Below are 115343 nucleotides of genomic sequence, written 5' to 3' on the forward strand. Positions count from 1 at the left end.
GCTGCTGGTAGATGACCAAAGTGCCCAAAATCAGAAAAATAGAAATGCTGAACTGGAAAATGACCAGCGCTTTGCGAAACATGTCGCCAGCCTTGCCCGGGTTGAAAGTGCCCTTGAGCACCTTCACTGGAATGAACTGCGACAAATACAGCGCCGGGTAGCTACCAGCGATCAGGGTAATGGCAAACACAACGGCTGCCAGCAGCGCTATCCAGCCGGGGTTGTCAAAATAGCTGATCGATATTTTCTGTCCAATGAGCTCGTTGAAAGCGGGTAGCGTGAACTCAGTGATGCCCACGGCTAAAAGCACTGCCAGGAAAGTGATGATAAGGGTTTCGCCGTAAAACTGTAGGATAATGTGCGTTCTTACCGCACCCATTACCTTTCTGATGCCTACCTCACGGGCTCTTTTTTCAGAGCGGGCCGTCGTCAGGTTGATATAATTCACGCAGGCCACCAGCAAAATGAAAACGCCAATCAGTGCAAAAGCCAGCGTATTCGACATGTTTCCTCTCTGACCTATATCGGCCTGCAAATCACTGTCCATGTATATGTCTGTAATAGGCTGCATTTCAAATGATACGGACATGCCTGATCCATCCAGCTGAGGTTTCAGTTCCCTTTCAACAATAGCATTTATTTTCGTTCCCACTTCACCAGCATTTACTCCCTCAGCCAGTTTCAAATAGGTGATGTAGTTCATGGGAAACCATTGTTCTCCATCGTCCATGCTGTGAAATGCGCAGACAAAGTTGAACTGCAAGTGGCTGTTCGCAGGCGGGTCTGCCACCACGCCAGTTACTTTCTTGTCGGTATTGTTGTTGATTCTCAGCGTCTTGCCCATTGGGCTGCCACCAGGAAAATACTTCCTGGCCATGGAGGATGTGATCACTACCGAACTAGGATCCTTTAAAGCTGTCTCTGCATCTCCTTCTATAAGGCCGAACGAGAAAACCTTAAAAAATGAGGAGTCGGCATACGAAAATGTCTTCTCCATAAATACCCTTTCCCCTTCCTTTACAATAGTCGGCTTAAAAATGCCCACATCAGCATAACGGCAGAACAGCTCCACGCCAGGCACCTCTCTTTTAGCTATTGGGCCCAGGATACTACCAGAAACGGCGATCCTGCCTTTTTCTTCACCCATGACTGCGGAAGTCACCACTCTAAATATGCGTTCCTTCTCCTTGAAGAACTGATCGTAGCCAAGCTCATGAGACACAAAAAGGAAAATGAGCAAACAACTCGCCACGCCGGAGGCGAGACCAAAGATGTTGAGCAGTGAATAAAACTTATTTTTCCAGAAACTTCGAAAGGCGATGGTAAGGTAGCTTTTGAACATATCGGTGAGTTTAGTTGCCCTGTGGCACATGTGTTGGCAAATAGCTTACCAAATAAATCCTGCCCAAATATAGCTTAAAAGGCCCTTTGTAAGGAGCTGACAACACCATAGCGTCCGCCAGCGAACACCAACGACCGCAAGGTGTACAATGTGACAATTAAGCCGTAAATTGGTTTTCAAATGAGTCGTCATGAGTCAGAGCTTCCACAATGTCAATATTCAATCGCATCTTGACAAGATGGAGGAGTTGACTGCAGAGGTCAACAATGTATTCGGAGACCTGTCGGCGCAGCAGTTAGGCTGGAAGCCTGTAAAAGGTCAATGGAGCATCAGAGAATGCCTGGATCATATCATGACGACCCACAACCAATACTATCCACAGTTTGATAAAATTGCTGATGGCAGATACGATCCCGCTTTTTGGCAGAAAATGCCTGCTTTTTGGCACAGCTTCTGGGGCGGGCAACTGGTGGAATACCTAGGGCCGGAGGTCAAGCGTAAATCGAAGTCGCCGGCGATATTCCGGCCAACCGCAGGCAGGCTTAGCCAACATATTGTGAAAGACTTTACTGATAGCCTCAAGCTGTTGACTAGAAAAATGATAGCGATGGATCATGTAGATCATACAACAGTCATTATTACGTCGCCAGTGTCAAGGCTGGTGACCTACTCGCTGTACGACACGCTACAAATTGTGGTGGGCCATGCGGAGAGGCACGTAAATCAAGCCAAACGGGTTACCCAGCAGCCCCTTTTTCCTGCCAGATAATGTCTTCTGGCCTTGCATGATTTTCGCTCATTTGACTCATCGTTTTCAGGTAAAAAACCAAACCATGACAGATCTTATCAAAAAACTTAACTACAAAGCTCAGCAGGCGATAGGCATATTTGAGTCTCCGGATGAGTTCGCACCTCATATCAGGGACTTTGAGAAGCTGGGAACCGTTTATACCCAAATCAACTCCGCCGACAACTTTGACTTTGTGCTCGTGTTTGTAAAAACAGAACAGGCCATTACCGAACTGAGTCTGGAACTGGCGCCAAAACTAACAGACGACGCCCCATTTTGGTTTGTATACCCTAAGAAGAGCTCCAAAAAGTACAAAGCTGAAATCCATCGTGACCATGGCTGGGCATCGCTTGGAAAACTGGGCTTCGAAGGCGTGCGTATGGTAGCGGTGGACGACGACTGGTCGGCGCTGAGGTTCAGGAAAGCAGATAAAATCAAAACACTGAAAAGAGATCCTTCCTGGCGGCTGACCTGATGCACTCAGTTAATTCTGACAGACAGTAAAACAATATTGGTATTGAGAATATCTCTATCTTGTGGAGATAACCAACCAAAATTCAAATGAACAATCTACTTTATATCGTTGCTGTTCTTTGCGCAGTATGGGTCATTTATGACGTATGGGCCAACCGCAAGTCGATGAGTTCGGGCACAAAATTACTATGGACAATATGTGCGCTGCTATTTAGCATAGTTACCGCTATTATATACGCAGTGTTTGGTAGAAAGTGACCCAAAAAACGGGAAATCATTGCCTGGAAATTTCTCTTTTTCTTGGTTTGGCAAAAAGCTTAATTTTAATCTATATCTACTGCCGTTTTAAATGAACGATGCTTAGCTTTCTGGTAAAATATCATCCACCGAACGCAGAAGTACAAAAAATTTGAAACGGAAAGCACTCAATATCATCAACTGGTCTTCGCTGGGAGTAAGCAGTGTTGGCTTGTTTCTACTGATTATTGACGTTGGCTTCCCCTACAGCGGCGTCCTTGAAGTCTACCTTCATACCTTGCTTCCCGTTCTTGCTGGCATCTTGTTTGTGCTGATTATAGCTGCAAGCACTATCGCATGGATGCTCGATTCCAGTCGACTCCGGTCAAGACTGGTAGAGGCACTGCTGGCTATCTACATGCTGGCCTATGTAGTGTTTTCAATCAACCCGCACTTGTATCCTCAGTTGAGCTTTTTCACGCACAAATTCACCGGCTATTGGGGCTGTTTTTTCATTTTCGTGATAGAGTTTTCAAGGCGCACGACGTCCCTCTACAGGCTTTCAAAGAATCCGGCCAACCTCTTCATCTTCAGCTTTGCGCTCATTGTGTTGCTAGGCTGCGGACTGCTGATGCTGCCTAATGCCACTTATGAGGGTATTGGCTTTGTAGACGCTCTTTTTACATCAACAAGCGCCGTGTGCGTTACAGGCCTCATAGTAGTTGACACTGGTTCTTATTTCACTACGTTCGGCCAGGTTGTGATACTTGGCCTCATTCAGGTGGGTGGTATTGGCATTCTTACCTTCACCAGCTTTTTTGGCCTTTTTTTTAAAGGTGGGTTTAGCATCCAGAACCAGTTATTTCTAAAAGATGTAACAAATACTAACCGGCTGGCGGAGGTGAGTGGCATCGTGAAAACAATTGTCGCTTTTACCCTTCTGGTTGAGTTGGCAGGAGGTATTGCCATATTCACGCAACTCAACAAGGCAGTGCTGCCAGGTTTTGTCGACAGGGTACTCTTCGCCGGATTCCATTCCATATCGGCCTTCTGCAACGCAGGCTTCTCTACGCTTGGTAATAGCCTGTACGATCTAAACTATCGCTTCAACTACTCTCTGCATTTAGTCATCGCTTTTCTCTTCATTTTCGGAGGGTTGGGTTTTCCTATCGTTTTCAACTTCGTAAACTATCTTAGGGAGTCAGCCCGCACAATAGTGGCCCGGCTGGTAAAACGGCGGATTGTGTATCGGCTACCCATCAGGATCAACCTGCACACAAGGATCGTACTTATTACAACGGCACTTCTCATAGTCCCCGGCACTTTGCTTTTCTACTTCTTCGAATACGACAATACGCTGGCTGAGCACAACGAATTTGGCAAATGGGTGACCGCCTTTTTCGGTGCAGTCACGCCCCGAACTGCTGGTTTCAACACTGTCGACAATACGGCATTGAAGCTTCATACCATCATGATCATATTGTTGCTCATGTGGATCGGAGCCTCGCCCGGTTCCACCGGTGGTGGCATAAAAACTACCACGATCTTCCTGGCCACCCTTAACTTTCTAAGCCTGGCCCGCAGCAAAGACAGGGTGGAGTTTGGCAAAAGAGAAATCTCCAACAAGTCGATCAGGAGAGCGTTTGCCATTATCTCTCTTTCGTTGATATTTATCGGGCTGGCCACATTTATGATTACCATGCTTGACCCGGAACTACCATTTATTCAGGTGGCGTTTGAATGCTTTTCGGCTTACAGCACCGTGGGGCTAAGCATGGGAATTACATCGAGTCTTAGTACCGGCAGCAGGCTAGTGATTATTCTTATCATGTTTATTGGTCGGGTGGGTGCGCTTACCCTGCTTGTAGGCATGCTACGAAGAGTGCAAACATTGAGGTATCGTTATCCAAACGAGGAATTGTTTATAAATTAAGTTTGTATGAAATACATCGTTTTTGGTCTCGGAAATTTTGGCAGCAGCCTGTCCACCACGCTCACGGCCATGGGGCATGAAGTGATTGGGGTGGATAAAAAAATGGACAAGGTGGAACTGCACAAGGATGACATTACGCACACTATTTGCCTCGACTCCACTGATATTCAAGCGGTAAGCTCGCTTCCCCTGGAAGATGCGGATGCGGTTATTGTTGCCATAGGTGAAGACGAAGGTGCCTCTATCATGACCACAGCCCTGCTGAAGCAACTCCATGCTAAACGAATTATCGGCAGAGCGGTGAGCGAATTACACACTACGGTGATGCAGGCCATGGGCGTGCATGAAATCAGTCGGCCAGAGCAAACCTCCGCCATCAGGCTCGCAAAAAGGCTTAACTTTAAAGGCGTAGTTGATTCATTCGAACTGTCGGACAAGCACAATATCATTGAACTGAAGTGCCCTGAGAAATATGTAGGAAAAACACTACTGGAGTCAGAGTTTAGAAAGAAGTACAACATAACAGTGCTGACCACTATTAAGCCAGTGGAAGGGAAAGAAGATGGTAAGATTTCCGGTGTAGCCACTGCGGAGACTGTTCTGGAAGAAGGAGATACGCTGGTTATTTTCGGAGCACTCGACGACTTGAAAGATATGCTGGATGACAGTGAATAAAAGTGTAAAACGATGCGGATCAATACAGACCCGCATCTTTTCAATCAATTACTGGCTATAAAAGGTGCTTGCCCCACAAAAGCATCGTCAATCAGTTGATCGGCCACAAAATGAGCCAGGTCTGTAGCACTGATCCCGTCGCCGGGGCAATCCTCCAAACTTACTTTCACTCCCCTCCTTTCGTGCGTAAGTTCAATCATGGGCAGCCTCACCAGCGTCCAATCGATATCGCTTTTTCTAAGAGACTCATATTCTACCTGCTTGTCTGCTGTGGTTTTGGGGTAGTTGGCTCTCATCCACTCAGTGGCTATTGCCACTTTTTCGCTCTTCTTGTCAAATGACGTGTTGACGTTGAGCCCGGTAAGGACGACATACCGCCGGATGCCATAAGTTGTCATTGCCGCTACAATATGCTTTGAAGCCTCGCTGAAAATTGAATCCTCCCCTTTTGGCTGGCCAACTGCACTGATGATGGCCTGGCATCCGTCCAACAACGACCGGATAGCTTCCACATCTCGTGCATCGCCTTTCAGTAACTCGATTTTCGGATCTTCAATTTGAAGGTTTTCAGGAAACCTAAGAAGAAGTTTGACGTGATACCCACGGCTGAGCAGCTCTTTTACGATGTACCTGCCAGCCTTACCTGTGCCGCCAATGACGGCTATTTTTGAAGTGTTATTCATTTTACTCTCAATAAAATAAGACAATAGTTGATTACCTGGTATTGCCAGAAAGGCAAACCGATTGAGCAGAAGTGTTTTCTGCTAAGCCTAAGTCAATATTTTATCAGGAGATTTTAATAAGTCGAAGGTAATGGATTTTGGGGAATTATGCAGCTTGGAGTTGATCAGCCTGGAATGAATTCCAAGGTGATTCAAATCTTCAGCCTGGAATAAATTCCAAGCTGTTCAAAAAAACCGTGCCGATGGCACTAGTTAAATAATGCGAGGTTAGTTCATGTAGATAGGTAGTTCGGTAGTTTTCAAATCCTCGATTCCTCAAATAGTCAAATACTCTCCTCCTACTTCCACACATCTTTTACCTTCGCTTCCAAATATTTCAACGTGGCAGGCGCTTCTTTCGGAAAATCGTCCCAACGGGCTTCGATGACGATTTTTCCCTTGTAGTCAATTTTCTTCAGCTCTTGCAGGTACGGAACTACTTCGTCGCCAAGCGTACCCGGCGGGTCCCTGTCTGCCTTTTCAGCGATATCGCAATGGAAAGTAATGCCCTTTCCCTGCGCTATCATCGACGGAGGATCACCATCCATGAGCATGTGGTAAATGTCCACGCAAGCCATCAGATTTGGCTCATCTACCCGCTTCACCACATTCACCACCTCATCAAAGCCGTTGAGAAAGTTGGCTTCGGTCTTGTTGAGGTTTTCTACGGTGATCAGGATATCGTATTTCTGCGCCTGCACGGCTACTTTCTTTGCAATGGCTACAAACTGATCTACTGCCCTTTGATAGTCCCAGCCGTCAGGCAACCGCCGGGAACCACCGCTGCCCCATACCACCAGATCTACATCAATCTGCTTGCAACGCTGAAAAACAACGTCGGTGTAGGCCAGTATGGCTTCCTCATTTACGTCAGGGCCAATCACTTTCAGGTTGCCTGGCAAAAAGTAGTTCACAGCAAACATGTTGGTTTTCATCTTTTTGATGGTGGCAACATTTTCGGCAAACTGCTCATCTGACACTTTTTGCGGACTGATAATTTTGTCCACCTTTTCTACAAAATACTTATAGCCGGAGGCACGCATGAGGGCATCGTCTTCCATGTCCCATGCCACGGTAACTGCCGGTCGTTGTGCATAAACAAACGAGGTGGCGCCAAGAAGTAAGAGAGCAAACAAAGTGGTTTTCATAGGCGATAGTTAAGTAGGTTATTTCATTGCTTCCTTTCACAGGAAACATTAACTTAAACTTAACTATTAATTTCAAATACCTCTCGGCAAGGAGGCGTAACTTCACCCTAACCAAATCTATCTAGTATGAATCATCTTTCAGCTGCTGTTGTGGGCCTTCTTGTCTTTGGTGCAGCTTGCACCGCTCCAGTCGAAAAAGCAAGTATTAAGATTGAACCCATCGAAGGGCCAACACCCTACACCAGCCTTGATCTGAACAATGACCCCTCTTCATTTCAGTTTGCCATTGTTACTGACCGCACAGGCGGCCACCGGGACAATGTGTTTGAAGTGGGCCTAAGCAAGCTTAATCTGCTACAGCCTGAGTTTGTGATGAGTGTGGGTGACTTTATAGAAGGATATACGGAAGACGAAGCCCGGCTGGATGCTGAGTGGACGGAATTCAATGGTTTCATTGATTCCCTCACCATGCCCTTCTTTTACGTGCCTGGCAACCACGACATCACCAACAAGGTGATGTATGACAAGTACAAAGCGATTTTTGGGAAGGACTATTACCATTTTGTATACAAAGACGTGCTGTTCCTCTGCCTCAACTCTGAAGACAACTATCGTGGGTCGGGCAAAGGTACCATTGGTGATGAACAATATGAGTGGATTGAGAAGACACTGGCAGCCAACGCAGACGTGAAATGGACGCTGGTGTTCATGCATCAGCCCCTGTGGAACCAGCAGGCAGAAACCCTTCGCTGGCCAGATGTTGAAAAACTGCTTGAGCCGAGAAAACATACCGTGTATGTAGGCCACCACCACAGCTACGTGAAATACGAAAGAAATAATGGCAAATATTTTATTCTGGCTACCACAGGAGGCAGCAGCCGACTGAGAGGCCCACAGTTTGGGGAGTTTGACCATGTGGTGTGGATCACTATGACCGACAACGGACCCATCATGGCTAACCTGGAGCTTTCGGGCGTTTGGAACGAGAGCGTGGTGACAGAGCAGTCGAGTAACTACTTCAGGCCACTTTTTAATGGGCAGCCTGTGCGCATATCGCCGATGTTTACCGACGGCAGCACGTTTTCAAACGGCACTACAGAAATCCGTCTCACCAACGACAGTGATGCCCCAATGGACGTTAGTTTTGAATTGGCTGCTAACAAAGATCTTACTTCCAGCATTATCCGTCAAAGTCTCACCATAGCTCCGAATTCAGTAGAAATAATTCCCCTAAAGCTTAGTGGAAAAGCTGCCCCGATTGCTACACTGGAGCCAGTAGAATTGAGAGGAACGGTCACCTTCCACGGCGAGGGCATGGCGGACGTCACGATGGATGTAACACAAAATGCCCGTCCGGCCAAAAAGGAATACATTTCAAAGGGCACCAGCAAGACAATAGATGGCAAACTTGACGACTGGGCGGCCCTCCCATACTCAGAAATCGAAATGTACACGGAAGCCAATCCCTTCTCTCACAAAGGTGGCAAGGCTGACGGCTCGGTTCGGTTCGGAATCAGCTACGACGACCAGTTCCTTTACATTGGCGCCGAGGTAACAGACGATGAACTGCTGGCAGTGGTCTCCTCAAGGCCTTACAACCAGGATGCCTTTCAGGTAATTATCGACGGCCGCAGCGAAAATATCAGCTCTTTCGGCACAAGCCTTTCAGGTGTGCTGTATATAGGAATGAGCCCCTATGTGGACGGTACTGACAACACTACGCCCTTTACCAGCGGCAACAAGCCTGAAGGAACGATTGGCGTAACAACAAAAACGGACACGGGTTATGCCATTGAGTTGGCCATCCCGCTAAGCTACCTTGGCGAGCAGCAGAGTGGCGACTGGAAAACCGTCCGGATCAACGTGGGTGTGAACGACTTTGACAACGACTACAGCCACCGCACCAACCTGTGGTGGCAGCCCGACTGGCGTGGAGCTGCCAACTACCCTGGCTCGGGCACCTTCTTTAGAAAATAAACACGGTTAATAATTAGAATGAGGAAAGAGCCTGCCGGAAGGTGGGCTTTTTTGTTCAAAAAACGTCATCACATTGGAAACTCCGACATATCGTTGGAATAAATGATTTACACCTCCTTTTCGGATGGTTTCGGCAAAAGAGCTATTTTTGTTAAAACCCTGTCCAAATGGTAGACTATAAAAAGATCATCCAAAGGAACCCAAACAAAAGATTCGGTAAGCCTTGTGTACGAAATACAAGGATTACCGTATATGATGTGCTTGGCTGGCTAGCTGCCGGAATGGGTTTCAACGAAATTCTCGAAGACTTTCCCGAGTTGACACTGGAAGACATTCAGGCCTGTCTTGCCTATGCAGCAGACAGAGAGCATAAGCTTCAGCACAGTGCATGAAGCTATTGTTCGATCAGAATATCTCTTTCAGGTTGGTGAAAAAGCTTGTTGACTATTTCCCCGCCTGTCTCCATTTAAGTCACTGTGGCTTAACCGACATGGAAGATTCAGATATTTGGGCTTACTCAAAAGAACATGGCTTCACCATTGTCACTTTTGACGCCGATTTTTATGATATTAGTGTGATTAACAGCCATCCACCAAAAGTGATTTGGATTAGAACAGGCAATCTCTCAACTAATCAAATAGCCCAGCTTTTAATCAACAACTACTCGACGATAGAAAGTTTTTTACTGCAAGAAGCGTATAAAGAAATGGCCTGCCTTGAGTTGGAAGCCGACAACAACAGCTGACCTCGCTTTATCGTCTTGACCCCAGCCTTATTGGCATACTTGAGTACCCCGCAAGAAATTGAATACCAATATTGCCTGCGGAAACGTGGGCTTTTTTTGTTACTTTCTATCAAAAAAAAGCATAGCCCAACCTCCCATGAACGCCATTGCATCCATCAGAAGCAAATACAATAACGCCGCTTTCCTTATAGGCAACGGGCCCAACTTACGAAGCGGTATTATGCCATCCTGGAAGGATTTACTGAAAGCAGCTTCACCAAAACCTATTCCCTTCGCCCTGACAGGACTGACTAATACAGAGATATATGACCTGATCGAGTTGTACGCAAACGACCCTGTCAAAGTGAAAAATAGAGTGAAAGCTGAGTTGCAATTGACAAACAGTGATGACCTGCGTGTCCATAAAAAAATCATGGAATTTGCCAGGTCAACAAACACACCAGTGCTAACAACGAACTTTGACACGGCTTTCGAAGAGTCCGTAGGGGCAAGGCCATTTCACATTGACTCAGATGGATTTACCCGATTCTACCCCTGGAAAACCTACTACGGCTTCGAACAAATGACTACTCCTACTCACGGCTTTGGTATTTGGAAGATTCATGGCGACATAAACTATCGGGATAGCATCAGGCTGGGACTCGGCGACTACATGGGGAGTGTGCAGCGAGCTAGAAGCCTCATCACCAAAGGGCGACGCAGGCTTTATAAAGAAACACTTCTGTCGAAATCGTGGCAAGGCGAGCAGACCTGGCTCCATATCTGGTTCCACAGCCCACTCATCATTTTTGGCTTTGGCTACGAACCCGACGAGGTGTTTCTCAGGTGGCTGCTAATTGAAAGGAAAAGGTATTCCATCAAACTCAGATATGCCATGGATGTTTGGTATGTAACGAAAGGTGCGCCCAGCCCCTCAGTGAAAAACTTAATGGAAAACCTTGATGTGAAGATTCATTTGGTGGAAGACTATTCGGATATCTACGACGGCCTTTCTGATTGATATTCTTTGATTTACCGCAAGTATTTTCGTTCCAAATTTACTGAATTAATACCGGCTATTTCCTCCAATTAAACTAAAGCGACCATTACGCAATATAAAGGGTAAAAATATGTTCTATTTCCACAACAAATAAATCAACAACCACGTCATGAACAAATCGCTCAGCCTCACTATCTTTCTTTCACTTCTGTCCCTGATTTCTTTTACCTCACACGCCCAGTTCTCAAAGGGAACAAAGCAGGTTGGAGGAAATTTGAAGTTCTACCGAACAGTGGTGAACAACGAGTATACGACACCTGTTAGCTTCGTACAACAGTCTATCAACGAAAACAGCGAGATTAAAATACTTCCGAGAGCGGGATTTTTTATATATGACAATTTCAGCGTCGGCGTTTCAGTGGGCTTCGTAAACAACCAAACCCGCACCAAATCCTCGGCACCCCAATTTAATATTGACCAGAGAACGGCATCAAATCTCGCAGCAACACAGATTTTTGGCAGGTATCATGTAAATATTACTGACCACTTGATTTTGTTTGGGGAGGGCTTTGCCAATTTAAACTTTGGAAAAGGGAAAACGACGGTTGTGGGGAATGAATATGAGGAAAAAGTACTTGGGTTCGGTGTTGGTGTGAAACCTGGCATTATCCTCATGATTAGCGAAAAAATAGGGCTAGAAACTTCCATTGGCCTTCTGGGCTATCAACAAGAAACCAGAAAGCCTATTGATCGCCCCGAATTGCCTATTGGAAACACTAATACTCAACGGGACTACGGTCTATCCCTTTCTCTTGCGACCCTCGACTTTGGTATGCAGTATTACTTCTAAGCCCATACAATGGCGACTTTTTGGGAAAGCCAGAAAACTTTCTAGTTTCGAAGCCATAAAATAGCATTGCTGCTTATGAAAAAGATGCTTGTTGCTTGCTTTGTCATTTTCTTTGCCGGGTTCTTTATCAAGTTCTTTCACATTCACTACAATGCAATTGTGATGCTGGCAGGTCTTTTTATATTGCTTGCCGCTAGCCTGATTGCCATTAGCAAAAAAGAAAACAATGTGAACGGATGGGCCAACCTTGCCTCCGCTTTCTGGCTGGCCATGCTGCTGTTTACAATTAAGTTCTACCCGTTTGTATCGGTCGTACTGGCCCTGGCAGTTGTTTTCACTTTAGTTGCCGTTCTCACAACTGCAAAAAGAAAAACATGGAAGACATTGACGTTCCCGGCAATGTGTTTAGCGCTCGCCCTTACCTTCCACTTAATGCCTGCCAATAGTAAGTACCACCTATTGAATATCCGGTGGAGTTATGAAATCGATACAGACTTCCCCACATGGGACAAATACGCATGGTTTCTTTACCAAAATGGTAAACACGATGAAGCCCTGAATGCTTCAGCCAAGGCACTGCAACTAGCCACGGAAGCAGGTGAAGCAGAATGGGCAAACTTCATTGCCGATCACAAGAGCAGGATTGAGCAAGGGTGCTGGACGACGTTTCGCTGAAAGCCGTGCTGAGGCGGCCTTCTGTTGATTATCACAAGTCGCTTTACACTTTTCAAAAGTAATCTGCGATATTTGTAGCCTTATACCTGCTTAAATGTTGTACAAATTGCGCTTGTTTCTCGCTGTCCTGGTACTGGGTACCCCCCTTCAACTCATTTCCCAAAATCAGATTTGGGGCACGGTGGTGAGTGCCGAGAATGGCGGACCAATTCCCTACGTTAACTTAGGTGTGGCGGAAAAGAACATAGGAACTGTATCAGACGAGAAAGGGGAATTTTCTTTTGATATCGGGCAGATTGCTCCAAGTGATTCTGTTATCTTTTCAATTGTTGGATACAAAAGAAAGGCTGTAACATTGCGTGAGCTGTTGGCAAACCTCTCGCCGCAAAAAATAGAACTCAGGGAGCATGTGATTAAGCTGGCAGAGGTTGTAATCGAAGTCGATCCATCCAACAGCAAAGTATTGGGAGTTCAGCGGGTTTCCGGTAAAAAATTTGGCTTTGTCGGAGGCATTGGTGCCGGAGCGGAAATATCTCGTAAAATGAGGATATCCCAACCGTCTGTACTGAATACGGCGTCAATATACGTTAAGAATAAAAAGGATCAATCGTTCAAGCTTCGGCTGAATGTATACACCGCTGATCCCAAAGAAGGGTCACCGGGACGATCATTACTTAGCCAGTCAATCATTTTAGAATCTGACCTGCAAGAGGGTTGGCTGAGCTACGATTTCAAGGAGCCTGTTGTGGTCAACCATGCATTCTACATTTCCTATGAATGGGTCGAATCCAATCTTCAGAATCCGATGATCGCTCTCAGGGGCAACAACCTTGACGAAAGAGTGCGGGTGAGACCAGTGAGCATGGGGAAGTGGATAATGGGAGGAAACTACGATTTTGCTATTCGCTGCGAGGTAATGAATGACTGAGCAAGCCAACATGACAATTCCACCTCCCCTCACCTCATGCCCATGATGAAGAAAACGATAGGACTTTCCCTTCTGGTGGTTCTTTGCGAGTATGCTATTTACGTGTGGTCGGGCGATGTATCACCCGAGCCAGGCATCTACTTCCAGCTTGCAGCACGGTATTCTGCCAGGGTTTCATTTTTACTTTTTGCAGGTATCCTTTGCTGGACGGGCATCAGAGGGCTGAAGCACATTTATGCAGAAGAGCAGCGTCGGCAATTGTTCGTCAGTTTACTTTTTCTACTGGCCCTCAACCATCTCATCCATTTCTACTTTCTCGCCATGAACTTTGAGACAAGGGGCATGGAGCTGCGTGAGTTCAAAAATTTACCGGGTGCCGTTGCCTACATTGTATTGACGCTCTCCCCTTTCTTTCTATGGAACAAAAAAGAGCTAACAAGAAGCCGCTACCAAATTATCATCTCAGGCTTTGCGCTGGTTACAGCCTTGTTTATTGGTACGTATGTCAAAAGGTCTTTGCAAAATTTGGAGATTCCTATGTCAAACTACCTTATTGTTGGTAATCTGGCCATACTGACTTCGCTGGTGATCATCAACATCTTCAGAATACGCTCCGAAAAAAATCTCAAATAGTTCACGGCATATACCCACCAATTTCAAGAAAATAGAGTCATTCCGACAAAATTCTTTAAAAATGAAAATCACCTTTTTGGCAAGCGCTGTCCTTCTATTTCACAGCCTGTCAGCGCAAGAGTCTCTCACAAAGCCTTTTAAGGATTGTAATATCGACGGCAGTATCACCCTCTTCGATTACAACGCCAAAAAATGGATTTCCAGCGACATCAACGATAGCCATGTGTCCACTTTGCCAGCCTCCACTTTCAAAATCATCAACACCCTGATAGCGCTGGAAACAGGCGTCGCAAAAGATGAAAACCATTTGGTAAAATGGCCCGGAACCACCGACACGGTAAAGTATGGCTACCGGCCAGACATTTATTATGACATCACTATGAAAGAGGCCTTTCGGCTTTCTGCCGGATGGGCCTATGTGGAAATGGCAAAAGAAATTGGCAGAGAACGCTACGAGCACTTTCTGAAAGCCAGCCGCTATGGCAATGCCGATGTCTCCATCAACGACCCCGATTTCTGGAACTTTGGTTCGTTTGCCATTTCGCCAGCCAACCAAATAGAAATCCTCATTGGAGTGTACGAAGAGACGCTGCCATTCTCCAAACGCTCTTTTACCATCCTGAAAGAGATGATGATAGAAGAGCAAAACGAAGGCTACACCTTACGGGCCAAAACCGGCTGGACACGTGACGGCGGAAAAGATACCGGCTGGTGGGTTGGGTACATTGAAAAGGAAGACAATGTCTATTTCTTTGCCACCCGGTTGATAAAAGACAGGAAGGTACCGAACCCAAATTTCGGAAGTTGCAGAAAGACGATTACGAAGCAAATTCTGACTCAGCTAAAAATGTTGCCTTAGTTAAAGTTCAATTTGTGAGGTTATGGGTTGGTTACTCTACTGACTCTCCTATAGTCATTTTTCATCTCCCACGACTGGCCTTTTGCGGCCACCTGAGCTTCCTGCCGGAACTCATACCCTTTTGTTTCTTCTAACTCCTTGCGAACACAAAAGAAGTCTTCAAAGTTTATTCAGAATTCAGCAGCTACCTTACATCAGTAAATGTTCTAAATACTAGAAACAAGTAAGAGCTGCCAGAAAACGTCTTTGGTATAGGGCGATATGTAGTAGAAAGAAACCGTTCTGAAGTAAAATGAATCAAATCACAAAATTTATTCTGAGTATCCTATTTCTAGTGCCTTTGGTAATATCAGCCCAAAACAGCGCCATCACAATATCAGGATCGATAAAAGACGACAAGTCACAATCGACACTGGCTTATGTTAGCGTCGTGTTGAAAACTGAGGCAGATAGTGCGTTTGTGTCAGGCACCATCACCAACGACGAAGGGTTATTTGTGCTCACCGGTGTGAAACCAGGAAAGTATATATTGGAAGCCTCTTATGTTGGTTACAAGCCTGTAAAGCAACCGCTCTTTGTAGGTAGCCTGAGTAAGTTTTTGGAGGTGGCGCCCATCATTTTGCATGAAGATATAGAAACATTGAACGAGGTGGTTGTCACAGGTCAGCAAGATGCGGTAAGTGAATCGCTCGACAAAAAGACCTTCGCAGTGGCCGACAACGTTAGCCAGGCGGGTGGCTCGGTGCTCCAGGCCATGCAAAACCTACCCGGGGTGACTGTACAAGATGGTAAGGTGCTCTTGCGGGGCAATGATCGGGTGGCAGTGCTCATCGATGGCAAGCAAACTGCCCTGACAGGCTTTGGCTCTCAATCGGGACTGGATAACCTGCCGGCATCGGCTATCGAGAAAATTGAAATCATCAACAACCCTTCCTCCAAATACGACGCCAACGGCAACGCAGGCATCATCAACATCATTTACAAAAAAGACAAGCAGGAAGGCTTCAACGGAAAAGTCGGACTTTCATCAGGCCTGGGAGCGCTTTGGGTCAAAAATGAGAACCTGCCCACCATCCGCCCTCAATACCAGGCAACGCCCAAAATCAATCCGTCGCTATCTCTTAACTACAAAAAGAACAAGGTCAACACCTTTTTACAAGCTGACAACCTCTACACGCATACCCTCAACAAAAATGAATTCGTCACCAGGGCCTATGACGATGGCACGGTGATCTACAACCAAACAAAGCGTAACAGGGACACCAACCTCTTTTCAGGCAAAACTGGCATGGACTGGAATATCGATGATGCCAACAGCCTCACTGTGTCTGGCTTTTTCAGTAGTGAGAAAATTCTTGATCGTGGCGATGAGCCCTTTTTCGAAGGAGACCTCAGCAACCGTTACAGACTCTGGCAGTTCCTGGAGGATGAGCTAAAAACAACCGTGATGGCTACTGCTGCCTATCAGCACAAATACAAGCAGCCGGGTCGACTCCTGAACATCGGCTTCAACTATACTTACCATCGAGAAAATGAGCAGTACTTCTTCGATAATATTCTGCCGGAGTCAACTGGAAGGGATGCCTTCAAGCTCATCTCCGACGAACATGTGGCCGATTTCAACCTAGACTACGTGCAGCCCCTACAATACGGCCGCTTTGAAACAGGCCTTAAGTTTCGCAGGCGAACCATCCCAACCAACATGCAGTTCTTTCCGGGACTCAACTCCCCTATCGACTCAGCTGCAGGTGGTTGGGCCAATTACGGGGAGCTAATTCCCGCAGTGTATGGTAACTACGTCTTCGAAAACGAAAAGTATGAAGTGGAAGCGGGTGTACGGATGGAGTATGTGAAGATTGACTACAAGGTAAACCCATATCACCCCACATACAAAACCAGCGGGTACAACTATACTCAGCCCTTTCCTAACGTGCGCCTGGCCTACAAGCTTAACGACAACAACAAACTGTCGGTCTTTTACAACCGCCGTGTTGACAGGCCCAACGAGGTCGACATCAGGATCTTTCCCAAGTATGACGATGCAGAGATCATCAAAGTGGGTAACCCGGGGCTTCGGCCTCAGTTCACCACAAATTATGAGCTGGGCCATAAGGGCAGTTGGAACACGGGCTATTTGTACTCATCCGTTTACCATAAGCAAATGGACGCCACTATCACCCGCATCGGAAGCATTGTGCCTGGCAGCGTACTTATCTACAACATCTTTCAAAATGCCGGCAAAAGCTACAATACGGGTTTTGAAGTGCTGCTTTCTCAAAACCTGGACAAATGGGCCACTATCAACTTGAGTGTGAATGGCTACCAGAACATCATCGAGGCCTTTACGGTAACCAACCTTTATCCTGAAGTGAACGTGTTCACGGCTGCCCGGCAGGAAATCCTTTCAGGAAACGTAAAGCTGAACAGCGTCTTTCACCTGGCAAAGCAAGTGGATATTCAGCTAAGCGGCACTTACCTCGCCCCTGACATCATCCCCCTGGGAACCATTGGCACCCGCTTTTCGCTGGATCTGGGTGTAAAGAAATCAATGCAGAAAGGAAGAGGTGAGCTTTACGCCAACGCCACTGACTTGCTCAACACCATGAGAGTGAAGCGGGAGATTCAGGGCGATGGTTTCAAGTACTTGGCTACCGACTACTACGAAACCCAGGTGGTGAGAGTGGGGTATAGTTATAAGTTTTAAACTTCTTCAATAGCAGAAGGAAAATGCACATCAACTCCTTTTTGGATTGATGCTCAAAAAGAAACCCTGATCCCCGAAGACCAGTAGAAACCTGGATGAAGCTCTTCGGTGTAAGTGCCTGCATCGCTCGTAACCCTGGAAGGATTGACGGGGAATGCCCATGTAGCCTGCCCAAACAAACGCCAGTTGCCAAACCTGTACGTGATCCGCATGGCCGCCTCATAATCCAATATCTTGAAGCTGTTTGACTCAAGAACAGAAACAGATGTGGCAGACCCCTGCCCCGATGGCCCGCCACCTTTCCCTTTGGCAGCACCCTTGCCCGTTTGTGAGCTTCTGTAAGTGTAGTACTCGCTGTAGTACTGTTGCGTTCCGGCATTGATCATAACCAGAGGAGTCAGCCGCAAGCGGCTTTGCAGCATGTAGAAGGTCCGGTTGATCTCTGTGCCTAAAAACACATCCGTATTATCTGAAAAGCCCAGGTTTACATCGGCGTGTAACACGAATGCAGAGAAATCGTAGGCGGCATAGGCACTCAGATAAGTTTTCATTTCCGACTGAACCGTGTAGCTAAGGTCGCTGAAAAAGTATTCAGAAAGAGAGACGCCCGCCAGGAAGTTTGTACCATAGTAATCGTATCCTCCAGAAAGAGTGAGCAGATCGATTCTACCCTGATCACTCGCTGTAAGATATGATAATGCCCCACTTGCAAAAAAGCCGGAACGATGTATGTACTCAACAGCTGCAGAAAGGTAAGGCGCTTTGACAGAGTCAGAACGGCCCATATACAAATAGTCGCTGGTGTATTTGATACCTATCTGCACCTCTGATCTACCTGGTATGGAGTCGGTTTGCGCAGCTACACTCTCTGACAGTAGTTGAGTTGCCAAAAAGAGTATCGGAAGAAGATATTCAGGCAAGGTTTTCATAAACAGCGGCATTTTGACCCCCTATAAGAAAGAATCGGTATGATCGACACTCATGCCAACCATACCGGTTCGGCAGGTTTACCCATTCCTGCCTTTATTGCCTCCACCCTTTTCCTTCATCTTGTTACCTTTCATATCCTGGTTACCTTTCATACCCCTGTCCATTTTTTGCATTCGCTTTTCCATTTTATTGCGGAACAGCGACTCGTTTTTGTAGCGTTTGCCATCCATGTCCAGACATTCGCCGTCTCGAAGCCTGATCTGCTTTCCGTTTTTCAAACGCAACATTCCATCAGGGGTAATTGCGCCGCCGTTCTTCAGTTGCAGTGACTCGTTGAGTTGCACCCTTTCCTGATCTCTGATCTGGTACATGTTGCCATCTTGAAGCATCAAATGTTCCTGCAGACGTAATCTGTCCTGATCTTTCACCTGTGCCTGAGCCGGAAACATCATTGTAACCAGCATCAGAACACCTAAGAATTTCATTATTGTTTTCATGATCGTAAGGTTTTGTGAGCGATAGTTGAAAAGAACACTCACCCAACTATAATGGCTACCATCGTTTTGGCTGATTCCTTTTTTGCCGGGTCAATTTTCTTTTCTTTTTTAATTTGCTAATGCTAAAATTCTACCAATCCACGATTTAAGTCAGTGACTTTTAGCACATAGTGACTGCTTTCTTCCAGCGAAAGTGAGTTCTTTCAACAAAAAGAAAAACGACACCACATATCTTTCCCTCATGCGCAAAGCTTCTTGCCTACCACCACTATTTTCAATTCTTATCATCAACTACAGCTATGCCCAAAATGCCAAGACTGCCAAAGATGAAGAGACGATTAAGGAGGTTGATCGAGAGAGAAGTAGATGCGCTGAACAGAGACCCTGATTTGGAGGCTTATCTCTCCTGCTTAATGGAGTCTGAGAAAATTCAGTTAGGGCCTTCGAACGACAAAATGACTATGGGTTACGACGCTGTGAAGGCAGATGCACAAAGAGTGATTCAGAATTATGATGGTAAGTCCAACCCCAATACATGAGCGTTTGCTGAAGGGGCATAAGGTAAATTGAAACACCGCTTTTGCCAGCTGCCTGCAAACCCCCAACACGTCACAAGGCACCTTCACAGACGTCTCCAAAAGCAACTACCTGGAGAATGTAAAAGGCGAATGGAAGATAGTCGACCACAGGTATTTCAATGCGCCGGAGAGAAAAGAATAAGCGTTTCCTGTTTGGATGGGTGTATCCTTTTTAAAGCGAGTGTCTCCGCTCACGACGGGTTCAGGTGAATGTCTCCACTCGCCTTTCATATACAGAGCCGTTTTCAAAAAAGCTTGAGATTCCACTCAACCCCCCATCTCATTCTTCCTGCCCAAACCAAACTGATCGCCGGCTTTGGTGGCCTTGCCATCTTTCATAAAAATCTCCACCATTTTTTCGCTGGACACCGTATTGTAGTTCTCGTCTTTCAATAAATACAGTACTTCTCTCTTCACCGGATCGATCACCTCTCCACTGGAAGGATAGGCATATTTACCATCGACGCTAAAGGTAATCCAGCCGGGCATGTCGCTCAGCGGAATGGTTGTTAGCTGCTGATAGGGCGGCTTGCCGCCAAAAATGTGAATGCGCATATTGTGGCCATCGCTGATCCAGATTTCTTTTTCGTCCGGCGTCAGGGCAATACCATGCGCAGGGTTACCGTGACGGCGCACGGGGCCTTTGTCCCAGCCCAGCACCTGTACGCTGGCCAGTTTCTCCCCCGTTTTCAGGTCGCCCACCTCAAAGCCCAGCAAGTCGTTGACGTTCACAAACACCAGCGATTCATCGCTGTTTACCGTAAAAGGCCTGATGCCGGCACTAAAGGGCCCGATCTTTTGAACTACTGTATGGGTTTTAGGGTCGGCTACATGAAGTTCAGGCGACCCAATGTCGGCCATGTATACCTTTTTGCCAGATGGCCCATAAATAGTGTTGTGCGCTCTTGAGTGTATTTTTATTTTGGCTATTATGTCACCGCTTTCGCAGCTTACCACATTCCAGAAGTCTTTTTCCAGCGACGGTAGGTACATCGTCATCCCATCAGGGGAAATAGACATGCGGTCGCAACCGCCGTCGTATTTTCGCTCCCAAACTACTTTTTCTGTTGCCAAATCAATTCGCTGCATTGATTCAAGGGTGGAGATATAGACACTATTGAGCTGGACACTTACATCAATGCCTTTGACATTGGAAGGGGTTCCGTTTTCATGAAAACCCTGCGTCTTAATGCGTTTAACAAACTTATGGTTATTGTCCACGTCAAAGACAAGCAAGCCATGTCCGCCGTAGCCTAGATAGTCTCTGATGCCGGGAGTAGCCACATACAAAAAATGCCCTGTTCCTCCGGCTGGTAACACTTTCTTTGATAAATGATCCACAGGCATCACCCAGGCGGTAGCGAACAAGAGTATGAAAAGGACGGTGACAGACAGCAGTTGGCGTTTCATAGTGGTATTATTTGAAAAACGGGCTATTTTTAAAGTTACATCTTCCAGACTAAACTTGGCAACAATCTCTTATTGTATTGCACTTAAATTCCACTTCCGCATAAAAAAAGGCGAGAGCTTCCTCTCACCTTTATCTACCACTATTACTATGCTGTGATTTCTTCGTTTCAGCAGTCCGTCTATTTTTTTCTAGACGGCCTCAATTGATCGCTTGTACAAAGTGTAAAAAAGAAAAGGCAGGAAGCCGAACCCAAAAAGAAAGCCCCCGCTAATAAGCACCGCCCCTGAACCTTCCAAATGAAGCATATTGAGAATACTGCCAAGTGCCAGCATCATAAAGCCCACAGCTCCTACTATCCATTTCATTTTTTCCGATGGCGAATAAGTCCCGCTAGTCTTCAAATGGCTTACCAAAAGGAGCGGAGCAAACACAAACGCAGTAACCATAATACTACCGAACAGCAAAATAGAAGCGCCCGGCAAATGCAACGATTTGAACACGACGGACAATGTAAGCCCCAATGAGGAAATGAATCCGGTTAGATAAGTAATTCGTTTCATATTAGTGATTTTATTAAAGTTGAGAACAAAAAATACTTCCTCCTGTATTTCATCAAAACCATTCGGCGTGGTTTGCTGAAATGCTTTTTGATAGGCAACCTCAAAAGACACACCCTGATCCATGTCTTCTTCTATGAGGCAATAAAAGTGGTCGATGAGATCATCCTGCACTTCTTTGCTGGAAATGCTACTTTCCTTCACTTTACCAGTGATAAAGTCTAATTGGTTGTCAGTAATCATGCCCTGGCCGGTTTACTATTTGGTTCGAACATGATGCTCTCAATGGTTTTCAAAAAGTCCATTAACTCCGACACCTTTTCCCTCTTGGCTTCATTTCCTTTTTGAGTGAGTGCGTAATACTTCCTGACCCGTTTGCCTATACTCACTTCTTCGGTAGTTACCGTGCCGTCCACGAGCATTTTGTGAAGGGCCGGGTACAACGAGCCATCTTTGAGTAGTATCTTACCTCCAGTGAGCTCCTTCACCTTTTGACAAATTTCGTAACCGTACATTCTGCCATGCTCACTGAGTAACCTCAAAATGATCATGTCGATGGTACCTTTCAATAGTTCTTTTGAATACATAGTACAATAATACATAGATATATGATATATCAATACTATAGGTATATTTTTTTTGAGTACTAGATTGTCACTGACGAATTATTTTGCTGTCTCCCCTACTAAAACGTTCATCAACCCCAATAGAAGCTTGAAGAAAATATGGAGCAGGCGGCAGCCTAACCCATGCAACAGACCACCAAATTGGTTAATTTGGACGTTCTGCGACGATAGTATTAGCATGGTTTAACATTCATATCGTGCGTGCTAATTGGTTAGGCGGCTTTGAATGTGAATTGTCAATGGCCGGGAATCGTTAACTTTGTTGCCAGATAGAACCGAAAACCAGGTAAAAAACAGATGATAAGCAAAGATCCAAAAAAAGACGGTCTGGCTGGAAGGGTGACAAAACTGAAGGATTCAGAGCAAAGGAACAACCCACTCCACGGAGTAAGATTGGATGCTATTTTGGAAGAACTGGTAGCCAAGCTTGGGTGGGAAGAACTGGGTAAAAAAATTAACATTCGCTCTTTTAACTACGATCCCTCCATTAAGTCGAGTCTTGCCTTCCTGAGAAAAACGCCCTGGGCAAGAGAGAAAGTGGAGCAGCTATACCTACGTGTGATCAAAAAATGAAATGAGGGTTTGTGTAGCGCAAAGCAAGCCGATTAAAGAGGACATCGTTGCCAATATTGAGCAGCACAAAAAGCTCATCCACCTGGCTATTTATAGCAAGGCAGATGTCATCGTTTTCCCTGAGTTGTCGATCACTGGCTATGAGCCAACCCTGGCCAGGGGCTTGGCTATGGACGCCAGCGATACAAGGCTTGATAGCTTGCAACAGATAGCCGACCTGCATGCGATAATTATCGGAGCAGGCATCCCAATGAAGTGTCGTAATGGCATCAACATCACGATGGTACTTTTTCACCCCAATGCACAAAGGCAAACCTATTCCAAACAGTACCTCCACGCCGATGAAAAACCGTTCTTCGTAAGTGGGGAAAATAACGCCACGTGCATAAGAGGCTCGAACGTTGAGTTAGCGATCTGCTACGAAATATCGGTACCTGAGCATTCGGCCAATGCCGGCAAAAATGGCGGCAAAATCTACCTGGCCAGCGTAGCCAAATCCGCTAAGGGAGTGAAAGCAGCCCACCAAACCCTGTCTGGCATTGCTGCAAAGTATGGCATGACGGTTTTGATGGCCAATTCGGTGGGGCCAAGCGACGATTTCGTGGGAGCCGGTGGATCGGCCGTATGGAACTCTGATGGCATTCTACTGGAAAAAATGGACTCAGAAAGTGAGGGGTTTTTGATCCTTGACATAGAGACTCAAGAAACTTTTAAGGTTGTTTAAAAAGCTAGCTGATAAACCCTTCCTGGTTCCACCCAGATAATTCACCTCCCACTTTTCAGCATCTACTTTGTATCTTCATCTCAATGGATCGATACACCCTACCAACTAGTTTACCAAAAGGCCTTTCATGGCTTACTTTGATATTGTCCACCGTGGCCTGCTCTCCAAAAAAACAGTCAGATATCAACTGGCCCGAATACAATGGTGGCCCTGATCGGAATCACTACTCTGAACTAACCCAATTCAACAAAGAAAACATCAATCGCCTGGAAAAGGCATGGGAATACAGCTCAGGTGGTGCCGACACCACCAAAAATCAAACGCAGATTCAGTGCAACCCCATCATCATTGATGGCATACTCTATGGCGTTTCGGCAGGTTCGCAGGCTTTTTCGTTAGACGCCGCTTCAGGGCAGGAATTATGGAAAACCAACTTCAATGACAAAACCTTTTCCATGACCAGCCGGGGTGTTACGTACCAGGCTGACGAAACAGGAAAGCGGATTTTCTTCGGCTATGGGCACCTGCTTTACTGTCTCGACGCAAAAACTGGAAAGCCTATTTCCTCTTTTGGAGACAATGGAAAAATCGACCTGAAGCAAGGTTTGGAACGCCCAACTGCCGACGATTACGTCGTGTACAACACGCCCGGTGTCATCTTCGAAAACCTGTTGATTACTGGTGCACGTGTGCAGGAAAACTCCGCAGCCTTGTTGGGCGATGTGCGGGCCTTTGACGTTCACACAGGTGAGCTGACCTGGACTTTCAAAACGATTCCGGAAAACGGTGAATTTGGTAGCGACACCTGGCCACCCAACGCCAGGCAAAATACAGGCGGTGCCAACTCCTGGATGGGCATGGCCATCGATAGGGAAAATGAAATAGTGTATGTGCCCACCGGTTCGGCTGCGTTTGATTTCTATGGTGGCGACCGGGCAGGCGACAACCTCTTTGCCAATTGCCTCCTCGCCCTCAATGCGAGAACAGGCGAGCGCCTCTGGCATTTTCAAACCATGCACCACGATATTTGGGACAGAGACCTCCCCGCTCCGCCCAACCTGATCACGCTGGAAAAAGACGGTCAGCAAATGCAAGCAGTGGTCCAAATTACAAAGCAGGGCTACGTTTTTGTATTCAACCGCCTCACCGGGGAGCCACTGTTCCCGATAGAAGAAAGGCCCATGATTACAGTTGGAATGCCCGATGAGCAAGTGAGCCCAACACAGCCCTTCCCCACCCTGCCCGAACCTTTTACCAGGCAGTCGTTTACGTTAGCTGATGTGCGAACCGATGCTCCCGACCGGGAGGAGATTCTCCGGCAACTCAGCGAAGCAAAAACAGGTCAGGCCTATATTCCTCTGACTGAACAACGTACCATCTTCTTCCCTGGCACCGACGGTGGTGGTCAGTGGGGAGGTGCAGCCGCTGATCCTGAAGGCGTGATGTATGTTCCAGCCAAGGAAGTTCCTGTATACTCTTCGCTTACCGACGCCCCGCAACAACAAGCTTTGACGTCGGCCGGTACTTTGTACCAACTTCATTGTGCTTCATGCCATGGCAAAGACATGACCGGCGACCATAGTGGTGCCTACCCATCTCTGAAAGGTTTTAACAAGCGAAGAACTACTCATGAAGCATACAGTATTATAGAACGAGGCCGGGGAATGATGCCTGCTTTCACACAACTAAGCAGCGAGGAAAAGCAAGGTATTGCCGACTACATCATGGGAATTGCCGACAAAGCATTGACGTCTTCCTCCCAATTGCCGGGCTCGCCTTACAAGCACACTGGCTATAACCGGTGGTATTCTGAAGACGGCTACCCAGTAAATACACCGCCTTGGGGAACCCTGACGGCTATTGACCTGGCTTCAGGAAGGAGAAAATGGCAGGTGCCATTGGGTGAATTTTCTGGCTTCAAAGCGCAGGGATTGCCAGCTACCGGCAGCGACAACTACGGCGGGCCGCTGGTTACCGGCGACCTCATTTTCATAGCTGCCACACCCGATCAGAAATTTCGGGCGTTTGATAAATTGACAGGTGAACTGGTTTGGGAAACGGATCTTCCGGCGGCAGGCTATGCATCGCCTTCTACCTACTCGGTGAATGGAAAGCAGTACGTCGTTATTGCGTGTGGCGGTGGCAAGCTGAGAAGTCGTTCAGGAGACAGGTACGTCGCTTTTGCCTTGCCAGACTAGCTAGTCTTCATATAGCTTCAGTCGACTCCTTACCTGGCTGAGTTCCGTCTGCAGCGCCTCAATCTTGTTCAGCAAATTGAATACGACATCGATGCCTTCTATGTTGACATCCAGCTCATGATGCATGCGGATCATCTTTTCGACGGCATTCATTTGGTCTTCATGAATATACTGCGTTTGCTCAAGCGTCTCGATCTCGATCAACCCAATCTCTCCCAGGCCAATAAAGAAGGTGGTCTCCACTTTATAGTGCTCGCAAAGTGTTTCTATTGGTATGTGGGTATCGGTTTTCATGGTCTTCTCAATTTAGCAAGTTCGCTCAACAATTCCTTCTCTTTGCTGGTCAGGTTCGTGGGTATGGAAATCTGATAAGTCACATACAAGTCGCCAAACGCTCCCTCCTTTTTGTAGACAGGAAAGCCCTTTCCTTTCAGTTTCACCTTCGATCCATTTTGGGTTTCCGGCTGCACCTTCAATTTCACTTTTCCATCGAAAGTATCAATGGTGATTTCGCCACCTAGCATCGCTGTGTACAAATCGAGGTCAACCATAGAGTAAAGGTTATCGCCATCGAGTTTGAATTTGGTATCGTTGGTAATAGCAAAGGTGATGTAGAGGTCGCCTTTTGGCCCACCGTTCATTCCATCACCTCCATGGCCTTTGATCTTGATTACCTGCCCGTCTTTAACGCCAGCGGGGATTGTCAATCTTATCTTCTTGCCATTAACGGTCAATGTCTGCTTCTGCGTATTGTACACATCACGTAAACGCAAGTGTAATTCAGCATGATAATCTTGTCCTTTGAATTTCACACTGCGCCCACCCGTTCTACCGGCACCGCCTCCGAACATTGATTCAAAAAAATCTGAATAGTCTTCTCCGCCAAAGCCTCCCGCAGTCTGCTGCTGGGTACTTCCTCTCCTTTGCTGCTGCTGTTGCGCTTTCGCCTTTTCAAATTCTTCCGCATGCTTCCAATCCTTGCCGTAAGCATCGTACTTCTTGCGGTTTTCCGCATTGCTCAGCACTTCGTTCGCCTCGTTCACTTCCTTGAACTTCCTCTCCGCCTCTTTATCGTTGGGATTTACGTCAGGATGATACTTCCTTGCCAGTTTGCGATAGGCATTCTTTATTTCCTTCTCTGTAGCTCCTTTTTCTATCCCAAGAAGCTTGTAATAGTCTATAAATGCCATTTACGTGTGTATTCTAATTGCTTTCCAAAATATCACTGTAAATATCTGATGGGGCGCCTTTCTTTTAGCTGACTAGCGTCATTCATTCCTGAGATTCTCGTCAGCTGGTATTAAGCAATCCATCACAAGCAATATCATAGAAAGTTACGTCACACAAGCCGAGCTTAACAAGCACATTTTATCGGCCTCTCTGATATTCAACTTCTTTGAGCTAACTTGGTATAGAACATCAATATATCTATGAAACCTATCCACCTACTGCTCTGGTTTTGCTGCTACTTCCTATGCACGTCCTGCCAGGATAAAACACGTCCAAACGAGGACAAAGGTGAAGAAACGACTAGTGAGGCCTCAAGCAGCCGGGAAGATGGCGATGGAAGTAAGGAGTTGATCCCCATTTCGTCCTCCGATTCATTGCACATCAATGGCCTGATCAATCAACTGACTGGTATAGAACGTTTTGCAGTAGAGAATAATTTCAACCTGTTTGCCAGCCTCTTACAGCATGCCAACGACGGCAGTTTTGATCGGGTCAATAACATTCTGGCCAGTTCGACTGATTGGTTACAGACGTATGAAATAATTGCCTTGGATAAAACAGGTGGTTATATCGAATATGCTCCCAGAGGTGCCGAAGTCACCTATAGTATGACGTATTGGAACTTAAAGGATGGCACAAAACTAATAGCAAAGGTTGAAAAAGGCTGTGGCCCTGTATGCGAGTCTGAAATTCATTTTTCAAAATATTTCAATGGCATATCTTCTATTCAGAAAACTTCGGACATCATCCCCACATTCGACACTTTAAAACCGCTACTGATAGCCAAGTACCCAAGCGACTGCGACCCTTGCGAATTTATTTTCCATCTTCCACGCAAAGGGAAAAACATCACGCTTTGTGAAGAAAGTGATGCCTCAGGTGAGAAATGTATTGTCCTTGTTTGGAAAGATGGTGTTTTCGATGTTGAAAGTTAGGTAGCAGTTGGATTTGATTTTGTTAACTTTCACTCAAAAGCCTATCACCGCCGCCGCTCCATGAAAGAACCGTTGATCTTCGTCATAATGCTTTGCAGTTTTTTGCCAGTCAAAGCTCAAATCCTCAAAAAACCCATCGAAGACAAAACCGTGGTGCTGACCTTTGACGATGCCCCGGCAAGCCAGTATTCGGTGGTAGCTCCTCTGCTTCAGCAATATGGCTTTGATGCCACCTTCTTCGTCTGTGAGTTTCCTCCAAACTACAAAGACAGCTCACTTTACATGAACTGGCGACAGATCAGAGAGCTCGACCAAATGGGGTTTGAGATCGCCAGCCACACCCGGTCGCATGCCAGGGTGGCCAGTCTTACCAAACCTCAATTGATCAAAGAGCTTACCTATATTGAAACCAAGTGTGATTCCCTGGGAATAGCCAAGCCAGCTAACTTTGCCTACCCAGGCTACAGCCTCAGCCCGTTGGTCGCTGAGACACTTGACGAACAGGGTTATGCATTTGCCCGTGCTGGCGGTGGCCGCCCATACGACCCGTTGAAGGATCACCCGTTGCTGGTTCCCAGCTGGGCCATGGACAGCACAAATAGAGATGAAATCATGCAGGCACTTAATGAGGCCAAAGACGGCAAGATCGCTGTGCTTACCATTCACGGTGTACCTGATGTGGAGCACCCCTGGGTGACTACCCCTCAAGAGCTATTTGAGGAATACTTGAAGTACCTATCCGAAAACGGCTATAAAGTGCTCTCTATGAAAGGGCTTGAGCGCTATATAGATGTGGAAAAGGCAAAGAAAACGCTCACGCCAGATTACAATCTTCGGCTAAAGAACTGATCGGAGCGGCATCACAAAAGCACCTCCGCCACCAAAAAGCCAATGTAGGTACCCAAGCCAGTTCCAAGGGATCCTATAACTATAGAAGGCAAAAGCAGGTCTTCTCTGTTCAAACTTTTGGCAAGCGCCATGGCAGATGACGGCCCGCCTACGTTGGCTTGTGAGGCAATGGCTACCACATCCCAATCCTGCCGAAGCAGTCCACCCACACCAAAAATAACAAGCCCATGCACAGCTACAATGATCAGCGTAAACAGACCGATGTAAATCGCCAGTTCGCCAATCCCCTTGAGGGCGGCCAACTCGCAAAAAGCTCCAATAACAGCCAGAAACAAATAAACTGTAAAGAGCCCGAGTAAACGACTGCCCTGTAATTCTCTTATGCCTTTGAATTGCGCCAGTCCAAGAGCAATGGTTGTCACTATCAATATGGAAGGGGAATTCCACCCATACGCTTCGTTCAACGCAACAGCCAGCCAATCTGCAAATAGCAAACTTCCGCCGCCCAACGCCAACAGTACAGCCAGCGACCAAATAGAAACCATTTCCCTTGCTTCAGGCAGTTTTCCTTCAATATCCCTAGTGGAGGCACGGTTACCGACCCTCTTCCATATTTTACCGAGCATTCGTGGCAAAAGTAAGGTAGCCACCATCCACGTCGCAGTGAGAATATTGTCCACCGCAACGGTTCCGGCATACAAACCACCCTCTTTCATTACGCCATAATGTAAAGCAATCGCATTAAAATTGAGGCTTCCCCCTATATAAGTGCCCGTCATCATGCCTGCCAGTGCCTTATAATGCTCTCCAAAAACCACCGGCCCGTTCACGACCCAAATGGCCATCAGCGCTCCCAGGCTTGTGCCAACAGCTCCCAGAAGAAACATGCTGAGCATAGGCAGGCCTGCCTTTTTCAAATCAACCAATCTCACATCCAGCAGTAAAAAGAACACTGAAAGTGGAGCGATGAAGGCAAAAATTCCTTCATAAACAACGGACGACTCGGTGGCGGACGGAATAATTCCCAGGTTAGCAACCACTGCCGTGAGAATAATTACGAGCAGCGTGGTACCTATGTGCTTGAGAAAAGTATGGTTCTCAAGCCATTCACTGATCAGGATATTGACGACAAGGACGGTAAGCACCCACAAAGGATTTGACATGCAGAGTTGATTTAATCCACCAAAAAGAAAAGTAGCAGAAATTGACCTGAAATGAAACACTTTATTGTGCTGGTCACCGACCAAATAAAAGCAACAGCAATGAGCATTTTTTTGCAGCGCATCTCTAATAACTTCATAAAACGCCTAATCTTCCTGGCACCAAAAAGCGAAAATGTTTCTTATTGCGAAGCCTGAAGAAAAAAGCATATTCGGCTGCCACCACCAACCCTGCCGCCGATTACGGGCCGGGAAAATTCTGATTACAGTCTGTGGTTGTTATATTGGGGGTCGACCTAACCCAAAAGTCAACCTTCGTTATGGAAAATAGCATTAATTACCTTCCTCTTTTTATAATCATGGTGGTAGCCTGGCTGGTACCTATGGCATTGACCTGGGGGAGGGTGACCAAAATCCCGGCGGTCATTGTCGAGATCATTGTGGGCGTTATCATTGGCCCCTACGTGCTTGACTGGATTGAAGAAACTCCCTACATGCGGTTTCTAGCTTACTCGGGCTTTCTGTTCCTTATATTTCTTTCGGGGCTCGAAATTGACCTTGGAGAAATATACCGCTCGATTCCAAAAAAAATCAGAAAAATAGATCTGGTAAGCAATTCAATGTTGCTGGCTATCACCATCTACACGGGATCTCTCTTATTCGCCGTCCCATTTTCCTGGCTTCTGCATTTTTTCTTCGACACCGACATCGTTTTCTTCTCCCTGCTTCTTCCTACAGTAGCACTAAGCGTTATTGTCCCTATTATTAAAGCTGACGGCGAGCTTAGCCGAAAATTTGGAAAAATCATTTTGATGGTTGGCGCCATTGCCACCATCATGAGCATTATTCTGATTTCTATTTATTCAGGAATCCTGAAGAATGGGTTTGAATCTGAGCTTCTTCTCTTCCTGGTCATCTTTGTGGTTTTCTTTGTTGCTTACAAAACAGGGAGATGGCTGATAGGGATACGTACGTTTCAAAAATTACTTTACACCCTTGAACACGCCGCCTCCCAAATCAGAATTCGTGGTACCGTTGCGTTACTGCTGTCCTTCGTGGTGGTGGCCTACCTTATCAAAACAGAACTTGTATTAGGTGCCTTCTTTGCAGGCTCTCTCCTCTCCATGTTTTTGAACAAGCAGCGATCCGCTCTCATGTTTAAGCTTGACGGCATGAGCTATGGGTTTTTTATTCCCATTTTCTTTGTGATGGTGGGTGTCAATCTCGACATCTCTGCCCTGAGTGAGTTTCAAAGATCAATCCCATTAACCCTGTCCATTTTGGCCGGATTCTTTATCACTCAGGTGCTGCCTGCTTTTGCCATGGCAAAGATATTTGGATGGAAAAAAGCCCTTTCAGGAGGCCTCCTGTTGTCATCGAGAATGGGGCTGAGTATAGCTACTGCTCAAATAGGCCTCTCGCTTGGCGTAATCAGCCAGTCTACAAATTCCGGCATTGTAGCTGCTTCGATCCTCGCATCCGTTTTGGCTCCTATGCTTTACAAATTGCTTCACAGCGAAGGCGAAGTGAATTTCAATTTGTATTTGTTTGGAGGCAGCAAAGCAAGTCTTTTGCTCGCAGAACGTTTGAAATTGCATGGTTTGAACCTCTTTACCGTGGTAACCGCCGCAGAAGATGTCGAAGCGTTAAAGGAAAAAGGAATTCAAGCAGCCTATGTGCCTAACCTGGACACCTACTACCTTCGTAAACTGAAGATAAGACCGACCGACCAGGTGGTTATTCTGACTGATTCATTTGCCATGAACAAGAACCTGGCTTTGTTTCTGGAACAAGAGCTGAATCACAAAAAAACCATCACGCTTACGAAGGACAAGCACTCCACACTCTTTAGTGAGACCTCGGGAGTGAAGCTGGTGAACATTGAAGACACGCTTGCCAGCCATGTGGAAAACCTAATCATGAGGCCCGACTCCTACCAGGCCTTTTCAGAAAGTTTTGGATTATACAGGGTAGAAGAAATTCTCATGAGCAATTCTCAACACGATAGAGAAAAAGTAAAAAAAATAGCCTTTCCTCCCTCGGGCTCTCTGGTGATGTTCCGTCGAAACAACGAGATTTTCATCCCGCACGGGGATACACAGTTATTGTTGGGCGACGTAATTACAGTGATTGGAAACACCCAGGCGCTCGAAGAATTCCGCAATAAATTGGAATAATCGGTTTCGATATATATAAATTGGAGCGATGAAATTAACCCGTCGACTAACCTGTTCACTCGCTTTCCTTTTCAATTGTTTTTGTATCTCGCATTGGGTGGACGCACAAGTCTCTTTTGACACCGAACACTCATTCTTTGTTGAAATCCCGTTCGATACATCGGGCGTTTTTGAAGGCCAGGAAAAGCCCTTTGGAGGCATTTCTGCCATCACATATTCCGGGCACGAAAGTGACTACTATTTACTGTCCGATGGCCTTCCAGCCAGGTACTACACATTTAGCATCGACCCAATAAAGAGCCTGAGCATCGTTTACAAAGACGTATACTATCTGGCGGAAAGCCAAATTCGTGGTGAGGGAATGGCGCTTTCTGGATCAAGCATGTTTGTATCCGATGAGAGGGATATTGACAATGTAGAAAAGACACTTGTGTGGCAAGCCGACGCTTCAGGAAAACTCCAAAACATCAAAGACCTGCCCGTCAAATACTATGGAGAAATGTACGACAATAGCGGCTTTGAGGGGCTCACCATCAGTCCCGATCGCAAGAAGCTTTTCCTGGCTATGGAAAGGGCGCTGCCAACGAGCGGGTGCCGGAGCATCTTACCAATTCTTGAGTACTCATTGGCAGATCATAGCACTAAAACATACTGGTATCAAATGCAGTGGAATACCAAAGGCAATGGCATTAGCTCTTTGGTGGCTCTGAGCGACTATGAGTTGCTGGTCATCGAGCGGGACTACCTGAAAGCCGAGGATCGCAACGAAGTGAATATTTACAAGATTACGTTGATTGAAGCATCCAAAAATAATGACTCTGACTGTCCACAGTCAGGAGAGCCGGTATTGGTGCCTGAAAAGATTTTCTCATTCAGTCAAGACCTCAAGCTGGGCGGACAACCCTACAAAGTCAATAATATCGAGGGGGCCACCTTCACCCCTGACGGCCAATACCTTCTACTGGTTTCGGACAACAATTTCGGCAACAAAGGCAACCGCACCCCCACTCAGCTGGTCGCTCTGAAGGTGACTAAGTTCTAACTTTTAAGCTCTTCCTTATTCGTCTACCCTGTTCAATACCGAATCGGGGAAGTAGCGATTAGTAAGGGCCACCATTTCGTCACCTTTTACAAACATGCTAATGTTGATTTCCTCAGTATGCTTACAGCCACAAGCTCCCAGCAACTCGAGCACCGCTTCAATAGTATTATGGTGAAAGTTGTATACTCTTTCAGCCTTGTCAGTGACCACTAGGCCTTTGACCAGCTCACCGTCTTGTGTAGCAACTCCCGTGGGGCAATCGTTGGTATTGCAACGCAGCGCCTGAATGCAGCCGATGCTGAACATAAACGCCCTGGCAGAATTACAAATATCTGCTCCCAATGCTTTCATCCGTAGAATAGAAAAAGCGGTAAGCACCTTGCCACTGGCAATTACCCTTACTTCTTCTCTCAATCCGAACTTTTTCAACGTGCTGTGCACAAATATCAGTGCAGGCTCAAGCGGAATGCCCACGGAGTCTGAGAACTCAAGTGGAGCTGCTCCAGTGCCGCCTTCTGCCCCATCAACAGTAATAAAGTCTGGCCAAACACCCTCTTCCTTCATTTCCTTACATAGCTCAATGAACTCTTCCGTCCGTCCCACGCAAAGCTTAAAACCGATCGGCTTCCCGTCGGAAAGTTCACGTAGCTCGGCGATAAAATGAACCAGGCCTTTTGCATCGCTGAATTTCTTATGGCTGGGGGGTGAAATAATAGTGGTATGAGGCTTCACACCTCTGATCTTTGCAATTTCTTCGGTATTCTTTGATCCGGGTAACACACCACCGTGGCCAGGCTTCGCCCCTTGCGAAAGCTTGATTTCAATCATCTTTACCTGGGGAGTAGCAGCCTTTTTCTTGAATTCGTCGGGATCAAAATCTCCATCGTGTGTGCGGCAGCCAAAGTATCCGGTTCCTATCTGCCAGGTAATGTCTCCTCCTCCCTCGAGGTGGTAATGTGAAAGACCACCCTCGCCAGTATTATGGTAGAAGTTGCCTTTTTTTGCCCCCTTGTTCAGGGCAAGAATGGCGTTCTTGCTCAGCGACCCGAAGCTCATAGCCGAGATATTGAGCACAGAAGCACTGTAGGGATGCTTACAAAATTTACTTCCTATATCTACCCTCGGAAACTCCTTCACAGGCTCCGTGGCATATATCGAGTGCCTTATCCCTTCATAGTGTTCATCGTTGATATTCAGTTGAGTGCCAAAAGGGTGAGTAGCGTTCACATTTTTTGCCCTGCGATACACCAGCGCACGGTGATTGCGGCTAAATGGCTTTCCATCCGTTGACTTTTCAATGAAATACTGCTGAATCTCGGGAGAAATCAGCTCAAACAGATAACGAAAGTATCCCAGAATTGGGAAATTTCGGAGGATAGTGTGGCTCTTCTGAAGCCTGTTCATAATGCCCACAAAAATCAATGGGCCAATAACGATAAATGCCCACAACATGGGGGGCCAGAAATAGCTTACAATGCCAATAAAAATTACAGAGATCACAATGAACCTGTAGAATAGGTGTCTCATACTGACTAGGGTTGATAGTAAATTCTTAAAGATTGAAATCTTTGAGCAGATTTCACGGAGCTAGCCAAATAATATTTTAAAAATTGTGGTTTCCCACATTAATCCGGCAGCATCCTATGGCGAGGATGCTGCCGGGGGGCAATTACTTTGCAGCGGCAATGATCTTATCGAGGTGGCTGTTGAACTTGTCAAGCGTTGCAGCCAAAGTGATTATCTCTTCCTGAGCTTCTGCCCATTCCTCTTGCTCTATAGCTTCTCTCACACCCGGAAGCGTTTTTACGCCATATCCTGTGTAAAAACCTGGCGCATAAATCTCGTGCTTGAACCAATTTCTCCTGGGCAGTCCGCTCTCATCAATCAATGTCCTCTCCGACTGATAGAGCAACTCATTCACTTTCGCCCATTTGGCTGGCTCTATGCTTCCCGCCTTGAGCAAGCCTTCCACCACAGCTGCCTTTTCCTTCAATGTTGCCAGTGATGTTTGCAATGGGCTAAAATTAAGATAAGGCACTTCCTTGGGGGGTAGTGGCTTATAGTTAGGCTGTTTCGGATCGGCAGCCAGGTCGTAGTAGTTCTGCTTTAGCATACCGTTGATCTTTTCTGCTTCCTTTCTCATTTGCTCCGGCAGCTTCATTACCTCATCGGCGTAAGTGGCAACAGTGCTATAGAAATGATCGAACTCAAAAGGAAGAATATCGGCGTTGGCAAGCCTCATGGTCAAACGCCCGCAAACCTGTGCCAGCACTACTCCATACACCATCCCAGGATCCTGGAACCTGGAATAGTGGTCGTAAGAGTCGTAAATGGAATGGTACTCTCCTCCGCCGCTTTCACCACCAAAGCCGACGTTGAGCGAGGCGATACCCAAGTGCTGAATAAACGGGGTAAAGTCAGACCCTGACCCTAATGCGCTTATTTGGAACCCTTTGTGGTCTGGCTTGCCTGAGTTCACAATGTCAAATGCCTTTCGTCTCTCTGCCAGCGTCACCCCTTTTTGCGGGTCGGTGACAGAGGCCGCCACCTCTCCTACCAGCTCTTCGAGCGTATGCGATCCACCTGCAAAAAGGAACCCTCTGCCATTTCCATCGGTATTGATATAAGCAACCGCTTTCTCTTTCAGCTCTGCAGCATGATCTTCAGCCCACTCGGTAGAGCCAATTAAGCCGGGCTCTTCGGCGTCCCAGCCGCAATAAACCAGCGTTCTTTTGGGTTTCCATCCTGTTTTGGTCAGTTCGGCAACAGCCCTGGCCTCTTCCATCAACGCCACCATACCACTGACTGGGTCGGCAGCACCATTTACCCACGCATCGTGGTGGTTGCCACGAATCACCCATTGATCGGGAAATTCGCTGCCCTTCATTTTGGCAATTACATTGTAGGCCGGCTTGATATCCCAGTTGAATTCAAGTTTCAGGTGAACCTTTGCCGGGCCCGGACCTATGTGATACGTGATTGGCAGGCCACCTCTCCAGGAAGCGGGAGCTACAGGGCCTCCCAGGGCATCCAGTAGCGGCTTTGCATCGCCATAAGAGATGGGAATCACAGGAATTTTAGTCAATGTCGGCGCCGTCTTGATATCGAGCCTTTTTGCGTCTTTCGTTGCACCGACTCCTGGCGTCAAAGGGTCTCCTGGGTACAGCGGCATATCCATCACTGAACCACGCTGAGCACCATGCTCGCTTCTGTAAGGCCCTTCAGGATACACATCGCCCTGCACATAGCCATCGTCGGCCGGGTCAGAATAAATGATGCAACCAATGGCACCTTTTTCAGCAGCGAGCTTGGGTTTGATGCCCCTCCAAGAGCCATAGTATTTGGCTATCACAATCTTGCCTTTTACATCTATACCCGCCTTTTCAAGCTCCTTGTAGTCGGCTGGCACGCCGTAGTTGACATAGACCAGCTCGGCAGTCACATCGCCATCGGCAGAGTAGGCATTGTACACGGGCAGTTGCTCTTTGGTCTGCCCGGATGTGGCGTCCTCTTTAAGTGCTGGCTCAACAAGCCCTGCCTTAAAGCGAGTGGGGCCTGTCATCTCCAGCAGCCTCACTTTGGGCGTGGGGAAAAGCACATCGTAGCTCACTACCTCAGCGTCGTAGCCCCACGATTTAAACATCGCAGCCATAAAATCAGCATTGTCTTTGTCAAAAGGCGACCCCACGTGGTGTGGCCTCGACGACATACGCTTTAACCACTGATCGAGGTTTTCAGCCTTTAGCTGCTGATCAAATTTTTTCTCCAGCTCCAGCTCAGTAGCCGGATCTTTGAAGCCCATAACGGCTTTGTCCTGGGCAAAAGCACCAGTGGCAGACAAGCCAAAAGCCAGAAAGGATAGAAAAGTAGTAAATCTCTTCATTCGTTTTTTTTTCTTTAATATAGAAAGAAATTAACCTGAGAGAGTAGCCTTGTACAATGAAGGAAATATCACTTGAAGAGTGGTGCTTTTTGGAATAACGATTATCCGACAGCGAGCAAATGACCAATCCATTTTTGGCGAGTATGAACAAGCGCTCCACTAAAGACCTTAAGCAGGTAATCGCTGAAAGTCAGAAGTATACTGCTGAAGCTATTGAGGCCGCCATGGCGGTGTTGAAAGAAAGGCAAATAGAGGTAGAAGTGCCTGTCGGCGCCACGCAACCTGCCGGCGAACAAAAAACAGGAAGAAAAAAGAAGAGGTTTCGGTTTCTGAGGCACTATGTCAGGTTCATTCTTCACCCAGATATACACGCTATCGATGCTGGGCTCGCAGGTAAGGCAATGATTGCCTTGAGGTTCTATGCAGTATCAATTCTCATGTATCTACCTGTAGTGTACTTGCTGCCCCTGCTGGCAAAAATCCCCGAGGTCTCCTTCCCAACAAGTAAGCCCCTTTTTTCTAGCGAAAACATGAATCAAGTAGATTTGATCATGTTTGTAATACTAATGCCACCACTAGTAGGACTGGTTGAGGAATTTGCCTTTCGGCTTTTTCTTGGCAGGTTCAACAAAAGATATGCAAACATCTCCGTGTCTATGATCTGCTCGTATTTCATTATCAATACGTTCGCCAGGTTGCTCTACCCTAACTATTTTGAGGGTATTGGCATTACCGGGCAACTACTCTTCACTTTTATCATGCTGGGAGCATTCTCAGCCATTATTTACATACCTCTCAGCAATTCTCCGACTGTCACTAAGTTTCTTGAAAATATCTGGCAAACCGATTTCAAAAGAATATTCTACTTGTCAGCTATTATCTTCGCCGTCTCACATCTTAGAAATTATAGCTGGGAGCCCCAAAGCTTCATACTTCTGCCTGTCGTCCTATTTCCTTACTTCAATTATGCCTTTCTTTTTAGCCTTCTCCGCATTAGGCTGGGAATGATGTATGCCATTGGTATCCATGCTATCGTCGATCTGATAGCCGTCCTGATTTTTGTCTCCAAAATGAGTTAATGATTTGGACTTGGAATTATTTCCCCCTCGTCTCGGTATTCTAACAAAGCATTCATTATTTAGTTACTCACATAAACCGTTAACAGATTATTCAGATGGCTAGAATTACATTGGGTGGAAACCCATGCACCACTATTGGCGAACTTCCTGTAGTAGGGTCTTCAGCACCAAATTTTAAATTGGTAAAAGCAGATATGTCGGAGGCATCTTTGTCTGACTTCAAAGGAAAGAAAGTGATCCTAAACATCTTCCCCAGCGTAGATACAAGGGTATGTGCCACCTCGATCAGAAAGTTCAACAAAGAAGCATCATCATTCGACAATACAGTCGTTTTGTGTATTAGCAAAGACTTACCATTTGCCGCCAAAAGGTTTTGTGGCGCCGAGGGGCTGGACAACGTCATCACGCTGTCTAACTTCAGAGACGGCAACGCTTTCGGCAAAGCCTATGGTGTAGAAATTATCGACGGCGGGTTCCAGGGGCTCGACGCAAGAGCTGTGGTAGTGATAGATGAAACAGGCCGGGTAGCATATACCGAACTTGTGCCGGAAATCGGTCAGGAGCCAAATTATGAGGCTGCGCTGAAAGCGATTTAAACAATTGAATGCCCTGAATGGGTCATAAAAAAGGCACCAGAGTGAATTCTCCGGTGCCTTTTTGTACTTGCTGTTTAAATACTAAAGTGCCAGAGCATCGTTCATATTACGAACAGCTGCTGCGCTGGCCTCAAACTTGGCTTTTTCTTCAGCATTGAGCTTGAAATCCACCACTTTTTCCCATCCGTTTTTACCGATGATCACAGGCACACCTACGCAGATGTCTTTTTGACCATATTCTCCTTCGAGATACACCGAGGCGCTCATTAGTTTTTTCTGGTCACGCACAATGGCCTCGATCACGGCTGCTCCCGATGCTCCCGGAGCGTACCATGCTGAAGTACCCAACAGGCCGGTAAGCGTGGCACCACCCACCATCGTAGCTTTCGACACTTCTTCAAGCTTCTCTGCTGAAAGGTAGTTGGATACAGGTGTTGAATTATAAGTAGCCAGACGAGTCAAAGGAATCATGGTGGTATCGCCATGTCCGCCCACTACAACACCCTGCACGTCATTGGCATTGCAGTTAAGCGCTTCAGCCAACCTGTAGCGGAAACGAGCACTATCAAGGGTGCCGCCCATGCCAATAATGCGATTTTTAGGTATACCGCTTGTTTTAACAGCGAGATAGGTCATCGTGTCCATAGGGTTGCTGATCACCACTATAATCGCCTCCGGAGAATGCTTGAGCACATTTTCAGTTACTGACTTGACGATACCAGCATTGGTGCCGATCAACTCTTCACGGGTCATGCCTGGCTTTCTTGGGATGCCTGACGTGATTACTACTACTTTCGATCCGGCTGTTTTGCTATAGTCGCCAGTAGTACCAAGGATTCTCGAGTTGAATCCATTGAGAGTTGCACATTGGTTGAGGTCCATTGCCTTGCCTTCCGCAAAGCCTTCCTTGATATCGAGGATCACAATTTCGTCAGCCAGTTCTTTCATGGCTGCGTATTCAGCTACACTGGCCCCCACGTTTCCAGCGCCAACAACGGTAATTTTCATATGTCTATTTTTTTAGGAGTTGAACCATTTAATAATCGGGACAAAGCTATAAAATACAAGCTATTATTCGAACAAGCTTTTGACTAATTGGCCTGCCCGGTAGCTAACAAATATGTGCGGCAAATATCTAGCGTCTTTTGTAAGCCAGGCTCAGGTCAAAAAAGCCGAAGTGATTTCGGTACGACTTCACAAGGTTAGCTGAATAGGCGTTGTAAATCTCAGCAAACGAGGTCATCACCTTAGCCCTGATCACCGTGTTATCATTCATGATCTGCAATAAGTTTACTTGCGGAATCACATAAAGCTCGGCGTTGTCGCTCACCACAACGGAGGTAAATATTCGGGTGGCATTTTCAATCACAGTATTGTCTCCGAAGGCATCGCCGGGATAGATCCGGGACAGCTCCTCGAATTTATCCTTCACATCGATGTTCAACGCTATCTCCCCACTCTTAATGATGTAAAGCGCATGACTGGGGTCACCTCTAAAAAAAACAGCTTCCTCATTTTTATATTGCCTAAGGTACAGGTAAGGCACAAACAAAGCCATCTCCTCATAGCTCAGCCTTTCGAACAGCCTCACTTTTTGCAAAAAGCCAAAAAGGTTGAGTTCCTCTGAATTATAAGACCTTCTGAATGGATTCAATATGCTCTTTAACATACACTTAGTTTGTACACCCTGCTTGTGGAAGAAGTAATCTTACATCGGTCATCAATCCTTTTGCCAACCACCCAGACCACTTCGCCGCCCGACAACAGGACATATACCCTGCTTTTCAAGTTTACTGGAATTTTGGCATCAATCATAAAATCGCTGATCTTTTTTTGGCCGCTCATGCCCAGTGGCACAAAGCTGTCTCCCTCCCTCCAGCGCCGAAGTTCCAGGGGAAACTGTAGGCAGTCAGCGTCTAACAAAGCTAGGTTCTGTGATTTGTCAATAGCTACAGGCATAGCCAACCTTTCACAGCTAAGCTTTCCGAGTTGAAATATTATCTCCTTGTCATTTGCTTCAATAAGAATCGGTTCATCACCCTCATCCCCACCTGCCCTGCTTATAATAAGTCGGCCCCGGTCCAAATTGATTTGATGGGTATCAGTGAAAAAAAGTTTGCCGGAAGTGCCTTCTTCAATACTTGCTTGCAATTGTTTGAAAGGCTTGTAGGCCAGCGAGGTTTTAGCCTTCAGGTACTCATAGACGTAAAACGTGGAGTGCTCTCCAGCTCCCTTCAGTGTTACTTCCGTGTAACCTTCCTTTTCCACCACATGATGGGCTTGCCAGACTTCCAGTTCTCCCTTAACGGCTGCGTCAGTTGCCCAAAGCCTTGCCAGCGTGTCCTTCAGTGTAGCTCCGAGAGAAGGATTTAGTTCTTCCAACACCGGCACTACACGGTGTCGCAGCTTGTTTCGCTCGTAGTCATCTTTGGCATTCGAGGCATCCTCTCTCCAATTCAGGGCCAGCGCACCGGCTATTTCTCTTATTTCTTCGCCCGTAAATGCCAGCATAGGCCTGACAAAGTGGTCTCTGGCCGGTGTGATGCCAGAAAGCCCCCGAAAGCCAGTCCCATGTGTGAGGTTGAGCAAAATGGTTTCCAGCGCATCGTTCACGTGATGAGCCGTGGCAATTTTTGCATTGCCTTGTTGCTGACTTATGGTGGAAAAGTAGCCGTACCTGAGCTCTCTGGCCGCCATTTGAATCGACTGGCCATTTTCCTCTGCAAAAGCCTTAGTATCAAAAGAGGTCGAAAAAAATTGTACCTTCCATTCATTGGCCATTTGCTTCACAAAGGCCTCGTCGCCATCGGAAGCTTCTCCCCTCAACTTAAAATTGCAGTGCACAACACCGAAAGGTTGCCCAAGCTCCACCATCAATCTGCCCATCACCACCGAATCGACTCCCCCACTAATCGCCAGGAAAATCTTCTCCTCAGCACTGAAAAGGTCGTACTTCCGGATAAAAATTCTTAATTCATGGAGTTTATTTTCGATATCCATACCGCATTTGGTGGCCCTGCCGTTTAAGCAGCTAAAGGAACTTTACGCAAGTAAAGGTTCTTTCTCTATTTTTGCCACGCACTAACAAAAACAATGAGGCAATTCTCTTTTCAAATACTCATCATCTTTTTCTTCCTGCTGGGCATCTCGCTTCCCGCCCAGGCGCAGCGCAAGGAGAAGCTCAAATACAAGGCAGAGCATGGCATGGTGGTGAGAGACAAAGCTGGCTCATATGAAAGGTTGTGGGAAAATGTGACCTTCTCACAGAAGAATACTATCATCTATTGCGACTCGGCGGTGATGCTGAAATCCACCAACTCCATGGAGGCTTTTGGTCACGTAAGAATTGTTGACAATGACACCGTGACTATTACAGGCAACAAGCTTTTTTACGATGGTAATACCAGAAAAGCGCAGATGCGGGAAAATGTGGTGTATACCAGCGGCGAGAACAGGCTTTACACCGACTTTCTGGACTATGAACTAGACACCCGTGTGGCCAACTACTTTAACAATGGTAAGCTGGTAGATTTGAATAACACACTTTCAAGCCGCCGGGGCTATTTCTACGGTTTTGAAGACCGGGCCACTTTCTACGGCAAAGTCGAACTACTAAGCCCGGAATACACACTACATTCCGATACACTCAGGTACAACACCCTTACCAAAATTGCCATCACCGACGGGCGTACGGAGATTATCACTTCCGACAGCACCATGCTTTATTCTAAAGGTGGAGAGTTCAAAACTATTCCCGAGCAGTCTTCATTCATCAAAGGACAAATCGACACCAGAGACTATATTCTGGAGGGAGACGAGCTGTTTTTTGACGACATCAATAAATACTACACCGCTACTGGTCATGTGAAAATGACAGCAAAAAACAATGATGTCATCATCACTGGCGAAAAGGGAGTTTACTGGAGAAACAAAGGTTTGTCGAAGGTGTTTGGCAATCCGGTCATGAAAAAAATGATGCAGGCGGATACCTTTTACCTGGCTGCCGACACCCTGATCTCCATAGAAGATAATGTAGACTCCCTGAAGAGAATCCTGGCCTACAACCATGTGCGAATGTTCAGGTCTAATCTACAGGGTAAAGCCGATTCTCTGGCCTATTTCATTGCCGATTCCAGTATCACCTACTATTTCGATCCGGTGCTGTGGAACTTCAAGAATCAGATAGAATCTGACACGATCAGTTTGTATCTAAAAAACAACGTGATCGACGAGATGTACATGCAGAAAGACGCATTCATCGTTTCGCAGGATACACTCAAACAGTTTAATCAAGTCAAGGGACGAAACATGAGGGCTTACTTTGCTGATAATTCCATCAAGAGAGTGGACGTAAATGGCAACGGTGAGAGCATTTACTATGTGTTAAGCGACGGCGACAGCCTGCTGATGGGCATGAACCGGATACTATGCAGCAATATCACCATGCGGTTCAAGGGAAATGACCTAAATAATATTTCGTTCTACATGAAACCGGAGGCCACATTCTACCCGCCACACGAAATTACGCCCGAGCTCACAAAGCTGGATGGGTTTGCCTGGCGGGCCAGTGAACGGCCTACTCTTCTACAGGTACTCAGCCCCGTTCCGCCGGAAGAAATCACAACCGACAGCCTGGGCAATGCCATCAAGAACCCTTCTCCTACAAAACCTGTCCGAAAAAGCGGTGTGAGCACAACTTCAAGTTCAGCGAAGGGTGCGGCAGGAGGTTCGCCAAACAACGCAAGCGGTACTCTACCATCTAAAACCGCCGTTCCGACAAAAAAACCCAACCCTAACGGCACATCTGGTGTCAAAAAGAAAGAAAACAGCCAACAATAGATTGGTAATTAGCTGACCATCACTTAATTTTGCGAGCTTATGTTCAAAACCCGGCTTTTAGTAACGCTTTTATACCTTTCGATAGGTTTCATCACAGTTTCTTGCAGCGAATTTCGAAAAATCCAGAAGAGCACTGACTGGAAAAGGAAGTATGATGCGGCAATGAAATATTATGAGGAGGAAGAGTACTACAAAGCCAACGTGCTTTTTGAAGATATCATCCCTATCATTAAAGGAACCAAAGAAGCTGAGCTGGCGGAGTACTACTATGCTTATTCTTACTATTATCAGAAGCAATACATATTAAGCTCCCACTACTTCAAAACATTTGCCACTACCTACGCCAGAAGTGAGCATGCCATGGAAGCGCAATATATGAATGCCTATTCGCTGTATCTTGAGTCGCCGGTAACTGACCTCGACCAAAGCAGCACCTATGAGGCCATTGCATCCATGCAAACCTTTATAAATAAGTACCCGTACAGCGAATACAAAGATAAATCGCAGCAGATCATAGATGACCTTCAGCTTAAATTAGAGAAGAAAGCTTTTGACAATGCCCGCCTGTACTACCAGCTCAGGAGGTACAAATCGGCGGTTGTGGCATTCAATAACTTTGAAGTAGATTTTCCAGATTCTGAGTTTAATGAAGAGGGATCATTCCTTCGTATTAAATGTCAGTTCGAGTATGCTCAGCAAAGCATCCCGAGCAAGCAGGAGGAACGATACAGAGAAGCAATTGTTTATTACCAGAAGTTTATAGACAAATTTCCAGAAGGTAAATTTGTACGGCAGGCCCAGGATATGTACACGATCAGCCTCGAGCAGGTACGTGAATTAGCAAGTATTTCAAGTAACTAAGATATGGCAGTTAACAAAACAAATTCGCAGGCATCTATTATCACCCGTGATAATGCGCAACTAGCTAAACCCACAGGCAACATTTATGAGTCTGTAGTAATAGTTGGTAAGAGAGCCAGACAGCTTTCTGCAGAAATGAAAGAGGAGCTTAGCAATAAGCTGGCTGAATTCGCTTCTACCGTAGACAACCTGGAGGAAATTTTCGAGAACAGAGAGCAGATCGAAATCTCTAAGTTCTATGAGAAGATGCCTAAGCCTACCATCGTGGCAACAGATGAGTTTCTGGAAGGAAAGCTTTATTTCAGAAGAAACGAAGAAGAGGAAACAGCTTAATTAGCTTTTCCTTCAACCAAATTCATTTCGAATAGCCTGAAAAGCGTTAATTTGAAAGTGAGGCGGCTGAAAGTGACCTTTGGTTATGAATTTGGCCGCTTCATAGTTTTTCAATTACATTAACATGCTTCAAGGTAAAAAAATCCTTCTGGGTGTTTGTGGCAGCATTGCCGCTTATAAATCGGCTCTTCTTACCCGTTTACTCGTTAAACAAGGCGCAGAGGTGCAAGTACTTCTCACTGCCGACGCCAAAAACTTCATCACCCCGCTTACGCTTTCCACACTTTCTAAGAAAGCAGTTTATTCCGACTTCTTTCACGCTACCGACGGTACCTGGAACAACCATGTGGAGCTAGGTCTTTGGGCTGATGCCATGGTAGTAGCACCGGCAAGTGCCAACACCCTGGCGAAAATGGCCAATGGCATTTGCGATAACCTGCTGCTGGCCACCTACCTTTCTGCCCGCTGTCCCGTGTTCTTTGCCCCTGCCATGGATCTCGACATGTACAAGCATCCATCTACCACCGCCAATATCAACTCGCTTCTGTCCTACGGTAATAAGCTCATCGATGCTGAAGATGGCGAGCTCGCCAGTGGCCTGAGAGGTGTGGGTCGCATGGCTGAACCAGAGCATATTGTGCAGCATCTGGAGGAGTACTTCAGCAAAACACAGCGCCTGGCCGGGAAAAAAGTCCTCATCACGGCTGGCCCAACACACGAAGCAATCGATCCGGTTCGTTTTATAGGCAATCATTCCACGGGCAAAATGGGCTTTGCGTTGGCAGAGCAGTTTGCCAGCCAGGGGGCGACAGTGGAAGTGGTGAGTGGCCCCTCTACCCTTTCTTCCACTCATGCGGCTATCAATGTCACGAAGGTTCGTTCGGCTGAAGAAATGCTGACAGCTTGCGAGGTGCTGTTTAACGATGTTGATATCGCCGTTTTTGCTGCCGCTGTAGCCGACTACCGCCCCGACACACCCGCACAGGAAAAGATTAAGAAGAGCGATGACACGCTCACTTTGCACCTGGTGAAGAACCCGGACATTGCAGCTACGCTCGGTAAAAAGAAGAAAAAGCAATTTACTGTCGGCTTTGCGTTGGAGACGACCAACGAAATAGCTTATGCGAAGGAAAAGCTGCACAAGAAAAACTTCAATCTCATCGTTCTTAATTCGTTGAAAGACCAGGGAGCGGGATTTGCCCACGATACAAATAAGATTACTATCTTAGACCATGATGGAAGCAGCACATTTGACCTTAAATCGAAACAGGAAGTGGCCAATGACATTGTTGACGTGGTTTGTAAGAAAATGGGCTTATAGCCTGGCAATAGCATGCGTTTTGTGTGCGACAGTGAGTGCCAACGCCCAGGAACTCAATTGCAAAGTGACAGTGAACGCACAGCAGGTGCAAACCACCGAACGCCGGATCTTTTCTGACATGGAGCAGGCATTTACCCAGTTCTTCAACAGCCGCAAATGGACGAACGACGTTTACAAGCAAGAAGAGCGGATCAACTGCAACATCATCATTAACATGGAGGAAATGCCCTCCGTTGGCAACTTCAAGGCAGCTGTGCAAGTGCTGTCTGCCAGGCCCGTGTATAATTCGGGATACGAATCGCTTGTTTTCAACTTTGCTGACCGGGACTGGCAGTTTGACTACACGGAGTCTCAGCCACTACAATTCAACGAGAACGCCTTCACCAGCAATATCACGTCGATGCTGGCCTACTATGCGTACATCATCCTGGGCATGGACTACGACACCTACTCTAAGATGGGGGGCACACCCTATTTCGAGAAGGCCTTTCTCGTTGTTAACAACGCCCAGCAGTCGGGCGCTGTGGGTTGGGATCAGTTTGGGAACAACCGAAACCGCTACTGGCTTACAGAAAACCTGATGAACGCTGCCATGATTCCCCTTCGTGAAGCATCCTACGACTACCACCTGAAAGGTCTCGACCTCTTTCAGGAAAAGCCAAACGAGTCCCGGGTGGCGATGCTCGAGACCCTAAAAAAAATCCAACAAGTAAAAGCCGTAAGGCCAAATAGTATTTACCCCATCGCTTTCATGGATGCCAAACTGGATGAACTGGTAAATATATACTCACAAGGAGATAGATCGGTTCGGCAACAGGCTTATGACATCCTGACCAAACTAGACCCGGGAGAAAACGATAAGCTTCAGGCAATCCTCAAGAATTGAGCGTTGGAAGTGAGGGATTCTTTTTAAAGAATTCTCCACTCAACTCGGCTTTCAAAACATTTAAACTTATATTTTTGGCTTCCTTAACGCAAAGACAATAGGGAGTAACCGGCAACCATGCTAAAACACTTGCTCATTAAAAACTATGCACTCATTGAACACCTGGAGATGACGCCATCGCCCAGGCTGAACATGATTACAGGTGAAACTGGAGCAGGTAAATCCATTATGCTGGGAGCCGTTGGCCTGCTGCTTGGCAACAGGGCCGACACCAAGTCGCTCTACAACGAAAATGAAAAGTGTGTAGTGGAAGGCTCTTTTGATGTTTCTGCCTACAGATTGGCCCCGCTTTTTGAGGAAAATGAACTTGACCACGAGGCAGTAACGCTGATCCGAAGGGAAATCAGCCCTTCCGGCAAATCGAGGGCCTTTGTGAACGACACACCCGTAACGCTGGATGTGCTCAAGTCGCTGGGAGATCATTTAATGGATATCCATTCACAGCACGACACATTGCTGCTGGCTTCTAATAAGTTTCAGCTGGGTGTGATCGATGCCTATGCTGGCAGTCAGTCGTTGATAGATGGCTATACCGACTTTTTCAAAAACTTCAGAAAGAAAAAGAAAGCTTACGAGCAATTGGTGACCGAAAGTGCTGAGCTGCAAAAGGAGGCGGAATACAACCTGTTTCTGTACACCGAGCTTGAAAAAGCAGCACTGAAAGCAGACGAGCAGCAACAATTGGAAGATGAGCTCGCTACGCTGGAACATGCCGAAGAAATCAAGCTGAGGCTCAACGAAAGCCTGCAGTTGCTTAGCGAGGCAGAATTCTCTATTGAAAGCCAACTGGCCCAGGTAACGCATGCCCTCTCTGCTGCTGGTAAATTTTCAGGTAAAATCAATGCCCTCAGAGAGCGGCTGGAAAGCGCTGTGATTGAGTTACAGGACATTGGCGAGGAAATAAAAAAAGAAGACGATCAGATTGAATACGATCCGGAGAAAATCCAATTGACAAAGGAAAGAGTGGACCTGATTAACCAGCTGCAGCAGAAGCACAGGGTGGCCTCTATAGAAGAGCTGCTTGTTATTCAGCAAAACCTTGAAGCAAAGGTGAGACTTGTCCAGAACATGGATGATACACTAACCGATGCCAAAAACGAGCTCGATGAAGCGGAAAAGGAATTGACATTGGCTGCCACTAAATTGAGTGAGCATAGAAAAACTGCTTTCGCCAGCTTCTCAAAATCAGTAGTGGAGATAGTCAGAGAGTTGGGCATGCCTTTAGGATCCTTTGACGTAAGCCACAAGCTAGTCCCGCCAACTGAATCCGGTGTTGATGAAATCGGTTTCCTTTTCAGTGCCAACAAGGGCATTACGCCAAGAGAACTCAAGGACGTAGCCTCGGGTGGTGAATTTTCAAGACTCATGTTTGCTATCAAGTATATCCTCACCGACAAAACCGCTTTGCCTACCATCATCTTCGACGAGATTGACACGGGTATCTCCGGTGAAATCGCCAACAAGATGGTGGGAATGATGAAAACTATGGCCATGAAGCACCAGGTAATTTCTATTAGTCACCTGCCCCAGTTTGCGGCAAAAGGTGATGCTCATTATTTTGTTTACAAAGACAATAGCAGCGACAAAACGGTGAGTAAGATAAAACTACTCGCAGAGGAAGAGAGGGTCAATGAAATTGCCAAGATGATTGCCGGTGCCTCCCCTACCGCATCTGCACTACAGAATGCACGGGAGTTGCTACAACAGGATTGACTTAAATTTTTCTATTTTTGCCCATATTACATTCGCTTAAAACAAGAACTATGGCTTATAATCTATTAAAAGGAAAAAGAGGAATCATTTCTGGCGCATTGGATGAGAATTCCATTGCCTGGCACGTGGCCGAAAAGGCCCACGCCGAAGGTGCGACGTTTACACTTACCAACGCACCTATCGCCATGCGAATGGGGAAAATAAACGACCTGGCCAAGGCCTGCAATGCGGAAATCATTCCAGCCGATGCCACGTCTGTGGAAGAACTGGAAAACCTCTTCAGCAAGTCGACAGAAATATTGGGTGGGAAAATCGACTTTGTGCTGCACTCTATCGGCATGTCACCTAACATCCGCAAAGGGAAGTCGTACGGTGAGCTGAACTACGACTGGTTCCAGAAGTCTATTGATATTTCCGCTCTTTCCTTTCATAAAATGATGCATGTGGCCGAAAAGCAGGACGCACTGAACGAGTGGGCGTCTATCGTTGGCTTGTCCTACATAGCTGCACAGCGCACCTATCCTTTTTACACCGATATGGCCGACGCCAAAGCTGTGCTGGAATCCATTGCCAGAGGCTACGGATACAGACTGGGCAAAGCGAAGAACGTGAGAGTGAATACGATCTCTCAATCGCCTACAAAAACGACTGCAGGGTCAGGTATCGATGGTTTCCAGAGCTTCTATGATTTTGCTGACAAGCAGTCGCCATTGGGCAACGCACCAGCCGGCGCATGTGCCGACTACTGCATTTCCCTTTTCTCAGATCTTACCCGCATGGTAACGATGCAGAACCTGTATCACGATGGTGGATACTCCAGCACAGGTATCTCTGAAGAGGTGATAGAGATGTTTAATAAATAATTAGCGGAAAAGAATATTCTACGGAGCGTCATGCCTGCGAAAGCAGGCATCTCCGTTTAGAGACAGTTGGCATTAGCTACCAGATCAATACTACAAAATAGCCCTGGCTACAACTCAAAAAATCAGTGATCACCTTCCCCAACGCCAAAATCAACCTGGGACTTCAGATTCTTCGCAAGAGGCCTGATGGTTATCACGATATATCCAGCCTTTTTCTGCCTATTCCACTAAAGGATGTATTAGAAATAGTTGAAGCCAAATCCTTGTCATTTACATCATCGGGTTTGCCCATCCCCGGCAATAGTGACGACAATCTTTGCCTGAAAGCCTATCAGTTACTTCAAAAGGATTTCCAACTCCCTCCCATCAGCATCCACCTCCACAAAGCCATCCCTATGGGCGCTGGGCTCGGCGGCGGCTCTGCCGATGGCGCTTTTATGCTGGTGATGCTCAATAAAAAATTTGCGCTGGGGCTGAGCGACACTCAGCTGGAAGACTACGCAGCTCAGCTTGGTAGTGATTGCCCTTTTTTTGTGAAAAACCAGCCGGCCATGGCGCTTGGTCGGGGAACTGAGCTAACGCCCTTCCCTATTGACCTCGAAGGGTACCATCTGCTGCTTGTATTCCCTGGTATTCACATCGGAACGAAAGAGGCCTACGCTGGTGTAGAACCCAATGATAAGCAGCACGGCATCACTGATATCCTTTCCCAGCCCATTGGAAAATGGAAAGGCCAGTTGGTAAATGACTTTGAGCAATCTGTCTTCCCCAGCCACCCTGCTCTGAAGGAAGTAAAAGAAAAGCTTTATGCCAAAGGGGCCGTTTATGCCAGCATGACAGGCTCCGGTTCAACGATGTATGGAATTTTCGAAGACAAACCGAAAGCAAGACTGGCAGGTGAAATGAGTAGCTGGACCACTATGCTCTAATCACCGCAACACATCGGTCTCCAGTGCTTTTCTCTTGTAGTACCTATTGATCCATGGGTACACCAGCACAGACGATAAAATAACAAGTGTCCCCAGATAAAATCCCGGTTTCATTTTCTCTTGCTCTCCGAAGATCACAAGCGCCAGAATAATCCCGTAAATAGGCTCGAGGTTGACCGCTAAATTGACGGCAAAGGCCGGAATCCTTTTCATCAGCTTCACCGACTCAGAATAGGCATACACCGTGCAGGCGAGCGCCAGAATTGTGAGCCAGAGCAAGTCGTAGCCATGCAACCCAAGCTGAACCCCATCGGAAAAGTAAGCGCCATATATCGGGAAGAACAGAATGATGCTCAGTGAGGCACCAATCATCTCATAAAACGTGACCGTAAAATGGTAGTGTCGCTGCGTGAACTGGGAGTTGATGACCGTAAATACGGCCGCCAGAAACGCCGAAACTATCGCCACGAAAAGCCCCCAGGCATACTTAAACTCCACGTTAAAGATAATGACGATACCGACTATGGCCATCAGACCCAGCACGACTTCAAAGCCCTTCACTCGCTTTTTGGTCATAAGGGGTTCCAAAAGACTAGTCCACAACGAAATAGTAGCTATTCCAGCCAGGCAAACGGAAATATTGGAAAGCCGTGCTGCTGCAAAGAAGAGAATCCAGTGTACGCCAATGATAATGCCTGTACCAAGCGTTTTAACAATGTCCTTAGTGCCTATCGCAAAGCTTTTCTTTCCAACCAGCAGCATTATGCCCAGTGCGATGGCTGAAATGAATGTGCGGTAAAAAACCAGCTCCACCGACGGCATGCTCACCAGCATGCCCAATATGGCTGTGAAGCCCCATAAGAAAACAATGAAATGGAGCTGGAGATAGTCTTTGGTATACTGACTCGTCATCGGGGAAGCGTGAAGTACATGAGCCCTCCAATAGTACCAAATACAATATTAGGCAGCCAAACTGCTAGTATGGGATCCATGGAGCCTGCTTCGGCAACTGCCCTTGAAAACGTGTAGAAAATGATATACAAAAAAGCCAGGGCAAAGCCCAGGGCGATAAGGTAGCCAGTGCCTCCTCTCGACTTTCTTGCTGAAACAATCACTCCTATAAACGTGAGGATGATGACGGCAAATGGCTGCATATAGCGGATATATTTCTCAATTTTGTAAATCACTACATCCTCCGCTCCTCTGGCGGTTTGCAATTGAATGTGCTCTTCCAATTCATTCATGTTCATGGTCTCCTGGCGACCGTAGTTGTTTGTAAAGTCAGCCGGAGACAGGCTCAATGCCGTATCAAGTTGAGTTCCTGCTGTTATTTTCTCTTCAAAACCATCAATCTCCCGTAGCTGCCAGTTGATTACCTTCCACTTGTGCGTCGTCGAGTCCCAGTCCATTCTATTAGCTACCAGTTTGGCCTGCATCTGATCTCCCTCAATCTTCTCTAATGTCACTTTATAGGCAACGTCCGAGCTATTGTTGTAGCTCTGCAGGTACAGGTAGGTGTCATCTCCTACCTTCATGTGAATATCTCTCTCAACAAAATAAAAAGCCTTTTTCACATAATTCACCTCAAAGGCGATCCTGAATTTATTGGCATTTGGAATGACGTAGCCGTTGAAAAAGAAAGTAAGGACAGCAATCAAAATAGCACCGAGAGCATAGGGTACAAGCATGCGCTTAAAGCTGATGCCGCTAGCCAGAATAGCTATGATTTCTGTTCGGGCAGCCATATTGGCTGTGATGAACACCGTCGCTATGAAGACAGTGATAGGGGTGATTAAGCTGGCAAAAAAAGGGAAAACGGTGAGATAATACTTGAAAATGACGGCCGCTTCCAATCCATTTTTAATGAACTTATCATTCTTCTCAGTGAAATCGATCACACAGATGACAGACACGAGCATGACCATCACAAAGAAGAATGTGACCAGGAATTTCTTGAGAATATATTTGTCGATCAGCTTCATTTCGCTACAAACGGTGGCTTACTTTTTTCACCATCATTTCCTTCCAGTTGGCAAAAGTACCATCAATGATTTTTTCCCTTGCTGTATTAACCAGCCAAAGATAAAAAGTAAGATTGTGAACCGTAGCTATTTGTGCCCCCAACATTTCCTTGCTCATGATGAGGTGACGCAGGTAAGCCCGGGAATAGAAAGTGCTGGCATACCCACCAACTGTTTCGTCAATCGGCGAAAAATCGTCTTTCCATTTCTCATTTTTGATATTGATAATCCCCTCAGAAGTAAACAACATGCCGTTTCTGGCATTTCTGGTTGGCATCACGCAGTCGAACATATCCACCCCCAGGGCAATGCACTCCAGGATGTTGGCTGGCGTGCCTACTCCCATCAGATAACGGGGTTTGTCGGCAGGTAGTATATTACAAACAAGGTCTGTCATTTCGTACATAAACTCAGCAGGCTCGCCCACCGACAAGCCACCAATAGCATTGCCATCCATGCCTCTGGAAGCAATGTACTCTGCAGAAATCGTACGGAGTTCTTTGTCCACACTGCCTTGCACTATGGGAAACAGCGCCTGCTCGTGCCCGTAAAGGGGTTCTGTCGTTTGCAGATGGCTGATGCACCTGTCCAGCCAACGATGGGTCATCTCCATTGACTTTTTTGCGTAGTCCAGCTCACAGGGAAAAGGCGGGCACTCGTCAAAAGCCATGATGATGTCAGCGCCAATGGTGCGCTGGATATCCATCACATTTTCAGGCGTAAAAAGGTGATTGGAGCCGTCAATGTGTGACTTGAACTTTACGCCTTCCTCTGTGATCTTCCGTTGATCGGCCAGGGAATAAACCTGATAGCCTCCGCTATCGGTAAGAATCGGGCCCGTCCAACCATTGAAGCCATGAAGCCCGCCAGCGGGCTTGAGAATGTCCAGACCCGGCCTTAGGTAAAGATGATAGGTATTGCCAAGAATAATCTGTGCTTTGATGTCTTCTTTCAGCTCCCGCTGATGCACGCCCTTTACTGAGCCTGCCGTGCCAACCGGCATGAAAATGGGGGTTTGAATCTCACCGTGCCCTGTACTTAGCTGTCCGGCCCTTGCTTTCGATCCTTTGTCTGTGGCTTGAAGTTTAAATTGCATTCCTTTTTAAAAACAGGTGCAAAAATAGCGTAATAATTGGCAATCGTCAGCTTATCTTCACGAAACGTATATTTGACTCAAAGCATGACCATCCAAACCTACATCACCTACGAAGAGCTATCCCGTAAGACTGCTGACTTGATCATCGAAAGTGTAAAGAACAAATCCAATCCTCTGGTCTGCCTTGCCTCTGGCCATACTCCTATCGGGGTCTTCAAATGCCTGGTGGAAGATGTGAAGGCTGGCAGCCTGGATATCTCCAACTGGACTTTCGTGGGACTTGACGAATGGAATGGCATGAATGGTAGCACAAAAGGCTCATGCCGCCAAATGATGGATGAAGACCTGTTCGAACCTCTGAACATTCCAGAAAAGCAAATCGTTTTCTTTGACGGCACCCAACCCAACGTGCAGGCGCAATGTGATGAGGTGAATGAGCTGATTCATCAACATGGGGGCCTGGATGTGATGCTGGTTGGAATAGGCCTCAACGGGCATATTGGCATGAATGAGCCGGGCACTTCGTTCGACACCTATGCTCACATCAGTCAGCTGGCAGAAGAGACCATCTCGGTGGGACAAAAATACTTCCCCGGTGAAACGAAACTCTCCACCGGCATCACCATGGGCCTGAGGCATTTTCAGGAAGCCAGGCTGCCCATCATTATGGCAAATGGTGAAAAGAAGGCCAACATTATAGCTAAAGTAGCCGCCTCGCAACCAATCGAAAGTCTGCCTGCCAGCATTGTGCATATGACTCCGCAGGCTTATATAACGGTGGATAGAGCAGCAGGGAGCTTACTATAGAAAAGGAACCTAAGCTAGGCCAAACAAGTTGATTAAGCTCTTTTTAAACCGTCTTGTTCAGTTCGATTGAGCCTCCCCAACCGTCCGATCACCAGGGCTTTATCAATCGTCGTTATCTTTCTCAACCGAACCAACGAAGCCTTCTTGAGTCCATTCTCTAAAGTTGGGGACAACTCCACGTCAAATTCTTCTTTCCATTTCAACTGAGTCGTGATAAATGACACAGTTATATCTGAATCAGATTCCAAAAGGACTAATGCTGGACGAGTCTTCGCACCGGATAAATCTGTGAAAGGAAAGGGGATAAGAACGATATCGCCCCTGGTCACTGGTACTTTTCTTTTAAGTCATCGACTGAATAAAGCTCTTCTTCCTCATCAAGAAACTTAAATGCTACCGAATCACTGGCTAGTTTCTGTATTCCTTCAGTGATTACCGCTTCATCAATCCTGTTTAGTAAAAATTCTGCAAAGTCCGACACCTCTCTAAGCTTCTGGTCAGGTAGCTTATTAAGATTTTCCATGGTTCTTTTTATCAATACCTCTCGTGTCATCACAACTCAATTTAAGACTAAAATACTTAAAATCTTATTTGAATCCACCTCATCCTCCCAACCTCTCCATCAATTTATCCTTATAAGTCAGCCCTACAGGCAACATCTCCTCTCCCACTTTCACCTGGTTGCCTTCCAGGTACTGAATCGCTGGTAGAGAAACGACGAAGGATTTATGTAGCCTGATGAATTTGCTTGGTGGTAGTCCATCTTCAATGTTTCTTAAGGTCTCATTGGTGATCAATACTTTGTCACGGGTGTATACCTTCACATAATCGCCAATCGACTTAAAATAAAGAATATCCTCCAGCGCTATTTTGTGCAGCTTTTTATCAGCCTTGACTACAAAATAGTCTGTCTCCTGTTTTCTTCCTGAGGCCTGCAAATAGTTTTCAACTTTACCCACGGCCTTCAGGAAACGTTCAAAAGAACATGGTTTCAGCAGATAGTCGACGGCTTCCACCTCAAACCCTTCCACTGCAAACTCAGGATAGGCAGTGATGAACACAATGGCTGGTGGTTTGGCCAACGATTTCACGAGGCTAATGCCCGACAGTTTGGGCATGTTGATATCAAGAAAAATGAGGTCGACGGGATGACTCCTGATCAACTCAGCGGCCTCCAGCGCATTGCCGCATTTGGCCACCAATTCCAACTGTGGCGTGTCGGTCACATAGCCTTCAATTACCTCTTGCGACAGTGGTTCGTCATCCACAATAAGACACCTGAGTTTGGTCATAGTTCTATTGTTAAGTGAACTTTATACTCGTCCTCCGCTTCATCCAACTCCAGGGTATAGCGGTCTTCATATATCAACTCAAGCCGTTTTTTCACATTCTCCAGCCCTATGCCCCCGTATTTCTTTTGCTCCACATCGTCAATACTTCCCACATTATTGCGACAAGTAAAATCGACAAAATCGTCCCCAACTTCCATTTTCACATCAACGTAAGATTCGCCTGTCTCCCCTTTTATGCCGTGCTTAAAGCTGTTTTCAACAAATGGAATAAACAGTAATGGAGCAATTCTTTGTTCTCTTACCTCGCCAACGATTTCTAATGATATCCTGGCATGGTGATCGGATCGCAACCGTTGCAGGTTGATGTAATTCTCGATAAAAGCTATCTCCTTTTCAAGCCGTACCTTCTCATCTTTTGCCTCATAAATCATATAGCGCAATACTTCGGACAACTTCAATATCGAAGCGGGCGTTTTCTTGTCTCCTTTGAGCGACAACCCATAAAGGTTGTTGAGGCTATTGAAAAGAAAATGTGGGTTGACCTGCGACTTGAGTGCCTCCAGCTCCGCATCGAGCTTTTCTTGTCGGGTCTCTGCCAGTTTGGTCTTCGCTTCGGCTAGCTGAAACCAGCCCTTCGATAGCTTCAACAAAGTGCTCACACCTACGTAAACGAGAAAAAACTGAACAATGTCAGGCAGCTCATAGTAGCTGATGAAATAGTAGCCGGGCAGCAGGAAGTCGACCAAATAATCGAAGAACCAGATATTGAGCTGGCTGAAAATCAGAATAGAAAGACTTGCAAGGCCGATGTAAAGAAAGTACCTGCCCTTGTCCAGCAGTTTCGGGATCAGAACAAGGAGATTGAGGTAAACGGGTATGATCAGCGTAAAATGAAACAACCCGTCGTAGATGTAGTCAATATCACGAATCTCGCTGTCAGTAGAAAAAATCCGCAGCAATACATAAAAGGACAGCACCCAAAAGGCCAGGTGCTGCACCAACCTGTTGGATACTGTCTTTTTGAACAACTGTTTACTACTTTTCATCATTTACTGACGCTTTCTGACAAACTTGTCAGGTTCGCTGAAAGCTTTGGGGTCATTGTGGTATTTCGCCACAAACTTTTGAAGCTCATTCGTTGACGCCGTCAACACTACCCTGTCGGCACCATGCGCTTTCACCACTTCATGCGAAATTCTGATCTGGTTGTTTTTTATCAGGTCACTGAGCCATTCGCTGTCAAACTGATAGATGTATAAACTGTCATCCTGCGTTTCCACCTTTGAAAAGGTATGGACAGGAAGTAAATTCCCCAGGAGTATGTCGTTTCCTATTTCTTTGTCATAGTTTTCTGCTGGAAACAGATCGATAAAATAGATCCCATCCAGTTTCACCATATAGGCATCGAGGTTGGTTTCAACCGAATCTCCATGGTAGGCTATTTGATAGGCCTTGGGGTTTACCAACTCCTTCTTCAGTTGATTGGCATCCGGCCTTTGAGCTCTCTTAATTACCCAGCTATTGCCGTCATCATCTATCCATTCTCCTTCCAAAAAGGGCTCATAGATCATAGTTTTTTCATCGTACAAGGGGTGCAACGACTGAACAGTGCATGAGGAAGCCGCCATTACCAGGGCAAGCATTCCAATAATCGATTTAGCCTTCATGTGTCTTTTGTGATTGTTTCTCAGCACGAAGAAATAGTCCATCCATCGAACGCTCAAAAAACTTCGATGTACACCAAAAAACTCGGGGTAAAATGAGAAATACTCCCGGTCTTTTCCTAATCAGGCCCCCTCAAGTCAACATAATCTGGAGGAACGCTAGCTCCTTGCTATTCTCTACGCTCGCCGAAAAAGGCATTAACTAATTGACATATAATTACTTACGTTTTTGGCCCGCCATTTGCATATATCACAACAGAACCAAACAATTACGGTCATGAAAACTTCTACATTAATTCTGAGTTTGAGCTTGCTGGTACTGGTTAGTACTACAGAAGCTTTTTCACAACCTTCATTTGCCTTCTATTATAGCAGCTACGGCGACCAGCTGAGCTGGAATGTGCCGCAGGCAGTGATGTACAAAATCAATCGTTCGTACTACGGCTACGATGTAGTCCATGTTCGCCAGGTACCCTACAGAGGTTTCATTGACTTCGAAATTATCCTTGAAAACAGAGGCACCTTCGTGTCAGTGAATATAGACCACTACGGTAGAATCATCAACTCGGTGCAGATCGTGAACTCCCACTTTGCACATCACATTTGTGACAGCTACTGTGGATTCCATGCTAATCACTATGAGAGGTACTACCGTCCAAGACCAATAGTGGTTGCCAGCAAGTATCATTACTATAACAAAGGATACGCCCACGGCAAGGGTCATCATGACAAGTACCATCACAACAATGACCACAAATATGGCAACAACAACCATCAGAAAGGTCAGCAACATGGCAAATATGATAACGACCGTCGTGACAATAATCAATACCGTGATAGCCAGAATGGAAAGAGTTATGATAAAGATGGGCGCCGTGACAACAACCAAAACACTGGAAAAGGCAGCTCAAATGATAATTACCGTGGCCAGGCCAGCGAAAGCAGAGTGGCGGATACTAATAGCAAAACAGAAAGTACTGGTTACAGAAGAGGCCTTCAACCTGTGACGCCGGCGACAACCGCAACGGCCCGTCAGCTAAGCACAAGAGGTAACTGATTTCTGAATAATTGATAGTTCGTTGTTGGAGTTTGAAAAGGAGCGGCACCTGTCACTCCTTTTTTTTTTGGGTGTCACCATCGCAAATCATCAATTCATATTTAGCCCTGCAATTCGATCATCTAATTGGCTAAAAAACCTATCTTTGGTGCTTTTGAAAACTTGAGCGTTCTACATGGAGTATTTAGTACCAGCCTTGTGTGGTTTTTTTCTTTTCATTCATCTTTTCTTTCAATTCAAATGGTGGATTGGCTTGAGCAAAGTCAATAAGCGGCAGAAGGCGCTCGCTAAAACTGAAGTGGGTGTCTCAGTCATTGTGTGTGCCCACGACGAAGAAGAAAATCTAAAAGCGCTTATTCCGCTTCTGCTGGCTCAGGACTACCCCAACTTTGAGGTGATCATTGTGGATGACCGCAGCAATGATGGCACTTACGACCACTTGTTAGGCCTTAAGGACAGCACTCCAAAGCTAAAAATGGTTAGGGTAGACAACTCGCCCAACCATGTCAACGGCAAAAAGTATGGCCTGACACTGGGAATCAAAGCTGCGGCCAACGACATTGTGCTGCTCACCGACGCCGACTGTCGCCCTGCTTCCAACCAATGGGTGGCAGAAATGGCCAAGGGCTTGAATTCAGAAAAAATACAATTCGTGCTTGGGTATTCTCCATACTACACTGAAAAAGGGTTCCTTAACAATTTCATTCAGTGGGAAACCACCATTACGGGCATCAATTACCTTGGCTCAGTTGGTGTGGGTGGCGCCTTTATGGGAGTTGGACGCAACCTGGCTTACCGGAAGTCGTTCTTTCTTGACAACAAAGGTTTCAATGCGCATTTGAAAGTGACCGGAGGAGACGATGATTTGTACGTAAATGCCCATGCCACTTCGCAAAACACGGTGGCCATTGTGAACCCACAGGCACTGGTTTACTCTCACCCAAAAAAATCATTTGGCACCTATTGGACGCAGAAGCTAAGGCACCTTTCGGTGGGCAAAAGATATAATGCCGGGGATAAAATTAATTTAGGCCTCTGGTCGTTTTCCCAGATAGGATTTTGGGTGACTTTGCTTATTTTAGCCCTTTCAAATACCCAACCCTATTGGGCTTTGGGAGGTTTTTTGGGCAGGGAAGTATTGACCTTGGGCTTGTTGAGTTACTTCCATCGGCTAACCGGACATCGTTTTTCTTACTGGGCGCTACCAGTAATTGATTTATTTTATGGAGTATACCTGCTTCTGGTTGGTGGCAGGGCTACATTTGCTAAACGGGTTAAATGGACGTAAACAAACAATTTTCTGACAAAGCATTACGGGATTTCAAGCTGATCGACAAAGCAACGGTCGACGGGGAGGAACATGCCTATGCAGATTTGATGCAGCTATACAAGAAGCCCGTTTATCATATGATCCTCAAAATGGTGAGGAACATTGACGATGCAGAAGACCTGACTATTGAGGCATTTGCCAAGGCATTTCGGAACCTGCACAAATTCAAGAAAGACTACACATTCAGCACCTGGCTATTTCGAATAGCCACCAACAATGCCATTGACTTTATCAGGAAAAAGAAGCTGGACACCTATAGCCTCAACACCAGTTTTACCGACGAAAGTGGCGACTCAGTGAATATAGATGTGCAGGATGAAAACCTGAATCCTGCAGAGGAAACCATCAAAACGCAGAAGATAGAGATTGTGCAGATGTTTGTGAACAAGCTACCTGCCAAATACCAGAAGCTGGTGCGCCTTCGCTATTTTGACGAGCTAAGCTATGAAGAGATAGCCGTGGAACTTGAGGCACCTCTCGGTACCGTCAAGGCTCAGTTACACAGGGCACGGGAGTTGATGTACGACCTGGTAAAAGAGAAAAAGGATCATATCTGAGGATGATATCTGAGGATGATATCTGAGGATGATATTTGAGGATGATATTTGATTCCTGCTGAGGCCTGTCAGGGGACAGGCCGTGGGGTTTAGGGGACAGACCAGAGAAATAGAACCTTTATCAAAAATATCGTTTATCATTTAATGGCGAACTTCTATGAAAACAAACGACCTAATAAAGGAAATCCAAAGACTACCAATTTCACAGAGAATCGACCTGGCCGAGAAAATAATCCATTCGCTAAAGGAACCTCACGGAAGTGAGCAGCTTGTGGTAGCTACGGATGCATTGATTGAAGACTATAAGTCCGATGAAGAGTTGACTGTTTTCACATCACTTGATCTGGAAGGTTTCTATGAAGCAAAGTGAAATTTGGCTAATAAATCTGGATCCCACAGTTGGCGCTGAGATCAAGAAAACCAGGCCGGCAATCATCGTAAGTGACAATGGATTAGGAAAGCTTCCACTTAAAGTTATTGTGCCTGTGACCGACTGGAAAGAAAAATATGCTATTGCCCCCTGGATGGTAAAAATAGATCCTGATTCGTCAAACGGACTACTTAAGGATTCCTCTGCTGATTGCTTTCAAGTACGGTCTGTCTCGCAAGAGCGTTTCGTTAGAAAGATCGGAGAAGTTGACAGGACAACCTTCGGAAAAATTCAAAAAGGACTGTCCACCGTCCTATCAATTAATTATTAACCCTTCCTAACCTAGGACATCCAAAAGCAACTACCTTGGGCGCAGATCCAATCCCCCTGGTCTGTCCCCTGACAGACTTAAAACAATCAAGACCTTGAATCAAGACCTTATCTTCCGCTATTTCCCTGATCTAACTGCCACACAAAAGAAGCAGTTTAGCGCTCTTTACCCTCTTTACGAAGACTGGAACTCCAAGATCAACGTCGTTTCCAGGAAAGACATTGAGCAACTCTACCTTCACCACGTGTTGCACTCGCTGGCTATTGCCAAGCTTATCTCATTTCAACCCGGAACAAGGATATTAGATGTAGGTACTGGTGGTGGCTTTCCTGGCATCCCGCTGGCTATCCTCTTTCCTGAGGCCGAATTCACACTTGTCGACTCGATCGGTAAAAAGATATTGGTGGTAAAAGAAGTATGTAAGGGTGTTGGCATCCAAAACGTAACGGCTATTCATGGAAGAGCAGAAGAGCTGAAAGGCGAATGGGATTTCGTTGTAAGCCGGGCAGTTACCCGCCTGAGGCCCTTTACCGAATGGGTAAAGGGGAAGATAAGCAAAACACCTAAACACTCCATTCCTAACGGCATTCTTTACCTCAAAGGCGGCGATCTGGAAGAAGAACTGTCAGAAATAGACTACCCCTACCATGTGCACGATCTCAGCGACTTCTTTAAAGAAGAATTTTTTGAGACGAAGAAGCTTGTGATGGTGAGTGTCTAATTCACCACAAACTCCTCCGTTTTGACAAATGGCCGACCATCTTCCGTTATTCCTTCTACCCTCACTTCAAAAGTGGAAGCCACATCCGATGTATAAAACTCCAGCTTAGCTGGAACCCCTTCCGCTGTTTTCAAGCCACCTTTCCAGTAAAGGGTCGGCCGAACATCAGTGCGGACGTGGGATTGCTTTTTGCTGCTGTAGTCAGGTGTGTAGAATTCCCGGGCGTGATAAAAACCAGGGTGAATCATTCCGAGCGATCCCTTAGGCACAAAAGATTCGTCGACTTCGCTACCATCCTTTAAATAAACGGCAACAACTCCACCAGCCCCCATTGAGCCGTACATGGTTGCTCCCGTGCCGGTCAATACGTCGACGAAATCAACCCGATCAACCGGAATGGTATTGATGAAACTTGCATCCACGATACTTCCATTCAACACATATAGGGGATTAATGCTTCCTCCCTGCAAACTAGAAGCACCTCTAATAATCAGGTCATAATTAGGGTAAGACCCGACTACCCGAACGCCGGGCGTACGTCCTATAAACACTTCGAAAATGCTAAGAAACTGAGTGGTTCTACTTATAGAGTCCACGTCAACTCTTCTCGTGGGCCTCTTGTATGTCATTCCTGGCTTATTAAATCTTTCGCCAGTCCTCACTCTCTCTCCTTCCACTTGCATCTCATCCAAAATTACTACGTCTTGCTTTGCAAATGCCGCTTCAATTTCCCTCACCTTTCTGGCCTCCTCAAGGTAGGCGGCTATTGCTTTACTACTAACCAGTTCATCCACAGCCATTTCACCATATTTAATTTCCGGTGATTTCGTTTCGTTAACGACTATTTTGGTTGCAAGGTTTACATTGCCCCCTTCAACAAAATCTTTCTTGCCACCCTTTTTCCCCATCTTCTTTTCATCAGGCGTTTGAATAACTACTCGTGCCGTATCGTCGATGTCCAAAGCCGTGAATAAGAAATAACCATCGTCGTCCGCCTCCGTTTCAGCTGACCACAAATCACCGTCTGCTTCAGTGCCAGTAATTGTCACTTTCGACTTTACCGGTTTGGACTGAAAAAAGAAATCGGTCACTCTACCTGCAATACTGAAGCCCGGTTCCACCAGGTGATTGATGTCCGGCTTTTTGTCCTCCATAATGTCTTTCCAGGTAAAGCGTCTCCATCCCTGCGTCAGCATCAAATTATCCAGCGCTGGCACCCTGTCTTTGTTTCCCTCATCAAAATAGTAGCCGGGGCTTTCAATATCACCTTTGATATCGGAGGTCATTAGCAGGTAGCTTACAATATCATCTGAATTAGGGTCAAATTGCACTTTCGTTTTATCCACTACCGCCACCGACAAGTGGGATGTAGTCGTAGCCTCTGCTTCCGCCATCATTATGGCAAGGTCAACTTTTGACCTTTTTTCGTATGTCGCCTGAAGCCCGTCCACCCTGGCAACCGGTCTCTTATCGGATTGATCAATATACACGATCCTTTCAGCCTGTGGCTGCCCTTTCTTGTCAAAAAAAGTAAACTGTGCAACACCCTCGGGCAAATTCTCCTTGGGTATCAACCCTTGTAAAGGCTGCCCATCACTTGCGGGCAGCGTCAAAAACACCACTCCTCTTACATGACCCACAACGGTTCCACCATCTGTGCTTTCACCGCCGGCTCCTTCCACCTTCAGCGTTACATACTTTGGAGACACGTTGGTCATGGTCATCACATAGCCTGATGGCCTGGCCGTTGGTAAAGGCACCTGCATCTTCTCCATGCCAAATTTAAATGTAGCCTTATAGCTCTCACCTGCCACGGGCTGCATCAGGAATTTCCCCATACCAAACCTGCTGGTTTTGATGTCAGCGATCTTCTTGCCTGTGTTATCAGAAACCTCGCCTTCAATGTCCACACCCTTACCATCCGGCCCGGTAACTTTGAAGCCAACTGTGCTCCACAGCCCCTCCACAAGATCACCTCCCTCAGGAAAAAACTGTAGTCTGACGAGGTCTGAATAGTTTTTCATTTCTTCACTTCTCAATTGTGCGGTCGAGCCGGAGACATCAGCCTCGTCAAACGACGGCGACTGCGTATTTTCTATTCGAAGCTCCTTGTGGAAAAAGAAATCATGGTCAAAGTTTCGCATAAAACTAGTATAGGCCCTTAGTTCATAGGTGTCAGATACCAGTGTGTCTGGCAGAGCAATATCCCCACTACCACTACCTTCATTAATAAAAATATCTCTTTTGGCCACAACGGATCCATCGGTACTTACCACCTCCACGTACACCAGCTTGCTTGGGGCTGATGCCATGTGCGAAATACCATGAGTAAGGTAGGTGGCAAACCAAATGGTATCCCCAGCCGAATAGTAAGGCTTGTCGTGATGGACATACACTTTTTCCGGTGTGTAGTAGGCCAGGTAAGCCTCCAGTTTCTCTATCAGGTCGCTAACAGAAGCTGGCGGTGTTAAAAAAGAAAACAAAGCGCAAATACATAGAATGAGAAAGAGTTTAGCTTTAAGTTTAAACATGCGGTTGAAGTATTGATTGGTTTCGATTAATTATTAGCCTAAAAGTTAGCCTAAAAATACTTGTGATAATAACATAAATTCTGTTTTTAGGAATTATCGCTGTTAATATAACTAATCTGTTAGTCAAAAATTGTGGATAACTGTTTGCGGAATTTTTCTACTTTCACCGTCGTTGTTCTGATTGACTTTCCCTACGCTTTATGTACCTCATATTCGATACCGAAACCACCGGTTTACCCCAAAACTATAATGCGCCACTAACGGATTTCGACAATTGGCCCAGGGTGGTGCAAATTGCCTGGCAACTGCACGATGCCTCCGGAAAGCTCGTTTCAAATAACAACCTGATTGTGAAGCCAGAAGGCTTCGAAATTCCCTTCAATGCTGAGAAAATACATGGCATTTCCACTAAAAGAGCACTGGAAGAAGGCCTCCCTTTGGAAGATGTTCTTCAGCAGTTCAACGAAGACCTGGCCAGGTGCGAAGTAGTAGTAGGCCACAATATTGAGTTCGATATTAATATCATGGGCTGTGAGTATCTCCGTAAGGAGATCAAAAGTCCACTTACCTCACTCAAAAGCATTGACACCAAAAATGAGTCGACAGAGTACTGCGCCATTCCCGGCGGCCGGGGTGGTAAGTTCAAATGGCCTACGCTGACGGAGCTGCACAAAAAACTTTTCGGCGTTGGTTTCGATGAGGCGCACGATGCTGCCTACGACGTGGCAGCCACCACCAAATGTTTCTTCGGACTGATCACAGAAAAGGTGATCAAGCCCCTTGATGGCGCTGACCCTGCTTCTATAGTTTATGAAGAACCTAAACTGGCGGCAGCTAACTTCGCTCAAAAGGAAGACAAGGGTAAGACACCTGGAAAAGCTGTTGCGGTTGACATCAAAGGGCCCTTCTGTCACCTTCATGTCCACTCACAGTTTTCCATTCTGCCCGCCACCGCCGACATCAAGAAGTTGGTGAGTAAAGCCAAAGAATATGACATGCCAGCGGTGGCCCTCACTGACCTTGGCAACATGTTTGGCGCCTTTAAGTTTGTAAGAGAAGCCCACGCCCAGGGGATAAAGCCTATTGTCGGTTGTGAGTTTTATGTTTCTGAGGATCGCAAAACCAGAAAGTTCACCAAAGACAATCCCGACAGAATGACCCAGCAGGTATTGATAGCCAAAAACAAGGACGGCTATCACAACCTCATCAAGCTTTCTTCGCTGGGCTACATGGAAGGACTTTATGGCCTTTATCCCCGGATCGACAAAGAGCTGATCAAGCAATACAGCAAAAACCTGATTGCACTGAGTGGCAACCTAAGCAGTGAGATTCCCAACACCATTCTGAACCAGGGCGAGAGCCAGGGTGAAGAGCTTTTCAAGTGGTGGGTAGAGGTTTTTGGCGACGATTTTTATGTGGAATTGATCCGGCATGGCCTGCCTGAAGAAAACCACGTGAATGAAGTGCTTCTGGGGCTGGCAGCCAAATACAACACCAGGGTAATTGCCGCCAACGATGTCTTCTACACTGAAAAGGCAGACGCCGATGCCCATGATATCCTTCTATGTGTAAAAGATGGCCAGGTTCAGTCAACTCCTAAGGGAGCAGGCAGAGGCAATCGTTTTGGTTTTCCCAACGACCAGTTTTACTTCAAATCGGAAGAGGAAATGAAAAAGCTGTTCGCCGATGTGCCACAAGCCATCGAAAACATCGGCGGGTTGCTGGAAAAAATTGAAAGCTACAAACTGGACAGGAATGTGCTCCTCCCCGCCTTCCCTATTCCTGAAGGCTTTGAAACAGAAGACGACTACCTGCGGCACCTCACCCTGGAAGGAGCAAAAAAGAGGTACAAAGAGATCACTGCGGAAATTCAGGAAAGGCTGGACTTTGAGTTGGAGACAATCAAAAAAACTGGTTATCCGGGCTATTTCCTTATCGTGCAAGACTTCACATCCGAAGCCCGAAAAATGGGCGTTTCGGTAGGCCCAGGCCGTGGATCGGCAGCAGGCTCCGTAGTCGCCTACTGCACGGGTATTACGAACGTAGACCCCATCAAGTACGACCTGCTGTTTGAGAGATTTCTTAATCCTGACCGTGTATCACTCCCCGATATTGATATTGACTTCGACGACGAAGGCCGGGGCAAGATCATTGACTGGGTGGTGAACAAATACGGCAAAAACCAGGTAGCGCAAATCATTACTTATGGTACCATGGCCGCCAAGTCTTCTATCAGAGACAGCGCCAGAGTGATGGAGTTGCCGCTTTCGGATGCCGATATTCTGGCCAAGCTGGTACCCGAACGACCTGGCACCTCGCTTACTCAAGCATTCAGGGAAGTGCCTGAGCTGATGGCTTTCAAAAACGGAAAAGACCTGAAAGCACGGGTGCTGCAAAAAGCGGCTGTTATCGAAGGGACTGTGCGTAACACAGGTATTCACGCCTGTGGCATCATCATTACGCCTGATGATCTTACCAACCACGTGCCGGTATCCACCGCCAAGGACTCTGACCTGCTGGTGACCCAGTTCGACAACAGCGTGGTGGAAAGTGCCGGCATGCTGAAAATGGACTTTTTGGGCCTGAAAACGCTCAGCATTATCAAAACGGCCATCGAGAACATACGGCTGCGGCATGGCATTACCATTGACCCCGACAAAATTCCCCTGGACGACGCAAAAACCTTCGAGCTCTACCAGAAGGGCCAAACCAATGGCACCTTCCAGTTTGAATCGCCTGGCATGCAGAAGCACCTGCGCAACCTGAAGCCCGACCGGCTGGAAGACCTCATTGCCATGAACGCCCTTTACCGTCCGGGCCCGCTCGAATACATCCCTAACTTTATCGCCCGAAAACTGGGCAAAGAAGTGATAGCCTACGACCTCCCCGAAATGGAGGACAACCTGAAGGAAACCTACGGCATCACGGTGTACCAGGAACAGGTGATGCTCCTGTCGCAGAAGCTGGCCGACTTTACCAAAGGTGAGGCCGACGTGCTGCGGAAAGCCATGGGTAAAAAACAGCGGGAAGTGCTGGACAAAATGAAAGGCAAGTTTGTTGAGGGTGCCACCAAAAAAGGGCATCCTAAAGACAAGCTGGACAAAATCTGGAAAGACTGGGAAGCCTTTGCCCAATATGCCTTCAATAAATCGCACTCCACTTGTTATTCTGTGGTGGCCTATCACACGGCTTACCTCAAGGCCAACTATCCGGCAGAGTATATGTCGGCGGTGCTGACCCACAACCAGAGCAGCATTGAAAAGGTATCGTTTTTCATGGAAGAGTGCCGCAACCTGGGGCTCCCCGTGCTTGGCCCGCACGTGAACGAATCGAGGGTGAACTTTGCGGTGAACAAAAAGGGCGAAATTCGCTTCGGCCTCGGTGCCATCAAAGGAGCCGGTGAAGCAGCCGTGCAGTCCATCATAGAAGAACGGGAGAAGAATGGCCCCTTCCAGGACATCTGGGACTTCGGCGTGCGGGTGGTGAAAAACGGGTTCAATAAAAAGACATTTGAATGCCTCGCCATGTCGGGTGCCTTTGACTGTTTCGAAGATTACCACCGCAGGCAATATCTGGAGGCGGCAGACGGCGAATCAACGCTGGTCGAGCTCATTACCAAGTATTCGCAGCGGCTCCAGCAGGAGGCAGCTAGCGACCAGGTATCACTTTTCGGCGGCTCCGGCCAGGTAGAAGTTCCCAAGCCACGCATTCCGGACATTGAACGTTTTGGCGACATCCGGAAGCTGAACATAGAAAAAGAGGTAGTGGGGCTTTATATATCAGGTCACCCACTCGATCAGTTCAGCTTTGAAATGAAACATTTCTGCAACACCACGCTAACTGACCTCAAGAACGACGAAAGCCTGGCAAATGGCGGCATTATCAGACTTGGCGGCATTGTTAGTGGCATCAACCACCGCACAACCAAAAAGGGCAATCCATTTGGTGTGTTGACATTGGAAGACTATTCTGACTCCTACGAGTTCTTCATGTTTTCTGACACCTATGTTAAATTCAAGCAGTTCTACATGGTGGGCTGGTACCTGTTCGTAGAAGGTTTTATGCAACCATCCAAATTTCGGGTGGGAGAACTTGAGTTCAAAATCAGCGAAATCCAGCTATTGAATGACATCAGAGATAAAATGGCCAAGGGCCTTATTCTAAAGCTGGATGTCAATAATCTGACCGAGCAGATGATTGACGAACTGCACCAGATGGTAATAGACCATGCTGGCTCCTGTCCGTTGAAGGTGGTGGTGCAAGACCCCTCGGAAAACATTTCTCTGGAACTATTCTCCAGAAAGCTACAAGTAGAGCCGAAAGGCGAACTCATTAAGCAATTGGATGCAGTGGGTGATTTGGAGTATGAGGTGATGACGTAAGAAAAGAGGATTTGAAGAACTGAAGAGTTGAGTATTTGACTGAAACTCAAATCCTCGATTCCTCAAATACTCAGCTTATCCCCTTTTGTCCGCACGCATACATATTGAGATTTTTTGACAAGGATGTAGAACTTATTGATCTATATTTGTGTAAGGTATTCAGCAATTACAAAAATTATACATACAATGGGTAAAGCAATAGAAGTAACTGACGCTAATTTCGAGGAGATCATTAGCTCAGACAAACCCGTTCTGGTTGACTTTTGGGCAGAATGGTGTGGGCCTTGTAAAATGATTGGGCCAATCGTAGAGGAGCTGGCTGGTGATTTTGAAGGCAAAGCCGTTATCGCCAAAATGGACGTGGACATGAATCCACAGGTGCCGGCTAAGTTTGGCATCCGCAGCATCCCCACCCTTTTGGTTTTCAAAAATGGCCAGGTGGTTGACAAACAAATTGGTGCAGTGCCCAAGTCAGTTTTGAACCAGAAAATTCAAGCTCAGCTGGCTTAATCAGCTACTGAGTGAATAAAAATAGAGAGGCTACCTGAAAGGGTGGTCTTTTTTTTGCCCGGTGACATTCTTTTACACTCCGCCCAACAAATCTTTAGTTGACTGTCGCATGTCAACCCATTTTCTTTGTCAACGACACAATCAACACCCAATAACCGATCGGTCGGATTTATGCGCAAAACCATAATTACGTTCATTTTTGGACAACTTTTTTTCCTCGACGCAACCTCCCAGGAAGTCAACGATAAGAAAAACACCGGATTTCAGTCAAAGTATCAGCTCAGGATAGAGCGAGCCAAAGATCCTATCGTGCTTGACGGCGAACTCAACGAAAGTACCTGGCAAACCGCCGATGTAGCGACTGACTTCTGGATGAAATTTCCAAGAGACGACCAAAAAGCACCCCGGCAAACAGAAATGCGTGCTGCCTACGATGAGAAATTTCTGTACATAAGCGCCGTGTGCTACGACACCAGCTACTACGTGGTACAAACGCTTAAAAGGGATATCCGGTACTTTGATAGCGACGGCATCGCAGTGGTGCTTGACCCAGTCAATAAAAAAACCAACGGCTTCTTTTTTGGTGTAAGCCCCATGAACGTACAGGCCGAAGACCTGCTGGCCTCGAGCTCCAACAACCTCAATTTTAGCTGGGACAACAAATGGTTCTCAGAAGTAACCAGGCATGAAGACCGCTGGATAGTAGAAATGGCCATCCCGTTCAAAACACTTCGATTTGAAGCCAATAATGATGAGTGGGGCATCAACTTCATCCGCAACGATGTGAAAGCTAATCAATACCACGCCTGGACCAATATCCCAATCAACTTCGACGGCTATGATTTGGGCTATACCGGATCGATGGTATGGGACAAAGCCCCAGACCCTGTAAAAACCAACTTATCGGTGATCCCCTTTGTCACTGGAGGCATCAACAACAACCGGGAAGACGAAGTACCTGTCACCTCAGCTGACCTGGCGGGCGGTTTGGATGCGAAAATTGGCATTACCTCTTCCCTCAACCTGGACCTTACTGTATTGCCCGACTTCTCCCAGATTGAGGTCGACGTGCAACAAACCAACCTGACCCGTTTTAGTCTCAATTATCCTGAAAGGCGAACCTTCTTTCTGGAAAATGCAGATCTGTTTTCCGGTTTCGGTGGTGGCCCGAATCGTCCCTTTTTTTCCCGACGAATAGGGCTCGACGAAAATGCCCGGCCGATCCCCATCCTGGCAGGTGCCAGATTGAGTGGTAACCTCACACAGCGCATGCGAGTAGGCGTTATGAACATTCAAACCAGGGAAACAGACGACACCGAAGCACAGAATTACACAGCCGTCGCCGTTAACCAACGTGTTTTTAGCAGGTCGCTCATCAAAGGCTATTTTCATAACAGGCAAAGCTTTGTTGCTGGAGCGGGAACCGATAAAACCAATTATGGGCGAAATGGGGGGATTGGGTTCGACTACTCCAATATTCCGGGGTCCATAACGGGCACAGCCCTCGTAAGCGTATCTGAAAAGCCAGGTGCCGGTGTGTCTTATTCACAACACTATACCGCCGGGTATGACGACAGGCACTGGTCTCTGTTCGCAGACTATATCTCCGTTCCTACCGACTTTCATGCCGACATGGGCTTCATTCCGAGGTTAGAAAACTATGATGCGCTGCGAGACACTGTTATCAGATTGGGATTTGAACATATATACAGTCAGGCTAGCTATACCATCCGCCCCACCAATGGAGGCAACATCAATACCCATGAAATTCAAACGAGCACCAGTGTAGATTGGAATCCCGACTGGACACTGAATGAAAGATCTTCCTCCCTGGGCTATGAAATCAAGTTTAAAAATACATCTGGGATAGAAACAGAGCTGAGCAGCAACGACGTTCGGCTGCTTTTTCACACGGCTTTCATTGACGATACGCCGCTCCCACCCGACACTTATCAGTTCAGCCAATTCAATATTGCCTATGAGTCAGATGAACGAAAAAAGCTGGCTTTTTCGGTTGAGGCCGGTGCTGGTGGCTTCTATAACGGCGAAATTCAGCGATACCAAACAGAATTTACCTATCGGCTACAGCCCTGGGGCAACTTTTCACTTGGCTTCGAGCAAAACGAGCTGGCCTTTGCTGAAGGCTACGGCAGCGCAAGTATAAGCTTATTTAGCCAGCGATCAGAAATCAATTTTTCCAATAGTCTGTTCTGGATAACTTTCTTTCAGTACAACACCCAGAGAAACAACTTCAATATTAACAGCAGACTGCAATGGAGGTATAAGCCTATGTCTGACCTCTATTTGGTATACACCGACAACTACTTTGCAGATCCTTTCCTGAAGGCCAAAAGCAAGGCCATCGTGTTTAAGCTGAACTATTGGTTTACCCTTTAATGCTATTATTGAATCCCGTTAAATTTTCTACTATGAAAAAACTTTTCTCCAGCTCGATCAATGAAAACTATGTCTCACTTGGCCTCCTCGTTCTCAGGCTGTTTTCCGGCGCTTTTATGTTAACTCATGGCTTCGGTAAGTTCCAACGCCTGTTCTCCGGAGAGGAAATCCGCTTCATGGATTTCATGGGGCTTGGCTCAACCGTCTCCCTGTCTCTTGCTGTGTTTGCCGAATTTGTGTGTGCCATCCTCATTATGCTGGGCGCTGCCACCCGACTGGCTGCTATCCCTCTCATTGTAACGATGACAACAGCAGGCTTCGTAGCTCACGCCACAGACCCTTTTGGCACCAAGGAAAAGCCCTTTCTGTTCCTGATTATTTTCATCTCTCTGCTGATTATGGGGGGTGGCAAATACTCTGTAGATAAATTGATTAGTAAGTAGACTCGGCCGCCAACTGGTAGCCGAATAAGGCTCTGGCATCCTGAAAAAGTAAGTCAACGTCGATTTTACCAAATTTTGTTAGATGAAATGTATAATTTCACCGCAAAAAGCGAACTGAAATGAAGCTAACCGCACGAAACACCCACAGGGACATCGCCTATTTTTATATAGGCCTCATTATTGCCTTTTCTTTTTCAGGAATTTTCCTCAATCACCGAAGAGTGTGGCACCCGAGTCGGGTAAAGTATACTTCACAGGAAATTACAATGACTCCCGTCAGCGCCGAATCGATTAACGATGACTTCATCAAATCGTTTTCCGCAACTCAGTCCATAGATGACCAGCTTCGCAGGTACAGCATGGACGGAAATACCTTGAGAGTTTCCTACGCTAATCAAGACGTGACAATGGACGTGAGCACGGGCAACGGAAAGCTGGAAAAATACATGACCACACCGCTTCTCGGTCAAATGACCAAGCTTCATGTAGACACCAGTGACTTCTGGATCTACTACTCCGACATATTTGGGGTTGCCATGCTTGTCATAGCCTTCACCGGGATGTTTATTGTAAAAGGTGACAAAAGCTTCAGAAAAAGGGGATGGAAACTGGCTGCCATTGGGCTCGTTTTTCCTTTGATTTTTCTCTTCTTACTGGGTTAAAAATAACCTCTATATCATGAAAAAAGCCGCTCACAGCGGCTTTTTAGTTTTTTCAGAGGATCAGGTTAGTTGCCTTCCGCTACCACCAGAAACTCTACTCTTCTATTGAGCTCCCGCCCCTCCAACTCCTGGTCGTTACTAGCCATAGGCTTAGTTTCTCCATATCCCTTGGCGATGATCCGGCTGGCAGCAATACCTCTTCCGACAAGATGCTTTTTAATTGACTCCGCCCTGTTCTGCGAAATAACCATATTGATCTTCTCTCCGCCAAAATTATCAGTGTGACCAGCCACTTCAATTACGAGACTTTCATCTTTTCGCATTAAAGACAACACCTCATCCAACAGCGGTTGGTAGTCAGAAGAGAAATAGACTTTGGTATTTTCAAAATATACATTTGGTCTTACCAGCTTGCGGATAGCTTCTTTGTATTTGTGGCTATGAGTCTGACTATCACTGCCAGCGGCGGTGGTAGCGCTTGTCCCTGTGCTTCCGCTACCTGAGTTTTCAACCCCACCTTCATTGATCAGCGCCACAACTGCCTTTTCCTTACTGGCGATGAGGTAGTCTGTATCGGCCTGCTCAGGCATTTTTACATCGATATTGGTTACCGTAAACATCTCCTCCGTTTGCTCTCCCCCAATAACAAAGTTTCTGGTGAGTGTGGTTGCCAAACCACCCGACGCCTTAATCTGGAGGCTATTGTTGTAAATCATGTTTTCATCGACATCGAAAATCTCAGCCACGAAAATCTCGTCGGCAATAATCTCGTTTCCGTAGGCGCCAGACTCCCCCGTAAAACTGGTGAACGACTCATCGTAATAGCTCGAAGGGTGGAATTTGATCTGGCAGTCGACGCACGGCATACCTGTGACCCCGTCAGTGATCACACCCTTTATGTTGACCTTCTCAATGGCCCAGAAGTAATAGATATCGAAAGCTCCCATACCGTGTATGCGATCCGATGAAAAATATCCTTCCTCACCATCCACCTTCATTTTAAAGTTCAACTCATTATCAGGGGAGTTAATTGGAAACCCCATATTCACTGGTGCTCCCCACGTCTTCGTGGCTTCGTTAAATGTTGAACTAAACACATCGTATCCCCCAACAAACCCAATCCGGTCTGAGCTGAAATACAGGGTATTTCCGTCGGCACTCAAATAGGGGCTAAGCTCATTAAAAGTGGAGTTTACGCTTCCTGGCAGTAATGTTGGCTCACTCCATTTCGCTGTTGCAGGATCTTTTAGTGACTCAAAAAGGTCAAAATCCTTGCCTTTCTTTCCATCGTTGGAAGCAAATATTACCCGGTTCTCTTTGGGATTGATAAAAAAATGAGAATGAACGTGGGCGTTAGACAACATGGCGTCAAACTCGGCTGGGACTGTCCACTGGCCGTTTTTTTGCTCACTATAAAAGAGGCGCCCTCCCTTTTTTCTGTCAAAAACAAACAGCTTTCCGTCTTCATTCACCACTTCCAGGTTGGCATTTTCATACTCAAAGTCTCCCAGCAACGGAATTTGTGTCGGCTTTTCCCAAGTGGACTCTCCAAACTTAGTATGATACACCCTGTATACATCTTCTTTGCCTTCGCTGGAGCGTGAGGAAAGAAACAGTAACTCATCGTTACCACTAAAAAATACCGGAGAAAGGTCGTTTTGCTCAGAGTTGACACCTGGAACGAGCCTAATCTCGAAATCATCAGGATTCCTCAGGTATTTCAGGAGCCATTCCGCATCAGTAAAGAAACGCTTGGTCTCATCTACTATCTCCTCACTCTTCTTTGCTCTCAGGTCCAAAAAGATCTGGAAATGCTTAATGGCATGCTGGGCATCATAGTTTCCAAAATAAATTCTACCCAGCCAGTATGAAAAGAACTTGTCCTTTTTCCCCTGAATATCGTCCAATTCTAATAATTCATCTATTGGCTTGCCTCTGCCATCGGTAAGGAAGTGACTAATGAGATAGTGGTACTTTGCTTTGGTTTGTTTGGGGTCTATTTCTAGTATCTCTTTGTACTTTTCCCGAGCCAAAACGAAGTTCTCCTGATAAAAAATCTTTTCCGCATCACGAAGCATTCTATCTACGTTTTGAGCAGAGGCGGTAAAACACGTGGCTATTAGTACAAAAAACAGAAACAATCGAGGCATGGTGTCGAACTAAGGGTCTTGTTGAACAATCACTCGTTTTGTGATTGTTCCAAGTCAATTACATAAATAATACAATAAGATAATGCTGCCGATTGCCAGGCAATCACTTGCATGCCAAGTGAAACCCCACCAAACTAGCTGGTTTTGAGCTAAAAAAACCATTGTTCGGAGCAATCCGGCCTTCTCAGTTGCCTACATCCCTAGTTGGTGAAACTATAAAATATCTTTCAATAATGAAAAACGCCGAAATATAACATTACTAACACATACATAGCAACTTATCGGCCAATTGAGGCGATAAAATCTATTTTGAAATACCAATATTCATTTCTAAACATCATTTCATTACCCCCCAAATATCGATAAAAGCCTACCAATCGTCTAAAGGTTACTCTGCCTCGGAGCATCTCCAATTACATTTGATCATCCATAAAACGACAAAACCATGAAAAGTAAACTTTTGATTATTGACGACAACGAAATGATGCGGAGCTTTCTTAAGCATATACTGGCGAACAACTTCGACGCCGAGGTGGTAAGCAGTGGCGAAGAGGCTTTGGAAGTTTTACACGACAAGGCCCGCACCCCGGAACTCATCCTGGCCGATTTCGACCTGGATGGAATGAATGGCCTCGAACTTCTGATATACCTGAAATCATCTGCCGTTTACAAGCAGGTGCCTGTAGTAATTCTGTCTGGTAAAGGAAATAGCAACAACAGGATCAACTGCCTGAAAGCAGGCGCATCTGATTTTATCACCAAGCCTTTCAACCCGGTTGAGCTTCAAGTGAAAATTCAAGGCATATTAGAGACAAACAGAACCAAACAACCTGCCTGATACCATGGAAATTGCAGCGATAGGTAAGAGACTTTTGAGCGTGACGAACGAACTGGTGGCCAACGGCTTGCATGCCTCGTGGCATTCGTCGGTGGATAGTGCCAGTTCACAGGCCCTGCTTCTGATTGAAGCAGAAGAGGACATCGAAAAGCAAGTGCAGGCCCTAAGCCTGGAACAGAGCGAAAAAAACCTTCACAACAAAATGGTGCTTGTGGCAATGGACGATGTTCAGGTGCTCCCCACTCTTCAGCTGCCTCCGTTTATTATCGACATTGTACAATACAAAAAAGATTCGAACAACTTTTCAACCATTGTGCGAACCCTTGTTCGCATGACCGCTGAAAGGAAGACGGAAAAAAAGCAGGCAACAGTATTCAAGATGCCTTTGTCAAAAAGACTTTTCGATATTTTCGTCTCCTCCTTCATCATTCTCATGATCAGCCCCATTCTTATTCTGGTGGCTATTCTCATCAAGCTGGAATCCAAAGGACCGATTGTCTATCAATCGCCCAGGGTAGGCACAGGCTATAAAATATTCCCCTTTTACAAGTTCCGCTCCATGAGGCCCGATGCTGACAAGCTGCTGGAAAACATGAAGCACTTGAATCATTACGCCCAGGACGATAAAGCCGTAGAGGATCCTACTACAAAAATTGACGGTGTTGATCAAAGTATCGCCTTTGACGACGAGAACGTTTTGATTGGTGACGACTACTGGGTGGAAGAGCCGAAGTTCGCTGCCTTCAAGCAAAAAGAAGAAAAAAACTCGTTTGTTAAAATCAACAATGACCCCAGAATTACCCGGGTTGGCAAAATTATCCGCAACTCAAGCATAGACGAATTGCCGCAGCTTTTCAATGTACTGCTGGGGCATATGTCAATCGTTGGCAACCGTCCCCTCCCCTTGTATGAAGCTGAGAAGCTTACTTCCGACGACTGGTCGAAACGATTTATGGCACCAGCCGGCATCACCGGCCTTTGGCAGGTAACAGAGAGAGGCAAAAAGGCCACGTCTGAAGACAGCCGCAAACGCCTGGATATTGAATATGCAGAGAACTATTCTCTGTGGATGGATATAAAAATTTTAGTTAAAACGCCTCTTGCAGCCTTCCAGCACGAGAACGTATAAATACCCTTATGAAAATTAAAGCTATGAGAATTAAAAGTATCGATGTAATTACCTTTCTGTTTGGAGCAACCCTGCTGACGGGTTGTGTCAAAGAGTTTGACGGTGGCCCAGGCAATTCGTCAGCGAACAGCTACGACCTGGACTTTTCGAATGTGACTACAAAGGCCATTCGCATCAAACTAACAGATGAGGAAGGCACTCCGCATAAAGGAGTTAAGATTACGCTCTGGGACAAGTCGCCTCTCGACAATGGAGTGATCATCCTGAAGGGCTTTACCGATCAAACCGGCAATTTTGAAACTGAGTACAGCATGCCCAACACCTTTACAGAGGTAGTTATGGAACTGTCTTACCTTGGCCTTCCTGACTTCCTGGTGATTCCCGTCGAGCGCTTTAACGGGCAGGTGACCGTTGCCGGATTTGAGCATGACTTTGATTATTTAGCGGACGAACTAGTGCCGAATCAAAGTGTGCAGGATGGCACTGCGGTGGATAATTCAGGTGGAAGAATGGCAGCAGCAACACTAACAGCCCTAGGATCCTTTAGAAAGGATGGAAAGCCTGACTATCTGCTTCAGAAAGACAAAATTAAACATAGAGCCCTAGAGTTTATCAATGCTTCTCTGCCGGAAAGGCAGCCAGTACCATCCTACCATCCCGGTTATCTGGCTGAAGGTACAGAAACCAACCTCAATGTGACATCGGAGGCCGATGTGTGGATGACCTTCGTGACTGAAGGTGCAGGGTTCTTAAACACTTTGGGTTTTTACACTTACCCCACTGGCAATCCTCCCTCAGAGCCAAGTGACATCGAGACACTCTATATCGGCTTTCCAAATGCCTCTCTTCACGGGTCAGGTGGGCCATTGAAGTCCGGCGACAAAATTCACCTCGGAACATTTAATTCAGGAACGTCTATTGGGTTTGTGCTGATAGCCGATGGATTCGATAGCTCAACCTCTACAATAAAAGAGAACGCCAACAGGTACTACTCACATAGCCGCCTCAACCCTGAAGCTGATGCTTCATTGAAACAACACACTGTCACGCTTTATGACGAGGAAAATGAGCTTTTTGTCATTGGTTTTGAAGACTTGAATAGAGCAACCGGAAGCGACGACGATTTCAACGACGCTGTTTTCTATATCACCTCCAATCCGATTACAGCCATCAGCACCGAAAATGTGAAACCCATCGACAAGCCCGGCGACGACGACGGAGATGGTGTCAGCAATGTTTACGACGAGTTTCCTGATGACCCGGCGTATGCCTATAAATACGACTATCCTTCATCGGAGTCATACGGCACCTTTACCTTCGAAGACAGGTGGCCTGGCTATGGCGACTACGACTTCAACGATTTTGTAGTAGACTATCGGTTCACACAATTCGCTGACGCCAACAATAAAATCACTAACCTGAAATCAGAATTTGTGATCAAGGCCATTGGAGCAAGCTATCAGAATGGGTTTGGGTTTTCGACCAAAATAGCTTCCAGCCTGGTTGCAAGCGTAACCGGCAGCGAACTTCATGGCTCAGTTGTTACACTAAGTGCCAATGGCACCGAACAGGGCCAATCAAAAGCCACAATTATTGTGTCAGACAAGGTTCATGGAGGTTTTCCAACCACGGGTATTATCAATACCATACAAGCCAACAGCTTTGTGGCTCCCGACACCATCCGAAATCTGGTCACCTTTACAAGACCTGTTACCTTTGCCGAGTTGGGGTCAGCGCCATACAACCCATTTCTGTTCATCAATCAGGAAAGAGGACGTGAAGTGCACATGCCAGGCTATGAACCAACTGACCTCGCTGATCACAGCTATTTTGGAACGGAAAATGACAATTCGGATCCTTCCAGAGGCATCTACTACAGGTCAAAAGAAGAGCTGCCATGGGCGATGAACCTTCCTATGACCTTCGACTACCCGGTAGAAGGTGGAGACGTGAGAGAGGGCTACCTGAACCTTAACCAGTGGGCCAGAAGCTCAGGCTTCAGCTTTATGGACTGGTACATGGACAAACCGGGATACCGGGACACGAGCAAGCTTTACAAAAAGAAATAAAGATACATTTTTTAAATATTCATGGTTTATGGCGTGAAAGGGAGGCTATTGGCTTCCCTTTCTCTTTCGACAGCCCTGCAAAGGATGCCAAAAAGATCTTACGCCTGTTTTTGTAGTCCACCTCCTCCACTTTCCCCCATTTCCAATTATCGCCGGATTCTGTCATTAACCGGCTCACCCCCTCCAAACATCTAATAAATCCCGTCCAGGGAGTGCTGTGCTATAGATTTGTATTATCAAATAAACTAGTTATGCGCCTATTCATCTTTATATGTTTGCTCTCACCCCTGACGGTTTTCGCTCAGCAAGAGATTGACGTGGCTAGGGAAATCGAGCTGGTTGAGGTGCTTCTTACTAACGAAGCGGCGATCGACAGTCTGGTCGATCTGGCACTTGTCAATTCTTACTACCTCAAAAGCTTTGACGCCGAACTCGCCCAGCAGTACGAAAATGTGAAGCAGGAAAAAAACAAGTGGCTTTCTACCTTCAGAATGGGCATCAACTTTTTCTCGCTGAACACTTCAGTAGATGGCCAAAACCAGTCGGTAACTACAGCCGGGGTACTCCCCAACCTTGGGGTGACGCTTAGTATTGACCCTGAAAAATTCATCAATCGTGGTAGCTACATAAGAAAAGCGGAATACAATATTGTGCGAGCCGAAAACTCCTTAAAAAATCAACGAAAGGCTGTTCGCTCCCAGGTAATCGACATTTTCTACACTTATCTGGAAGCACTAGGCATTGCGCAGCTAAGAATCTCTGCCAACCAAACGCAAAGTGAGCAGGTGACCCTGGTAACAGAGCGATTCAGAAAAGGTGAGGCAGGCATGGAAGAAGTGCTGCTTATTCAGAATGGAATGAACCTCACCCAGGAAGCAGTCCTCAAATCTGAACTGGCAGTAAGGAAAATTCGCCGACAAATTTCAATCATGATCTCAGATACTGAAGCTGCATCTGCCACTTCAGAACAATAAAACCATGGACCAACTAATAGCAATACTCAGAACATTAATGAAGCACTGGCTTAAGCTTGTGCTTGTGCCTGGGCTAACTATGGCGTTGATCATCTACATGACGGCCAATGGCCAAAAGACTTACAAAACAGAAGCGAAACTCTACCTCAACCTACAGGAAAGCAAAAGCACCAGTCTTACAGACGAGGACATGAAGCAGTACCAAATCCACACGGTATTCCAAAACATTGTGGAACTGCTGAAGTCAAAAAAACCTATAGAAAGGGTAAGGATCAAAGCAGTAAGAAAAGGTCTTGAAGGCGGAAATATTTTTTCCGTTGGGAATGAAAACCTTGTTGCGAACAAAGAGGAAGTACTGAAACGTCTCGATGAAATGGAGCATAACAATGAGCAGCTTCGTCCGAAGCAGTTTCCTGACACGCTCATCGCCAGCTACCTTGACTTCCATCAGCTACAGATTGAAAGACTGAAGGATATTGTGATGTCGTACCGCATCATGGACAGCAACTTCATGAAGTTTGAGCTCTCAGAGCATATCCCTGAAAAGACACAAATAATAGCTAACCTGTTTATTGAGGCCCTGATCGATGAAAACCGTGAGATTGCCAAAAACAAAATCAAGAGTCATAAGGACTTGATTGAAGGGCTAGTGAACAAAGCAAAAGCAGATCTTGATGAAAAAATCAAGAAACTCGAAAACTTCAAAGTAGAAAACAGCATCATCAACCTTGGCGAGCATACCAAAGCCATAGTGGTGTATCTGGTGCAGCTGGAGGGCACCCGGGCCAACCTGATGGCCAAGGTTAGCTCCTCAGCAAAAGGCAAGTCAGAAGTACTGAGCACTGTGGCCGCAGGTAACGCTCTGTCGCTTGATCTGACTACCAACGCTGAAATTGTGCAGCTAAAGGAAGACCTGAAGAGGCTTAACCGTCAGGTCCTTACTACTAGTCTGGAAGAGAACAATGCTGTAGCCCTGGCGCAGGTGAAAAGCAATGTGGAAACCACAAGAAAAGCCATCAATGCGAAACTCATAGAGCTGACCGGTAAGAGCCCCTACGACCCAAGCAGGATACAGCTTGAGTTGGCCAGCAAGTACCTCAACTATGACCTTGACACAGAAATCAATGCCGACGTGTTGAGCATCATTGAAAATGAAATCCAAAGGGTGACCGGGTATTCTAAAAAATTCGCTCCGTTTGAGTCCACCATAGTGGCATTGGAGCAAGAGATAAGCACGGCACAAAACGTGTATCTGGTGTTGCTGAACAAGCTCAACCTGACCCAAACCATGGAGTCAAGCTCTGGTGAGAATATGATAGAGGTGATTGACCCTCCATATCTTCCCACTAAGCCGGAGCCTTCAAAAAGGCCTGTTATAGTGGCAGCCGGTGGTATCGCAGTTTTCGTGCTAATGGCAGCTGTGTTCATTATCATTCAGTTGCTCGACGCATCCATCATCAGTGTGGAGAAATTTGAGAGAAGTTCATCGCTGCCAGTCATTGGTGCCCTCCCAAGAATAACAGCGAAGGAAAAAGACAAAAAGCTAGCCAAAGCACTTCAACTCATACATCAGCAACAAATACTACAGTTGTTGCAAATGATCATGAGCAAATGCTTCGACGATGAGGGCATACTGATGCTAACCTCCAGCCAGGCAGGTGAAGGCAAACACTACGTCGCACTGGAGCTTCAGTCGCTGCTGGAAGGCTCTGGGAAAAAGGTGGCCTTTGTTGACGCTGACTGGATGAACGAAAACACCTATGAGTCTCTCATTGATTTCAAGCCCTTAGTGGAAAACAATGGTTTAATAAAAAACAGAACCAAAATTGTAGAGTCGCTAGATAAGATGAAAACCGAAAACGACCTCGTCGTGCTGATCACCTCCCCTATCAACATCAGCGCTGAGGCAGGCTTCTGGATGGAACTCTCCAAACACGTGCTATACATATTCAGCGCTAATCGCATCATCACCAAAGTTGATCAGCGAGTCGAGAAGATGCTATTGGAGTCCAGGTTGCAGTTCCTGGGTACGTTGCTCAACAAAGTAGATGTTGAGAACATGGAAGACTACCTGGGTGAAATACCCAAGAAAAGAACCTTCATCAGGAGGATCACCAAGAAATTGATAACAAGAGACTTTTAGAAATAATGACAGCTATGCAGTTTATAATGTACCCAATCGCCTTCTTCCTGCTCTTTTATAGCCTTTACTGGCTGGCGCTCGTCGTATTGGGATATGCCAACCCCAAGGCAATGGAAGAAAATAAAAACCCGACCAACCCACACCTGCTGCTTGTGCTACCGGCCTACAAGCCTGGCCCCATTTTCAAGGAAGTACTTAACTCCATTGAAACAGCTATCAAGGCAAGAAAGAACATCCACGTTTATGTATTGCTCCAGGAAGCTGACAGCGAATACGCCGATTTTGTGAAATCAAAGGGCTTCTTTATCGAGGAGAAGAGCTTCGGACACCTGGGAGGCAATTCCTATCAGCATGCACTGCGACACATTACCAGTACTATTCACTGCGAATGCGACAAAGGTACCTGGTGCCCTGAATTTCTTATGCTGGTGGACAAAGACAACCTGCTCGACGAAGACTATTTCAACAATATTCCTGAATCACTTTACGATAGCTACGATATCATACAGGGCAAACGATCGTCTTTGTCGGTAAACAACTCGGTTGCTTTCTTCGACAATACCACGGAAGCGCTAAACGATACCATGTTCCGCAAGGCGAAACAAAATATGGGGCTTATGATCGAAATCAGTGGCAGCGGTGCGTTAATTGAAGCTGAGCTGTTTTCAGAGGCCATCAACAGCCTGGATCCCAGGGCTCCTGGCTTCGATAAAAATTTCATGGTACAGCTGCTGAGCCACAAGCGAGATGTGCGTACCATCTACTGGCCCAGCAGCGAGCTCTATGAGGAAAAGACCTCGGCCCTTGAAGCACACAACCCACAGCGCCTGAGATGGTTTGGTGAGCAGTACTACAATGCACTTTATCATGGCAAAACGCTACTGAAAGCCGCATTCACCCAAAGAAGACTGGCAGCTTTCGACTATCTCATCACACTTTGGAGGCCACCAAGGTCTATTCAGGTGGTGATCACGCCAATGGTGGCGGCTTTGGAAATCGGATGGTATGCCTATTTTGGCAGCTGGCCTTTGCACTTGCCATTGTTTACCGCATCGGCGGTCGTTCTTGGACTGGCTGTGGCTTTGTTTCTCATTAGCCAGAAAGTGCTGGGAACCGCATTAAAGCATGGCCTTCAGCTTCCAAAATTGGCTTTCAACAACCTTTTCAATGCTGCAAAAAGTGTCAAGAAGGAAAACCAGGGCAAGTTTATCCACACAACTCACAAACTTTAAGAAGTTGCCTTTCAGGAGGCAACTCATACCAGATAAATGAAAAACCTCTCTCCATCTTCAGGAACTATTCTTGGCCGGTTTATCCGGGGTGAGGGAGGTATTCCTCCATGGATGCAGTGGGTGCTCTGGCTTTGTCTTGTGCCCGTCGTTGCCCAACTAATGGTGGCGAAAGGCATTATCGTGGCCTTAGGCATTATTGTGGTCGTAGTAGCACTGCCAATTGGCGTATCTGCCCTTTGGAAAACGGAAATCGGCATCTATATCATGCTGGGGCTGGCCTTTTTTGTCAGCATCCCCAACAGGCTCTTTGAAGGCATTCCCATGGGTATTTTGCTTGACGTGGTGATCGTTACGATGCTGGTGGGTGTGCTCTACCGAAGCACCTATAACAAAGATTGGAGTACCTTTTCAAGTCCGTTCGGCATTTCTATTTTGCTATGGGCGGGTATGAATGTTTTTGAGCTATTCAATCCGATGGCGGCTTCACGACAAGCCTGGTTCTTTGTGATAAGGCCAGCCGTGGGTTATCTCATGCTGTTTTTCCTTACTTATGACATGCTCACCACGCCCAAAAAGATGTACAGGTTACTGTTTGTCATCCTTGGGCTTTCATTGTTTTCGGCCAGCTGGGGAATCTGGCAGGCCAACTTCGGCTATTTTAGCTGGGAGTACAATTACGTGGTTAGGCACGACGTCATGCACCTTGTTTTTAACTACGGCCGCTGGAGAGCGATAGGCAGTATTGGATCTCCCGCCCAGTTTGGAATATTGATGGCTTTCATTTCCATGCTTTGTGTGGCACTGCTCACAGCCTTCAAAGGCACATTCACCAGGCTCTTTCTTTTGGCTACCTTTCTTGCCACCCTGATGGGTATGGTATACTCCGGCACCAGGTCTGCCTATGTCATCATTCCCATATTCTACTTTGCGTGGGTGGTGCTTTCAAGAAACAAGAAACTCTACTACTCAGTAATTTTTGCCGGTGCACTGATGGTAACGGTGGCCGTAATGCCTACCAACAACTACCACATCCAGCGCATACAAAGCACCTTCAAAGCTTCTGAGGACGCCTCCTACCAGACCCGGGCACGCAACAAGGCAATTATCTTCCCCTGGATACTTAAACACCCCATTGGTGGTGGCCTGGGCTCCACGGGGGTTTGGGGACAACGCTTCTCTCCCGGCACCTTTCTGGCCAACTTCCCCCCTGACTCAGGTTTGATCCGTGTGGCCGTAGAGCTGGGCTGGATAGGCTTGCTTTTCTTTCTCAATGTGTATTACAATATCCTCGTAAAAGGCACCTTCCTTTTCTGGAAAATGAAGAATAAACGCTACAAAGCGATTGTTTCCGGTATGATCTGCGCCATAGCCCCGCTACTCGTCGTGGAATGGGGACAGGAGGTCGTAGGCGTTTTTCCAATGAGCGTACTTTTCTGGCTATTTGCCGCCATTATGTTTCGATCCATCGATTTTGACCAGAAAGAGCAGGCCGAGCAAGCTAAATTTGAATCATAATTCAATGAAAGGCTTACTTGCTAATGATTTCATTCAGAAACAAAATATGGTCACTACTAAACAACGGGATTGAGTTCGCCCTGGGCATAGGCCTGGTCGCAGCCATCACCCGGATGTATAGTACCGAAGACACGGGAGCCTGGTTCCTGTTCATCGCCATATTTGCCATGGCAGGCAGCCTCAGAGATGCCCTCATTCAGTCGGCCATGGTGAAAAGCACCGCTGGCATTACTGGTAGCTCAGCCCATAGCTCGCTAAAGACCAACCTGACCGTGATGCTTTCTTTCGAACTCATCACCAGCCTCATTATTGTTGCGATAAGCTTTTTCCTGAGCACTACGCTGGGGAAGTTTATGCTTTTCTACCCACTATATGCCGTTCCGAATGCATGGTTTCGCTGGCAGGTTTTTTTCCTGAGAAGCCAATTGCAGATCAAAGAGATATTTATTACTAATCTACTTAACCTTTGCACCATTATCGTTTTGTTCGTTCTACTCTACCTGAACAAAGCGGAAGTCATTTACCTGGTGCCCACCATGGGAGCCGGGAGCATAGCGGGTGGCATTTTCGCCTCTTTCTTCCTTCCATACAGGCAAATAGTGCGGGCCACTACGGCAAAGGAAAACCTAAAGCTGATCCGTCATTTTGGCCTTTTTGCTATGCTGCGGGAAGCTACTTCGGCGGTATCCTCAAGGATAAGTTTGTTTTACTCAAGTGCTCTGTTAAGCCTGCAGCAAACGGCTTTCCTGGGTGTGTCGCAACGCTTTTCCCAAATCGCTCTTTTGCCCAACAACGCCTTCCAGTCTATTCTTTTCCCTAGCCTGGTGATGCATGTGAACAAAGGCGACCTGAAAGCAGCCAAACACACATTCGAAGATTCTATTGCCCAGCTTCTGGCCTTCACCATTCCTTTTGCAATAACTGGCGTTTTCTTATCGCCTTTTATTCTGGAATTGGTGAGTGGTCCAGAATACAGACAATCCTGGTCCATACTAGCCATTTACCTTCTGCTGGCTACCATCATAACGCCTTTTGGCGCAGCCTTTGGAAGCATGGTGACTGCCATGGGAAAACCTCAAATGGCATTCCGCATTGTGCTGGTTAACAGCATATTGAATATCGGCATTGGCTACTTGCTCATGAGCAACATGGGCCTGATGGGAGCCCCGCTTTCTATGGCCATTACTGAGCTGGGAGGATTTATCTGGATTGGCACAATACTCAAAAAAGAGGCTGACATCAGCATCGTTTCCACATTTGCAAAAATTCCTGGTGTCTACTTGAGAAGTACCGGAAAAGTGCTGGGGCTAATGAAAAAGCCAGAAACTCCATTAAAAGCGGCGGAGGTGATCAAATGAAGAAGCTAATAACAACTGTTGAATACGCCGCCTTCACTCTAAGACATAAAAGATTTTAGCTATGGATATTTCAGTAATAATTGCGACATACAACAGAAAGGATTCTCTAAAAGAAACCCTGGATGCTCTTAGCCGCCAGGACTTCTGCCATCTTTCTTACGAGGTAATTGTGATCAACGATGGCTCCACCGACGGAACGGCTGAATTGCTCGAGGAGTACGCTGTTTTCGGTACCATCGGCCTACGGTTCTTCAATCAACAAAATCAGGGGCCGGCTGCTGCAAGAAATCTGGGGATTCAGTATGCAAAAGGAAAAATAATTGCCTTCACTGACGACGACTGCATCCCTTCCCAAAACTGGTTATGTACGATTGATGCTCAATTTAAGAATAGCAACATAGTGGGCTTGCAGGGAAGCACTTTTACTGACAAGGACAAAATCACACCTCTTACTCACCAGATAGATAATACGGAGGGCAACAAAAGCGTTCCTACTTGTAACGCTGCCTACCTAAAGAGTGCTCTTGACGCCATTGGCGGATTCGATACGGAATTTCCTTTTCCGCACAACGAAGACGCTGACCTGGCCTGGAGAATACAGAAAAACGGAGAGATTGGATTCTGCGCTGATATGCTTGTATATCACCCACCCCGCATGGATACCTTCACGAAGGTTTCCAAAAGGATGAAGATCATGGAGAGTGAATTCCGACTGTTTTATAAAGACCCCGAAAGCTACCGGAAAAACAGAGGCACCTCACCCTGGCAAATCATCTACTGGGAGGTAATGGTAAAGACACAATGGTATTACTTCAAAACAAGGTTTAAGTACCTGAAAAGACCGAAGCTGATGTTTCAGGGATTGGCCCTGACTTTCATCTGGTGGTGGGACCTGATCAGGTTTTATCCAAAGTTTTGGAATGCCAATAAAGTACACAAGAAAATGTTTTGAGTGGTTTTAGAGTAGGTTTAGGGAAAAGGCACCTCATTTTGAGCGTGCCTTTTTTATTTTGAATTTCGTATCTTGATGCTGCAATGCTCACATATAATGCTGAGATATAATGTTGAGATACTTTTTTTATTCCCTGCTTACTGTATTTTTTCTGTTTGGTTTTAACTGCCGTTCGCAGCCTAAGTGGACAGTGCTGGAGGAGCTCAATGGCATCACGCTTTATGAGTCAAATGAGAGGTGTGATACCCTCAGAAACTTCATGGCAACCTTTACCGTGCCAGCCAGCGTTAAAACATGCGTCAACATCCTGTATAATACTGAATTTCATACCGACTTCATGGATGGAATGAAGAGCAGCGAGCTTGTGAGGTACCACCACGAAAAGTCGCTTGTATTCTATCAAGTGATCGATTTGCCGTGGCCGATTCCTAACAGAGACATGGTGACAAGGGCCACTTTCAACCATACGCCCGACTTCAACACGGTCACGGTGAACCTCCGGTCATCGCCAGGCGAAAAAGAAGCTACCTCTATGACCAGGGTAAATGTACCTGAACGGGAATGGAGCTTTTCCAAAAATGGGGAGCTCTCCACCCATGTGACTTATACCTATCATACCAATCCCACCCATTTTCCCTCAATGCTGGAAGACACTTTCACTATTGACGGGCCTATGAAAATGATGAGCCGGTTCAAAGAAGTGGCCACTAAAGAAAGCCGCACGCCCGTAAATTTGGTTTGGATCAGGGATTGAAAGGCCTTGGCAGGATGGGGCTGCACCGCCATCCTTTTCTCATTACACCCTTTCAGGGCTTTGATTTCAGACATCACATGGCAACACCGTACAAGGCCGTCGACACTGGGTTCGTCAGGTGTCGGCACGGCCAAATAGCCACCCTGAAAGAGCCGTCAGACACCGGCTTTTTAGGATCAATCTGTATTTCTAGGGATTGAATGTTTTGTTTGTGGTTAAATAAAAAAGCAAAACTGGTTCAATGCGTCCCGCCCGGCAGGGCTTCTCCAGTCGGATAGGCTTGGACCTTTTGCTTTTTTATGACTACTCGGGATTTTGGGCTTAAAGTGTAATTTCCCAGATTTTCCGGTTGATCCGCTTTTTACCGATATCCGTTTTATCTTCACCATTGCCAACCCCTTAAGAGCAGGGCTTCATGGCCACAAAGGCACGAAGACACCAAGGATACACAATATTGCCGAAGCTTTAGCGAAGGTGGGTCGTCTGACTAAGCTTTAGCGTAGGCGGGATTGTCCCTGGATTTACCCTCACGCCGTGCTACTCATACCTCAGCGAATCCATAATTAACCCATCGTTTTAACCAAACATCCATTCAAAACCTTAAATTGCGTTGCAAAGAGATCAGCAGGTTATTTGAGGTCATCATCATTAGCCGCAATAAGAAAGACTAATGTCTCCAAAAGAAGAAATATCAACCTCTACTCAAAAGAAAACCCGAATCACCATCCTGGATTCATTCGAACAGATGAACGAATCTGACATCCAGGAAATGGCTGCGACCTCTCCATATGAGCGAATCAAAAACACGGTTGACTTAACACTGAGGGCTTATGGGGTCACAAGGGCCCAGCTTTCGAAAAGGGGGCGTGCTACGAGGGTTGAGATCACCAGGAACGAATGAATCTTTTTGTAGAGTCACATCAAAAGTTACTCATACAGCTTACAAAGGCTGAGGTAGATTTCATCATTATAGGCGGCTATTCAGTCATTTTTCACGGGTATGCGAGAACAACCGGCGATATTGACATTTGGCTGAAGCCCGACAATGCAAATAAAGCCAGGCTGCTACAGGCACTCAGATCGTGCGGCATCGAAGAGGACTCTCTTGAAGAACTCAACGAAATAGATTTCGCTCAAACAGTTTTTTTTAAGATTGGTGAAGTACCGGAGCGGATTGATTTTCTTACCAAAATCAACCTCGTTGATTACGAGACGGCGAATAAAGAAAAAGTATTAGCTAATTTGGGTAAGATAACGATTCCCTTTCTGCACCTCAACCACCTGATCTTGTCAAAATTGAATACCGGACGACCTCAGGATCAGGCAGATATAGAAATGCTTCAAAAGATTCAAAAGAATAAGAAAAGCTAACTCATGTCATTTCAAGCATACATCGACAATATCAAAAGCAAAACGGGCAAGAATCCAGAAGACTTCAAGAAACAGCTGGAAGGCGAAGGCCTGCTGTCGCCCGATATGAAGGCCACCGAGCTCGTTGCCTGGCTGAAACAGCGCTATGACCTGGGTCACGGGCACTCCATGGCGATATGGGCTGTATTCAAATCGGAAGGTTGGGTGGCTCCAACGAAGAAATAAGAAAAAGGCCGACATCCGGCCCTTTCCTTTTCAATCTAAGAAATCAGACTTTTGGAGACGTCCAACTACAGGAGGTATCAGACTCTCGGACTGTCTGACTGTCCGATTGTCCAACTCGTTTCACTTTCAAACTCCTCACTCTCTCACTTTCTCATTCATACCTCAAACTATCCGACGGATTGGCCGTCGCAGCTCTCATTGTCTGCATGCCCACCATTGCAAACGCCAGCACCACAAAGAACACCGATGGCAGCAGATAGGTTAGCACACCCGGTGTGATATGGTATTCGAAGTTGGCCAGCCACTCTCCCACAGCGTAGATGCTTAGGGGTACCGTCACGGCTATGGCAATACCTACCATCACCACAAACTGCCGGCTCAGCAGCCCTAGAATGCCCTGATTGCTCGCTCCCAGCACCTTGCGGATGCCTATCTCCTTGGTACGGCGCTGTACCTCAATGGCTGCCAATCCCAACAGGCCAATGCATGAAATCATAATCGCCAGCACCGAAAACACTCTGAAAATTTTGAACATGCTGTACTCCTCCTTATACAGCTCATTGATCCGATCGTCCAGAAAGCGGTAATGGAAGATACTGGCAGGTGCTACCTCCTGCACAAAGTTTTCGAGGTAGGCCACGGTCTGCGGTACGTTCTCTGCGTTGATTTCTACCAGCATATAACCTGTCCACCATGGTTTAAATTCGATGACCAGGGGTTCTACTTCCCTGTGCAGGGAGTAATAGTTGATGTCGCCAATCATACCGACGATTGGTCCTCTTTCGTTCCTTGTCTCTTGCTCTGCCATCTCCCCCACGGGGTTTTCCACACCCCACATGTCAGCGAGCTTTTTGTTGATGATGTAAACACCCCCTGTGTCGGCTTTCGGCTGAAATGTGCGCCCCGACAGCAGCTCGATGTCCAGGGTGCTGAGAAAGCCCTCATCTACCCGCAAAACATTGACCGATGGGTAGTCCGCATCCGGATCCATGGAGGCCAGGCGGAAACCCTCCACGCTGAGCTGATCACCCATCAGGTTCGACGACAGGCTTACGTCCTCAATGGCCGGATTTTCCTTCAGCCGGGCAAACAGGCTCTCCCTGTTTTCCACCAGCTGCTCTTTCATTTTGCCGTAGGTTTTCACCGCCACCACATGGCTGGCGGAAAAGCCCAGGTCTTTGTCTCTTACAAAGTTCATTTGCTCCGTTACCGCCACCGTGCTGATGATGATAAACAGCGACAGTACAAACTGAAACACCACCAATCCCTTGCGGAAACCCGACACGCCGCTCGTGCGGGCATCCCGCTTGGCGGAAAGGGCTTTTGTTGCCGTAAAGCCTGATACAACCAGCGCAGGATACGCCCCCGCCAGCAGACCAATCAGCAACACAATGCCCGCCACAAAGGCCAGGTATTTCAGCTCCAGCAGTTGCAGGGCCTCAATGCCTGAGCCCGCCAGCGAATTGTAAAACGGCATGGCGACAGCGCAAAGCACCAAAGCTACGAGCGCCGACAGCGCCGACGTAAGCATGCTCTCTCCAAGGAACTGCTGCAATAGCTGTCCCCGTTTGGCACCCATCACCTTGCGCATGCCTATCTCCTTGATGCGACGCATAGAAATGGTGACGAAGATATTGACGAAGTTGACGCAAGCGATGATAGTAATGAACACGGCCAGCGTGATAAAAATATAGATATAAGTGGCACTGGAATTTGGCCCCATTTCCTGAATTTTGTTCGACTGCAGGTGGATGTCGGTGAGTGGCATGAGCTCATAAAAAAAATCACCTGCTTTCACCTCCGTCAGCCTTTCATCTGGAATCTGGCGGTAGTCGACCTGGAAATCGAACATTTTGGCCATGGCACTTTGTGCTTGCTGCTCATTGTCAAAGAGTACATAGGTGTAAAGAGCCATCCAGCCCTTGCTATTGTACCAGTCAGGGCTCACGGCGTTTTCAAACGTAGCCATGGATACCAGTAGCTCCGCTTTGATATGAGAATTGGCAGGCAAGTCTTTGATCACACCGGTCACTTCAAACTCCGAGTCCTCGTTGAGAGTGATGGTTTGCCCCACAGGGTTCTCAGAGCCAAACAACTTGCTTGCCAGCGACTCGGTAAGTAAAGCGGTGGCAGGTCTGGAAAGGGCACCTTCCGGGGTACCAAAGACAAATTGATAGTCGAACATACCAATGGCAGACTGGTCGGCGAAGTAGGCATAGTCGATGCCTATGTATTTCTCGTCCACATTGATCACATTCAGCTCCCCACCCAGTCCGGCAAAGCGGCAGAATTGATCTGCTTCCGGCATATAGGCTGCAAAGGCCTCACCCAAAGTAGGCGACGACTTGGCCCAGGTGGTGGCGGCCAGGCGGTAGATATTATCATGTTTCGGATAAGCCTTTTCGTAGCTCAGCTCCTTGTCGACATGCAGGAAGATCATGAGGCTGACGGCGATACCGACAGACAATCCGACAATATTGGCCATGGTATACAGCTTCTGCCTGGCCATGTTGCGGCCAGCGATTTTGAGGTAATGGGCGATCATAGTCATTTGATTAGTCTTTATTTGAGTTTTCCTTATTCGTGCGTTGTACATCCTCAGGAACATAAGCCCGTTGACTACATACAGCCAATTAGCCTTCCTCGCTCCTTTTTCCTCCAGCCAGCGGTCGAACAGTTCGAGCAAATCGCCACGGATTTCATTGGCGTACTGCTGACTGCAATACCAGTCGAGCAGGCGATTGATCCATTTAGGTGGTTGTTGTTGTTTCATGCTTTTTATTTTCCCGCAGGCTCATTTTTTTTGTGTCTCGCAAATCCCCGTGAGGGGGAAACGTCAAGGCGCAAAGCTTGTTCTCATCGGTCTTCTCTCTCCTCCTTGTCCGCCGAAGCCAATGAGTCTCCTGGCGAATTTCTTTTGTAACCAATTTTGTTCCCGGCTGTGTCTTCACACCGGGCTTTCACACTTCTCAAGGATGGGGCTCCACCGCCATCCTTTTCTTATTACGCCCCTTCAGGGGCGCCCGGCTTAGGGGTGCCCGGCTCAGGGCTTGAATCATAGGTGTCGGCACGGCCAACTAGCCACCTTGAAAGAGCCGTCAGACACCGAGTGTTACCGTTATCGTCTCCTTGCCTTCACTATTTCCAACTCCTCAACGGTGGGTCTTCATCGCCACAAAGGCACGAAGCCACCAAGGCTGCACAATATTCTTTACCCGCCGAAGCTTTAGCGTAGGCGGGTCGTCCGCCGAAGCCTCTGGCGTAGACTTCACTTCCGTCTCCCGTCTTCAAACTTCCGTCTCCTCACTTCCGTCTTCCGTCTCCTCACTTACTTACCATTCCCTCACTCTCAAATTCCTCTTCTATCAACCCGCCGGCTGACGGCTGACTGCCCACTTGCCATCCCAGCCGTACCGACGCCTGCGCTACTATCTCCCGTCTTCCTTGCCCGCCGAAGCTTTAGCGTAGGCGGGCCGTCTCTTCACTCTCTTACTATTTACCGATTACTACTTACTGTTTATTACTTCCCCTCCCAAATCACCTTCGGTATATCCCTCCACATCCCGTTCCTTAGCTCCCTGGCCTCGTTGATTACATTCTTACCATAAGCTGTTAACTCGAAAAGTCTCTTGGTACGCCCTCCTCTCTCCTCAGTGGCCCCACCCATTTCTGATTGCAGGAAACCTTTCTCCTGCAGCCGGATCAGCGTGGAGTGCACTGTGCTGATGGTAGCCGAGCGACCGGTACGGTTTTCTATTTCATCTTTGATAGACAGGCCATAGGCCTCTGGGTACAGCACCCCTACCGCCAGCAGGCAGAGCTCTTCAAATTCTCCTATGGAAGTTCCTTTCATAACACTCGTTTACGAACAAAGGTAATTATTAGTTTCGGTTTTGCCGATGTAATATAAAGAGAATAATAGTGTAGCGTGTCATATAACACGTACAAAAGGAGCATATTGATCAGTTCTGTCAATATCAAAGCTATTGAATATAGGGTCAAAATATTTGATGTATAGAGGAAAAATTATATGTTTATACTTACCATACTATTCATTGAGCTTAAAAAAAAAATTCTACTTCAAAGATAGCTGATAAAAAAACTTCATGAAGGAAGAAATTACTCCCATTTACCAAGATTTTTTTGTTATGACTGAAGCGAAACTGGAAAAACTAGAGAACCAAATCAAACAAGAGCAACAAAGCGTAAGCTATGATATTAGAGAATTTACAATTGAGTATTACGTCGATAAATATCTAAAGGGAATTGAAAAAGACGACAATGAAATTTACGTACCAGACTATCAGCGTGAATTTATTTGGGACTATGGAAGACAGTCTAGATTTATCGAATCAATATTCTTGGGATTGCCAATCCCATTGATATTTGTTGCGGAAATTGAAGAAACGGGAAGGCTGGAGATAGTAGATGGTTCTCAAAGAATACGAACACTTGCAGCCTATGTGCAAAATGATCTAAAAATTCAAAATCTAAAAAAACTAAGCGAACTCAACGGACTGAATTTTGAGCATCTAAAACCCGCCAGACAGAGAATATTTAAGAACAGCTCACTTAGAATGATCGTTCTTAGCACAAAGGCGACGCCAGAAGTACGAAATGACATGTTTGGCCGAATCAACACAAGTAGTGTTCCCTTGGTTGGGATGGAAACAAGGAGAGGCGTTTTTAGAGGCCCTTTTACCGACTTCATAACAGAAATGGCAGCCCTTAAGTTATTTAAAAAGCTCTGCCCAATTGACTTCCATTTTAAGGATCGTCGAGAGGACGAAGAGTTAATTCTTAGGTTCTTCGCCTTCGCAGATACTTATCCACACTTCAAAATCGGAGGAACAGACCTTGATCGGACAGGAGTAGCCAACTTTCTTGACCGATATTACGAACTAAAAAATTCTGAACTGACGAAAGATGATCTGGAAAAAAGGAAAGACGTTCTAGTTAAAGTGCTGAAGTTCGTAGAAAGGACATTCCCTGAGAGAGGGTTTGGAAAATACAAAAACTCTCAGTCTACCTCGAGATCATACTTCGAAGCAATAGCTGTGGGTGCCTTACTTGCCCTAAGAAAAAAGCCGGACTTAGTAATATCGGATATCTCATGGTCTCACTTGGATAAAAGGAATCCTAATGAGTTGTTTAAAGCGCTATCAGGAAAGTATCATACCCACAGACCCGCAAGTATAAGAGAGAGACTAGAGTTAGTTAGGGACAAACTTCTAGAAAATGCACAACATTGAAGCTGATTTTGAAGAGCGTGTTGACGAGGTAAATCAGTATTTTTCCTTCATGGTGTCAATAAATCAAATCGACACACATCGAAAGGTTTCTTCTCCAGAGTCAGATACTCTAAGATCTTTAGTGAATAGAGATGTTCAAAAAATCATGAGATCTCAGTGCTTCTTGATGCTCTACAATTTAGTTGAAGCAACTTTTAGGTTCGGAATCCAGAGAATACAGGATGCTATAAACGATGAACAAATAAGCTTCGATCAATTAACTGTTAAGTATCAGAACCTATATTTGTTCGGCATTTCAAGCAAGTATTCTGAACAGTCAAACAAAAAAACAATAACCTACTCTTTAAAACAATTGCTGGAAGATATAAACAATAACTCTATCAAATTTCTGGACGAAATTAGTAATACTTCGGGGAACGTTGACTTCAGGTTTATGGAAGAACAAAAGAAGCTTTTCGGAGTAATAAGCAAAAAAGCTCTTTCAGACTCAGAAAATCTTAAAAAGGGAATGCTAAAGATCAAAAGGGAAAGGAATCTCTTAGCTCATGGGAATAAAAGCTTTAAAAAAGCTGCAGAAATGTTAACATCTACTGAGCTAACAGTGTATAAAGATTTGGTTATTGAATATCTAACAATCTACATTGAATCTGTAAACTCATTTGTCTTGAACAAGACGTTTTTAAAAAAATAGCAACCACTCCTCGAGTTTCCCTCAACATCTAAACTAGTCAGACCAGATCTCCGCTCTTCAAATCCATCGCTTTATTGAACAGCATAACCACTCTTTCATCCGATTCCCCATGACATTCGATCCTACCAACGAAATAGTTCAACTGTGCGCTGAAGGAATGAACCTTGAAGGTCAGGGTAATGGCAATCAAGCTGCTCAACTTTTTATGTGTGCCTGGCATTTGGCAAAAAATGACTATGAGAAGTTCATTGCGGCGCACTACGTGGCCCGCCAGCAGCCGAGCGTCACTGCCAAATTAGAATGGAATCTGGCAGCGCTTGATGCGGCTTCAAAAGTCAGCGGAGATGAGGTCAAAGGAGCTTACCCGTCACTCTACCCTGCTATACCTCAAAAGTATCCTCAGCCTCCAAATCCAGATGTAGAAGTCAGAAATATTGATATCCAACGAAATGTGTAATCATGTTTGAGGAACTACTATTACTTGTCTTTTCCTTGGGTTTCCTGGCCATTGGTATCCATCTCTGGCAGAAAGGAGCTTATTTATTAAGACATGGTAAAAAAGCCAGCGCAGTGATATACAAGAACAATCGTAGCTCAAATGGGAATGATAATATGTACCACCCAGTGGTTAGGTTCCTGACGGACAAACAAGAGTGGTTCACACAAGAACTAAGTGTTGGCTATAGCCCTAAAAAGAAAGAGGGCACGAAGCTGGAGGTAATTTACGACCCAGAAGACCCGACGGACGTTGAGATAAATTCCCCTTTTACACTAGAGATTTTGCCAAGGCTCTTTGTCGCCATTGGCTTGTGTGGCCTTATTTTTGGAGTTTTAGAGATATTGGATGTCACTGAGGTACTTAAAAGCGTTCATTAAAACCCACAACTCACTCCTCGACAGGTTCTGAAGAGCACCGCTTAGCGGGAAAGCCGAAGTCGAAATAATGATGTATTCAAATCCATCGTAATATAGAACAGCATAACCACTCCTCGGAATTTGCAACTCCGAAGCCCTATCGAAGGGTTTGTGACCCGAAAAAAAACTTTCCAGAGAGGCCATACCTTCCTGTTACCTTTGATATTGCTCTTCTGTCACTTTCTCCATCCAGTCGACCGCTTTGCCATTCAGTTGCTCATGCACTGCTATGTGTGCCATCGCCGTGGTGGCGGTAGCCCCATGCCAGTGCTTTTCGCCGGGGGCAAACCAGATGACATCACCAGGCCGAACTTCTTCCACCGGACCTCCCTCCTTCTGCACCCAACCGCAGCCGAAAGTAATAATCAACGTTTGCCCCAATGGATGCGTATGCCAGGCGGTGCGGGCACCGGGCTCAAAAGTAACGCTGGCTCCAGCGACTCGTGCCGGTGCTACAGCTTGAAACAACGGATCAACACGAACTTCGCCGGTAAACCAGTCAGCTGACCCCTTGCTGCTCACCTGCGACCCTACTTTTTTGATTTCCATAGTTAACTCCCTTTAGTTTGAATCTGGGGTCAATTTAAAACAACTTGGAAGGTTAGCGTCATTTTACTACAGCTGCATTATCCTTAAATATCCCTCTAAGCAAAAAAACCGCCCAAGCCCGTATATCACGGACCAGAGCGGTTTCTCTTATTTGCTCACTTATTCCTTACCTCGGATCCAGCGCCTGCTCGATGCGCTTCCTCAAATCGGCGATGTGGTATTTGCTTACCTGATCGACTGAACCAGTGGCGGCTGAGCTTAGCCATCCTTTAATCCTCTCCAAATGTCCTCTCGCCAGCGACGGTACGTCGGTCTGGCCTAGGTCAACCTTGCGGGTATCGAAAGCATAGCCAGCGCCATTGGGGATAGAGCGAACATTCACATCACCCGGCTCCAGCAGCTTGAGCAGCTCGTCCACATAAATCTTCTGTAGATTACGACGATTGACCGTGATGTTGCTGCGGGAACGGACCTCCGACAAAATGCTGGTAGACAGATCGGTGAACAGGTCATTCACGGAATAGTTGTTGGGGCTTTGGGCACTGGTTTCAATCAACCGCACCAGCCGGTCGCCTTCCAGCAGCCTGGTAACGCCATATTCCTGTAGCGCCGACACAGACTCCACACCAGACTCCGGCTTAATCTTATTCAACACCGACTGATCCATTAGCCAGGTAGGCGTAGTAAACAGTTGTTTGCTCAGGAAGTTGATGGCGTCTTTTTGCAGCGCCTTTGGCACCACTTCGTACACAGGGCCTTCCATGTCGTAGGTTTTCGGCGAATCGTAAATACCTCCAACGTTCTTGATCACATGGCCCATGTAGCGGCGGTACTGGCTAAGTACGTTTCTATAGATTTCTTCCAGCTCCTTGTAAGCTTCTCCATCCTCAGCGCTCCACTCAATAAGCGACGGCATCAGCCTTTTCAGGTTTTGAATGCCGTAGTCCGACGCTTTCATAGCATTGTCGCCAAGGTCTTCTGTTTGGTAGCGGGGGTCATAAGGGCTTATTTCGGTTCCAAACCAAAGCCTGCGGTTTTTGTAGGCTTCTTTCGTCCATGCGTTCAGGGTGGCTTTTGCCTGTTCTTCAGTCACGTCGTCGCCGAAGTAACTATAACCCCATTTGATCGCCCAAACATCGTAGTCACCAATTCTAGGGAATAAATCCGTAACGCCATCACCAGGCTGCGCCACGTAGTTAAACCGGGCGTAGTCCATGATAGAAGAGGTATGGCCGTTTTGCGCCACCCAGTCTTTGTCTCTCAGCTTCTCCACCGGCGTGGCTGAGCTGGCCCCCATGTTGTGGCGAAGACCCAGCGTATGTCCCACCTCGTGCGATGACACAAAACGAACCAATTGGCCCATCAGCTCATCGGAAAACTCTTTGGAACGTGCCTTTGGGTCGACTGCCGCTGCCTGTATCATGTACCAGTTGCGTAGCAGGCGCATCACGTTGTGATACCACCCGATATGACTTTCTAAGATCTCACCCGTCCTTGGGTCGTGCACATTGGGGCCATAAGCATTCTGGATATCGGCAGCAAAATACCTAATCACAGAGTACCTGGCATCCTCAAGACTCATCGTGGTATCGTCTTCGGGCCAATACTCACCTCTGATGGCGTTTTTCCAGCCTGCGGCCTCAAATCCCACATTCCAGTCGTCGACACCTTGCTTAAGGAAAGGTCGCCATTTCTCAGGTGTTGCAGGATCGATATAGTAGACAATGGGCTTTTTTGGTTCAATCAACTCACCGTTCTTCTGCCTGGCTGCATCGGCAGCATTTTTTGGTTCCAGTCTCCAACGAACAGCGAAAATATCCTCATCGGCCTTGTGCGATTCCTCTTCAAACAAAGAATACTGATTGTAAAAATAGCCCACCCGATAATCGAAAGGTCGCTTCCGCATAGGGTTCGAAGGAAGCAGTACAAACGAAGTGTTCAACTCAAGCGTGACCACTCCCACCCCTACCGAGGCGGGGAAATAGGTGGTGCGTGGCCCTGTCGACGGCCCTGACTCCCGCTTGGGTGGATTAACGCCGAATGTTTTTATCGTGCGAATTTCTGTGTTGGTAGGATAAGTCGAGATTCTCTCAATGAACGACGCTTCCTTTTTGAGGCTGGAGATATTGTATTCCTGCTTCGTTCTCGGGTCAACCGAAAAAGCCTGGTTGTCGCCATCAAAAGTCGACGTCACATCAATCACATAAACAGAGTCTTTCTTCAGCGCTTCTATTTTAAATGCCCCAATGATGGGTGCCGCATTGGAGTTGTCCACGGCACGAAACATGGGACTCAGGCTGTCGGGGCTCATCATCACATAGGTAATGGAACGCAGCAGGATGTTGTCGTCGGGGCCTTTCTCCCACCTCACTACCTGCTCGTTTACCTCTTCACCGCCGAACACGTCGCCGCCAGCGGCAGTTTTTGTGTAGCGGGTAATCGCCATTAGCTCCTTGCCGAAAAGCGCCTCTGGAATTTCGAAGTAATACTTGTCTTTCTTCCGGTGAACAGTCATCAAACCTTTACTTGTCGTAAAAGTGCTGTCGATGAACTTTGCATAAGGCTTCGGGCCCTTGTCTTTGTCATCATCTTTTTTGGCGGGGGTCACCTTTTCGGTGTCTTTGCCTTTGTCCTTTTTCTTCGATTTTTGAGCGTTGGCGGTACCAAAACCAATGGCGAGCATAGCTGCCAGCATGAGCGGGAGTAATCGTTGCATTTTGGGTTAATTAGATTAGTACTATTTTGAAGGCCGGAAGATAGCGACAAAAGTCTTTTTGTTGGTACTATATTTTACGAAAAAGGATCAGGAATCAGCACGATAGAAAAACAGCAGCAAAGAGCCAGGGCGAATTCATCAATGGCTGCCAGCCAACGGGCGGGAAAGAATAAGAGTTTCATACTGTCAACTGCCGTCCCGGTTCTCTCATCAGAAATTGTATCTTAGAGGTTGCAATCGAAGTGGTTAATCGGGATTTTCAGATGTCTCAAAGTCCTGAGTTCACTGCTAATAAAAAAAGTCTGAAAAAGCTATGCGAATACCATCAGGGCAAATGCAGGAAGTGCTCTACCAGCTGTTCATTAAACACCATTTTTCGGAGGAAAAAGCCCAAACCTTAGCCAAGGTACATACAGAAAGCACGCTATCCGGTGTTAATTCACATGGGATCAACCGTGTGCCACTGTTTATTAACTATGTTGAAAAAGGACTAGCAAAAGTGGACGTCGAAGCCGAAAAAGCAGAAACTTTTGGTAGCATCGAAAGGTGGGATGGTCATTTTGGCTCTGGTGTCATTAATGCAACAAAGTGCACTAACCGGGCCATTGAGCTGGCCAAACTTCATGGTATGGGGCTGGTAGCGTTGCGCAACACCAATCACTGGATGCGAGGCGGCACGTACGGCTGGCAGGCTGCGGAAGCCGGCTGCATTTCTATTCTCTTTACCAATACGCAGCCCAATATGCCCCCCTGGGGTGGTAAAGACAGCCGAACAGGGAATAATCCGTTCGTTGTATCCATACCAAGGCAGCAGGGGCACGTGGTGCTGGACATGGCGCTGTCCCAGTTTGCCTTTGGCAAAATCAACGACTACAAACTCAAAGGCGAAAAGTTGCCTTTTCCCGGAGGCTGGGACGACAACGACGAGCTATCGAACGATCCGGAAAAAATTCTGGCAAAGGAACGTGGATTGCCCATCGGCTACTGGAAGGGCTCTGCACTTTCCATGATTCTGGACATGCTGGCCACGCTGTTATCGGCAGGAGATTCTACCTACAGGGTGAGCCAAAGGGAATATGAAACTGGGATTTCGCAGGTGTTTCTGTGCATCTACCCTGAAGTATTCAACGACAAAAACCTGCAGGAAAAGCTCCTCAATGAAATCATCGACTACACGCACGATGTGGAACCTATGCAGCCGGGCAACAGCACCTACTACCCCGGGGAACGGGCCTTACAAACCCGAGCCAGCAATCTCAAAGATGGGATACCCGTCAGCGACGAAGTTTGGCAAACTGTGCTGGAGCTGCTGGGATAGACGTAGGCCAGTCTTTCCCTTTAAAAGAATATGGAAAAGCTTGACTTTTACCCGCTATTAAGTGAACTTATTATCTCATTCACTCATGCTAACGGGCTGAAAAACCTACTTTTGGATGAACAAACTGCTCTTGTTCGCTATTTTTTGTCTCTGCCCATTCGCTGTGGCTATGGCGCAGCTTTTCCCCCTAAAAAAAGAAAAACAGGTTAGCACCCGAATTGAACAACCCGGAAGAATTGAATTCGAAATTACCAACGCCAACTATCAGAACTACATCGTGACAGGATGCGAAAAAGAAGGCCTTTTCATTTGTCACAAAACAGAGCATAAAGACAAGGACGGTTACAATTGGGAGTTCATACGGCTCGACACCACACTAGGTACTGTTTGGCAAAAAGACATGCATTTGCCATTCGGCAGCCGCATTACCGACTACGACTACCAGCCGGGATTTATCAATTACCTGATCAGAGAAAAAGAATACAAGCAGGAGGAGCTGGTGTTGTTGAGAATCAACCTGGAAAATGGCGACACGTCCCGGTTCTACATCAATACTGTGATACCAATGGTTCCCACGCAATTTCATGTGGTGGGCAACACACTGCTAATGGCTGTGTACACTGACTACAAGCCGTTTATTTTCAGGTATAACCTTATCGATAAATTACCACAGATCATTCCGGGCCTTTATAACGACTACGGCGAGATTCTTAGAATTACTACCGACGACAGGCTAAGGATTTTCACGGTGACCATGAGCGAGCGCATGCCAGATTTTCGAACGACGGTCTCTGTCAGGTCTTTTTCCGAGGGCGGCGACATGATGCGCAATATTCACCTGGAACCAGATGAATCGAAGAGCTTGCTAAACGGAGCACCCACCAACCCAGAGCTGGATCGCCAGTTTGTGGCCGGCACCTATGCACATCAACGACTAACCTATTCGAGCGGCCTTTACATCGCCAGGTTGAGCAACAGCAGCCAGCAGCGCATCGACTACTTCGACTACAGCGAGCTTGATCACTTTTTTTCCTATTTGTCGACTGGAAGAGAAAGGCGCATCAGAGAGAGGGCCAACCAGAAAAAAGTCCTGGGCCAGCAACCACGATTCCACTATCGGCTACTCTTGCATGATATTATCCCAAATGGCAACTACTACACCGTCTTTGGCGAAGCCTACTACCCCAGCTATTCCTTTGGATACCACTACACCCATGCTGTGGTGATGACATTCGATCGCCTGGGTAATTTCCTCTGGGACAGCTCGTTCGAGATCAACGATGTCACCACCTTTGGAGCCAGAGACCTGGTGCACGTAGGCACCAAGGGCGACGAAACAGTCCTTTTATACCTTTACGACAATACCATCCGCTCAAAAGTGCTAAAGGAAGACAAAATCATTGAGGGCAAAACCTTCAACGACATCTCCCTGACCTTTGAAGATGATGAGTCGTGGGGTGGCAGAAATCAAGTAGGAAACTTGAGCAGGTGGTTTGGCACGACCTTTTACACTTATGGGATTCGGGACATTGAAAACCTGCATAGCGAAGAAGCAGCCTACTACCGGCAGGTGTTTTACATCAATAAAGTTGCTTACAGATAATATGCTCATAGTTACCTGCCCGGGGGCACATTGAGTGAACACCCCATGAAGCCCCGCCGGATCAACCGGTTCCCGAACCAAAAGTATAGGTGTCAACAAGAGTAAAGAAATCACTGTAAAATGACTGAAAGAGGCCATATAAAGCTCAGAACAGCCACCATACAAGACCTCCCGCTCCTGCTGCACTGGGATGAACAACCACATGTAATCGCCTCCGACCCCGACGATGAGTGGGGATGGGAAAGCGAGTTGAAGAAAACGCCTCCCTGGCGGGAGCAGCTCGTTGCCGAACTGGATGGCAGACCCATTGGCTTTGTTCAAATCATCGATCCTGAGAAGGAGAATCACACTATTGGGGCGATGTGCCACCCAACCTTCGGGCCATTGACATTTGGATCGGCGAACAGGCCGATCTTGGCAGGGGATACGGCACCGAAATGATGAAGCAGGCTATCAACCGATGTTTCAATGATCCCGAAGTAACGGCCATTCTGATAGACCCTCTGGCATCCAATGTTGTCGCCATTCGCTTTTATGAGCGCCTCGGCTTTCAGTTTGTAGAAGAACGAACCTTCGACACCAGCGATTGCAAGGTGTATCAGCTAACGAGGGAGCTCTGGCCAACAATGTCCTGACCAGTCTCACAGCCAGGAATCATTTATCTCCTTGTTGTTTGATTTTCGTAACTATTGCTTTGATTTGCATTATCCGGTGCTCCAGGTTTGAACTACCTTTGCATCAGACAATTACCAACACACCTATCCTGCCAATGCATTCTATCTACCCCAAGAAAACCTCAGGGATCGAGTATTTTGATCTGCGGACTTTCACCGTCGCCTTAGTTATCATACTCCTCGTTGTTTCAAGTCGGATGGCCTATGCACAGGAGGCCGACAGCACAAATAGCGTTGGCCATTTGAGCGGCGCCGTAACCGCCACCAACAACGGCATTTCCCTCCTTCCGGCATTCTCCCTGGGTAAGCCGGCCTTCATTTTTGACATGAATGTGGGAAAAAAGCGATTAAGCTTTGAACCACAGCTCAGGTTTGCCATGACAGGCAGGCCATGGTCGTTCATCTTTTGGTGGAGATACAAAATAATTACCGGCGACAAATTCAAGCTGCATGTGGGAGCACATCCGGCATTCACCTTCCAATTTGACGATTATCCGGTAAACGGGGTGCCTACTACCCTTATGATCAGCCGACAATTTGCTGCAGGCGAAATTGTGCCACGATACACCATCAATAAGAAAGTTACTGTCGGGCTATACTATTTGCAGGCACACGGCTTTCAGCCTGAGGGAACTCAGAATACTTATTTCTTTGCGACACAAGCCAGTTTCTCAGAAGTAAGGCTTGGGCCTAAACTTTTGTTCGGCGCCAGTCCGCAGCTCTATTACCTGCAAATGGACGACAAACGGGGCTACTATGCCAGCTCCACCTTCAGTCTGGCGCTGAACAATTTCCCCTTGTCACTTCAATCGATCATGAGCAGATCGATCGACACCGAGCTGGCTGGTAAGGACTTTATTTGGAATATTAGTTTGATTTACTCGTTTGCCAAAGAATACGCTGAGAAACATTAGACATGTTGATATGATGAAAAAAGCTCAGTCTGTTCGAATTTTGTAATCTGCGAACCATGGAGAATTCAGAGAGTTTAGAAGAATTTTATCGCCGCAAGTTTGAATGGCTGCCTGAGAACATCCGGAAGGATATTGGGCATTTCAATATGTTCGACCTCGAGCCTTTCGTGGCAGGCAAAGCTACGGCTATCCCCTACCGCAGGCGGGATTTCTATAAGATCATGTTGGTGAAGGGAAGCAGCAGGGTGCATTATGCCGACAAAGTGGTGGAAGTAAGAAAGCAGGCGCTGTCGTTCTCCAACCCAAAAATACCCTATAAATGGGAGCATCTCGACAAGCTAGGTGGTGGAGTATACTGCATTTTCAATCCCACCTTTTTTACTCAGTTCGGTCAATTTGCGCATTATGAGGTATTTCAACCCAACAGCGACCACATTTTTGAGCTAACAGATGAGCAAGCTGAGCAGGTCAGCGGTGTGTTTGAACGAATCCGCAGTGAGTTCAACTCCGACTATAAGTACAAATACGATGCGATAAGAAACCTGATCTTCGAGCTGCTGCACTTTGCCTTGAAGCTTCAACCCACCTCGCAAATAAATGCACAACCGCTCAATGCTTCCAACAGAATCTCGATGTTGTTCACTGAGCTGCTGGAGCGTCAGTTTCCTATCGACGATTCTCACCTGTCGATTAGCCTGCGTACTGCCTCCGAATTTGCCGATCAGCTCAACGTGCATGTGAACCACCTCAATAGGGCAGTGAAAGAAACCACGCAGAAAACCACTTCACAAGTCATTGCTGACCGACTCCTACAGGAAGCAATGGTGCTGCTCCGCCACAGTAACTGGAGCGTGTCGGAAATCGCCTTTGCTTTGGGATTTAAAGAAGTTACGCACTTTAATAACTTTTTCAAGAAGCATAGCCAAACAAGTCCGCTAAAATTCAGAAAGGTTTGAATGCCGACCATAGCTGATGCCCCATGACTTCTTGCTCCAGTGAAGATTCGGCTCTCTTAGGGCAGAACAACAATCTTTCCCCCTGCGGCATTGTTTTCCATCAATTGATGGGCTTCTATGATCTGATCAAGCCTGAACACTTTGCCAACGGGGAGGCGGACAGCGCCAGTTTCGACGTCTTTTATAAAAGCCTGAAAGGCCTCCTTTGAACTTAGCAGTTGTCCGCTGTCGAAAGTGGTCAGGCAAACAGCAGCTGGCACATAGTCCATGGGTGCAAATTCTTTTATCGACCATTGCTCTGACAACATGCCCGTCATGCAGGCAATACCCTGAGGCCTAACGCAGCCAAGTGTATCTTTCAAGGTGGTGGTTCCTACCAGCTCCAGTGCTTTGTGAACTCCGCCGGGAAAAAGTTTTTTAACATCATCTTTTATATCCCCGCCATCGATAACTACATGAGCAGCTCCATTAGCTAGCAAGAGCTGCTCCTTTTTTGGATTTCTGGTAGTAGCAACAACTGTCAGGCCCTGGTTGTGCGCCAGCTGAGCCGCTAGTAAGCCAACCGAAGAGGTGCCGCCCCTGATCAAAAGTATCTCTCCCTTTTTGGTCTGTAAAGCTGAATGCAGAGAACCGTGAACAGTGTGGAACATTTCGGGGATGGCACCCAGTTGTTCCCATGGTAAGGTGCTTGAAAATGAAAAAAGGTTGGACTTCGGCAGCACAACGTATTCGGCATAGCTTCCATCGTAGGCTCTGCCCATCTCACCCATGCAGGCAGCCACCTGCTGGCCTTTACCGTACTCGCCCGACGGGTCCTCAACCACCTCTCCAACACATTCAATCCCCAACACACGGGGAAACCGAACCGATGGCGAAAAACCCTTGCGGGTCATCAGTTCCGACCGATTGAGTCCAAAGGCTCTCACGGCAACAAGTACCTGATTGGCTCCGGGCTTCGGCGTTGGCCTTTCTTCGGCCACAAAATTTTCAGGAGGGCCTGGTTGGAATATGACTGCTGCTTTCATGCTTCTGTTGATTTAGGAGTTGCTCCGAAACAATGATTCGAGATCAAACGCATGGCCTATATGATGATGAAGTCAGAACTGTACACTGATCTAAAACATTAAAATGAATAAGTGATTCCAACGTTCCATACAAAGTCTTTTGCCACCAGGTTTGAACTTATTGCCTTGTTAAACATGGAGGTGATACTTACGGGAATCTCTTTTTTCGATAATGCTAAACTAGCGTTTGCGTACAACCCCTGCTGGTCTAATTCGGGTATCCCTAAATAGTACACTTGTGGTTTAGCTGTAAGTAGAAATCCTTTGGTCAGGTTTATCTTTGAAAAAGTACTGTTCAGGCTTACCAAATGGAGGTCGTTGACGGTAGTATCCAGGGCCTTTGCAAACATATAGTACAGCCCTACACTCACTTTTGGCGAGAACTGATACGAGGGAATCAATTCGCCTATCAGTAATCTGCTTGCCGTCAAAGATTCTGTTGCAATGCCATTCGAAACAGCGGTACCATCCCGAAAAACAATGGAAGAAAAACTGCCCACCGACACCTTCAGCTTGTTCTTATCAATCATTTTGTACCTCCCCCAAAAAATGAAATTCCAGGGTTGACGATCTTTCAGGTTGTATCTAAGCTGTGGAATAAAGGAGAAACGATTCTTTTTTGCCGATAACTCGATAATTGCCGATGGCTTTCCAAGGGAAAAAGTGGGAACCAGAGCAATGCCGTTGTTATTGATATTGACTGAGCCCGCAAATTCCATAGCGTGATCTGTAGAATCCTCTTTTTGTGCCTTCACCAGGCTATGAAAAGTGGTCATAACCAAAACAAACAATAGCATTCTTACAATCATGGTCGGTTAGTTAATTGGTAAAAGATATTCCGGTGTTTAGCTACAAAATGCTGACCGCCCTTCTGGTTCGACAAGTTCCAGGCAGGCAGTTTATTGAACGGACGGTTTTTATTTCGACACCTTAATGTCTTTGAAATAACCCTCGGTACCTACTTCCACCCACAATCCAACAGCCCCATGGGTTGGTTTGCCCAGCATGCTGTTGACCACAAAAGAAGGATACTGCTGATCATTGAGGTAGAGCTTTGCCTGGCTACCAACGACTTCAATACGCATGGTAATCCATTCGTTCAGTCCGATATCGGCATAGGTTTCGTACTGGCCGCCGTACTCGGGTTTTCTAAGCTCTGCGAATTTGTAGCCTGGATACGAGAAATATTGCACTGTGTGATTTCGTCTTTGCTGGTCTTCTGCACGGCCATTAGTTGGCCGGACATAAATGCATTCAAAAACCGAATTATCATCCCCAATCCGAAAAGCAACACCAATAAATCCCCTGGCAAATGGTGGTGCTTCTGGCAACAAGCGGCTGAGTACTTTCACTTCGATGGTGCCGTCGCTGAAATCAGTGTCTGACAATTTCAAGAAGGTGGGTTCGTCTATAGTCGAAATCATATTGTCGAAATCAAGGGGCAGCGCCTTCATATCACGCTCTATCTTCAAGGCTTCTTCGCCATTTAGCCTGACAAAAGAAGCATTCACATTCACAAGTTCTAGTTCCCTGCCTTCAAATTTGATGATTTGGGCATTCGCTGCAGAAATGAGTATTCCGTAAGCTATAGCTATCGATAATCTCTTTTTCATTACCCTCTCAATTTACTGGCCATCAAAGTACATAGAACGAAAAGTGATTTCATGTTTTGTGTGAAACATTGGGCACAAAATTCCAACAGTTACAGCTGGTTTACCCTTAAACTATGTTAAGAAATGAGGATAGCGTCAATGCCTGGACAGGTCTTTTCTGACTTTGCTTAGAAATTCTGGCGTAATGCCAAGGTACGAGGCGATTTGCGTGTTGGGAAGTCGCTGCACCAGCTTCGGATACTGCTCTACAAAGCTCCGGTAGCGCTCATGGGCGGTGGAACTGATATTCTGAAGGACACGATTCTGCAATTCCACAAACTTGTTTTCGATAATGACCTTGAAAATACGATCCAGCTTGGATATCGATCGGTAAAGGTGGTACAAATCCTCTTTTTCGATAGTGAACACGATGGAAGGCTCCACTGCCTCAATAAAAGCCTGGCTGGGCTTCCCTGAATGAAAGCCTCCGATATCGGCGATCCAGTCGCCTTCCGCAGCGAATTGGATGTTGTAGTTAACACCCTTAGTATCCACAACGTACATCTTCAAACAACCTTCAGCCACAAAGCTATAATGACGGCAAAGATGGCCTGCCCGCAAAATCTCCTCTTTCCTTCTAACGATTCGTCGGGCGACTCTGCTCTCAATCAATTGCCTCTCTGTGTCGCTCAGTGGAAGGAAGCTTTCAAAATGATCGATGAGTGGCTGAGCGTTCAACGGTGTGCGACAGTATTTTGAGGCAATATAGAAAAAAACGAACCTCCACTACCGACGAGTTGTTTGTCGTTTATCTGGGCCGTTGACTCTGCTAATTGGTGTTGATCAATTCACCGACGCCCGATACTCCTGCGGTGTCACCCCCACTTGCTGTTTAAACACCCGTGTGAAATGCTGTGGGTATTTAAACCCCAGCTCGTAAGCTACCTCACTCACCGATTTACCCGGGTTAAATATCCTTTCCTTCGCTACATCGATCAGCTTCAGCTGGATAAACTCATGAGCAGATTTGCCGGACTCCTTCTTTACCAAATCACCGAAATAGTTGGGTGACAGATTGAGTTCACCGGCGAAATAGGCTACCGTTGGCAACCCTACGTCGCCAGACTTATTGGTGGAGAAAAACACATGCAGCAGCTTTTCAAACCTTTCCAACACGCCTTTGTGAACATTGTCTCGGGTAATAAATTGCCTGTCGTAGAACCGAACACAATAGTTGAGCAATAATTCGATATTACCTGCGATCAACATCCGGCTGTGCTTGTCCACGGCATGTTCCAGCTCATAAGTCACTTTTGAAAAGCTATCTAACACCAATTGTCGCTCCCGCTCTGAAATATGCAGCGCCTCACTTACCTGATAGCTGAAGAAAGTGTAATCATCGATGTGTCGTCCTAGTGAGGTTCCTTTGACCAGATCAGGATGGAAGACTACTCCATAGCCTTTGGGCTGATAAAGTTCCTCACCACCATCGGCACCAAACACCTGACCAGGGCCAATAAACACCAGTGTTCCTTCCTGATAATCGTACGTATTTTTGCCGTACCGCATGTCTCCACATTCCACATCCTTCAGCAACACCAGGTAGAACCCAAAATAGGTTCTTCTCAACCGCCTGGGCGATGCCTTTGAGAAGTCTATCACACTGACCAGTGGATGTAGCGTCTCATGATTATTGAAAGCATTGTACTGGCTGATGGTCTCAAATTTTGCGATCTCTTTCATGGCATTTCTTATTTCCGGTTAAATGTACTGCGTTCCACCATTCATTCCTTCCCCGGAAATTCGAATCAGTGGATTTGGTAGGTAAACCAGTAATCTGTATAAGCCCAACTCAAAAATACCGAATCATCTTTGCAAAGTAAGTTCATGGCCAGAGGTCAACCCTGCCTTTGATACTCAGTACCAACGGCGCCCTGGACAATCTCAGACAGCACAACAAAACAATTTCTACAATGCAAAAATTAATTTTCGGATTACTCATCACCCTTCTTGGCGTACAGTTCTCTTTTGCACAGGATGCCTCCACTGAAAAGCAACTTAAGGACCTTTCCCAATCGAAATGGCAGTGGATGGCCGACAAAAACGTGGATAAGCTGGCGGTGCTTTTCGACGACAGGGCAAAATTTGTTCACATGAGCGGAAGCTGGAAGAAGGCAAGGGAGCTGGAGATCATTGAAACGGGAAGCATCTGGTACAAGAAGGCCACGGTGCACGATGTTGCAGTGGAGGTTTTTGGTAACACGGCTATCGTGTGGAGCAGAATCACACTTGATGCCGTGGTTCGCACCAACGAGGTATCGACTGAATTTACCGTGACCGAAATCTTTCAGAAACAAAGTAGCGACTGGAAGCTCCTCGACCTGACCTTCAGCAGCGTGCGGGATACCCATGAAATTGAAAAATAAGAAGCCACTCGCTTAACGATTATCAATCTCAAAGAGCTGCATGGCTAAACCGATAGAAATCAAAGCATTATATTATTTGAACCTTGTAACCAATTGTTTGGATTTCGTAACTTTAAGATAGAGGAAAACCCGAAATTGTAAAAAACTTTAAAATCATGGCAGTATTCAATTTAAGCGTAAATGGAAAGAAGCAGCAGGTAGATGTTGACCCCGCCACCCCTATGCTTTGGGTGCTGAGGGATCACCTGAACCTGGTAGGTACTAAATTCGGCTGCGGCATTGCCCAATGCGGTGCCTGCACCATTCATCTCGATGGCACAGCGATCCGCTCCTGCCAAATGCCCGTATCTGCGGTAGCCGACAAGGCCATTACCACCATAGAGGGTTTATCAGAAGAGGGTGACCATCCGGTGCAAAAAGCCTGGCTGGAACACGATGTGCCGCAGTGCGGCTACTGCCAGGCAGGCCAAATCATGACTGCCTCTGCCCTACTCGCCAGCAATCCGAATCCAAGCGACGACGAAATCGAAGCAGCAATGAATGGCAATATCTGCCGTTGTGGTACTTACCTGAGAATCAAAGCAGCAGTAAAAACAGCCGCCGCAAACGCTTAATCCCATTCAACTCATCCGACTATGACACTCATTGCAAAAAAAATAGACAGACGCTCATTCATGAAGGTCTCTGCCCTTGCTGGCGGAGGCATGATGCTGAGCTTCAGCTGGCTGGCTGGCTGCAAGCCAACTACCCAGGCCGAGGTAATGGAGCTACCCAAAGAATGGTTTGAGCTCAACAGCTATATCAAAATAGGTGACAATGGCGTGGTAACACTCATGTCGCCCAACCCGGAATTTGGCTCCAACGTGAAAACGTCCATGCCGATGATCCTCGCTGACGAACTCGGCGTAGATTGGAAAAACGTCATCGTGGAGCAAGCCGACTTCTATCCCGAACGCTTCGACCGCCAGTTTACGGGTGGCAGCCAGGGCATTCGCCAGGGCTGGAAACCACTGAGAACGGCGGGTGCCACTGCCCGTGAAATGCTGATCAAAGCAGCCGCACAAACCTGGAGCGTGCCGGCAGAAGAGATCACCGCCGGAGCGGGCACCCTTGAACACAAGGCGAGTGGCAAGAAAGCCGGTTATGGCGAAATGGCCTCTCTCGCAGCTACTTTGGAGGTGCCTGAAGAGGTGAAACTGAAAGATATCAAGGACTTTAACCTGATCGGTGTTTCGCAGAAAAATGTGGACGGCAAGAAAATTGTCACTGGCAAGCCTTTGTTTGCCATGGATCATTATCCGGCCAATGCGCTGGTGGCCATGGTCGTTCACCCGCCTGCTTTCGGTATGAAAGTGAAATCACTGGATGAGTCATCGGCGAAGGGCATGCCTGGCATCAAAGATGTTTTCGTATTCGAACCAGTAAAAGAAGACTACGACAGGAATTTCTTCGATGTAAACTCTTTTTCTAACCTCGTTGCCATCGTGGGTACCTCCACATGGGAAGTGATGCAAGCCAAAAAGGCCATCAAGGTCGAATGGGAAATAACCGCTGACAGTTCATTTTCAATGGCAGGGTTTGGAGGCAACAAAATGACGGTGAAAGTACCCGGCGGTGTCGAAAGCACAGAAGGCCACAAAGCCGCCATGGAAGCCATGGCCAAAGGGAAAGTGAACCTCCTCAGAAAAGACGGCGACCCTGAAGGGGCATTTAAAAAAGCTGCCAAGGTGCTTGAGCGTACTTACACGGCCCCCTATCTGGCACACAACTGTATGGAGCCGATGAACTGCTTCGCTGACGTGAGGGCAGACGGAGCTACTTTGTATGGGCCTATCCAGGCACCCGAATTGATCAGAAATACAATTTCCGCCCGACTGGGACTTGATAAAGAAAAGATACAGATCAACCTGGCCAGAATGGGTGGTGGCTTCGGGCAAAGAGCGTACGGACACCACATGGTAGAAGCCGCTGTTATCTCTCAGAAGGTAGGTGCTCCTGTAAAATTGCAATACAACCGTGAGGACGACATGACCTACGGCATCTATCGCCCGACGTACAGCGCCACCTATCGTGCAGGCCTCGACGAAAACAATAACCTCATTGCCTTCCATGTGAATGGTGGTGGGGTGCCTGAGAGTCCGGTACATGCCAACCGGTTCCCTGCCGGAGCGGTAGACAACTATCTCGCCGAAGGCTGGTCAGTAGAGTCCAATATTACCATCGGGGCTTTCCGTGCGCCTCGTTCCAACTTTATTGCGGGAGCCGAGCAGTCGTTTATCGACGAGCTGGCGGAGCTGGCAGGCAAAGACCCCATCGACTTCCGACTGGAGCTACTGGAGCGTGCCAAGACCAATCCTGTAGGTGAAAGAAACGACTACGAAGCCGACCGCTATGCGGGTGTGCTGAAGCTGGTAAGGGAGAAATCCAAGTGGGACGAACCCAAGTCTGGTGTGAACCGGGGCGTGTCAGCCTACTTCTGCCATAATTCCTATGTGGCCGAGGTGATTGATGTGGTGATAGAAAACAATGCACCCGTCTTCAAAAACGTATACGCTGCTGTGGATTGCGGCATTGTGGTAAATCCCGATGCTGCTGCCAATATGGGCGAAGGTGCCATTGTGGATGGTATTGGTAATGCCCTTTTCGGCGAAATGGATTTTGTTGATGGTGTGCCTCAGAAGAACAACTTCCACCAGTACCGCATGATCAGGCAAAAGGAAGCACCACGGCATGTGGAAGTGCATTTCGTGAAAAACGATATTGATCCGACCGGACTGGGAGAGCCCCTGTTCCCTCCTACCTTCGCTGCCGTGGCCAATGCCATGCACAAAGCCACCGGCAAGCGATTCTACAACCAGCCCTTCATGAAAGAGATGGATGTGTCGAGATCGAGGATATAATATTGATTAGGTCAATAGTAAAAGGCTTCGGGGTGTATACTTCGGAGCCTTTTTTGTTGGCAGTTTTTGAGTAATTTTAATGATTTACCTATTCCGAGACTCTCGTATCAAAAAAACACTAAATTGAAGCTCTCGATTAGAATAAGAGCAAATTCTCCATTAGCATAGTCAAATTTTATAATTCATGTTTTTCAAGAACTATTTTTTAGGGGTGGCGGACATTCTTCAGGCTAAATTTCTTGGTCATGAAAGGGAAAATCAACACTCGGGAGATAAGGGGGAATTAAGCGAAAATTTCGTTCAAGAGTTTTTAACCGATTCCTTAGCTGACAACTTTAAAATATTCCGAGGTGGCCAAATCATAAACTCTTCGGGAAAAAGCTCTAAACAGCTTGATATTGTTCTTTGCGGAAAAAGAACAATTAAAATATTTGGTGACAAAGGAATTTACCCAATCGAGTCAGTTGCAGGCGTTTTTAGTATTACTGCAAATTTATCTTTTTCCAAATTAAAAGATTGCATGAAGGAATTTCACAGCATTCCCAAATATGGGTATCATTTTTCCATTGAGAAATTCTACGGGGAAACATTTGTAAAGCAAACTATGAATACCTATAAGCTACTTTTTCCATTTACCTGCGTTTTCGCATTTAAAGGAGACATCAATGAAAGATGGGTGGAGGAGATACTAGGTTTCTTGACAAAAAACAAAATAGATCCGGCATTATGGCCAGATCTCATAGTTGTTAACAAAAAAGGGATGATTGAACTAAGCCGTACGAAAACAGAGAGCGGAACAATCGACTTAAGGTATCAATTTGTCGATTTTACTGACTATACCAATTATGGAATTTGCTTCACCAAAATCCTTTTCCATCTCTACAACTTAAGCCACGAGGAATTCATCCTAAAACCACAATATGAGCAGTATTTTAATAAGGACTTAGAAGAAAAAAATGATGATTTGTAATCTACACGCCACGCACTCCAGCCGGGCACCCTTGTCTGAAGCTAGTGACGTTTCACATCTGGCCGCTTCAGTCTATTGATGTCTCAAAAGCAATGCTGCCCCCACCAGCCCCGGCCATGTATTGATGATTGCTTATGATGCCGTTATTCCATAACTTATTAGAATTTCGATGGATCTTCTAACAAAAAATTCCCAGCAAATGGCCTCAGCAAAAACATCTCTCAACAGGCGTTCCTTCTTAAAAACTTCTGCCCTCGCAGGTGGCGGCCTCATGCTTAGCTTTAGCTGGCTGGTCGGCTGCAAGCCTTCTCCCGAACAGGCCCACAGTCTCCCCGACGAATGGTTTGACCTCAATGGCTTCATCAAAATTGGCAATAACGGACTGGTCACCATCATGTCGCCCAATCCAGAGGGAGGTCAAAACATCAAAACGGCCTTCCCCATGATCGTCGCCGACGAGCTGGACGTCGACTGGAAGAATGTAGTCGTAGAGCAGGCGCCGCTGGACACTGAGAAATACACCCGGCAGTTTATCGGTGGTAGCCAGGCGATCCGCCAGGGCTGGAAAAGCCTGCGCATGGCCGGAGCAACAGCAAGGTACGTACTGAAAGAAGCTGCTGCCAAAGCCTGGGGAGTTCCGTCAGGAGAAATCACCACTGAGGCTGGTGTAATTTACCACAAAGCCAGCGGCAAACAGGCTGGCTACGGCGAGATGGCCGCTGCGGCAGTGTCGATTCCCGTGCCTGAAGAAGTGGCGCTCAAGGCGCAAAAAGACTTTAAGATCATTGGCACTTCCCGCAAAAATGTGGATGCGAAAAAGATCGTGACCGGCCAGCCATTGTTTGGCATCGACCACAAAAAGGAAGGCATGCTCATCGCCATGGTGGTGCATCCGCCTGCATTTGGTTTGAAATTAAAATCAGTGGATGATAGTGCTGCCAGGGCTATGCCCGGCATCGTCGACGTGTTTCCCATCAAAAACATGCAGGACGACTACCAGCGACAGTTTTTCGACACCTGCGCCTTTACAGAACTGGTGGCCGTAGTAGGCAAGTCCACCTGGGAGGTGATGAATGCCAGAAAGGCACTCAAAGTGGAATGGGAGCCTTTCTCTGATTATTCCGAAACGAGAGACAATGGCACCCGGCTTTTCCCTGCCGGACTCGAAAGCACGGAAGGGCACAGGGAACATATGGCGAAAAAAACTGGCAAAACCGTCAATGTGCTTCGTAAAGACGGTGACCCGGAAAAGGCATTTCAGAATGCAGCAAAAGTGATTGAACGTACCTACACAGCCCCATTTCTGGCGCACAACTGCATGGAACCAATGAACTTCTTTGCTGACGTAACTGCGGACGGAGCCACTTTGGTTGGGCCACTTCAGAAACCAGAATTCACCGA

108 protein-coding genes (2 of these 108 only partly in view) are annotated in these 115343 nt (G+C 46.7%); 73 read left to right on the forward strand and 35 right to left on the reverse strand.

Going from position 1 to position 115343, the window contains the following annotated elements:
• Positions 1–1342 carry the 5' portion of an FtsX-like permease family protein gene (locus GC130_RS06380; protein WP_193217787.1) on the reverse strand. The gene continues 1064 nt to the left of window position 1, outside the view, so only the first 1342 of its 2406 coding nucleotides appear in the window; it begins with the start codon at positions 1340–1342; its stop codon lies off the left edge, out of view.
• A 190-nt stretch (positions 1343–1532) separates the two neighbouring features.
• Here GC130_RS06380 and GC130_RS06385 point away from each other — a divergent pair, with 190 nt between their 5' ends.
• The 5 genes from GC130_RS06385 to GC130_RS06405 all read left to right on the forward strand — a co-directional run bounded on the left by GC130_RS06385 (position 1533) and on the right by GC130_RS06405 (position 5451).
• Positions 1533–2111, forward strand: coding sequence for a DinB family protein (locus GC130_RS06385; RefSeq protein WP_151997445.1), 579 nt, complete (start codon positions 1533–1535; stop codon positions 2109–2111).
• 64 nt (positions 2112–2175) lie between these two features.
• Positions 2176–2607 carry a hypothetical protein gene (locus tag GC130_RS06390; protein WP_151997446.1) on the forward strand — a complete coding sequence of 144 codons (432 nt, stop codon included), beginning with the start codon at positions 2176–2178 and terminating at the stop codon, positions 2605–2607.
• Positions 2608–2693: 86 nt separating this feature from the next.
• On the forward strand, positions 2694–2864 hold the full coding sequence (locus GC130_RS06395; RefSeq protein ID WP_151997447.1) for a PLDc N-terminal domain-containing protein: 171 nt from the start codon (positions 2694–2696) through the stop codon (positions 2862–2864).
• Between the two features lie 151 nt (positions 2865–3015).
• A complete protein-coding gene (locus GC130_RS06400) occupies positions 3016–4776 on the forward strand; it encodes a TrkH family potassium uptake protein (RefSeq protein ID WP_201568345.1) in 1761 nt (586 codons plus the stop codon).
• Positions 4777–4782: 6 nt separating this feature from the next.
• Complete coding sequence (locus GC130_RS06405; protein WP_151997448.1) at positions 4783–5451, forward strand: TrkA family potassium uptake protein; 669 nt, start codon at positions 4783–4785, stop codon at positions 5449–5451.
• Between the two features lie 44 nt (positions 5452–5495).
• Here GC130_RS06405 and GC130_RS06410 read toward each other — a convergent pair whose 3' ends face one another.
• Positions 5496–6134 carry an NAD(P)-dependent oxidoreductase gene (locus GC130_RS06410; RefSeq protein WP_151997449.1) on the reverse strand — a complete coding sequence of 213 codons (639 nt, stop codon included), beginning with the start codon at positions 6132–6134 and terminating at the stop codon, positions 5496–5498.
• A gap of 338 nt (positions 6135–6472) precedes the next feature.
• Positions 6473–7321, reverse strand: coding sequence for a sugar phosphate isomerase/epimerase (locus GC130_RS06415; protein WP_151997450.1), 849 nt, complete (start codon positions 7319–7321; stop codon positions 6473–6475).
• A gap of 126 nt (positions 7322–7447) precedes the next feature.
• Here GC130_RS06415 and GC130_RS06420 point away from each other — a divergent pair, with 126 nt between their 5' ends.
• The 10 genes from GC130_RS06420 to GC130_RS06465 all read left to right on the forward strand — a co-directional run bounded on the left by GC130_RS06420 (position 7448) and on the right by GC130_RS06465 (position 17671).
• Positions 7448–9298 (forward strand): sugar-binding protein, encoded by a 1851-nt coding sequence (locus tag GC130_RS06420; protein WP_151997451.1) that lies wholly within the window; start codon positions 7448–7450, stop codon positions 9296–9298.
• 167 nt (positions 9299–9465) lie between these two features.
• Positions 9466–9690: a DUF433 domain-containing protein gene (locus tag GC130_RS06425; RefSeq protein ID WP_151997452.1), complete on the forward strand. Its 225-nt coding sequence runs from the start codon at positions 9466–9468 to the stop codon at positions 9688–9690.
• Entirely contained in the window at positions 9687–10043 is a 357-nt protein-coding gene (locus tag GC130_RS06430) for a DUF5615 family PIN-like protein (protein ID WP_151997453.1), read from the forward strand. The genes GC130_RS06425 and GC130_RS06430 overlap by 4 nt, the downstream gene beginning before the upstream one ends.
• Before the next feature lie 136 nt (positions 10044–10179).
• A complete protein-coding gene (locus GC130_RS06435) occupies positions 10180–11043 on the forward strand; it encodes an SIR2 family protein (RefSeq protein ID WP_151997454.1) in 864 nt (287 codons plus the stop codon).
• A 148-nt stretch (positions 11044–11191) separates the two neighbouring features.
• Entirely contained in the window at positions 11192–11872 is a 681-nt protein-coding gene (locus GC130_RS06440; protein WP_151997455.1) for an outer membrane beta-barrel protein, read from the forward strand.
• A gap of 75 nt (positions 11873–11947) precedes the next feature.
• Positions 11948–12547 carry a hypothetical protein gene (locus tag GC130_RS06445; RefSeq protein ID WP_151997456.1) on the forward strand — a complete coding sequence of 200 codons (600 nt, stop codon included), beginning with the start codon at positions 11948–11950 and terminating at the stop codon, positions 12545–12547.
• Between the two features lie 94 nt (positions 12548–12641).
• A complete protein-coding gene (locus GC130_RS06450; RefSeq protein ID WP_151997457.1) occupies positions 12642–13475 on the forward strand; it encodes a carboxypeptidase-like regulatory domain-containing protein in 834 nt (277 codons plus the stop codon).
• 42 nt (positions 13476–13517) lie between these two features.
• The gene (locus tag GC130_RS06455; protein ID WP_151997458.1) at positions 13518–14108 is read left to right on the forward strand and encodes a hypothetical protein; all 591 of its coding nucleotides are present in this window, start codon (positions 13518–13520) and stop codon (positions 14106–14108) included.
• 61 nt (positions 14109–14169) lie between these two features.
• Positions 14170–14967, forward strand: coding sequence for a penicillin-binding transpeptidase domain-containing protein (locus tag GC130_RS06460; protein WP_151997459.1), 798 nt, complete (start codon positions 14170–14172; stop codon positions 14965–14967).
• Positions 14968–15259: 292 nt separating this feature from the next.
• Entirely contained in the window at positions 15260–17671 is a 2412-nt protein-coding gene (locus GC130_RS06465) for a TonB-dependent receptor domain-containing protein (protein ID WP_151997460.1), read from the forward strand.
• A gap of 53 nt (positions 17672–17724) precedes the next feature.
• On the opposite strand, the gene GC130_RS06470 is transcribed toward GC130_RS06465, so the two are convergent.
• Both GC130_RS06470 and GC130_RS06475 read right to left on the reverse strand, forming a co-directional pair.
• Positions 17725–18600 (reverse strand): hypothetical protein, encoded by an 876-nt coding sequence (locus GC130_RS06470; RefSeq protein WP_151997461.1) that lies wholly within the window; start codon positions 18598–18600, stop codon positions 17725–17727.
• A 78-nt stretch (positions 18601–18678) separates the two neighbouring features.
• A complete protein-coding gene (locus GC130_RS06475; protein ID WP_151997462.1) occupies positions 18679–19098 on the reverse strand; it encodes a DUF6799 domain-containing protein in 420 nt (139 codons plus the stop codon).
• 326 nt (positions 19099–19424) lie between these two features.
• Here GC130_RS06475 and GC130_RS06480 point away from each other — a divergent pair, with 326 nt between their 5' ends.
• On the forward strand, positions 19425–19637 hold the full coding sequence (locus GC130_RS06480) for a hypothetical protein (protein ID WP_151997463.1): 213 nt from the start codon (positions 19425–19427) through the stop codon (positions 19635–19637).
• Between the two features lie 306 nt (positions 19638–19943).
• On the opposite strand, the gene GC130_RS06485 is transcribed toward GC130_RS06480, so the two are convergent.
• The 3 genes from GC130_RS06485 to GC130_RS06495 form a co-directional block, all read right to left on the reverse strand.
• Positions 19944–21086, reverse strand: a complete 1143-nt coding sequence (locus GC130_RS06485) for a YncE family protein (protein ID WP_151997464.1) — start codon at positions 21084–21086, stop codon at positions 19944–19946.
• 189 nt (positions 21087–21275) lie between these two features.
• Positions 21276–21887, reverse strand: coding sequence for a hypothetical protein (locus tag GC130_RS06490; protein ID WP_151997465.1), 612 nt, complete (start codon positions 21885–21887; stop codon positions 21276–21278).
• A complete protein-coding gene (locus tag GC130_RS06495; RefSeq protein ID WP_151997466.1) occupies positions 21884–22231 on the reverse strand; it encodes a PadR family transcriptional regulator in 348 nt (115 codons plus the stop codon). Before GC130_RS06495 ends, GC130_RS06490 begins: the two co-directional genes overlap by 4 nt.
• 336 nt (positions 22232–22567) lie before the next feature.
• Here GC130_RS06495 and GC130_RS06500 point away from each other — a divergent pair, with 336 nt between their 5' ends.
• From GC130_RS06500 to GC130_RS06510, 3 genes are all read left to right on the forward strand, one after another.
• Positions 22568–22843 (forward strand): VF530 family DNA-binding protein, encoded by a 276-nt coding sequence (locus GC130_RS06500; RefSeq protein ID WP_151997467.1) that lies wholly within the window; start codon positions 22568–22570, stop codon positions 22841–22843.
• A 1-nt stretch (position 22844) separates the two neighbouring features.
• Positions 22845–23567, forward strand: a complete 723-nt coding sequence (locus GC130_RS06505; RefSeq protein ID WP_151997468.1) for a carbon-nitrogen hydrolase family protein — start codon at positions 22845–22847, stop codon at positions 23565–23567.
• Positions 23568–23650: 83 nt separating this feature from the next.
• Positions 23651–25765 (forward strand): PQQ-binding-like beta-propeller repeat protein, encoded by a 2115-nt coding sequence (locus tag GC130_RS06510; RefSeq protein ID WP_151997469.1) that lies wholly within the window; start codon positions 23651–23653, stop codon positions 25763–25765.
• Here GC130_RS06510 and GC130_RS06515 read toward each other — a convergent pair whose 3' ends face one another.
• Together GC130_RS06515 and GC130_RS06520 are read right to left on the reverse strand one after the other, a co-directional pair.
• Complete coding sequence (locus GC130_RS06515) at positions 25766–26059, reverse strand: chaperone modulator CbpM (RefSeq protein WP_151997470.1); 294 nt, start codon at positions 26057–26059, stop codon at positions 25766–25768.
• On the reverse strand, positions 26056–26955 hold the full coding sequence (locus tag GC130_RS06520) for a J domain-containing protein (RefSeq protein ID WP_151997471.1): 900 nt from the start codon (positions 26953–26955) through the stop codon (positions 26056–26058). Before GC130_RS06520 ends, GC130_RS06515 begins: the two co-directional genes overlap by 4 nt.
• A gap of 240 nt (positions 26956–27195) precedes the next feature.
• Between GC130_RS06520 and GC130_RS06525 the strand changes: the two genes are divergently transcribed.
• Both GC130_RS06525 and GC130_RS06530 read left to right on the forward strand, forming a co-directional pair.
• Positions 27196–27930: a hypothetical protein gene (locus tag GC130_RS06525; RefSeq protein ID WP_151997472.1), complete on the forward strand. Its 735-nt coding sequence runs from the start codon at positions 27196–27198 to the stop codon at positions 27928–27930.
• Positions 27931–27990: 60 nt separating this feature from the next.
• Positions 27991–28779: a polysaccharide deacetylase family protein gene (locus GC130_RS06530; protein WP_151997473.1), complete on the forward strand. Its 789-nt coding sequence runs from the start codon at positions 27991–27993 to the stop codon at positions 28777–28779.
• An 11-nt stretch (positions 28780–28790) separates the two neighbouring features.
• On the opposite strand, the gene GC130_RS06535 is transcribed toward GC130_RS06530, so the two are convergent.
• On the reverse strand, positions 28791–29942 hold the full coding sequence (locus tag GC130_RS06535; protein ID WP_151997474.1) for a DUF819 domain-containing protein: 1152 nt from the start codon (positions 29940–29942) through the stop codon (positions 28791–28793).
• A gap of 317 nt (positions 29943–30259) precedes the next feature.
• Here GC130_RS06535 and GC130_RS06540 point away from each other — a divergent pair, with 317 nt between their 5' ends.
• Both GC130_RS06540 and GC130_RS06545 read left to right on the forward strand, forming a co-directional pair.
• Positions 30260–32116 carry a cation:proton antiporter gene (locus GC130_RS06540; RefSeq protein ID WP_151997475.1) on the forward strand — a complete coding sequence of 619 codons (1857 nt, stop codon included), beginning with the start codon at positions 30260–30262 and terminating at the stop codon, positions 32114–32116.
• Positions 32117–32213: 97 nt separating this feature from the next.
• The gene (locus GC130_RS06545; protein ID WP_193217788.1) at positions 32214–33158 is read left to right on the forward strand and encodes an esterase-like activity of phytase family protein; all 945 of its coding nucleotides are present in this window, start codon (positions 32214–32216) and stop codon (positions 33156–33158) included.
• 15 nt (positions 33159–33173) lie between these two features.
• Here the strand turns inward: GC130_RS06545 and GC130_RS06550 are convergent, their stop codons facing one another.
• Together GC130_RS06550 and GC130_RS06555 are read right to left on the reverse strand one after the other, a co-directional pair.
• On the reverse strand, positions 33174–34685 hold the full coding sequence (locus GC130_RS06550) for an FMN-binding glutamate synthase family protein (RefSeq protein ID WP_151997477.1): 1512 nt from the start codon (positions 34683–34685) through the stop codon (positions 33174–33176).
• Positions 34686–34827: 142 nt separating this feature from the next.
• On the reverse strand, positions 34828–37041 hold the full coding sequence (locus GC130_RS06555) for a M28 family metallopeptidase (protein ID WP_151997478.1): 2214 nt from the start codon (positions 37039–37041) through the stop codon (positions 34828–34830).
• A gap of 119 nt (positions 37042–37160) precedes the next feature.
• Between GC130_RS06555 and GC130_RS06560 the strand changes: the two genes are divergently transcribed.
• Together GC130_RS06560 and tpx are read left to right on the forward strand one after the other, a co-directional pair.
• The gene (locus tag GC130_RS06560) at positions 37161–38120 is read left to right on the forward strand and encodes a CPBP family intramembrane metalloprotease (protein WP_151997479.1); all 960 of its coding nucleotides are present in this window, start codon (positions 37161–37163) and stop codon (positions 38118–38120) included.
• A gap of 95 nt (positions 38121–38215) precedes the next feature.
• Positions 38216–38716: a thiol peroxidase gene (gene tpx / locus GC130_RS06565; protein WP_151997480.1), complete on the forward strand. Its 501-nt coding sequence runs from the start codon at positions 38216–38218 to the stop codon at positions 38714–38716.
• 81 nt (positions 38717–38797) lie between these two features.
• Here tpx and mdh read toward each other — a convergent pair whose 3' ends face one another.
• The 3 genes from mdh to tilS form a co-directional block, all read right to left on the reverse strand.
• Positions 38798–39724: a malate dehydrogenase gene (gene mdh, locus GC130_RS06570; protein ID WP_151997481.1), complete on the reverse strand. Its 927-nt coding sequence runs from the start codon at positions 39722–39724 to the stop codon at positions 38798–38800.
• A 127-nt stretch (positions 39725–39851) separates the two neighbouring features.
• Positions 39852–40385 carry a cyclic nucleotide-binding domain-containing protein gene (locus tag GC130_RS06575; RefSeq protein ID WP_226940392.1) on the reverse strand — a complete coding sequence of 178 codons (534 nt, stop codon included), beginning with the start codon at positions 40383–40385 and terminating at the stop codon, positions 39852–39854.
• Complete coding sequence (tilS, locus tag GC130_RS06580; protein ID WP_151997482.1) at positions 40379–41716, reverse strand: tRNA lysidine(34) synthetase TilS; 1338 nt, start codon at positions 41714–41716, stop codon at positions 40379–40381. The genes GC130_RS06575 and tilS overlap by 7 nt, the downstream gene beginning before the upstream one ends.
• A gap of 93 nt (positions 41717–41809) precedes the next feature.
• On the opposite strand from tilS, the gene GC130_RS06585 reads away from it, so the two are divergent.
• From GC130_RS06585 to ispE, 8 genes are all read left to right on the forward strand, one after another.
• Positions 41810–43555: an OstA-like protein gene (locus GC130_RS06585; protein WP_151997483.1), complete on the forward strand. Its 1746-nt coding sequence runs from the start codon at positions 41810–41812 to the stop codon at positions 43553–43555.
• Between the two features lie 39 nt (positions 43556–43594).
• Positions 43595–44416 carry an outer membrane protein assembly factor BamD gene (locus tag GC130_RS06590; protein WP_151997484.1) on the forward strand — a complete coding sequence of 274 codons (822 nt, stop codon included), beginning with the start codon at positions 43595–43597 and terminating at the stop codon, positions 44414–44416.
• A 3-nt stretch (positions 44417–44419) separates the two neighbouring features.
• A complete protein-coding gene (locus GC130_RS06595) occupies positions 44420–44749 on the forward strand; it encodes a DNA-directed RNA polymerase subunit omega (RefSeq protein ID WP_151997485.1) in 330 nt (109 codons plus the stop codon).
• A gap of 124 nt (positions 44750–44873) precedes the next feature.
• Entirely contained in the window at positions 44874–46070 is a 1197-nt protein-coding gene (gene coaBC, locus GC130_RS06600; protein WP_193217789.1) for a bifunctional phosphopantothenoylcysteine decarboxylase/phosphopantothenate--cysteine ligase CoaBC, read from the forward strand.
• Positions 46030–46956 (forward strand): DUF4835 family protein, encoded by a 927-nt coding sequence (locus GC130_RS06605; RefSeq protein WP_193217790.1) that lies wholly within the window; start codon positions 46030–46032, stop codon positions 46954–46956. Before coaBC ends, GC130_RS06605 begins: the two co-directional genes overlap by 41 nt.
• Positions 46957–47073: 117 nt before the next feature.
• Positions 47074–48729 (forward strand): DNA repair protein RecN, encoded by a 1656-nt coding sequence (gene recN / locus GC130_RS06610; RefSeq protein WP_151997488.1) that lies wholly within the window; start codon positions 47074–47076, stop codon positions 48727–48729.
• A gap of 50 nt (positions 48730–48779) precedes the next feature.
• A complete protein-coding gene (locus GC130_RS06615; protein WP_151997489.1) occupies positions 48780–49592 on the forward strand; it encodes an enoyl-ACP reductase in 813 nt (270 codons plus the stop codon).
• A 125-nt stretch (positions 49593–49717) separates the two neighbouring features.
• Complete coding sequence (gene ispE / locus GC130_RS06620) at positions 49718–50521, forward strand: 4-(cytidine 5'-diphospho)-2-C-methyl-D-erythritol kinase (protein WP_151997490.1); 804 nt, start codon at positions 49718–49720, stop codon at positions 50519–50521.
• Here the strand turns inward: ispE and GC130_RS06625 are convergent, their stop codons facing one another.
• Genes GC130_RS06625 through tgt form a run of 3 tightly spaced genes read right to left on the reverse strand, consistent with a single transcriptional unit; the run spans position 50522 to position 53638 of the window.
• The gene (locus GC130_RS06625; protein WP_151997491.1) at positions 50522–51433 is read right to left on the reverse strand and encodes a DMT family transporter; all 912 of its coding nucleotides are present in this window, start codon (positions 51431–51433) and stop codon (positions 50522–50524) included.
• On the reverse strand, positions 51430–52503 hold the full coding sequence (locus GC130_RS06630) for an LptF/LptG family permease (RefSeq protein ID WP_151997492.1): 1074 nt from the start codon (positions 52501–52503) through the stop codon (positions 51430–51432). The genes GC130_RS06625 and GC130_RS06630 overlap by 4 nt, the downstream gene beginning before the upstream one ends.
• A gap of 4 nt (positions 52504–52507) precedes the next feature.
• On the reverse strand, positions 52508–53638 hold the full coding sequence (gene tgt / locus GC130_RS06635) for a tRNA guanosine(34) transglycosylase Tgt (protein WP_151997493.1): 1131 nt from the start codon (positions 53636–53638) through the stop codon (positions 52508–52510).
• Positions 53639–53722: 84 nt separating this feature from the next.
• Between tgt and GC130_RS06640 the strand changes: the two genes are divergently transcribed.
• On the forward strand, positions 53723–54445 hold the full coding sequence (locus GC130_RS06640) for a glucosamine-6-phosphate deaminase (RefSeq protein ID WP_151997494.1): 723 nt from the start codon (positions 53723–53725) through the stop codon (positions 54443–54445).
• A gap of 32 nt (positions 54446–54477) precedes the next feature.
• Here GC130_RS06640 and GC130_RS06645 read toward each other — a convergent pair whose 3' ends face one another.
• The 5 genes from GC130_RS06645 to GC130_RS06665 are packed head-to-tail and all read right to left on the reverse strand — an operon-like array spanning position 54478 to position 57404.
• Complete coding sequence (locus GC130_RS06645; RefSeq protein WP_151997495.1) at positions 54478–54774, reverse strand: type II toxin-antitoxin system PemK/MazF family toxin; 297 nt, start codon at positions 54772–54774, stop codon at positions 54478–54480.
• Positions 54771–54998, reverse strand: coding sequence for a hypothetical protein (locus GC130_RS06650; RefSeq protein ID WP_151997496.1), 228 nt, complete (start codon positions 54996–54998; stop codon positions 54771–54773). Before GC130_RS06650 ends, GC130_RS06645 begins: the two co-directional genes overlap by 4 nt.
• 49 nt (positions 54999–55047) lie before the next feature.
• A complete protein-coding gene (locus tag GC130_RS06655) occupies positions 55048–55737 on the reverse strand; it encodes a LytTR family DNA-binding domain-containing protein (protein WP_151997497.1) in 690 nt (229 codons plus the stop codon).
• Complete coding sequence (locus GC130_RS06660) at positions 55734–56786, reverse strand: sensor histidine kinase (protein ID WP_151997498.1); 1053 nt, start codon at positions 56784–56786, stop codon at positions 55734–55736. The genes GC130_RS06655 and GC130_RS06660 overlap by 4 nt, the downstream gene beginning before the upstream one ends.
• Positions 56787–57404 carry a hypothetical protein gene (locus GC130_RS06665; protein WP_201568347.1) on the reverse strand — a complete coding sequence of 206 codons (618 nt, stop codon included), beginning with the start codon at positions 57402–57404 and terminating at the stop codon, positions 56787–56789.
• Between the two features lie 274 nt (positions 57405–57678).
• Between GC130_RS06665 and GC130_RS06670 the strand changes: the two genes are divergently transcribed.
• From GC130_RS06670 to rsmG, 6 genes are all read left to right on the forward strand, one after another.
• Positions 57679–58458 (forward strand): hypothetical protein, encoded by a 780-nt coding sequence (locus tag GC130_RS06670; RefSeq protein WP_151997500.1) that lies wholly within the window; start codon positions 57679–57681, stop codon positions 58456–58458.
• A gap of 175 nt (positions 58459–58633) precedes the next feature.
• Positions 58634–59746: a glycosyltransferase gene (locus GC130_RS06675; RefSeq protein ID WP_226940393.1), complete on the forward strand. Its 1113-nt coding sequence runs from the start codon at positions 58634–58636 to the stop codon at positions 59744–59746.
• Positions 59737–60345 (forward strand): RNA polymerase sigma factor, encoded by a 609-nt coding sequence (locus GC130_RS06680; protein ID WP_151997501.1) that lies wholly within the window; start codon positions 59737–59739, stop codon positions 60343–60345. The genes GC130_RS06675 and GC130_RS06680 overlap by 10 nt, the downstream gene beginning before the upstream one ends.
• Positions 60346–60502: 157 nt before the next feature.
• Complete coding sequence (locus tag GC130_RS06685) at positions 60503–60715, forward strand: hypothetical protein (RefSeq protein WP_151997502.1); 213 nt, start codon at positions 60503–60505, stop codon at positions 60713–60715.
• The gene (locus GC130_RS06690; RefSeq protein ID WP_151997503.1) at positions 60702–61046 is read left to right on the forward strand and encodes a type II toxin-antitoxin system PemK/MazF family toxin; all 345 of its coding nucleotides are present in this window, start codon (positions 60702–60704) and stop codon (positions 61044–61046) included. The genes GC130_RS06685 and GC130_RS06690 overlap by 14 nt, the downstream gene beginning before the upstream one ends.
• 94 nt (positions 61047–61140) lie before the next feature.
• Entirely contained in the window at positions 61141–61767 is a 627-nt protein-coding gene (gene rsmG, locus GC130_RS06695) for a 16S rRNA (guanine(527)-N(7))-methyltransferase RsmG (RefSeq protein WP_151997504.1), read from the forward strand.
• Here the strand turns inward: rsmG and GC130_RS06700 are convergent.
• Positions 61764–64298, reverse strand: a complete 2535-nt coding sequence (locus tag GC130_RS06700) for a TonB-dependent receptor (RefSeq protein WP_151997505.1) — start codon at positions 64296–64298, stop codon at positions 61764–61766. The genes rsmG and GC130_RS06700 overlap by 4 nt on opposite strands.
• A gap of 200 nt (positions 64299–64498) precedes the next feature.
• Here GC130_RS06700 and dnaE point away from each other — a divergent pair, with 200 nt between their 5' ends.
• The 5 genes from dnaE (at position 64499) to GC130_RS06725 (ending at position 72692) form a co-directional block, all read left to right on the forward strand.
• On the forward strand, positions 64499–68680 hold the full coding sequence (gene dnaE / locus GC130_RS06705; protein WP_151997506.1) for a DNA polymerase III subunit alpha: 4182 nt from the start codon (positions 64499–64501) through the stop codon (positions 68678–68680).
• A 186-nt stretch (positions 68681–68866) separates the two neighbouring features.
• Positions 68867–69190 (forward strand): thioredoxin, encoded by a 324-nt coding sequence (gene trxA, locus GC130_RS06710; RefSeq protein WP_151997507.1) that lies wholly within the window; start codon positions 68867–68869, stop codon positions 69188–69190.
• A gap of 171 nt (positions 69191–69361) precedes the next feature.
• Positions 69362–71587 (forward strand): carbohydrate binding family 9 domain-containing protein, encoded by a 2226-nt coding sequence (locus GC130_RS06715; RefSeq protein ID WP_151997508.1) that lies wholly within the window; start codon positions 69362–69364, stop codon positions 71585–71587.
• A 32-nt stretch (positions 71588–71619) separates the two neighbouring features.
• On the forward strand, positions 71620–72030 hold the full coding sequence (locus GC130_RS06720) for a DoxX family protein (protein ID WP_151997509.1): 411 nt from the start codon (positions 71620–71622) through the stop codon (positions 72028–72030).
• 119 nt (positions 72031–72149) lie between these two features.
• Positions 72150–72692, forward strand: coding sequence for a PepSY-associated TM helix domain-containing protein (locus GC130_RS06725; protein ID WP_151997510.1), 543 nt, complete (start codon positions 72150–72152; stop codon positions 72690–72692).
• A gap of 65 nt (positions 72693–72757) precedes the next feature.
• On the opposite strand, the gene GC130_RS06730 is transcribed toward GC130_RS06725, so the two are convergent.
• The gene (locus GC130_RS06730; protein WP_193217791.1) at positions 72758–74770 is read right to left on the reverse strand and encodes an OmpA family protein; all 2013 of its coding nucleotides are present in this window, start codon (positions 74768–74770) and stop codon (positions 72758–72760) included.
• 517 nt (positions 74771–75287) lie between these two features.
• Between GC130_RS06730 and GC130_RS06735 the strand changes: the two genes are divergently transcribed.
• The 13 genes from GC130_RS06735 to GC130_RS06795 all read left to right on the forward strand — a co-directional run bounded on the left by GC130_RS06735 (position 75288) and on the right by GC130_RS06795 (position 89402).
• Complete coding sequence (locus GC130_RS06735) at positions 75288–75680, forward strand: PleD family two-component system response regulator (protein ID WP_151997512.1); 393 nt, start codon at positions 75288–75290, stop codon at positions 75678–75680.
• Between the two features lie 4 nt (positions 75681–75684).
• The gene (locus GC130_RS06740) at positions 75685–76809 is read left to right on the forward strand and encodes a sugar transferase (RefSeq protein ID WP_151997513.1); all 1125 of its coding nucleotides are present in this window, start codon (positions 75685–75687) and stop codon (positions 76807–76809) included.
• Positions 76810–76832: 23 nt separating this feature from the next.
• On the forward strand, positions 76833–78878 hold the full coding sequence (locus GC130_RS06745) for an LruC domain-containing protein (RefSeq protein ID WP_193217792.1): 2046 nt from the start codon (positions 76833–76835) through the stop codon (positions 78876–78878).
• 251 nt (positions 78879–79129) lie between these two features.
• Positions 79130–79852, forward strand: a complete 723-nt coding sequence (locus GC130_RS06750) for a TolC family protein (protein WP_151997515.1) — start codon at positions 79130–79132, stop codon at positions 79850–79852.
• A gap of 4 nt (positions 79853–79856) precedes the next feature.
• A complete protein-coding gene (locus tag GC130_RS06755) occupies positions 79857–81995 on the forward strand; it encodes a hypothetical protein (RefSeq protein WP_151997516.1) in 2139 nt (712 codons plus the stop codon).
• A gap of 14 nt (positions 81996–82009) precedes the next feature.
• Complete coding sequence (locus GC130_RS06760; protein ID WP_193217793.1) at positions 82010–83227, forward strand: glycosyltransferase family 2 protein; 1218 nt, start codon at positions 82010–82012, stop codon at positions 83225–83227.
• Positions 83228–83263: 36 nt separating this feature from the next.
• The gene (locus tag GC130_RS06765) at positions 83264–84742 is read left to right on the forward strand and encodes an O-antigen ligase (RefSeq protein WP_151997518.1); all 1479 of its coding nucleotides are present in this window, start codon (positions 83264–83266) and stop codon (positions 84740–84742) included.
• Between the two features lie 23 nt (positions 84743–84765).
• Positions 84766–86100, forward strand: coding sequence for a lipopolysaccharide biosynthesis protein (locus tag GC130_RS06770; RefSeq protein WP_151997519.1), 1335 nt, complete (start codon positions 84766–84768; stop codon positions 86098–86100).
• Between the two features lie 61 nt (positions 86101–86161).
• Positions 86162–87052, forward strand: coding sequence for a glycosyltransferase family 2 protein (locus GC130_RS06775; protein ID WP_151997520.1), 891 nt, complete (start codon positions 86162–86164; stop codon positions 87050–87052).
• 109 nt (positions 87053–87161) lie between these two features.
• Positions 87162–87806, forward strand: a complete 645-nt coding sequence (locus GC130_RS06780) for a hypothetical protein (protein ID WP_151997521.1) — start codon at positions 87162–87164, stop codon at positions 87804–87806.
• A gap of 670 nt (positions 87807–88476) precedes the next feature.
• Positions 88477–88707, forward strand: a complete 231-nt coding sequence (locus tag GC130_RS06785; RefSeq protein ID WP_151997522.1) for a hypothetical protein — start codon at positions 88477–88479, stop codon at positions 88705–88707.
• A complete protein-coding gene (locus GC130_RS06790; protein ID WP_151997523.1) occupies positions 88704–89177 on the forward strand; it encodes a nucleotidyltransferase in 474 nt (157 codons plus the stop codon). Before GC130_RS06785 ends, GC130_RS06790 begins: the two co-directional genes overlap by 4 nt.
• 3 nt (positions 89178–89180) lie before the next feature.
• A complete protein-coding gene (locus GC130_RS06795; RefSeq protein ID WP_151997524.1) occupies positions 89181–89402 on the forward strand; it encodes a DUF4287 domain-containing protein in 222 nt (73 codons plus the stop codon).
• A 151-nt stretch (positions 89403–89553) separates the two neighbouring features.
• On the opposite strand, the gene GC130_RS06800 is transcribed toward GC130_RS06795, so the two are convergent.
• Positions 89554–92175, reverse strand: a complete 2622-nt coding sequence (locus GC130_RS06800; protein ID WP_151997525.1) for an ABC transporter permease — start codon at positions 92173–92175, stop codon at positions 89554–89556.
• A 747-nt stretch (positions 92176–92922) separates the two neighbouring features.
• Positions 92923–93255: a PadR family transcriptional regulator gene (locus GC130_RS06805; RefSeq protein WP_151997526.1), complete on the reverse strand. Its 333-nt coding sequence runs from the start codon at positions 93253–93255 to the stop codon at positions 92923–92925.
• A gap of 253 nt (positions 93256–93508) precedes the next feature.
• On the opposite strand from GC130_RS06805, the gene GC130_RS06810 reads away from it, so the two are divergent.
• The 4 genes from GC130_RS06810 to GC130_RS06825 all read left to right on the forward strand — a co-directional run bounded on the left by GC130_RS06810 (position 93509) and on the right by GC130_RS06825 (position 96221).
• Complete coding sequence (locus GC130_RS06810) at positions 93509–94654, forward strand: DUF262 domain-containing protein (protein ID WP_201568349.1); 1146 nt, start codon at positions 93509–93511, stop codon at positions 94652–94654.
• Positions 94641–95345: an MAE_28990/MAE_18760 family HEPN-like nuclease gene (locus GC130_RS06815; protein WP_151997527.1), complete on the forward strand. Its 705-nt coding sequence runs from the start codon at positions 94641–94643 to the stop codon at positions 95343–95345. The genes GC130_RS06810 and GC130_RS06815 overlap by 14 nt, the downstream gene beginning before the upstream one ends.
• 109 nt (positions 95346–95454) lie before the next feature.
• Positions 95455–95802 (forward strand): rRNA adenine methyltransferase, encoded by a 348-nt coding sequence (locus GC130_RS06820; protein ID WP_151997528.1) that lies wholly within the window; start codon positions 95455–95457, stop codon positions 95800–95802.
• Positions 95803–95804: 2 nt separating this feature from the next.
• A complete protein-coding gene (locus GC130_RS06825; protein ID WP_151997529.1) occupies positions 95805–96221 on the forward strand; it encodes a DUF3592 domain-containing protein in 417 nt (138 codons plus the stop codon).
• Between the two features lie 192 nt (positions 96222–96413).
• Here GC130_RS06825 and GC130_RS06830 read toward each other — a convergent pair whose 3' ends face one another.
• Together GC130_RS06830 and GC130_RS06835 are read right to left on the reverse strand one after the other, a co-directional pair.
• Positions 96414–96809, reverse strand: a complete 396-nt coding sequence (locus GC130_RS06830) for a cupin domain-containing protein (protein ID WP_151997530.1) — start codon at positions 96807–96809, stop codon at positions 96414–96416.
• A 166-nt stretch (positions 96810–96975) separates the two neighbouring features.
• On the reverse strand, positions 96976–99525 hold the full coding sequence (locus tag GC130_RS06835; protein WP_151997531.1) for a zinc-dependent metalloprotease: 2550 nt from the start codon (positions 99523–99525) through the stop codon (positions 96976–96978).
• Positions 99526–99838: 313 nt separating this feature from the next.
• On the opposite strand from GC130_RS06835, the gene yiaK reads away from it, so the two are divergent.
• The 6 genes from yiaK to GC130_RS06860 all read left to right on the forward strand — a co-directional run bounded on the left by yiaK (position 99839) and on the right by GC130_RS06860 (position 104990).
• Entirely contained in the window at positions 99839–100843 is a 1005-nt protein-coding gene (gene yiaK, locus GC130_RS06840) for a 3-dehydro-L-gulonate 2-dehydrogenase (RefSeq protein ID WP_151997532.1), read from the forward strand.
• A gap of 115 nt (positions 100844–100958) precedes the next feature.
• A complete protein-coding gene (locus GC130_RS06845; protein WP_151997533.1) occupies positions 100959–102446 on the forward strand; it encodes a hypothetical protein in 1488 nt (495 codons plus the stop codon).
• 120 nt (positions 102447–102566) lie between these two features.
• Positions 102567–102887 (forward strand): GNAT family N-acetyltransferase, encoded by a 321-nt coding sequence (locus tag GC130_RS29060; protein ID WP_255471509.1) that lies wholly within the window; start codon positions 102567–102569, stop codon positions 102885–102887.
• Positions 102809–103081, forward strand: coding sequence for a GNAT family N-acetyltransferase (locus tag GC130_RS29065; protein WP_255471510.1), 273 nt, complete (start codon positions 102809–102811; stop codon positions 103079–103081). The genes GC130_RS29060 and GC130_RS29065 overlap by 79 nt, the downstream gene beginning before the upstream one ends.
• A 134-nt stretch (positions 103082–103215) precedes the next feature.
• Entirely contained in the window at positions 103216–104034 is an 819-nt protein-coding gene (locus tag GC130_RS06855; protein WP_151997534.1) for a hypothetical protein, read from the forward strand.
• 56 nt (positions 104035–104090) lie between these two features.
• A complete protein-coding gene (locus tag GC130_RS06860) occupies positions 104091–104990 on the forward strand; it encodes an AraC family transcriptional regulator (protein ID WP_151997535.1) in 900 nt (299 codons plus the stop codon).
• Between the two features lie 56 nt (positions 104991–105046).
• Here GC130_RS06860 and GC130_RS06865 read toward each other — a convergent pair whose 3' ends face one another.
• From GC130_RS06865 to GC130_RS06885, 5 genes are all read right to left on the reverse strand, one after another.
• Positions 105047–106015, reverse strand: coding sequence for a zinc-binding alcohol dehydrogenase family protein (locus GC130_RS06865; RefSeq protein ID WP_151997536.1), 969 nt, complete (start codon positions 106013–106015; stop codon positions 105047–105049).
• 98 nt (positions 106016–106113) lie between these two features.
• A complete protein-coding gene (locus GC130_RS06870) occupies positions 106114–106863 on the reverse strand; it encodes a hypothetical protein (RefSeq protein WP_151997537.1) in 750 nt (249 codons plus the stop codon).
• Between the two features lie 108 nt (positions 106864–106971).
• Positions 106972–107667 (reverse strand): family 16 glycoside hydrolase, encoded by a 696-nt coding sequence (locus tag GC130_RS06875; RefSeq protein WP_201568351.1) that lies wholly within the window; start codon positions 107665–107667, stop codon positions 106972–106974.
• Positions 107668–107802: 135 nt separating this feature from the next.
• The gene (locus GC130_RS06880; protein ID WP_151997538.1) at positions 107803–108384 is read right to left on the reverse strand and encodes a Crp/Fnr family transcriptional regulator; all 582 of its coding nucleotides are present in this window, start codon (positions 108382–108384) and stop codon (positions 107803–107805) included.
• Between the two features lie 105 nt (positions 108385–108489).
• Positions 108490–109389, reverse strand: a complete 900-nt coding sequence (locus GC130_RS06885; protein ID WP_151997539.1) for an AraC family transcriptional regulator — start codon at positions 109387–109389, stop codon at positions 108490–108492.
• Positions 109390–109619: 230 nt separating this feature from the next.
• Between GC130_RS06885 and GC130_RS06890 the strand changes: the two genes are divergently transcribed.
• From GC130_RS06890 to GC130_RS06910, 5 genes are all read left to right on the forward strand, one after another.
• Positions 109620–110072, forward strand: coding sequence for a nuclear transport factor 2 family protein (locus GC130_RS06890; RefSeq protein WP_151997540.1), 453 nt, complete (start codon positions 109620–109622; stop codon positions 110070–110072).
• A 155-nt stretch (positions 110073–110227) separates the two neighbouring features.
• On the forward strand, positions 110228–110686 hold the full coding sequence (locus GC130_RS06895; RefSeq protein ID WP_151997541.1) for a (2Fe-2S)-binding protein: 459 nt from the start codon (positions 110228–110230) through the stop codon (positions 110684–110686).
• 21 nt (positions 110687–110707) lie between these two features.
• Positions 110708–112972: a xanthine dehydrogenase family protein molybdopterin-binding subunit gene (locus tag GC130_RS06900; RefSeq protein ID WP_151997542.1), complete on the forward strand. Its 2265-nt coding sequence runs from the start codon at positions 110708–110710 to the stop codon at positions 112970–112972.
• Positions 112973–113156: 184 nt separating this feature from the next.
• Positions 113157–113942, forward strand: coding sequence for a DUF6602 domain-containing protein (locus GC130_RS06905; RefSeq protein ID WP_151997543.1), 786 nt, complete (start codon positions 113157–113159; stop codon positions 113940–113942).
• Positions 113943–114141: 199 nt separating this feature from the next.
• A protein-coding gene (locus GC130_RS06910) for a xanthine dehydrogenase family protein molybdopterin-binding subunit (RefSeq protein ID WP_151997544.1) crosses the window boundary here: on the forward strand, positions 114142–115343 show its 5' portion. It continues 1048 nt past the right edge of the window; the window shows 1202 of its 2250 coding nt (coding positions 1–1202); it begins with the start codon at positions 114142–114144; its stop codon lies off the right edge, out of view.

Origin of the sequence: Imperialibacter sp. EC-SDR9 (assembly GCF_902498805.1) — a bacterium.
Taxonomy (GTDB): Bacteria; Bacteroidota; Bacteroidia; order Cytophagales; family Cyclobacteriaceae; genus Imperialibacter.

Excerpts from the sequence above, each read along its gene's own strand:
- GC130_RS06715 (WP_151997508.1), top strand. The coding sequence starts at position 69,362 with ATGCGCAAAACCATAATTACGTTCATTTTTGGACAACTTTTTTTCCTC.
- mdh (WP_151997481.1), bottom strand. The coding sequence starts at position 39,724 with ATGAAAATTACCGTTGTTGGCGCTGGAAACGTGGGGGCCAGTGTAGCT.
- GC130_RS06750 (WP_151997515.1), top strand. The coding sequence starts at position 79,130 with ATGCGCCTATTCATCTTTATATGTTTGCTCTCACCCCTGACGGTTTTC.
- GC130_RS06475 (WP_151997462.1), bottom strand. The coding sequence starts at position 19,098 with ATGAAAACAATAATGAAATTCTTAGGTGTTCTGATGCTGGTTACAATG.
- GC130_RS06825 (WP_151997529.1), top strand. The coding sequence starts at position 95,805 with ATGTTTGAGGAACTACTATTACTTGTCTTTTCCTTGGGTTTCCTGGCC.
- GC130_RS06465 (WP_151997460.1), top strand. The coding sequence starts at position 15,260 with ATGAATCAAATCACAAAATTTATTCTGAGTATCCTATTTCTAGTGCCT.
- GC130_RS06875 (WP_201568351.1), bottom strand. The coding sequence starts at position 107,667 with ATGAAAAAGAGATTATCGATAGCTATAGCTTACGGAATACTCATTTCT.
- tgt (WP_151997493.1), bottom strand. The coding sequence starts at position 53,638 with ATGCAATTTAAACTTCAAGCCACAGACAAAGGATCGAAAGCAAGGGCC.
- GC130_RS06575 (WP_226940392.1), bottom strand. The coding sequence starts at position 40,385 with ATGTTAAAGAGCATATTGAATCCATTCAGAAGGTCTTATAATTCAGAG.
- GC130_RS06905 (WP_151997543.1), top strand. The coding sequence starts at position 113,157 with ATGTTTTTCAAGAACTATTTTTTAGGGGTGGCGGACATTCTTCAGGCT.
- GC130_RS06855 (WP_151997534.1), top strand. The coding sequence starts at position 103,216 with ATGCATTCTATCTACCCCAAGAAAACCTCAGGGATCGAGTATTTTGAT.
- GC130_RS06595 (WP_151997485.1), top strand. The coding sequence starts at position 44,420 with ATGGCAGTTAACAAAACAAATTCGCAGGCATCTATTATCACCCGTGAT.
- GC130_RS06455 (WP_151997458.1), top strand. The coding sequence starts at position 13,518 with ATGATGAAGAAAACGATAGGACTTTCCCTTCTGGTGGTTCTTTGCGAG.
- GC130_RS06870 (WP_151997537.1), bottom strand. The coding sequence starts at position 106,863 with ATGATTGTAAGAATGCTATTGTTTGTTTTGGTTATGACCACTTTTCAT.
- trxA (WP_151997507.1), top strand. The coding sequence starts at position 68,867 with ATGGGTAAAGCAATAGAAGTAACTGACGCTAATTTCGAGGAGATCATT.
- GC130_RS06900 (WP_151997542.1), top strand. The coding sequence starts at position 110,708 with ATGACACTCATTGCAAAAAAAATAGACAGACGCTCATTCATGAAGGTC.
- GC130_RS06560 (WP_151997479.1), top strand. The coding sequence starts at position 37,161 with ATGACCAATCCATTTTTGGCGAGTATGAACAAGCGCTCCACTAAAGAC.
- GC130_RS06860 (WP_151997535.1), top strand. The coding sequence starts at position 104,091 with ATGGAGAATTCAGAGAGTTTAGAAGAATTTTATCGCCGCAAGTTTGAA.
- dnaE (WP_151997506.1), top strand. The coding sequence starts at position 64,499 with ATGTACCTCATATTCGATACCGAAACCACCGGTTTACCCCAAAACTAT.
- GC130_RS06730 (WP_193217791.1), bottom strand. The coding sequence starts at position 74,770 with ATGCTTCGTGATGCGGAAAAGATTTTTTATCAGGAGAACTTCGTTTTG.
- GC130_RS06385 (WP_151997445.1), top strand. The coding sequence starts at position 1,533 with ATGAGTCAGAGCTTCCACAATGTCAATATTCAATCGCATCTTGACAAG.
- GC130_RS06810 (WP_201568349.1), top strand. The coding sequence starts at position 93,509 with ATGAAGGAAGAAATTACTCCCATTTACCAAGATTTTTTTGTTATGACT.
- GC130_RS06895 (WP_151997541.1), top strand. The coding sequence starts at position 110,228 with ATGGCAGTATTCAATTTAAGCGTAAATGGAAAGAAGCAGCAGGTAGAT.
- tpx (WP_151997480.1), top strand. The coding sequence starts at position 38,216 with ATGGCTAGAATTACATTGGGTGGAAACCCATGCACCACTATTGGCGAA.
- GC130_RS06395 (WP_151997447.1), top strand. The coding sequence starts at position 2,694 with ATGAACAATCTACTTTATATCGTTGCTGTTCTTTGCGCAGTATGGGTC.
- GC130_RS06625 (WP_151997491.1), bottom strand. The coding sequence starts at position 51,433 with ATGACGAGTCAGTATACCAAAGACTATCTCCAGCTCCATTTCATTGTT.
- GC130_RS06510 (WP_151997469.1), top strand. The coding sequence starts at position 23,651 with ATGGATCGATACACCCTACCAACTAGTTTACCAAAAGGCCTTTCATGG.
- GC130_RS06655 (WP_151997497.1), bottom strand. The coding sequence starts at position 55,737 with ATGACCAAACTCAGGTGTCTTATTGTGGATGACGAACCACTGTCGCAA.
- GC130_RS06785 (WP_151997522.1), top strand. The coding sequence starts at position 88,477 with ATGTCTCCAAAAGAAGAAATATCAACCTCTACTCAAAAGAAAACCCGA.
- GC130_RS06605 (WP_193217790.1), top strand. The coding sequence starts at position 46,030 with ATGACATTGTTGACGTGGTTTGTAAGAAAATGGGCTTATAGCCTGGCA.
- GC130_RS06780 (WP_151997521.1), top strand. The coding sequence starts at position 87,162 with ATGTTGAGATACTTTTTTTATTCCCTGCTTACTGTATTTTTTCTGTTT.
- GC130_RS06520 (WP_151997471.1), bottom strand. The coding sequence starts at position 26,955 with ATGGCATTTATAGACTATTACAAGCTTCTTGGGATAGAAAAAGGAGCT.
- GC130_RS06540 (WP_151997475.1), top strand. The coding sequence starts at position 30,260 with ATGGAAAATAGCATTAATTACCTTCCTCTTTTTATAATCATGGTGGTA.
- GC130_RS06725 (WP_151997510.1), top strand. The coding sequence starts at position 72,150 with ATGAAGCTAACCGCACGAAACACCCACAGGGACATCGCCTATTTTTAT.
- GC130_RS06680 (WP_151997501.1), top strand. The coding sequence starts at position 59,737 with ATGGACGTAAACAAACAATTTTCTGACAAAGCATTACGGGATTTCAAG.
- GC130_RS06460 (WP_151997459.1), top strand. The coding sequence starts at position 14,170 with ATGAAAATCACCTTTTTGGCAAGCGCTGTCCTTCTATTTCACAGCCTG.
- GC130_RS29060 (WP_255471509.1), top strand. The coding sequence starts at position 102,567 with ATGACTGAAAGAGGCCATATAAAGCTCAGAACAGCCACCATACAAGAC.
- GC130_RS06830 (WP_151997530.1), bottom strand. The coding sequence starts at position 96,809 with ATGGAAATCAAAAAAGTAGGGTCGCAGGTGAGCAGCAAGGGGTCAGCT.
- GC130_RS06435 (WP_151997454.1), top strand. The coding sequence starts at position 10,180 with ATGAACGCCATTGCATCCATCAGAAGCAAATACAATAACGCCGCTTTC.
- GC130_RS06425 (WP_151997452.1), top strand. The coding sequence starts at position 9,466 with ATGGTAGACTATAAAAAGATCATCCAAAGGAACCCAAACAAAAGATTC.
- GC130_RS06440 (WP_151997455.1), top strand. The coding sequence starts at position 11,192 with ATGAACAAATCGCTCAGCCTCACTATCTTTCTTTCACTTCTGTCCCTG.
- GC130_RS06445 (WP_151997456.1), top strand. The coding sequence starts at position 11,948 with ATGAAAAAGATGCTTGTTGCTTGCTTTGTCATTTTCTTTGCCGGGTTC.
- coaBC (WP_193217789.1), top strand. The coding sequence starts at position 44,874 with ATGCTTCAAGGTAAAAAAATCCTTCTGGGTGTTTGTGGCAGCATTGCC.
- GC130_RS06415 (WP_151997450.1), bottom strand. The coding sequence starts at position 7,321 with ATGAAAACCACTTTGTTTGCTCTCTTACTTCTTGGCGCCACCTCGTTT.
- GC130_RS06755 (WP_151997516.1), top strand. The coding sequence starts at position 79,857 with ATGGACCAACTAATAGCAATACTCAGAACATTAATGAAGCACTGGCTT.
- GC130_RS06775 (WP_151997520.1), top strand. The coding sequence starts at position 86,162 with ATGGATATTTCAGTAATAATTGCGACATACAACAGAAAGGATTCTCTA.
- GC130_RS06700 (WP_151997505.1), bottom strand. The coding sequence starts at position 64,298 with ATGTTTAAACTTAAAGCTAAACTCTTTCTCATTCTATGTATTTGCGCT.
- GC130_RS06470 (WP_151997461.1), bottom strand. The coding sequence starts at position 18,600 with ATGAAAACCTTGCCTGAATATCTTCTTCCGATACTCTTTTTGGCAACT.
- GC130_RS06790 (WP_151997523.1), top strand. The coding sequence starts at position 88,704 with ATGAATCTTTTTGTAGAGTCACATCAAAAGTTACTCATACAGCTTACA.
- GC130_RS06665 (WP_201568347.1), bottom strand. The coding sequence starts at position 57,404 with ATGAAGGCTAAATCGATTATTGGAATGCTTGCCCTGGTAATGGCGGCT.
- GC130_RS06485 (WP_151997464.1), bottom strand. The coding sequence starts at position 21,086 with ATGAAACGCCAACTGCTGTCTGTCACCGTCCTTTTCATACTCTTGTTC.
- GC130_RS06735 (WP_151997512.1), top strand. The coding sequence starts at position 75,288 with ATGAAAAGTAAACTTTTGATTATTGACGACAACGAAATGATGCGGAGC.
- GC130_RS06865 (WP_151997536.1), bottom strand. The coding sequence starts at position 106,015 with ATGAAAGCAGCAGTCATATTCCAACCAGGCCCTCCTGAAAATTTTGTG.
- GC130_RS06585 (WP_151997483.1), top strand. The coding sequence starts at position 41,810 with ATGAGGCAATTCTCTTTTCAAATACTCATCATCTTTTTCTTCCTGCTG.
- GC130_RS06835 (WP_151997531.1), bottom strand. The coding sequence starts at position 99,525 with ATGCAACGATTACTCCCGCTCATGCTGGCAGCTATGCTCGCCATTGGT.
- GC130_RS06495 (WP_151997466.1), bottom strand. The coding sequence starts at position 22,231 with ATGTATTCAAAAGAACTATTGAAAGGTACCATCGACATGATCATTTTG.
- GC130_RS06480 (WP_151997463.1), top strand. The coding sequence starts at position 19,425 with ATGAAGAGACGATTAAGGAGGTTGATCGAGAGAGAAGTAGATGCGCTG.
- GC130_RS06410 (WP_151997449.1), bottom strand. The coding sequence starts at position 6,134 with ATGAATAACACTTCAAAAATAGCCGTCATTGGCGGCACAGGTAAGGCT.
- GC130_RS06820 (WP_151997528.1), top strand. The coding sequence starts at position 95,455 with ATGACATTCGATCCTACCAACGAAATAGTTCAACTGTGCGCTGAAGGA.
- GC130_RS06800 (WP_151997525.1), bottom strand. The coding sequence starts at position 92,175 with ATGAAACAACAACAACCACCTAAATGGATCAATCGCCTGCTCGACTGG.
- GC130_RS06675 (WP_226940393.1), top strand. The coding sequence starts at position 58,634 with ATGGAGTATTTAGTACCAGCCTTGTGTGGTTTTTTTCTTTTCATTCAT.
- GC130_RS06795 (WP_151997524.1), top strand. The coding sequence starts at position 89,181 with ATGTCATTTCAAGCATACATCGACAATATCAAAAGCAAAACGGGCAAG.
- GC130_RS06390 (WP_151997446.1), top strand. The coding sequence starts at position 2,176 with ATGACAGATCTTATCAAAAAACTTAACTACAAAGCTCAGCAGGCGATA.
- GC130_RS06740 (WP_151997513.1), top strand. The coding sequence starts at position 75,685 with ATGGAAATTGCAGCGATAGGTAAGAGACTTTTGAGCGTGACGAACGAA.
- GC130_RS06550 (WP_151997477.1), bottom strand. The coding sequence starts at position 34,685 with ATGAGACACCTATTCTACAGGTTCATTGTGATCTCTGTAATTTTTATT.
- GC130_RS06845 (WP_151997533.1), top strand. The coding sequence starts at position 100,959 with ATGAACAAACTGCTCTTGTTCGCTATTTTTTGTCTCTGCCCATTCGCT.
- GC130_RS06660 (WP_151997498.1), bottom strand. The coding sequence starts at position 56,786 with ATGATGAAAAGTAGTAAACAGTTGTTCAAAAAGACAGTATCCAACAGG.
- GC130_RS06530 (WP_151997473.1), top strand. The coding sequence starts at position 27,991 with ATGAAAGAACCGTTGATCTTCGTCATAATGCTTTGCAGTTTTTTGCCA.
- tilS (WP_151997482.1), bottom strand. The coding sequence starts at position 41,716 with ATGGATATCGAAAATAAACTCCATGAATTAAGAATTTTTATCCGGAAG.
- GC130_RS06720 (WP_151997509.1), top strand. The coding sequence starts at position 71,620 with ATGAAAAAACTTTTCTCCAGCTCGATCAATGAAAACTATGTCTCACTT.
- GC130_RS06500 (WP_151997467.1), top strand. The coding sequence starts at position 22,568 with ATGATAAGCAAAGATCCAAAAAAAGACGGTCTGGCTGGAAGGGTGACA.
- GC130_RS06630 (WP_151997492.1), bottom strand. The coding sequence starts at position 52,503 with ATGAAGCTGATCGACAAATATATTCTCAAGAAATTCCTGGTCACATTC.
- GC130_RS06760 (WP_193217793.1), top strand. The coding sequence starts at position 82,010 with ATGCAGTTTATAATGTACCCAATCGCCTTCTTCCTGCTCTTTTATAGC.
- GC130_RS06765 (WP_151997518.1), top strand. The coding sequence starts at position 83,264 with ATGAAAAACCTCTCTCCATCTTCAGGAACTATTCTTGGCCGGTTTATC.
- GC130_RS06815 (WP_151997527.1), top strand. The coding sequence starts at position 94,641 with ATGCACAACATTGAAGCTGATTTTGAAGAGCGTGTTGACGAGGTAAAT.
- GC130_RS06450 (WP_151997457.1), top strand. The coding sequence starts at position 12,642 with ATGTTGTACAAATTGCGCTTGTTTCTCGCTGTCCTGGTACTGGGTACC.
- GC130_RS06505 (WP_151997468.1), top strand. The coding sequence starts at position 22,845 with ATGAGGGTTTGTGTAGCGCAAAGCAAGCCGATTAAAGAGGACATCGTT.
- GC130_RS06745 (WP_193217792.1), top strand. The coding sequence starts at position 76,833 with ATGAGAATTAAAAGTATCGATGTAATTACCTTTCTGTTTGGAGCAACC.
- yiaK (WP_151997532.1), top strand. The coding sequence starts at position 99,839 with ATGCGAATACCATCAGGGCAAATGCAGGAAGTGCTCTACCAGCTGTTC.
- GC130_RS06405 (WP_151997448.1), top strand. The coding sequence starts at position 4,783 with ATGAAATACATCGTTTTTGGTCTCGGAAATTTTGGCAGCAGCCTGTCC.
- GC130_RS06590 (WP_151997484.1), top strand. The coding sequence starts at position 43,595 with ATGTTCAAAACCCGGCTTTTAGTAACGCTTTTATACCTTTCGATAGGT.
- GC130_RS06770 (WP_151997519.1), top strand. The coding sequence starts at position 84,766 with ATGATTTCATTCAGAAACAAAATATGGTCACTACTAAACAACGGGATT.
- recN (WP_151997488.1), top strand. The coding sequence starts at position 47,074 with ATGCTAAAACACTTGCTCATTAAAAACTATGCACTCATTGAACACCTG.
- GC130_RS06885 (WP_151997539.1), bottom strand. The coding sequence starts at position 109,389 with ATGAAAGAGATCGCAAAATTTGAGACCATCAGCCAGTACAATGCTTTC.
- GC130_RS06420 (WP_151997451.1), top strand. The coding sequence starts at position 7,448 with ATGAATCATCTTTCAGCTGCTGTTGTGGGCCTTCTTGTCTTTGGTGCA.
- GC130_RS06670 (WP_151997500.1), top strand. The coding sequence starts at position 57,679 with ATGAAAACTTCTACATTAATTCTGAGTTTGAGCTTGCTGGTACTGGTT.
- GC130_RS06525 (WP_151997472.1), top strand. The coding sequence starts at position 27,196 with ATGAAACCTATCCACCTACTGCTCTGGTTTTGCTGCTACTTCCTATGC.
- GC130_RS06890 (WP_151997540.1), top strand. The coding sequence starts at position 109,620 with ATGCAAAAATTAATTTTCGGATTACTCATCACCCTTCTTGGCGTACAG.
- GC130_RS06685 (WP_151997502.1), top strand. The coding sequence starts at position 60,503 with ATGAAAACAAACGACCTAATAAAGGAAATCCAAAGACTACCAATTTCA.
- GC130_RS06805 (WP_151997526.1), bottom strand. The coding sequence starts at position 93,255 with ATGAAAGGAACTTCCATAGGAGAATTTGAAGAGCTCTGCCTGCTGGCG.
- GC130_RS06515 (WP_151997470.1), bottom strand. The coding sequence starts at position 26,059 with ATGAAAACCGATACCCACATACCAATAGAAACACTTTGCGAGCACTAT.
- GC130_RS06640 (WP_151997494.1), top strand. The coding sequence starts at position 53,723 with ATGACCATCCAAACCTACATCACCTACGAAGAGCTATCCCGTAAGACT.
- GC130_RS06690 (WP_151997503.1), top strand. The coding sequence starts at position 60,702 with ATGAAGCAAAGTGAAATTTGGCTAATAAATCTGGATCCCACAGTTGGC.
- GC130_RS06535 (WP_151997474.1), bottom strand. The coding sequence starts at position 29,942 with ATGTCAAATCCTTTGTGGGTGCTTACCGTCCTTGTCGTCAATATCCTG.
- GC130_RS06555 (WP_151997478.1), bottom strand. The coding sequence starts at position 37,041 with ATGAAGAGATTTACTACTTTTCTATCCTTTCTGGCTTTTGGCTTGTCT.
- GC130_RS06615 (WP_151997489.1), top strand. The coding sequence starts at position 48,780 with ATGGCTTATAATCTATTAAAAGGAAAAAGAGGAATCATTTCTGGCGCA.
- GC130_RS06430 (WP_151997453.1), top strand. The coding sequence starts at position 9,687 with ATGAAGCTATTGTTCGATCAGAATATCTCTTTCAGGTTGGTGAAAAAG.
- GC130_RS06490 (WP_151997465.1), bottom strand. The coding sequence starts at position 21,887 with ATGATTACTGACAACCAATTAGACTTTATCACTGGTAAAGTGAAGGAA.
- GC130_RS06650 (WP_151997496.1), bottom strand. The coding sequence starts at position 54,998 with ATGACACGAGAGGTATTGATAAAAAGAACCATGGAAAATCTTAATAAG.